Annotated in this window: 102 protein-coding genes and 1 other annotated feature (2 of these 103 running past the window's edge); of the genes, 79 read left to right on the top strand and 23 right to left on the bottom strand. The window is 38.8% G+C overall.

Features of this window, described 5'->3' with window-relative positions:
- Positions 1-2,719, bottom strand: the 5' portion of a protein-coding gene (locus MKY27_RS12350) for a transglycosylase domain-containing protein (protein ID WP_339195424.1). The gene continues 152 nt to the left of window position 1, outside the view; only the first 2,719 of its 2,871 coding nucleotides appear in the window; it begins with the start codon at positions 2,717-2,719; its stop codon lies beyond the left edge, outside the window.
- Between the two features lie 102 nt (positions 2,720-2,821).
- Positions 2,822-3,027 (top strand) — a binding site (T-box leader).
- 73 nt (positions 3,028-3,100) lie between these two features.
- On the opposite strand from MKY27_RS12350, the gene tyrS reads away from it, so the two are divergent.
- The 3 genes from tyrS (at position 3,101) to MKY27_RS12335 (ending at position 6,355) form a co-directional block, all read left to right on the top strand.
- Positions 3,101-4,372 (top strand): tyrosine--tRNA ligase, encoded by a 1,272-nt coding sequence (gene tyrS / locus MKY27_RS12345; protein WP_339172622.1) that lies wholly within the window; start codon positions 3,101-3,103, stop codon positions 4,370-4,372.
- Between the two features lie 98 nt (positions 4,373-4,470).
- Positions 4,471-5,643: a substrate-binding domain-containing protein gene (locus tag MKY27_RS12340; protein ID WP_339195423.1), complete on the top strand. Its 1,173-nt coding sequence runs from the start codon at positions 4,471-4,473 to the stop codon at positions 5,641-5,643.
- A 97-nt stretch (positions 5,644-5,740) separates the two neighbouring features.
- Positions 5,741-6,355 (top strand): YIP1 family protein, encoded by a 615-nt coding sequence (locus tag MKY27_RS12335; protein ID WP_339195421.1) that lies wholly within the window; start codon positions 5,741-5,743, stop codon positions 6,353-6,355.
- 249 nt (positions 6,356-6,604) lie between these two features.
- On the opposite strand, the gene MKY27_RS12330 is transcribed toward MKY27_RS12335, so the two are convergent.
- Together MKY27_RS12330 and rpsD are read right to left on the bottom strand one after the other, a co-directional pair.
- Positions 6,605-6,757: a YjcZ family sporulation protein gene (locus MKY27_RS12330; protein WP_339195420.1), complete on the bottom strand. Its 153-nt coding sequence runs from the start codon at positions 6,755-6,757 to the stop codon at positions 6,605-6,607.
- 157 nt (positions 6,758-6,914) lie between these two features.
- A complete protein-coding gene (gene rpsD / locus MKY27_RS12325; protein WP_008407801.1) occupies positions 6,915-7,517 on the bottom strand; it encodes a 30S ribosomal protein S4 in 603 nt (200 codons plus the stop codon).
- A gap of 485 nt (positions 7,518-8,002) precedes the next feature.
- On the opposite strand from rpsD, the gene MKY27_RS12320 reads away from it, so the two are divergent.
- On the top strand, positions 8,003-9,865 hold the full coding sequence (locus MKY27_RS12320; RefSeq protein WP_339195419.1) for a diguanylate cyclase: 1,863 nt from the start codon (positions 8,003-8,005) through the stop codon (positions 9,863-9,865).
- A 44-nt stretch (positions 9,866-9,909) separates the two neighbouring features.
- On the opposite strand, the gene MKY27_RS12315 is transcribed toward MKY27_RS12320, so the two are convergent.
- Both MKY27_RS12315 and hisJ read right to left on the bottom strand, forming a co-directional pair.
- Positions 9,910-10,389, bottom strand: a complete 480-nt coding sequence (locus MKY27_RS12315) for a GAF domain-containing protein (protein ID WP_339172613.1) — start codon at positions 10,387-10,389, stop codon at positions 9,910-9,912.
- Positions 10,390-10,402: 13 nt separating this feature from the next.
- Positions 10,403-11,206: a histidinol-phosphatase HisJ gene (gene hisJ, locus MKY27_RS12310; RefSeq protein WP_339195417.1), complete on the bottom strand. Its 804-nt coding sequence runs from the start codon at positions 11,204-11,206 to the stop codon at positions 10,403-10,405.
- 141 nt (positions 11,207-11,347) lie between these two features.
- Here hisJ and ezrA point away from each other — a divergent pair, with 141 nt between their 5' ends.
- The 9 genes from ezrA (at position 11,348) to MKY27_RS12265 (ending at position 21,158) form a co-directional block, all read left to right on the top strand.
- Positions 11,348-13,051: a septation ring formation regulator EzrA gene (ezrA, locus tag MKY27_RS12305; RefSeq protein WP_339195414.1), complete on the top strand. Its 1,704-nt coding sequence runs from the start codon at positions 11,348-11,350 to the stop codon at positions 13,049-13,051.
- A gap of 186 nt (positions 13,052-13,237) precedes the next feature.
- A complete protein-coding gene (locus MKY27_RS12300) occupies positions 13,238-14,386 on the top strand; it encodes a cysteine desulfurase family protein (protein WP_339195411.1) in 1,149 nt (382 codons plus the stop codon).
- Entirely contained in the window at positions 14,383-15,594 is a 1,212-nt protein-coding gene (gene thiI, locus MKY27_RS12295) for a tRNA uracil 4-sulfurtransferase ThiI (RefSeq protein ID WP_339172604.1), read from the top strand. The genes MKY27_RS12300 and thiI overlap by 4 nt, the downstream gene beginning before the upstream one ends.
- A 110-nt stretch (positions 15,595-15,704) precedes the next feature.
- Entirely contained in the window at positions 15,705-15,914 is a 210-nt protein-coding gene (locus MKY27_RS12290; RefSeq protein ID WP_339172602.1) for an alpha/beta-type small acid-soluble spore protein, read from the top strand.
- 169 nt (positions 15,915-16,083) lie between these two features.
- On the top strand, positions 16,084-17,646 hold the full coding sequence (locus MKY27_RS12285) for an acyl--CoA ligase (protein ID WP_339195408.1): 1,563 nt from the start codon (positions 16,084-16,086) through the stop codon (positions 17,644-17,646).
- Positions 17,647-17,861: 215 nt separating this feature from the next.
- Complete coding sequence (gene sppA / locus MKY27_RS12280) at positions 17,862-18,872, top strand: signal peptide peptidase SppA (protein WP_339195405.1); 1,011 nt, start codon at positions 17,862-17,864, stop codon at positions 18,870-18,872.
- Between the two features lie 14 nt (positions 18,873-18,886).
- Positions 18,887-19,378 (top strand): RDD family protein, encoded by a 492-nt coding sequence (locus tag MKY27_RS12275; RefSeq protein ID WP_339172598.1) that lies wholly within the window; start codon positions 18,887-18,889, stop codon positions 19,376-19,378.
- A gap of 189 nt (positions 19,379-19,567) precedes the next feature.
- Positions 19,568-20,074, top strand: a complete 507-nt coding sequence (tpx, locus tag MKY27_RS12270; protein ID WP_339195402.1) for a thiol peroxidase — start codon at positions 19,568-19,570, stop codon at positions 20,072-20,074.
- A 142-nt stretch (positions 20,075-20,216) separates the two neighbouring features.
- The gene (locus tag MKY27_RS12265; RefSeq protein WP_339195399.1) at positions 20,217-21,158 is read left to right on the top strand and encodes a class I SAM-dependent methyltransferase; all 942 of its coding nucleotides are present in this window, start codon (positions 20,217-20,219) and stop codon (positions 21,156-21,158) included.
- A gap of 111 nt (positions 21,159-21,269) precedes the next feature.
- On the opposite strand, the gene MKY27_RS12260 is transcribed toward MKY27_RS12265, so the two are convergent.
- On the bottom strand, positions 21,270-21,716 hold the full coding sequence (locus tag MKY27_RS12260) for a universal stress protein (protein ID WP_339172592.1): 447 nt from the start codon (positions 21,714-21,716) through the stop codon (positions 21,270-21,272).
- A gap of 331 nt (positions 21,717-22,047) precedes the next feature.
- Here MKY27_RS12260 and ald point away from each other — a divergent pair, with 331 nt between their 5' ends.
- Complete coding sequence (gene ald / locus MKY27_RS12255) at positions 22,048-23,181, top strand: alanine dehydrogenase (protein WP_339172589.1); 1,134 nt, start codon at positions 22,048-22,050, stop codon at positions 23,179-23,181.
- Positions 23,182-23,447: 266 nt separating this feature from the next.
- On the opposite strand, the gene MKY27_RS12250 is transcribed toward ald, so the two are convergent.
- Both MKY27_RS12250 and MKY27_RS12245 read right to left on the bottom strand, forming a co-directional pair.
- Positions 23,448-24,083, bottom strand: a complete 636-nt coding sequence (locus MKY27_RS12250) for a 5,10-methylene tetrahydromethanopterin reductase (RefSeq protein WP_339195398.1) — start codon at positions 24,081-24,083, stop codon at positions 23,448-23,450.
- A 205-nt stretch (positions 24,084-24,288) separates the two neighbouring features.
- Positions 24,289-25,377 carry a Xaa-Pro peptidase family protein gene (locus MKY27_RS12245; protein WP_339172582.1) on the bottom strand — a complete coding sequence of 363 codons (1,089 nt, stop codon included), beginning with the start codon at positions 25,375-25,377 and terminating at the stop codon, positions 24,289-24,291.
- A gap of 117 nt (positions 25,378-25,494) precedes the next feature.
- On the opposite strand from MKY27_RS12245, the gene MKY27_RS12240 reads away from it, so the two are divergent.
- Both MKY27_RS12240 and MKY27_RS12235 read left to right on the top strand, forming a co-directional pair.
- A complete protein-coding gene (locus MKY27_RS12240) occupies positions 25,495-26,175 on the top strand; it encodes a metal-dependent hydrolase (RefSeq protein ID WP_339195395.1) in 681 nt (226 codons plus the stop codon).
- A 214-nt stretch (positions 26,176-26,389) separates the two neighbouring features.
- Complete coding sequence (locus tag MKY27_RS12235; RefSeq protein WP_339172577.1) at positions 26,390-27,697, top strand: DRTGG domain-containing protein; 1,308 nt, start codon at positions 26,390-26,392, stop codon at positions 27,695-27,697.
- A gap of 46 nt (positions 27,698-27,743) precedes the next feature.
- Here MKY27_RS12235 and MKY27_RS12230 read toward each other — a convergent pair whose 3' ends face one another.
- Positions 27,744-28,055, bottom strand: coding sequence for a YtpI family protein (locus MKY27_RS12230; protein WP_339195393.1), 312 nt, complete (start codon positions 28,053-28,055; stop codon positions 27,744-27,746).
- A 92-nt stretch (positions 28,056-28,147) separates the two neighbouring features.
- Between MKY27_RS12230 and MKY27_RS12225 the strand changes: the two genes are divergently transcribed.
- The 8 genes from MKY27_RS12225 (at position 28,148) to MKY27_RS12190 (ending at position 38,343) form a co-directional block, all read left to right on the top strand.
- Entirely contained in the window at positions 28,148-29,092 is a 945-nt protein-coding gene (locus tag MKY27_RS12225; protein WP_339172571.1) for a bifunctional oligoribonuclease/PAP phosphatase NrnA, read from the top strand.
- A gap of 19 nt (positions 29,093-29,111) precedes the next feature.
- Positions 29,112-32,186, top strand: coding sequence for a DNA polymerase III subunit alpha (gene dnaE, locus MKY27_RS12220; RefSeq protein ID WP_339195390.1), 3,075 nt, complete (start codon positions 29,112-29,114; stop codon positions 32,184-32,186).
- 237 nt (positions 32,187-32,423) lie between these two features.
- Positions 32,424-33,059, top strand: a complete 636-nt coding sequence (locus MKY27_RS12215) for a GntR family transcriptional regulator (RefSeq protein WP_339195388.1) — start codon at positions 32,424-32,426, stop codon at positions 33,057-33,059.
- Between the two features lie 26 nt (positions 33,060-33,085).
- Complete coding sequence (gene accD / locus MKY27_RS12210) at positions 33,086-33,958, top strand: acetyl-CoA carboxylase, carboxyltransferase subunit beta (protein ID WP_339172562.1); 873 nt, start codon at positions 33,086-33,088, stop codon at positions 33,956-33,958.
- Entirely contained in the window at positions 33,951-34,907 is a 957-nt protein-coding gene (locus tag MKY27_RS12205) for an acetyl-CoA carboxylase carboxyltransferase subunit alpha (protein ID WP_339172560.1), read from the top strand. Before accD ends, MKY27_RS12205 begins: the two co-directional genes overlap by 8 nt.
- 155 nt (positions 34,908-35,062) lie before the next feature.
- A complete protein-coding gene (pfkA, locus tag MKY27_RS12200) occupies positions 35,063-36,022 on the top strand; it encodes a 6-phosphofructokinase (protein ID WP_339195385.1) in 960 nt (319 codons plus the stop codon).
- 28 nt (positions 36,023-36,050) lie between these two features.
- Complete coding sequence (gene pyk, locus MKY27_RS12195; protein WP_339195381.1) at positions 36,051-37,811, top strand: pyruvate kinase; 1,761 nt, start codon at positions 36,051-36,053, stop codon at positions 37,809-37,811.
- Positions 37,812-37,953: 142 nt separating this feature from the next.
- Positions 37,954-38,343 (top strand): FxsA family protein, encoded by a 390-nt coding sequence (locus MKY27_RS12190; RefSeq protein WP_339195378.1) that lies wholly within the window; start codon positions 37,954-37,956, stop codon positions 38,341-38,343.
- On the opposite strand, the gene MKY27_RS12185 is transcribed toward MKY27_RS12190, so the two are convergent.
- A complete protein-coding gene (locus MKY27_RS12185; protein WP_339172550.1) occupies positions 38,327-39,295 on the bottom strand; it encodes an AI-2E family transporter in 969 nt (322 codons plus the stop codon). The genes MKY27_RS12190 and MKY27_RS12185 overlap by 17 nt on opposite strands.
- Positions 39,296-39,558: 263 nt before the next feature.
- Between MKY27_RS12185 and citZ the strand changes: the two genes are divergently transcribed.
- From citZ to mdh, 3 genes are all read left to right on the top strand, one after another.
- Complete coding sequence (gene citZ, locus MKY27_RS12180) at positions 39,559-40,674, top strand: citrate synthase (protein ID WP_008407756.1); 1,116 nt, start codon at positions 39,559-39,561, stop codon at positions 40,672-40,674.
- A gap of 79 nt (positions 40,675-40,753) precedes the next feature.
- On the top strand, positions 40,754-42,016 hold the full coding sequence (gene icd, locus MKY27_RS12175; RefSeq protein WP_079528412.1) for an NADP-dependent isocitrate dehydrogenase: 1,263 nt from the start codon (positions 40,754-40,756) through the stop codon (positions 42,014-42,016).
- A 208-nt stretch (positions 42,017-42,224) separates the two neighbouring features.
- Entirely contained in the window at positions 42,225-43,163 is a 939-nt protein-coding gene (gene mdh / locus MKY27_RS12170) for a malate dehydrogenase (protein ID WP_339195375.1), read from the top strand.
- Between the two features lie 48 nt (positions 43,164-43,211).
- Here the strand turns inward: mdh and MKY27_RS12165 are convergent, their stop codons facing one another.
- Genes MKY27_RS12165 through MKY27_RS12155 form a run of 3 tightly spaced genes read right to left on the bottom strand, consistent with a single transcriptional unit; the run spans position 43,212 to position 45,717 of the window.
- The gene (locus MKY27_RS12165; protein ID WP_339195372.1) at positions 43,212-43,979 is read right to left on the bottom strand and encodes an ABC transporter permease subunit; all 768 of its coding nucleotides are present in this window, start codon (positions 43,977-43,979) and stop codon (positions 43,212-43,214) included.
- A 12-nt stretch (positions 43,980-43,991) separates the two neighbouring features.
- Entirely contained in the window at positions 43,992-44,930 is a 939-nt protein-coding gene (locus MKY27_RS12160; protein WP_339195370.1) for a sulfonate ABC transporter substrate-binding protein, read from the bottom strand.
- A 13-nt stretch (positions 44,931-44,943) separates the two neighbouring features.
- The gene (locus tag MKY27_RS12155) at positions 44,944-45,717 is read right to left on the bottom strand and encodes an ATP-binding cassette domain-containing protein (RefSeq protein ID WP_339195367.1); all 774 of its coding nucleotides are present in this window, start codon (positions 45,715-45,717) and stop codon (positions 44,944-44,946) included.
- 363 nt (positions 45,718-46,080) lie between these two features.
- Between MKY27_RS12155 and MKY27_RS12150 the strand changes: the two genes are divergently transcribed.
- From MKY27_RS12150 to MKY27_RS12075, 16 genes are all read left to right on the top strand, one after another.
- Positions 46,081-46,791 carry a response regulator transcription factor gene (locus tag MKY27_RS12150; RefSeq protein WP_339195366.1) on the top strand — a complete coding sequence of 237 codons (711 nt, stop codon included), beginning with the start codon at positions 46,081-46,083 and terminating at the stop codon, positions 46,789-46,791.
- A complete protein-coding gene (locus MKY27_RS12145) occupies positions 46,791-48,329 on the top strand; it encodes an ATP-binding protein (protein ID WP_339195364.1) in 1,539 nt (512 codons plus the stop codon). Before MKY27_RS12150 ends, MKY27_RS12145 begins: the two co-directional genes overlap by 1 nt.
- A 267-nt stretch (positions 48,330-48,596) precedes the next feature.
- A complete protein-coding gene (gene hflK, locus MKY27_RS12140) occupies positions 48,597-49,568 on the top strand; it encodes an FtsH protease activity modulator HflK (RefSeq protein WP_339172534.1) in 972 nt (323 codons plus the stop codon).
- A complete protein-coding gene (locus MKY27_RS12135; RefSeq protein WP_339172531.1) occupies positions 49,565-50,638 on the top strand; it encodes a protease modulator HflC in 1,074 nt (357 codons plus the stop codon). The genes hflK and MKY27_RS12135 overlap by 4 nt, the downstream gene beginning before the upstream one ends.
- A gap of 317 nt (positions 50,639-50,955) precedes the next feature.
- Positions 50,956-51,396, top strand: a complete 441-nt coding sequence (locus MKY27_RS12130; protein WP_079528387.1) for a DNA polymerase I — start codon at positions 50,956-50,958, stop codon at positions 51,394-51,396.
- A 241-nt stretch (positions 51,397-51,637) separates the two neighbouring features.
- Positions 51,638-52,789, top strand: a complete 1,152-nt coding sequence (locus MKY27_RS12125; protein ID WP_339195363.1) for an ATP-grasp domain-containing protein — start codon at positions 51,638-51,640, stop codon at positions 52,787-52,789.
- A gap of 57 nt (positions 52,790-52,846) precedes the next feature.
- Complete coding sequence (locus MKY27_RS12120; protein ID WP_339195361.1) at positions 52,847-54,529, top strand: methyl-accepting chemotaxis protein; 1,683 nt, start codon at positions 52,847-52,849, stop codon at positions 54,527-54,529.
- A gap of 379 nt (positions 54,530-54,908) precedes the next feature.
- The gene (gene polA, locus MKY27_RS12115; protein WP_339195359.1) at positions 54,909-57,539 is read left to right on the top strand and encodes a DNA polymerase I; all 2,631 of its coding nucleotides are present in this window, start codon (positions 54,909-54,911) and stop codon (positions 57,537-57,539) included.
- A gap of 12 nt (positions 57,540-57,551) precedes the next feature.
- On the top strand, positions 57,552-58,424 hold the full coding sequence (gene mutM, locus MKY27_RS12110) for a bifunctional DNA-formamidopyrimidine glycosylase/DNA-(apurinic or apyrimidinic site) lyase (RefSeq protein WP_339195357.1): 873 nt from the start codon (positions 57,552-57,554) through the stop codon (positions 58,422-58,424).
- 12 nt (positions 58,425-58,436) lie between these two features.
- Positions 58,437-59,033: a dephospho-CoA kinase gene (gene coaE, locus MKY27_RS12105; RefSeq protein WP_339195355.1), complete on the top strand. Its 597-nt coding sequence runs from the start codon at positions 58,437-58,439 to the stop codon at positions 59,031-59,033.
- Positions 59,034-59,217: 184 nt separating this feature from the next.
- On the top strand, positions 59,218-60,237 hold the full coding sequence (locus tag MKY27_RS12100) for a glyceraldehyde-3-phosphate dehydrogenase (RefSeq protein WP_339172515.1): 1,020 nt from the start codon (positions 59,218-59,220) through the stop codon (positions 60,235-60,237).
- Between the two features lie 248 nt (positions 60,238-60,485).
- Positions 60,486-60,953 (top strand): transcriptional regulator NrdR, encoded by a 468-nt coding sequence (gene nrdR, locus MKY27_RS12095; protein WP_339172514.1) that lies wholly within the window; start codon positions 60,486-60,488, stop codon positions 60,951-60,953.
- Positions 60,954-60,975: 22 nt separating this feature from the next.
- On the top strand, positions 60,976-63,717 hold the full coding sequence (locus MKY27_RS12090) for a DnaD domain protein (protein WP_339195354.1): 2,742 nt from the start codon (positions 60,976-60,978) through the stop codon (positions 63,715-63,717).
- Positions 63,710-64,669, top strand: a complete 960-nt coding sequence (gene dnaI, locus MKY27_RS12085; protein ID WP_339172510.1) for a primosomal protein DnaI — start codon at positions 63,710-63,712, stop codon at positions 64,667-64,669. The genes MKY27_RS12090 and dnaI overlap by 8 nt, the downstream gene beginning before the upstream one ends.
- 534 nt (positions 64,670-65,203) lie before the next feature.
- Positions 65,204-67,135: a threonine--tRNA ligase gene (thrS, locus tag MKY27_RS12080; protein WP_339172508.1), complete on the top strand. Its 1,932-nt coding sequence runs from the start codon at positions 65,204-65,206 to the stop codon at positions 67,133-67,135.
- A gap of 135 nt (positions 67,136-67,270) precedes the next feature.
- The gene (locus tag MKY27_RS12075) at positions 67,271-68,095 is read left to right on the top strand and encodes a manganese catalase family protein (RefSeq protein ID WP_339195351.1); all 825 of its coding nucleotides are present in this window, start codon (positions 67,271-67,273) and stop codon (positions 68,093-68,095) included.
- A 59-nt stretch (positions 68,096-68,154) separates the two neighbouring features.
- Here MKY27_RS12075 and MKY27_RS12070 read toward each other — a convergent pair whose 3' ends face one another.
- Positions 68,155-68,991: a manganese catalase family protein gene (locus MKY27_RS12070; protein ID WP_339195348.1), complete on the bottom strand. Its 837-nt coding sequence runs from the start codon at positions 68,989-68,991 to the stop codon at positions 68,155-68,157.
- A 459-nt stretch (positions 68,992-69,450) separates the two neighbouring features.
- Here MKY27_RS12070 and infC point away from each other — a divergent pair, with 459 nt between their 5' ends.
- The 5 genes from infC to MKY27_RS12045 all read left to right on the top strand — a co-directional run bounded on the left by infC (position 69,451) and on the right by MKY27_RS12045 (position 71,737).
- A complete protein-coding gene (infC, locus tag MKY27_RS12065) occupies positions 69,451-69,954 on the top strand; it encodes a translation initiation factor IF-3 (protein ID WP_139377776.1) in 504 nt (167 codons plus the stop codon).
- A 35-nt stretch (positions 69,955-69,989) separates the two neighbouring features.
- Entirely contained in the window at positions 69,990-70,190 is a 201-nt protein-coding gene (gene rpmI, locus MKY27_RS12060) for a 50S ribosomal protein L35 (protein WP_008407727.1), read from the top strand.
- Between the two features lie 75 nt (positions 70,191-70,265).
- Positions 70,266-70,625 carry a 50S ribosomal protein L20 gene (rplT, locus tag MKY27_RS12055; protein ID WP_079528354.1) on the top strand — a complete coding sequence of 120 codons (360 nt, stop codon included), beginning with the start codon at positions 70,266-70,268 and terminating at the stop codon, positions 70,623-70,625.
- 133 nt (positions 70,626-70,758) lie between these two features.
- Positions 70,759-71,019, top strand: a complete 261-nt coding sequence (locus MKY27_RS12050) for a DUF1294 domain-containing protein (RefSeq protein WP_251686520.1) — start codon at positions 70,759-70,761, stop codon at positions 71,017-71,019.
- 127 nt (positions 71,020-71,146) lie between these two features.
- Positions 71,147-71,737 (top strand): peroxidase-related enzyme, encoded by a 591-nt coding sequence (locus MKY27_RS12045; RefSeq protein ID WP_339195346.1) that lies wholly within the window; start codon positions 71,147-71,149, stop codon positions 71,735-71,737.
- Between the two features lie 288 nt (positions 71,738-72,025).
- On the opposite strand, the gene MKY27_RS12040 is transcribed toward MKY27_RS12045, so the two are convergent.
- Complete coding sequence (locus MKY27_RS12040; RefSeq protein WP_339172493.1) at positions 72,026-72,406, bottom strand: sigma-w pathway protein ysdB; 381 nt, start codon at positions 72,404-72,406, stop codon at positions 72,026-72,028.
- 90 nt (positions 72,407-72,496) lie between these two features.
- On the opposite strand from MKY27_RS12040, the gene MKY27_RS12035 reads away from it, so the two are divergent.
- The 5 genes from MKY27_RS12035 (at position 72,497) to MKY27_RS12015 (ending at position 78,161) form a co-directional block, all read left to right on the top strand.
- Entirely contained in the window at positions 72,497-72,979 is a 483-nt protein-coding gene (locus tag MKY27_RS12035) for a dUTP diphosphatase (RefSeq protein ID WP_339195343.1), read from the top strand.
- Between the two features lie 82 nt (positions 72,980-73,061).
- Complete coding sequence (locus MKY27_RS12030) at positions 73,062-74,150, top strand: M42 family metallopeptidase (RefSeq protein ID WP_339195340.1); 1,089 nt, start codon at positions 73,062-73,064, stop codon at positions 74,148-74,150.
- A gap of 198 nt (positions 74,151-74,348) precedes the next feature.
- Positions 74,349-75,926 (top strand): spore germination protein, encoded by a 1,578-nt coding sequence (locus tag MKY27_RS12025; protein WP_339195337.1) that lies wholly within the window; start codon positions 74,349-74,351, stop codon positions 75,924-75,926.
- Positions 75,923-77,035 (top strand): GerAB/ArcD/ProY family transporter, encoded by a 1,113-nt coding sequence (locus MKY27_RS12020; protein ID WP_339195334.1) that lies wholly within the window; start codon positions 75,923-75,925, stop codon positions 77,033-77,035. The genes MKY27_RS12025 and MKY27_RS12020 overlap by 4 nt, the downstream gene beginning before the upstream one ends.
- A gap of 13 nt (positions 77,036-77,048) precedes the next feature.
- On the top strand, positions 77,049-78,161 hold the full coding sequence (locus MKY27_RS12015; protein WP_339195331.1) for a Ger(x)C family spore germination protein: 1,113 nt from the start codon (positions 77,049-77,051) through the stop codon (positions 78,159-78,161).
- 90 nt (positions 78,162-78,251) lie between these two features.
- Here the strand turns inward: MKY27_RS12015 and MKY27_RS12010 are convergent, their stop codons facing one another.
- On the bottom strand, positions 78,252-78,704 hold the full coding sequence (locus tag MKY27_RS12010; protein ID WP_339195329.1) for an SRPBCC domain-containing protein: 453 nt from the start codon (positions 78,702-78,704) through the stop codon (positions 78,252-78,254).
- Between the two features lie 290 nt (positions 78,705-78,994).
- Here MKY27_RS12010 and argF point away from each other — a divergent pair, with 290 nt between their 5' ends.
- Positions 78,995-79,960, top strand: a complete 966-nt coding sequence (argF, locus tag MKY27_RS12005; protein WP_339199720.1) for an ornithine carbamoyltransferase — start codon at positions 78,995-78,997, stop codon at positions 79,958-79,960.
- A gap of 260 nt (positions 79,961-80,220) precedes the next feature.
- Here the strand turns inward: argF and sspI are convergent, their stop codons facing one another.
- Positions 80,221-80,430, bottom strand: a complete 210-nt coding sequence (gene sspI / locus MKY27_RS12000) for a small acid-soluble spore protein SspI (RefSeq protein ID WP_339195328.1) — start codon at positions 80,428-80,430, stop codon at positions 80,221-80,223.
- Between the two features lie 123 nt (positions 80,431-80,553).
- Between sspI and MKY27_RS11995 the strand changes: the two genes are divergently transcribed.
- The 7 genes from MKY27_RS11995 (at position 80,554) to pheT (ending at position 89,573) form a co-directional block, all read left to right on the top strand.
- Complete coding sequence (locus MKY27_RS11995; RefSeq protein WP_339195325.1) at positions 80,554-81,315, top strand: RNA methyltransferase; 762 nt, start codon at positions 80,554-80,556, stop codon at positions 81,313-81,315.
- Between the two features lie 603 nt (positions 81,316-81,918).
- Positions 81,919-82,800 (top strand): cytochrome aa3 quinol oxidase subunit II, encoded by an 882-nt coding sequence (gene qoxA, locus MKY27_RS11990; protein ID WP_339195322.1) that lies wholly within the window; start codon positions 81,919-81,921, stop codon positions 82,798-82,800.
- Positions 82,801-82,837: 37 nt separating this feature from the next.
- Positions 82,838-84,802 carry a cytochrome aa3 quinol oxidase subunit I gene (gene qoxB, locus MKY27_RS11985; protein WP_339195320.1) on the top strand — a complete coding sequence of 655 codons (1,965 nt, stop codon included), beginning with the start codon at positions 82,838-82,840 and terminating at the stop codon, positions 84,800-84,802.
- Positions 84,802-85,401, top strand: coding sequence for a cytochrome aa3 quinol oxidase subunit III (qoxC, locus tag MKY27_RS11980; RefSeq protein ID WP_339195318.1), 600 nt, complete (start codon positions 84,802-84,804; stop codon positions 85,399-85,401). The genes qoxB and qoxC overlap by 1 nt, the downstream gene beginning before the upstream one ends.
- 3 nt (positions 85,402-85,404) lie before the next feature.
- Positions 85,405-85,686, top strand: coding sequence for a cytochrome aa3 quinol oxidase subunit IV (qoxD, locus tag MKY27_RS11975; protein WP_339195316.1), 282 nt, complete (start codon positions 85,405-85,407; stop codon positions 85,684-85,686).
- Between the two features lie 426 nt (positions 85,687-86,112).
- On the top strand, positions 86,113-87,150 hold the full coding sequence (gene pheS, locus MKY27_RS11970) for a phenylalanine--tRNA ligase subunit alpha (RefSeq protein ID WP_079528316.1): 1,038 nt from the start codon (positions 86,113-86,115) through the stop codon (positions 87,148-87,150).
- Positions 87,151-87,167: 17 nt separating this feature from the next.
- Positions 87,168-89,573: a phenylalanine--tRNA ligase subunit beta gene (pheT, locus tag MKY27_RS11965; RefSeq protein ID WP_339195314.1), complete on the top strand. Its 2,406-nt coding sequence runs from the start codon at positions 87,168-87,170 to the stop codon at positions 89,571-89,573.
- Between the two features lie 46 nt (positions 89,574-89,619).
- Here pheT and MKY27_RS11960 read toward each other — a convergent pair whose 3' ends face one another.
- On the bottom strand, positions 89,620-90,096 hold the full coding sequence (locus MKY27_RS11960) for a nucleoside-diphosphate sugar epimerase (protein WP_339195311.1): 477 nt from the start codon (positions 90,094-90,096) through the stop codon (positions 89,620-89,622).
- Between the two features lie 126 nt (positions 90,097-90,222).
- Between MKY27_RS11960 and MKY27_RS11955 the strand changes: the two genes are divergently transcribed.
- Positions 90,223-90,762: a hydrolase gene (locus MKY27_RS11955; protein WP_339172459.1), complete on the top strand. Its 540-nt coding sequence runs from the start codon at positions 90,223-90,225 to the stop codon at positions 90,760-90,762.
- A 349-nt stretch (positions 90,763-91,111) separates the two neighbouring features.
- Here the strand turns inward: MKY27_RS11955 and MKY27_RS11950 are convergent, their stop codons facing one another.
- Together MKY27_RS11950 and MKY27_RS11945 are read right to left on the bottom strand one after the other, a co-directional pair.
- The gene (locus tag MKY27_RS11950; protein WP_339195309.1) at positions 91,112-91,651 is read right to left on the bottom strand and encodes an ECF transporter S component; all 540 of its coding nucleotides are present in this window, start codon (positions 91,649-91,651) and stop codon (positions 91,112-91,114) included.
- 199 nt (positions 91,652-91,850) lie between these two features.
- Complete coding sequence (locus MKY27_RS11945; protein WP_339195306.1) at positions 91,851-93,245, bottom strand: amino acid permease; 1,395 nt, start codon at positions 93,243-93,245, stop codon at positions 91,851-91,853.
- Between the two features lie 333 nt (positions 93,246-93,578).
- Between MKY27_RS11945 and MKY27_RS11940 the strand changes: the two genes are divergently transcribed.
- The 4 genes from MKY27_RS11940 to MKY27_RS11925 all read left to right on the top strand — a co-directional run bounded on the left by MKY27_RS11940 (position 93,579) and on the right by MKY27_RS11925 (position 97,400).
- Positions 93,579-94,229 carry a TrkA C-terminal domain-containing protein gene (locus MKY27_RS11940; RefSeq protein ID WP_339172452.1) on the top strand — a complete coding sequence of 217 codons (651 nt, stop codon included), beginning with the start codon at positions 93,579-93,581 and terminating at the stop codon, positions 94,227-94,229.
- Between the two features lie 226 nt (positions 94,230-94,455).
- Positions 94,456-95,655 (top strand): glycine betaine/L-proline ABC transporter ATP-binding protein, encoded by a 1,200-nt coding sequence (locus tag MKY27_RS11935; protein ID WP_339172450.1) that lies wholly within the window; start codon positions 94,456-94,458, stop codon positions 95,653-95,655.
- Positions 95,648-96,511 (top strand): proline/glycine betaine ABC transporter permease, encoded by an 864-nt coding sequence (locus MKY27_RS11930; RefSeq protein WP_339172449.1) that lies wholly within the window; start codon positions 95,648-95,650, stop codon positions 96,509-96,511. Before MKY27_RS11935 ends, MKY27_RS11930 begins: the two co-directional genes overlap by 8 nt.
- Position 96,512: 1 nt before the next feature.
- Complete coding sequence (locus tag MKY27_RS11925) at positions 96,513-97,400, top strand: glycine betaine ABC transporter substrate-binding protein (RefSeq protein WP_339172447.1); 888 nt, start codon at positions 96,513-96,515, stop codon at positions 97,398-97,400.
- A gap of 138 nt (positions 97,401-97,538) precedes the next feature.
- On the opposite strand, the gene MKY27_RS11920 is transcribed toward MKY27_RS11925, so the two are convergent.
- The gene (locus MKY27_RS11920; protein ID WP_339195304.1) at positions 97,539-98,729 is read right to left on the bottom strand and encodes a coenzyme F420-0:L-glutamate ligase; all 1,191 of its coding nucleotides are present in this window, start codon (positions 98,727-98,729) and stop codon (positions 97,539-97,541) included.
- A gap of 133 nt (positions 98,730-98,862) precedes the next feature.
- Between MKY27_RS11920 and MKY27_RS11915 the strand changes: the two genes are divergently transcribed.
- Both MKY27_RS11915 and MKY27_RS11910 read left to right on the top strand, forming a co-directional pair.
- The gene (locus MKY27_RS11915) at positions 98,863-99,783 is read left to right on the top strand and encodes a LysR family transcriptional regulator (protein WP_339195301.1); all 921 of its coding nucleotides are present in this window, start codon (positions 98,863-98,865) and stop codon (positions 99,781-99,783) included.
- Positions 99,780-101,225 (top strand): DEAD/DEAH box helicase, encoded by a 1,446-nt coding sequence (locus MKY27_RS11910; protein WP_339172443.1) that lies wholly within the window; start codon positions 99,780-99,782, stop codon positions 101,223-101,225. The genes MKY27_RS11915 and MKY27_RS11910 overlap by 4 nt, the downstream gene beginning before the upstream one ends.
- Positions 101,226-101,294: 69 nt before the next feature.
- Here MKY27_RS11910 and MKY27_RS11905 read toward each other — a convergent pair whose 3' ends face one another.
- The gene (locus MKY27_RS11905) at positions 101,295-102,188 is read right to left on the bottom strand and encodes a TetR/AcrR family transcriptional regulator (protein WP_339172442.1); all 894 of its coding nucleotides are present in this window, start codon (positions 102,186-102,188) and stop codon (positions 101,295-101,297) included.
- 231 nt (positions 102,189-102,419) lie between these two features.
- Here MKY27_RS11905 and MKY27_RS11900 point away from each other — a divergent pair, with 231 nt between their 5' ends.
- Together MKY27_RS11900 and MKY27_RS11895 are read left to right on the top strand one after the other, a co-directional pair.
- Positions 102,420-103,943, top strand: coding sequence for a DHA2 family efflux MFS transporter permease subunit (locus MKY27_RS11900; protein WP_339195298.1), 1,524 nt, complete (start codon positions 102,420-102,422; stop codon positions 103,941-103,943).
- 96 nt (positions 103,944-104,039) lie between these two features.
- On the top strand, positions 104,040-104,411 hold the full coding sequence (locus MKY27_RS11895; protein WP_339172438.1) for a VOC family protein: 372 nt from the start codon (positions 104,040-104,042) through the stop codon (positions 104,409-104,411).
- Positions 104,412-104,450: 39 nt separating this feature from the next.
- Here MKY27_RS11895 and rnhC read toward each other — a convergent pair whose 3' ends face one another.
- Positions 104,451-105,380 (bottom strand): ribonuclease HIII, encoded by a 930-nt coding sequence (gene rnhC / locus MKY27_RS11890; protein WP_339195295.1) that lies wholly within the window; start codon positions 105,378-105,380, stop codon positions 104,451-104,453.
- Positions 105,381-105,643: 263 nt separating this feature from the next.
- On the opposite strand from rnhC, the gene zapA reads away from it, so the two are divergent.
- The 9 genes from zapA to MKY27_RS11845 all read left to right on the top strand — a co-directional run.
- Positions 105,644-105,904 (top strand): cell division protein ZapA, encoded by a 261-nt coding sequence (zapA, locus tag MKY27_RS11885; protein ID WP_339195292.1) that lies wholly within the window; start codon positions 105,644-105,646, stop codon positions 105,902-105,904.
- Between the two features lie 5 nt (positions 105,905-105,909).
- A complete protein-coding gene (locus MKY27_RS11880) occupies positions 105,910-106,449 on the top strand; it encodes a CvpA family protein (protein ID WP_339172432.1) in 540 nt (179 codons plus the stop codon).
- A 215-nt stretch (positions 106,450-106,664) separates the two neighbouring features.
- On the top strand, positions 106,665-108,380 hold the full coding sequence (gene polX / locus MKY27_RS11875) for a DNA polymerase/3'-5' exonuclease PolX (protein WP_339199718.1): 1,716 nt from the start codon (positions 106,665-106,667) through the stop codon (positions 108,378-108,380).
- 14 nt (positions 108,381-108,394) lie between these two features.
- Positions 108,395-110,761 carry an endonuclease MutS2 gene (locus MKY27_RS11870; protein ID WP_339172428.1) on the top strand — a complete coding sequence of 789 codons (2,367 nt, stop codon included), beginning with the start codon at positions 108,395-108,397 and terminating at the stop codon, positions 110,759-110,761.
- Positions 110,762-110,831: 70 nt separating this feature from the next.
- Entirely contained in the window at positions 110,832-111,245 is a 414-nt protein-coding gene (locus MKY27_RS11865) for a DUF350 domain-containing protein (RefSeq protein ID WP_339172426.1), read from the top strand.
- A 417-nt stretch (positions 111,246-111,662) separates the two neighbouring features.
- Positions 111,663-113,354 (top strand): long-chain-fatty-acid--CoA ligase, encoded by a 1,692-nt coding sequence (locus MKY27_RS11860; RefSeq protein ID WP_339195290.1) that lies wholly within the window; start codon positions 111,663-111,665, stop codon positions 113,352-113,354.
- 104 nt (positions 113,355-113,458) lie between these two features.
- The gene (locus MKY27_RS11855) at positions 113,459-114,040 is read left to right on the top strand and encodes a TetR/AcrR family transcriptional regulator (protein ID WP_339172423.1); all 582 of its coding nucleotides are present in this window, start codon (positions 113,459-113,461) and stop codon (positions 114,038-114,040) included.
- A gap of 14 nt (positions 114,041-114,054) precedes the next feature.
- Complete coding sequence (locus MKY27_RS11850) at positions 114,055-114,828, top strand: enoyl-CoA hydratase (protein WP_339172421.1); 774 nt, start codon at positions 114,055-114,057, stop codon at positions 114,826-114,828.
- Positions 114,829-114,890: 62 nt separating this feature from the next.
- Positions 114,891-115,343, top strand: the 5' portion of a protein-coding gene (locus tag MKY27_RS11845) for an electron transfer flavoprotein subunit beta/FixA family protein (RefSeq protein ID WP_339195289.1). 321 nt of this gene lie beyond the right edge of the window; only the first 453 of its 774 coding nucleotides appear in the window; it begins with the start codon at positions 114,891-114,893; its stop codon lies off the right edge, out of view.

Genomic DNA, 115,343 nt, shown 5'->3' with positions numbered 1-115,343 from the left:
AATAGCCTGATTCCAATCCTGTAATATCGACTGCTACAACGATGTAGCGAACACCTGGTGAAACTGATACCCGATAACCTTCATAAGATTTTAATGAACGTACAAGCGATCTACCCTGATCGGTAACACTATATACGCGGTAGCCAACAACATCATTGGATGCAGAGGCTGTCCATGATAGTGAACCGTTTGCCAATGTCGCATAAACAGGTTGCGGTGGTGCACTGTCCGCAGAGAATGGAGCACCGGTTACAACTCCATTACCAGAACTGAACGACAGCAATTTTGAAGCGTCTCCACCCAGTCTGCCTAACATCCGGTCAACGAATGCCTGATTCAATCCGAAACCGCTCATTTGGACAAACTCAGTAGGTGTATTCGGTAATGCAGCATACGTGTTGCCGTTAATCACAACTGATGTAGAAGATACAAAGCTGTCATCCGGCTGTGTTGGTAAAAATACATTTTTATTAAATAGATCGGAAGTGACTAAACCGGCATTGGCACATGAAGTTGAAGGTGCCAGGCCTGAAATACCACAAAATGATCGTGTCACAACGCCTTCAGGTTTTTTGAATGCTTCTTTCGTACCGACTAATTCCGGGTTGATATCATATAGCGTATTCAAGTAATTTGCCCATAGACGGTTTACACGTTGACTTGGGTGCTGGTAACGGTTATTAAATGCATAAAGGGTACGCAGTTTTTCGTAACCCATCCAGACACCTACCGAGATATTCGGATTATATCCAACGAACCAAACATCGTTATGGTCCTGTGTTGTACCGGTTTTGCCAGCAAAGTCAGACGAGAATTTCAGCTGGCTCTTTGCCAATGTACCAGTTCCGCCCTGCTTCAACACATCACGCAGCATATCGGTCATGATATATGCTGTTTCAGGTGCAAATACTTTCACAGGCTCTACTTCATGTTCATAAACAATATTGCCGTCCAGATCTTCAATGCGTTCAATCATGTAAGCATCGATAAATTGACCATTATTGGCAAATGTAGCATAAGCGTTAGTATTTTCTTCAACAGAAGCACCAATCGTCAAACTGCCCAGAACGGTCGAACTGTTTTCGTAATCAACAGGCAGTAATTTAGAGAAGCCCATCTTTTCCAGGAAAGTAGCAGGGCGACGATCTAAAATGGAATCATATAAACGTGCTACAGCCAAGTTTTGCGATGACGCAACAGCCTGACGTGCAGGAATTATACCTAATTCCTGGTTCGGGTTATAGTTCACAGGATCCCAACCAGTAACCGGATGTTTAAATTTCACGTCGACAACAGGGCTTCCTGCTCCGATGACACCATATTCGATTGCCGGTGCATAGGCAAGTAATGGCTTCATTGTTGAACCATTTGAACGGAATGCGTTTGTTGCATGGTTCACTTGTGTAATAGTGTGGTCGCGTCCGCCAACGAAACTTAAAATGCGGCCGGTGCTATTTTCAATAACGATACTTCCTGTTTGTACAGGAACATCCACTTCTATTTCTTCTCCTGTTTCAGGATCCTTTTCTTTCTTTTTGTATGTTTGACCGTATAAAGTGAACTCTTCCGTCACTTTTTTCATGGCATCATACATATCTTTATTGATCGTAGAGTAAATACGGTAACCACCGGAACGTATTGTACGGTCGGCCATTATAGTATATTTCTCATTTAAGTTTTCTTCTTCTTTTAAACGATCCGGATCAATACCGTCTTTTTCAGCAAGTATTTTTGCAAAAATTTCTTTTGAACGGAGCTCAAGCTCTGCTGTTAACCAAGGATATTTTTCTTCGGGACGAATTTCATATCCTTTGAAGTCTTGTGTAACATCGTACTTAATCGCTTCGTCATATTCTTTCTTCGTAATATAACCAGTTTCCTGCATACGATAAAGAACCGTCTTCATACGGTCAATACCTGGCTGCATCCCATCCGCACTTTTTTTCTCACCTTTATTTGTAAAAGGTGTGTACTTGAACGGTGCCTGAGGGATACCGGCAATATAGGCCGCTTGCGGTAAATTTAATTTAGATGCAGATACACCGAAAATACCTTGCGCTGCCGTCTCAATACCGGCAATATTACGTCCCGAAGAGTTTCGGCCATACGGGATAATATTTAAATACGCTTCAAGTATTTCTTCTTTTGTCATAAAATGTTCCAGACGATACGCAAGTAAAATTTCCTTTGCTTTACGTTCATATGAAACTTCATTCGTTAATATTTGGTTTTTGATTAATTGCTGTGTAAGTGTAGATCCACCTGTCTGTGTAGATGAGTTGGATACATCTTGCAGTAAACCGCGGATTACAGCTTTCGGTACAATACCTGTATGCTCGCGGAAATATTCATCCTCTGTTGCAAGAACAGCATTTATTAAGGATGGGGATATATTGGCAAGCGATGTTTCACGACGGTCCAAATCTGTTCGGATCTTTCCTATGTAAATATCGTTCGCAAAATAAAGTTCACTTGTTTCTTCATAACTGAAAATTTGCTCGCGCATTTCATCTTTTGATCGCAAAGGTTCATCCTTTGTTAATGATGCGAAGTAACCTGCGCCTACAGCTCCGACAAACAATAGTGTCGCGGCTGTAAAAATAATCGCCAGCAATATTAAATTCCAGAATACACCGCTTCCGATCCGGACATAGCGCATTCGTTCTGAAGAAGCAAGGATTTCGATTTTTTTATTCAATTTTTCGAGCCATTCTCTCACATCATCGACCTCCTAAAATCTTGTTTATTATAGCATATTTGAGATATAAACGAATATAAATATTGACATCAACTATTTTCTAGGTAGAATAGAAAATATAAATTTCAGGCAACGAAGAGTTTGCAGTAATAAATGTGTTCCCTGCATAGAGAGCTAGCGGTTGGTGAAAGCTAGACATAGCGCATTTATGAATTACGTACTTGGAGCCTGAACGGATCGTCACGTTATAGACGCTTAAAGTGGAAGAAAGACTGAAATTTCTTCAAGCCGGGTGGTACCGCGTTAAATAATATTTTGACGTCCCTGCATGCATTTGCGTGTAGGGACGTTTTTCGTTTCCTTACAAGTAAATGACGCATCATGTAAAAGGAGAGAAAACAAATGACAAATGAATTACTGCAAGACTTGGAATGGCGCGGACTGTTATACCAGCAAACAGACGCGGAAGGTATGGAAAAGCTATTAAATGAGGAAAAGGTTTCCCTATACGTAGGTGTTGACCCGACAGCAGACTCGATGCATATCGGACATATTGTGCCATTGCTTACATTACGCCGCTTCCAAAAAGCAGGCCATACACCGATTTTATTAGTTGGCGGAGCTACAGGAACTGTAGGAGATCCATCTGGCCGTTCAGAAGAGCGTCAGTTACAGACAATGGATCAGATCGAAAAAAATGTGCAAGGTCTAAAAAAGCAAATGGAGCGCTTATTCGACTTTTCATCGGATGCGGCAAACAGTGCTGTTCTTGTAAACAACAATGACTGGGTTGGTCCGATGTCATTAATCGATTTCCTTCGTGATTACGGGAAACTGATCAATGTTAACTACATTTTAAATAAAGATACAGTTGCATCACGACTCGACTCAGGTATTTCATTCACTGAATTTGCCTACACATTAATCCAAGGTATCGACTTCAACCACTTGTATGATCATCACAATGTTCGAATTCAAGTAGGCGGTTCGGATCAGTGGGGCAACATTACAACTGGCCTGGAAATGATTCGTAAAACACATGATGAAAATGCGAAGGCGTTCGGTATTACAATTCCGCTTGTAACAAAAGCGGATGGTACGAAATTCGGTAAAACAGCGGGTGGTGCTGTATGGCTGGACGCTGCAAAAACATCTCCATACGAGTTCTACCAGTTCTGGATCAATACAGCGGATGCCGATGTCGTGAAATACCTGAAAATCTTCACATTCCTGACACGTGAAGAGATTGAAGGTCTTGCAGTAAGTGTGGAAGAAGAGCCGCATTTACGTAAAGCTCAAAAAGCGTTGGCTGAAGAAATGACACGTCTGATTCATGGTGAAGCAGGTCTGGAAGCAGCAGAGCGTATTACAAAAGCATTATTCTCTGGTGATTTAAAAGCATTATCAGTAGAAGAAATGAAAGTAGCCTTCTCTGGTGTTCCTTCTGTAGAAGTGGCAAAAGAGGATAAAAATATCGTGGAATTAATCGTAGAAGCAGGGATTTCTTCATCCAAACGCCAAGCACGTGAAGATGTAACTAACGGTGCAATTAGTGTGAACGGTGAAAAAATTACGGATCTTGACTATGTAATCGATTCGAAAGACCGTTTGGAAGATGCTTTTGCCATTATCCGTCGCGGTAAGAAAAAATACCATATGGTTAAATTTGCTTAATTAAAATAAAACGTCTTGGAAGGCAGCAGTTTTCCAAGACGTTTTTTTAAAAGGAGTTTCCTGTTTCATAAAGAAGGTATAGGATAGGGGTGATAATATTGGGAAATAAATCGTATTTATGGAAAATTGTCGTTTCCATTTTTGTCTTACTGACTGTCAGCTTTTTTACTTTCATATTATTATTTATGGTAGCGTTTAGCGGTAACATTCACTTTATACCGTTCATCATTTCCGCTGCGGTCATTATATACATTGGTTATGTGCTTGTGCTTTTTGATGTATTTTATAAAAATAGAAAACGTATAAAAATCTTTTGGACGATTGCCGGAATCATTTTAGTCGTCTGTTTGATACAACCTGTTTATAAATGGTTCGATAATAGGGTGCCGACTGTTGATGCAGAAGTGAATATTTACCAATATGAGCCATTTACAGATGAAAATAAATTAGTTCAATTGGAGAATGAGCCTACTTTAAAGCTAGAGGAACCTTTACCGAAGATGGATGGCGCAACCGCATTGTATCCATTGTATGCCGCCATTACAGAGCATGTATATCCAGAAAAAGAATACAATCCCTACAAAAGTGAAGTTATGGTCAACCAGACGCATGAAGCCTATACAAATCTGATTTTCGGAAAGACGGACATGATTTTTGCAGCGGGTCCTTCCGATGCGCAAATTAACCAGGCTAAACAACAGGGGATTAAACTTCATCTGACACCAATCGGAAAAGAAGCATTTGTCTTTTTCGTCAACAGTAAAAATAAAGTCAATCGTTTATCGCTCGATCAAATTAAGGGAATCTATGCTGGGGAAATTACAAACTGGTCAGAAGTGGGCGGAAAAGATGATTCAATCAGGGCATTCCAAAGACCCGAGGACAGCGGATCACAGACAGCCCTTCAACGGCTTATGGGAGATACTCCATTGATGGAAGCACCAACGGAAGATATAGCGACTGGAATGGGCGGAATTATCAATGAAGTGTCCCGATACAAAAATTATAAAAATGCAATCGGCTATACTTTCCGCTACTATTCAAATGAGATGGTTAAAAATAAAGAAATCAAACTTTTGGAAATCGATGGAGTTGCACCGACAAGAGAAACGATTCGCAACAATACGTATCCGATAGCTTCCGAATTTTATATTGTGACAGCAGGCGAGCCAACAGGAAATGCTAAGGAACTGATTGATTGGGTGCTTTCGGAAGAAGGGCAGGCATTAGTCGAAAAGGCTGGCTATGTATCTCTTAAATCTGGCGAATAGCAAAAGATTGGTATGCTACTAAAGGAGCAATAATTTTGTATCACCTTAAAAGTATCAGTATAATAGAATGTATACATATTTTTAGGGGGATGTTATTTTGAGTGAGCAATTAACGGGCACAGTCGATGATCGACATGCCATATTAAGCATTGCTGTTAAACCCCGAGATACTATTCGTTATGTGTTAACAACTAAAAAGTTATCTTATTTCATTTTCGTTGGTATTATCGGAGTATTTGCTAGCAATTTAACCGGCTTTATCGGTGAAGAATTTACAGGACAATTTACATTGGGGGATATCGTCTATTCAACATTTCTAGTTAGTCTAATACTGTACTTTCTTTCTACCGTCTTATCGGCAGGTGTATTGACACTATCAGCAAAAGCGTTTGGTGGTGTAGGGAAATTTAAAGAAATGTTCCGCATGATTAGTATGACAATGATTCCTTATATTTGGATATTGCCGGTACTGCTTTTCTGGATGCAGTTCGCACCACAGTCATTTTTCTCGATTTCTTATATGGAAACATCATTAGGTGATTTGATCCTGCAATTTGTTTGCGGAATACTGATTATTATTAGCAGTATTTGGACATATGTCATTACCGTGATTGGAATTTCAGAAGTCCACCACATTTCGAAATTGAAAGCATTTTTTGCTTCATTTATAGTAATTGCTGTATTAGGAGCAATGTACTTTTTGTTTTACTAAAATACATTTTAATAATGTTATGTGTTTAAAATATAGTTAAAAGATGCTGCCGCTAAATTAGCGTACAGCATCTTTTTTGTTGCTAGCAGGCTGTATGTCGTCTAAGTATAAAGGAAAAAGCTGAATAAATTGTCACGGAACTTAAAATTAAAAGGGTCACTGGGGGAAGTGACCCTAATGGCGTGAAAAACAGTAATAAGTAGTTGGAATTATTTCTGGCTAGCTAAAGAATTTTTGTGATCGATGCTATTAGTAAGCGAAAGTAGCGCCTACAATAATTAAAAGAATGAATAGAACAACGATCAGAACGAAAGTTGAGCTGTTACCACCGCTGTTACCGCCACCACAGCCGTAACCACCGTAGTTTGGTTGTTGTTGATACCCTTCATATCCGTAACCCATTAAATTCACCCCCTTTCCTCGTTATCCTATTCAACGAAGCAAGGTTGACCGGGGCGATTGAACAAATTTCAAAAAATTATTTAATGCAAAAAAACCACCAGGCACCTGATGAACAGGGCTTGATGGTTTGATTCGAATATATCTGAAGCTCGAAAGATTAACGAGAGTAGAACTCTACGATGAACTGTTCGTTGATTTCAGAAGATAATTCAGAGCGCTCTGGTAAACGTACGAAAGTACCTACTTTAGAGTCTGCATCGAATGATAAATATTCTGGTACGAAGCTGTTTACTTCGATTGATTCAGCAACAACTGAAAGGTTAGCTGATTTCTCACGTAAAGAGATTGTTTGACCTGGTTTTACTGAGTAAGATGGGATGTCAACGCGGTTACCATCAACTAAGATGTGACCGTGGTTAACTAATTGACGAGCTGCACGACGAGTGCGAGCTAAACCTAAACGGTAAACTAAGTTGTCAAGGCGAGTTTCAAGTAAGATCATGAAGTTTTCACCGTGTACACCTTGTAATTTACCAGCACGTAGGTAAGTGTTTTTGAATTGACGTTCAGTCATACCGTACATATGACGTAATTTTTGCTTTTCAGTTAATTGTAGACCGTACTCTGATTTTTTACCACGAGAGTTCGGGCCGTGTTGACCTGGTGCGTAAGGGCGTTTTGCGATTTCTTTACCTGTGCCGCTTAATGAAATACCAAGACGACGAGATAGTTTCCAAGATGGACCTGTATAACGAGACATAATTGTGTCTCCTCCTTAAAATTGGTTTTTGTTGTAAAAGAAAAAACCAGTTGTACCCGACATTAAACGGTATTCTATTTTCATGTATCTTCGCCCATGCAGCCGAAAGGGTTACACAATACACCATTCTGTCTAAACAGAAGGAATAAAATACTACATTTAAGTTATACAACTACTGCATTCATTTTACACAAAGGCTATTGTATCTTTTTTTTATCTATTCGTCAACAAAGGTGTATTACTTTTTGAATATATTAAGAGGGAATGAAAAATAAAAATAAATGATCATTTGTATGGGTATTTAAGCATAAAACTGGGTAGTGGATAAGAACGGTAAAATGCTTGAATGTTCGAAAAACAATGCAAATGGAGGTGTTTATTAGAAAAATATAACAAAATTAAATAGTCAATAAGGCATAAAATGTGTATACTTGTGGTTAAGTGAAAAGAACCGACATTGCAATAGTAAAAGAAAAGGTGATTTAATGGTGGAAAATCAACAAAAGATTGATCAATTTAAATCGGATATTTTAAGCCTTTGTATGAAGACGAAATTACAACGAAGTAAATTTTATGATTACTTTTTCCTATTAGAAGAATGCCTAATAAAACACTTTGATATGGAACATTGTTTTTTATTTCATGTAAGCGAAAATAAATTGAAACCGATCGACAACTTAGAACTGCTGAATGTTGATGTAACATTAGATTTAATACAACCCTATTTTAACGGTAATAAAGTTGTGAAGTTACCAGGGTTTTTAAGAGAGCAGCCGTATTTTGCAAACCATACGGATGTTATGCCACTTATAATAAACGATAAAATAGAAGCTATTATTATATTTAAATATAATCCAGTAAACGCACCTATTGAAAAAGTGCTGACAGAAGATATTGTAAGTGCGATATCTGGTTCCTATTCATTTTTAACTTCAAAATATGAAGTTTATTCGAATGAACAAAAATACCGTAAATTGTACGGTATGACCGATCTTTTCCATTCGACGATGGATATTGATGTAATTTTGGAAAATGTGCTTGTTACAATTGAAGAGAATTTTCCTGGTCTGGAAGTTGAACTGATTTTATCGAATGACCAAGACCGTCAAACGAGAGTGAAAATAAAACCTTTCGACTATTTGTCGGAGCGGCCAGCAACCATTGAGTCTTTCGTATCGGGAGAATTGAATGAGGATATAGCTGTTGAACAAAACCGCCGATTATTGAATGTTCCTATAAAAGGGAGACAAGCCATATACGGAATTTTACAGGTGAAAGCACCTATCAATTACCCATTTGCAAGTTCAGAAAAAGAATTTATCCGCATGCTTGCCCAAGCTTCAGGAAATGCTTTGGAAAACGCAAAACTCTATCATCAATCACATCGTCTCATCACGGATTTGCAGTTGATCAATGAAACTTCCCATCGTTTAAATATGAAATTAACAATCAGTGAAATGCTATTATTTTTACAAAAGCAAATGATGAAATCGTTTCAGCCGATGGAGTTAGGATTCCTTTTTAAAGAAGATGACAAGTATATTTTGACTGAAGCTTGTACAGACCTTTTCAATCATATAGCGTGTAATGTATATATTCAGCATGTGGAAAAACATTTTCAATCGACACAAGACCCATTATTTATTGCTGATTTCAGCCGTCTTATTTCAGGGGACATTGAGTATAAATCGATCATGGCCATTCCAATGATTGTAGAAGAAGATATTATCGGGTTTAGCATTGTATTGCATAAAGAACCATATTTCTTCTCCTTTGATAGCTTCAAATTAATGCAATCACTTATTCATCATTCCTCTTTAGCAATTTCCAATTCGGTATTGCGTGAACAGCTTCAGGAAATGGTGGATCGAGACCATTTAACAAAGCTTTACGCTAGAAGTTACTCCGATGCATACGTGGAAAAGGCAATTCAAAAGGAAGATTCAGGGATGTTCCTGTTAATTGATATTGATAACTTTAAAAAAGTTAATGACACATACGGCCATCAAGTTGGAGATGATGTAATCGTACAAATAGCTAAGCGACTCCAAAGTGAAATAGGAAAAAGAGGCATATGCTCACGCTGGGGTGGTGAAGAACTCGCTATCTATATTCCGAATATTTCAGAAAGAGAGGCAATTGAAATTTCTGATGGGATTGTACAGATGGTGCCAAATGTAACAAATCCTTCAGTTACGGTTTCTGCGGGTATGATTACGTGGCATAAGAGCAGCCGTCCGGATTTTAAAAATATGTTTTTGCAAGCTGATATTGCACTTTACCATGCAAAACGAAACGGAAAAAACCGACTATGTGTATATGAAAAACCAATGGAACTACAATGTTAAAGGGAGTACCCGGAATTATTTTTCGGGCACTCCCTTTTTAGCAATTAAATATGCTTTAACAGTATATTCACGAATTTTTCCAAACCATCTTTATCTTCGGTAGTAAAACGTGCTTCAATCGGGCTATCAATATCTAAAACGCCTAAAACGACTCCATTTTTAATTAAAGGAATAACGATTTCCGATTTGGATGCAGCGTCACAAGCAATATGACCTGGGAAAGCGTGTACATCGTCTACAACCATTGTCTGTTCTTTTGCAACGGTTGTGCCACAAACACCGCGACCTACAGGAATTCGAACACAAGCAGGCAAGCCCTGGAATGGTCCAAGTACCAATTCGCCTTCATCCATTAAATAAAATCCAACCCAGTTAATTTCCTTTAAAAAAGTATTTAATAAAGCGGAAGCGTTACTTAAGTTAGCGATTAAGTTTTTTTCCCCTTCCAGCAATGCATCCAACTGTTTAGAAAGCAGTTCGTACTGTTCTGTCAAAGTCCCGTTATAAGTAATATTTCCAAACATAGAAATCCTCCAATTAAAAAGTTATTTTGTCTTGCAATAAATTATAATGCTGATGTAAATCAGCTGCCGTATGGGCATCCGAGCCGAAAATAACCGGGATTTGTAAATCAATTGCCTGTTTCACAAATGGATAGGGCGGGTATGGCTCCTTACAATACGGTTTACTCAGACCGGCACTATTAAAATCCAGCTCATAATGACCGGTTTGCATCATCTTCAATAATTCACTGATGTCCGCTGCATCATCGATCTGTTCGTCATGGGCATGCTGGAATTTATGGATTAAAGTAGGATGTCCTATACGCTTTGGTTTATATAAGCCTAAATCTGCTTTGATCGACTTTTTCACCGTTTCGTAGTAAAGCTTATACATAGGAAGAATGCCGCCAACCTTATTGGCAAATTGTAAATATACTTCCTGTGAAAAGTCAATACATACATACTCGTCTTGAAAGTTTAAAAAGTGTACGGACAATATGGCGTCATCCATCAATGGACCGACTTCATTCAGAAATTGTTTTGTTTCATGTTCATAGCCGACAATATAGTCTACTTCTAAGCCAATATTGATTTTAATTTCAGATTGATACTGTTCTTTAGCGCGCTTCAGTAGTTTAAAGTAATCCATCAAATAAGCGGGATTCATGCCGCTATCCTTGTCAGGCGTTGGATCGACAAAGTTTTCAGGTAAGGGGGCATGCTCTGTAAAAGTAATCTCTTTAAAGCCGCTTGCTATCGCTTTTTCGACATATTTTTCGATCGAATCTGTAGAACCATGGGGACAAAAAGGTGTATGTATATGACCGTCTCGTTTCAATTGAATGACCTTCCTTCAAAATTATGGTATTTAAAAGTAAAAAAAGCTGGAAATAGTTAAACAAATATAAAAAAACATGTTATTATAAATAATACGTATATAGCTAAAATATTGATTTTATTTGGGATTAGGGGGCTTACAATGATAAAGTATATCATCATTGTTGTCGTCGTACTATTAGCATTATTAATGGCAGGCTTAGTAGTAAGACGCAAGCATAATGCAGAAATAGGACGATTAGATAAGGAAAAACTACAAATACAACATTACCCGATTTTTGAGGAGCTCGCAAAAGTAAAAGCCCTTAATATGAACGGTCAAACAGAAGAGCTGTTTGAAAACTGGCGTAATCGCTGGTTGGATGTTGTCGATAAGCAAATTCCGAAAATTGACGAATTGTTGTTTGATGCGGAAGAATTTGTCGACCGATTTAAATTTAAAAAAGCATCACATACAGAACGTGATATCGAACAGGAGCTTGCTAAATGTGAGCAAGTACGTGTGCAGATTATTACTGAACTGGATGAATTGATTGGCAGTGAAGAGAAAAACCGCATTGAAATCGAGCAGCTGAAAGAATATTACCGCTCTGCACGCAAGACAATTTTGGCGCACCAGCATTCATTTGGACCTGCGTTGGAAGCGTTGGAAAAGAAGCTGGAGCAATTTACGCCGAAGTTTGAAGAGTTTGATGAGTTAACGAAAGACGGCAACTATTTGCAGGCACGTGAAATTGTCCTACAGCTGAACAGTGAAGCACAAGAAATTTTTAGTTTATTAAATGATGTGCCGACACTGCTTACAGAAATTCAAACTAAAATCCCAACTGCAATTCATGAACTTCGTAATGGACAGCGTGAAATGGAAGAACAAAGGTATTATTTACGCCATTTAGAACTGACGGAATATTTGAATGGACTTGAAAACGAACTGGAAATGTTAAAAACGGCAATTGCTGAATTGAACTTGCCGGCAGTTTCACCACGCATTCAAACAATTAATGATGAAATTGATCACTTCTATAACTTGCTTGAAAAAGAAGTTATGGCAAGAAAATATGTTGAACGCAACTGTTCGGGTATGTACAGTGTGATCAATGATGTAATGCGCCTCACTAAGGACATTAATGATGAAGTCGCTTATGTACAGCATAGCTACCGTTTACAGGATAAAGAAGCGGAAATTCCAAAAGCGGGCTTAAAGCATTTGGAAGTATTACAAAGACGCTATGAACTGTTATCAACACGCGTTCAAGAAGAAAAGTCAGCTTACTCGAGCTTACAGGAAGAGCTAAAAGAAATTACGGATGAAATTGAGCAAATTGCTGAAGAGCAGGAAAAATTCTCGAACAAACTGAAAAATCTCCGTATCGATGAAAATAAAGCAAGAGCTGAATTGGAAACTTTAAAGCGCTTATTGCAAGATACAGAGCGCCTGCTAGGACGTGCCAATATTCCGGGGATTCCGGAAGAAATGGATGCTAGATTAGAAGAGGCAGCAGAACAGATTTTTGTAGTTGTTCAAAGCCTACAGGAAGTACCGTTGAATATTATCCAAGTGAACCAGCATTTACTAAATGCAAAGCAGTCGATTGAGGAAACACATGAAAAAGCACAGGAAATGATTGAAAATGTATTAATTATTGAGCGTCTTATTCAGTTCGGTAACCGCTACCGTGCTACAAATCGACAAGTACATGAATATTTGCTTGAAGCTGAAGACGCATTCAAGAAATTCCGCTACATAAAAGCACTGGAAGATGCAGCAAAAGCGGTTGAAATTATCGACCCTAATGCAATTAAGCGCATTGAGGAGCTCGTTCAGGAGCAGCTGCTTACAAAATAATAAGCATAACGGTTACATGTTGATCCATTTAGCGTTATAATAAATAAGCACATTTATGAGGTTGTGTTAATCGTCAAATTGACGATTAACACAACCTCTCTCTTTGGTAAGTGAAGAATAGAAGCAGGAAACTGTAATGGTAATAAGATTACGGGAAATTAGTTTTAAAAAGAAGGTTGAGTATAGATGATATATTTAGATAATAGTGCGACAACAAAGCCGCACAAAGATGTCTTGGCTACATTTATGTTAGTGAATGAACAGTATTATGCGAACCCTGCATCGATTCACCGTGCAGGTGTCGAGTCAAATGCTTTACTAACAAAAGCCCGGGAGCAATTAGCGAATATTCTTCATACAGAGGAAAAGAATATTTTGTTCACTTCCGGAGGGACGGAATCGAATAATGCAGCACTTTTTGGTTTAGCCAAATCGAGCAATTTTAGAGGCAAGCATATTATTACGACAGAAATAGAACACCCTTCGATTCTGGAAGCAGTCAAGCGATTGGAAGAAGAAGGCTACGAAATTGATTACCTAAAAGTGAATAAATATGGAGTCATTTCTTTAGATGAATTACAGCAAAAGCTTCGCAAAGATACTATTATTGTGAGCATTATGCATGTCAACAACGAAATCGGAGCTGTGCAGCCGATTAAGGAAGCTGCACAAATTATTCACGATTCATGCCAGGCAATGTTCCATGTTGATGCGATTCAAAGTTTCGGTAAGCTGCCGGTCTTTTTTGATGGAGACAACGGTCCGGATGTCATTTCCATTTCAGGTCATAAAATTCAGGGTTTAAAAGGAAGTGGCTTGTTAGCATTCCGTAAAAAACCACAGCTTAAGGCATTTATTGTTGGTGGTGGACAAGAGTTTGGATTAAGAAGTGGTACGGTTGCTGTACCTCAAGCTGTATCATTGGCAAAAGCCGCCCGTTTAGCTGTTGAAGGCATGGCGGAGAATGTTGAAAACTTTAAAAAGTGGTCTGCAGATCTTCATCGTTTCTTTGAGCAATTTGGTCAGGAAGTATATGTCCTGTCGCCGAAAGACGGTGCACCGCATATTTTATCGTTCAGTGTAAGAGGATTAAAAGGTGAAATTTTAATAAATGCATTACAAAAACGTGATATTATCGTTTCAACATCAAGTGCCTGCTCGTCAAAACAGACGAAAACAAGCCATGTTGTGGAAGCTCTTAATATCGATAGCCGCTATAAAAACGGTGTCCTCCGTTTAAGCCTAGGCGCCATCAATACAGACGAAGATATTGCCTCATTTAAAAAGCAATTCACAATCGTAATGAAAGAATTAAAAGGAGATATTACGCAATGATTTTTAAAGAAATTTTAGTTCGCTATGGTGAACTTTCAACAAAAGGTCGTAACAAAAAAGATTTTATCAGCCGTTTACGTGATAATGTACGTTATTCATTTAACGATATTGCACCACTGAAAATTCGTGCAGAGCGTGACCGTATGTTTATTGAAGTTGAAAATAAAGAAAAATTTGATGTACTGATGGATCGTTTACCACATGTTTTCGGTATTCAATCAATCAGCCCTGTTGCATCTTGTGAAAAAGATCTGGATGTGATGAAAGCTTTAGCCTTTGAAATTTTAGAAGACTATCGTGATAAAGGCGATTTAACATTTAAAGTTGAAGTACATCGTACAGATAAAACATTCCCGTTGGACACGCATGAATTACAGCGTGAAATGGGTGCGACGATATTGCCGAATTTCCCGAACTTTAAAGTACAGGTGAAAAAACCGGATTTTGCACTACGCATTGAAGTTCGCGAAGATGCGATCTATATGATGGCTCAAGTGATTCAAGGTGCTGGAGGTATGCCGATTGGTTCAAACGGACGTTCATTGCTGATGCTTTCAGGTGGTATCGACAGCCCAGTTGCAGGTTACTTAATGATGAAACGCGGCGTGCGACTGGATGCGATTCATTTCTTCAGTCCTCCGTATACGAGCGATAATGCATTACAAAAAGTAAAAGAACTTGCAAATGAATTAACAAAATTCGGTGCAAATATTCGTCTGCATGTCATTCCGTTCACGGAACTGCAAGTGGCAGTAAAAGATGCAGTGCCAGACAACATGTCAATGACATCAACACGCCGAATGATGATGAAAGTAGCCGATAAAGTGCGTGAAGATATCGGCGCATTAGGTATTGTAACAGGCGAAAGCTTAGGACAAGTCGCTTCACAAACATTGGAAAGTTTAACGGCAATTAATGATGTGACAAATACACCGATTTTACGTCCGCTAATCTCTGCAGACAAAAACGATATCATTAAAATTGCAAAAGATATTGGCACATACGAAACATCAATCCAGCCATTTGAAGATTGCTGTACGATTTTCACACCATCTAGTCCGAAAACAAAACCGAAACTAGAAAAGGTTCAACGTTTTGAAAGCTTTACGGAATTCGATGATTTAATTGATCGTGCCGTTAAAAACCGTGAAGTATATCAGTTCCCTCAAAAGGAAGTTAAAGAAGATAAATTCGCTGATTTACTATAGTTTTTAGCTACTGAAAATGATTTCCTAATCGAGCTATAATTTACCTGTGTTTTTTATGTATTAATCTCTCCTCCCGGCACATTCTAATGTCACAAGGAGGTGAGAGACAGATGGCAAACAACAACAGCTCAAACAAATTACGTGTACCTGGTGCACAACAAGCTTTAGACCAAATGAAATATGAAATTGCACAAGAATTTGGCGTACAATTAGGTCCTGACGCATCATCTCGTGCAAACGGTTCTGTAGGTGGCGAAATTACGAAACGCCTAGTACAGATGGCTGAGCAGCAATTACGCGGCGGCAACCAAAACCAATAATACGTTTTAAAAAAGAACGCTACTTTTAAGTAGCGTTTCTTTTTATTTTGTTTATAAATAATTTTTGTTATGCAACAAAAAGTGGCGGAATATTTTGATATTAATGAAAAGGATTATTATACTTAATATGTAAGGCTCATTTTTTTCAAACAAAGGGGAGAATATGAAAATGAATGAAAACCAATTAATTGCACCGGAAATTTATAATATTGTAAATGAATTCGAAAAGCATGAAAATAAAAGCTCAAAAACAGCATTAGTGTTTCAGGAAGAAAACGGACATCAAGAGCGGTATACATACGAAGAGTTACTACAGAGGGCAAATCAGGCCGCAAATGCGTTTTATGCACAAGGATTAAAAAAAGGTGATGTTATTTTAATTATGCTGCCGCGCTGTTTAGAAGCATATGTTTCTTATATTGGAGCATTAAAAGCAGGACTAGTCATCATCCCGAGTTCCGAGCTTTTGCGGGCTAAAGATATCGATTATCGTCTAAATCATTCAGAGGCGAAGGCAATTATCGTAATGGAGCAGTTCGTAAATGAGTTTGAACATGTGGAAAATTTAGCGAATGTCGAATGCTTTATCGTCGGAAATGAAAAAGAAGGTTGGACTTCTTTGACGGCGCTTGCAGATCAGCAGTCAACCGAGTTTGATTCTGTTGAGACAACAGCAAATGATTTGGCGTTTTTAGCCTATACGTCAGGAACAACAGGCAATCCAAAAGCCGTAATGCACTCACATGGGTGGGGTTATGCCCATTTACGTACAACGGCAGCTGAGTGGCTTGGTGTACGTGATGGCGATACAGTATGGGCAACAGCGGCACCAGGATGGCAAAAATGGATCTGGAGTCCGTTCCTTGCTGTGTTAGGCAGTGGCGCAACAGGATTTGTATACAAAGGAAAATTTGATCCAACACAGTTTTTACATTTAATCGAGCAACAGCAAATCAATGTACTATGCTGTACACCAACGGAATATCGAATGATGGCGAAATTAGATCAGTTGAACTCATTTAATTTATCTTCATTGCGCAGTGCTGTATCTGCTGGTGAGCCATTAAACCGTGAAGTGATTGAAACATTTGAACGTGAGCACCAATTAACTGTCCGTGATGGCTATGGTCAAACAGAAAATACATTGTTGATCGGGACATTATTAAATATGGAATTGCGCCCTGGTTCAATGGGAAAACCGACTCCGGGAAATATCATTGATTTAATCAATGAAGACGGTGACCTTGTACCACCTGGTGAAGTCGGTGATATTGCAGTGCACAGATCGACTCCTGCATTATTTAAAGGATATTATAAAGATCCTGAACGTACAGCAATTCAGTATCGTGGAGATTGGTATGTAACAGGCGACCGGGCAATAAAAGATGAAGACGGCTATTTCTGGTTTGAGGGACGTAATGATGACATTATTATTTCATCAGGTTATACAATCGGACCGTTTGAAGTAGAAGATGCGTTAACAAAACATCCAGCTGTCCAGGAATGTGCTGTTGTTGCAAGCCCCGATGAAATTCGGGGAAATGTTGTAAAAGCATTTGTCGTTCTAAAGGATGGTACATTAAAGGATAGCCCGACAATTGTTGAAGATCTGCAAAATCATGTCAAACAACTGACGGCACCATACAAATATCCGCGAATTATCGAGTTTTTAGACGAATTACCTAAAACAATTTCAGGGAAAATCCGTCGAGTTGAATTGCGTGTAAAGTAAGGGAAATAACATTGCTCGACAATTATTTCCCGGGTAATTAAAAAAGGTGGCGAAATTTGCCGCCTTTTTTTACTTTATAATGCAAGTATTCATATAACAGTTAACGTTTGGTGGTTGGCTGTTCAAATGGTAGTATGTCAAAATCACTGCAGGAAATGGTTTTTGATGAAACTTTTTGTAAAATAGTTTCGTACATATATTGAGGAGGCGTGAAAATGAATACAAAACGAGTAGTGGCACTCATTATTGCTGCCGTATTATTATTTTTCTCTATCGGAATCAATACGATTATTTCGATTTTTAAGACCGATTTCTTTACTAGTTTCGATAACTTGATGGGTACAGAATCGCTCACATACGAAAATGTCGTGGAGACAGGAGACTTAACGAGTCGAATTGCACATTTAACGGTAGATGGTGTAATTCAGGATGTAGGGGAACCGAGTATTTGGGAAACGGTCGATTACAATCATCAGTTATTTATGGAGCAACTGGATGCTGTACTGGAAGACGATACAGTCAAAGGGGTTGTATTATCTGTAAACACTCCAGGTGGCGGTGTCATTGAATCAGAAGAAATTTACCAAAAGTTATTGAAAATTAAAGAAGAAAAGCAAATTCCGATTTACGTATCAATGGGATCAATGGCTGCTTCGGGCGGTTATTATATTTCAGCACCAGCAGATAAAATCTTTGCTCAACGCGAGACAATTACCGGGTCAATCGGTGTTATTATGCAATCGATTAACTACGGGAAATTAGCCGAGAATTTCGGGATCGAGTTTGAAACAATCAAATCAGGCGAACATAAAGACATGTTTGGCGGAGTAAGACCTTCTACTAAAGAGGAGCTTGCGATGCTGCAGGAAATGATCGATGAATCATATGAACATTTCGTTGATATTATAGAAGCCGGACGTAATATGTCTGAAGCGCAAGTGAAGAAAGTAGCGGATGGGCGTGTACTGGGCGGTACGCAGGCATTACGTGCAGGTCTTGTTGATGAAATTGGAAATGAGGAAGCGACGATTAATGCATTACGCACAGATTATGGATTGGAAGATGCAGCGCTGTTTGAATATACAAAGGATACATCAAGCTGGGGTTCATTATTAGGTGTGAAACTGGGTTCTATGCTGCGACCATCTGCTGAGTCTGAAGTATTGTCCAAAATTATATCGACGACAAATTCACCTCGTATGATGTATTTATATGGTGACTACTAATAGGAGGGATTACGATGACTGACATAATCGAAGTAGTGGATGAAGCATCTGTCGTAAAGCCGCCTTCTATAAAACAAAAAACAGCCGGCTTCTGGATGCGTTTCTGGGCATTTCTGTTGGATTCAATTGTTGTTAGTGCGATTATCGGTGTCTCGATTAGACCGATATTTGCATTGATGAATTGGAGTGTTGCCAGCGATGTATGGTATGCACCGATGACAATTATTTCGGGATTTATTTTCTATGCTTATTTTGTGCTCATGACAAAATTTTTCAAGCAAACGTTAGGGAAAATGACGTTTGGAATCAAAGTTGAAAAAGACGATGGGGAAGCACTGGATTGGATGACGGTACTATTTCGTGAGGGGGTCGGCCGGTTTATTAACGGTACATTATTATATTTACCGTATTTAATTGTCGCCTTTTCACCAAATAATAAGAGCATTGCCGATTATTTTGCCGATACGGTCGTTGTTCATGAAAATATTTATACAAAAGATGTTTAAAAATGAAAAGAACGGGAAATAAATTACTATCGACACCTTCTAAGCAAGAGAAGAGCTGTTTTGTAAGATACGTCTTATAAAACAGCTCTTTTCTTTTTGTTTACTTTATTTAAATGAATATAAGCTCAGTTAGTTGCAATTGCTAAATCTTTTTTAGTAATATTAGGGAATATAAAGGAGGCGTTTAGTATGGCACAAGTAACATTTAAAAACAGTCCAATCACATTAATCGGTAATGAGGTAAAAGTGGGTGATCAAGCACCTGACTTTACAGTAGTTGCAAATGATTTATCAGAAGTAACTTTAAAAGATTCTGAAGGTAAAATTCGCTTATTCTCAGTTGTTCCTTCATTGGAAACAGGTGTTTGTGATAAGCAAACTCGTACATTTAATGAAGCAGCGGCAAGCTTAGGCGACAATGTTGTAATTTACACAGTGTCAATGGATTTACCATTTGCTCAAAAACGTTGGTGTGGAGCTGCGGGTATCGATAATGTTGTAACAGTATCAGACCACCGCGATGCATCATTCGGTGAAGCATATGGCGTACATATGAAAGAATTACGCCTTTTAGCACGTTCAATTTTCGTTGTTGATGAAACAGGTAAAGTTGCTTATGTGGAATATGTTCCAGAAGGTACAGACCACCCGAATTATGATGCTGCCATCGAAGCTGTAAAAGCTCTTGTAAAATAATTTCGTTTTCAGTGATTTTGTTGTAAAGTAATTACATGTATAATTAACACCCACTCAATGATCATTGAGTGGGTTGTTCATTTAGTGGATATGTCGTATTCAGGCGAGAAATCCAAATGAATGGAATGAGGGAGTCAGTTTAATGGAAAAGTTTGAACAAATTTTTAAATATATTAATGACAACGCAGAAAAAGTTGCTGCCGAGCAAGAGCAGGATTATTTGGAAGCGTTACTGCAAACATTGGAAGATACGTTGGATGGGAAATTTGAATGGCAAGTTGTAGGTGCAACGAAGGAAGATATGCGTAAAGCAATCCAAATTGCCATTTTAAAAGGAATGCGTAAAAGTGCACAGCCGAACCACCAAATGACACCAGATACATTGGGGCTCATCGTAAGCCATTTTGTAGCGCAATGCTTCGAAGAGGAATTAAAGGACCGGACGATTTCTCTTGTGGATCCGGCACTCGGTACAGGGAATTTACTTTTTACAGTCATGAATGCGCTCGAAGGGAAAGTAATCGCTTCAGGAGTGGAAGTCGATGATTTGTTAATTCGACTGGCAGCAGCGACAGGAGACCTGATCGAACAACCTGTTACACTTTTCCGTCAAGATGCTTTGGAAAAACTATTGGTCGATCCGGTTGATGCGGTAGTTTGTGATTTGCCTGTAGGATATTATCCGAATGAAGAAGTGGCACTTGACTACGAATTATGCGCGGCAGAGGGAATGAGCTACGCACACCATCTGTTTATCGAGCAATCTTTAAATTATACAAAAGAAGGCGGATTTGGATTTTTCCTGATTCCTGCAAATTTATTCGAATCAGAACAGGCCAAACAGCTTCATCAGTATATTAAAGGGCACGCGTGGATTCAGGCGGTCATCCAATTACCGGAAAACCTGTTCTCGTCAAAAGCGCATGAGAAAAGTATTTTAATTTTACAAAAGCAAAGCGAGCAGTTAAAAGCTCCACGTGAGGTTTTATTGGCAAAAGTACCGAATATGTCAAACCGTGATACGCTGGCGATGTTCTTTGAAAAAGTACGCATGTGGAAAGAAAGCAATGATCAGAAGCGATAAAGTTTAGAGGCGGAAGTACTGCCTCTTCCACTATATCTGCAATGCATGATAAATGATAAATGCCATCGACTCAATTTGAGAAGATGGCATTTTGTATGTTCTTTATTTAAATCACTCTGGAGTACGGATAACTAATACGTCGCATGTAGCTGAACGTACGATTGCTTCTGATACAGAACCGATCAGGAAACGTTCTACAGCGTTTAAACCAGTTGCGCCACAGATGATTAAATCTGCTTCTACAACATTAGAAAGTTCTTTTGTAATGATATTTTTAGGAGAGCCATATTCAATAATCAGGTTAACATTTTCAACGCCTTCTTCTTCAGCTTGCTTTTTATAGCCGTTTAATAATTCTTCTGCATGTTGTTGAGCTCGCTCAGCAATTGAACGGTCGTACGCTTCTATCGCTGCGAAAGAACGTGTGTCGATAACGTTTACTAGGTTGATTGTTGCACCTTCATTGCGTTTTGCAACATCGATTGATTTACGGAATGCATATTCTGCTTCTTTCGAGCCGTCTACTGCTACTACAATGCTTTTATAATGGTTTGCCATTTTACATACCTCCTAATTATCTATAACTATATTATACCAAATAATTTTTCAAAGGACATAATTAATGCGCTGAAATATAGGTGGAAAACAATAACTTCCATGAAATAGTCACAAATTTGTATATAGGAAATAATAGTTTTTACTATTATAAAATATTTTTCTACGCAAAATAATTGTACAATCTCTACAGTCCCAAGATATTATTGCCCCTTCACTTTTCTGAATAGAATTTACATTCAAAATCCTCTACTAATTTGCTGGTAAAATTGGTAAAATGGATTTGATTTATGTTAAGCATATTTCTAAGTGATTGTTAAAGGGAGGAATTATGGTGAAAATTGGGGTACCGAAAGAAATAAAGAACAACGAAAATCGAGTTGCGATGACACCGGCAGGGGTGTTGTCTTTAATCGCAAATGGCCATGAAGTATACATTGAAACAGGTGCAGGATTAGGTTCTGCATTTACGGATCAGGACTATATTGAAGCTGGTGCCCAAATTGTACAAACAGCAGCTGAAGCATGGGCAGGAGAAATGGTTTTAAAAGTAAAAGAACCTGTGCAAAGTGAATACAAGTATTTCCGTGAAGGATTAATATTATTTACGTATTTACATTTAGCACCGGAGCCTGAACTGACTAAAGCTTTACTTGAAAACCGCGTAATCGGTATCGCCTATGAAACTGTGCAATTACCAAACGGTTCTTTACCATTATTAACACCGATGAGTGAAGTGGCAGGGAAGATGTCAACACAAATCGGCGCACATTATTTAGAAAAACTGCCGGGCGGAAAAGGTATCTTGCTTGGTGGAGTATCAGGTGTTCCACGCAGTAAAGTAACGGTAATCGGTGGCGGTATTGCGGGAACAAATGCAGCCAAAGTAGCAGTCGGCATGGGAGCGGATGTTACGATCATCGATTTGAACCCTGAACGATTACGTCAGCTTGATGATTTATTCGGACGTGATGTTCAAACATTGATTTCAAATCCGTATAATATTGCGGATGCTGTTCGTTCTGCTGATTTAGTAATTGGTTCGGTACTTATTCCGGGAGCGAAGGCACCAAAATTAGTGACGGAAGAAATGATTCAATCAATGTCACCAGGATCTGTAGTTGTGGATATTGCGATTGACCAAGGCGGCTGTTTTGAAACATCAGAAAAAGTTACAACACATGATAATCCTACATTTGTTAAACATGGTGTTGTACATTATACTGTTGCAAATATGCCAGGTGCGGTTCCACGTACATCAACGATCGCATTAACAAACAATACGGTTCCTTATGCATTACAGATTGCCAATAAAGGCTTTTTACGTGCATGTCTGGACAATCTTGCATTAAAGCGCGGTGTTAATACATTGGACGGTAAAGTTGTATACCGTGCAGTAGCAGACGCACAAGGGCTTGAATTTGCGGAAGTAGAAGATGTATTAGGTGCACTGACAGGATTAAATTAATCAATAGTTAACAGCAAAAGAGGCAGGAACATAAGTAGAATTATTGTTAAATAAGAGGAAAGTCTTTATTAAGAAACGGATATATTGCAAAATTGATTGGAATGGAGGGCGACTCCTGCGGGAATAGCGTGACGCCTGAGACTACAGGCTCAGGCCACGCCCGCGGAAAGCGTCCCGGAATGGAAATCAATTTTAACGCTCAGCAAAAAAACGCTATTTTTCTCAGAGGAAAATAGCGTTTTTGGGTTATATCCCGGCCTTTTATTTTATTTTACCGAGATTAATTCTGTTGTAATAGTACCTTCAAAGTCGGTAATACGGATAATACCGTAATCTTTTGCCAGGTACAATTTCATGCCGTTTGGATATTTTAATACAACTACATTTTGGAATGTACCTGCTTTTGTTTTAACTGTTGCACTTGTGCTTTCAACATACACTTGTGTTGTTTCCGTAGTACCATCATATAAATAATCCGTATCGGTAATAGTTGTCTTTTCTTTCATTGGATAGCTTAATGAAAAGAAAAATAGATCTGAGTAGGCAACACCTAAGGCAAGCTGCTGCTCATCTTCAATATACGTATATCCGATATAGTCACCTTCCAATAATTCTACCGAGTTTTCAATCGATTCATTTTGAGAAGCGGTATATGTTTTAGGACCGGCATCCTCAAATGAGGGTTTATACGTATAAGTGCGGTTTACTTTTGGCATAAAGCCTGTATTCGAGACAGGGGTTTTTTCTTTTACTGCTTTATTCGGTGATGCACTTTTTAAAATGACTTCATTATTTACCTTGCTTGTTTGACTTGCTTCGGCTTCCGTATTCCATTCAATTTGACTTATTGGCAATAGTGTAAGCACAATTATAAGTAACGTAGTAATTGACCATCTTTTCATAATGCACCACTTCCTTTCGGTTATTTTTGAGTAATTAATGGTCTATTCCTCATTTTTGCTATTAGAAAACAAGTTAAAAATTGTAAAGTGAGTAATTTGTTGAGTTGTCTATAAAAATTAAAAAGCGAGCAACCCTAATAAAAGGGACTGCTCGCTTAGTTTATGCAAATTTAATAGTATCTATACAATCAAATAAACTAATATATTATAAAATTACAAGTTCTTTCGTGAATGATGTAAGTACTTCAACACCATCTTTTGTAACGACTACATCGTCTTCGATACGAACGCCAGCAGCATCCGTTTTATAAACACCGGGTTCGATTGTAAATACTGCTCCTTCATTTAGAACAAATTCGTTGGCACCGTTGATCGATGGGAATTCATGAACAGAAATACCAAGACCGTGACCTAAACGGTGTGTGAAGTATTGGCCGTAACCTGCATCTGTAATGACATCACGCGCAATTTTATCCAAGTCCATTGCACGGACACCTGGTTTAACTGCTTCAATCGCAGCCTCGTTTGCACGGCGGACAGCATTATAAATTTCAATTTGCTCGTCATTTGGCTGACCGAATGCAACTGTTCGCGTAATATCTGAACAATACCCTTCGTAAATAACGCCTAGGTCGAACAGGATTAAGTCACCTTTTTTTATTTTGCGGTTTCCTGGTGTCCCATGAGGAGAAGCGGCTTTTTCTCCAGCTAAAACCATCGTATCGAAGCTCATCGCATAGCCTTTTGCCTTAATGGCTGATTCGATTGTATTCAATACTTCCATTTCTGTTACGCCTTCTGCAATGGCATCACAGCCAACTTGAATTGCGTAGTCCGCTAATTCTGCAGCTTTACGTAATTTTTCAAGTTCCGCTTCATCTTTTGAAATACGAAGCGCGTTAATTTTTTCATCGATTCCAGCAAATTTTAAATGTTCATAACGTTCCTGAATTGCTTCTAAACGCTCAACCGTTAAATGAGATTTCTCAATCGCCAATGTGTCGAATGAAACATTGCGAGCCGCTACATTTTTTGCAACAACATCCCAGGCATTTTCAGTATCTTCATGTCCGACAACATCGAAAGTCCATCCTGCAGCTACTGCATCAGGCATTTCCATCTTCGGGCAAATTAAAAACGGTTCTGCATCCTTGAATACCATCACGCCAAGTAAACGCTCATGTGGCTCACTTCTAAAACCGGAAAAGTAAAAGACATTGTCAGGTGTTGTAATAAAAGCAGCATCCCAACCATTTTCATTTAGATGATTTTGTAATTGTTTTAATTTCGACATTGTATAAACTCCTTTGTTATTCAATTAATGAATTCGCGGTATAAGCATATCAAAAAAAGGAGAATTATGCATAAATATCGAATGATACAGGGAAGGTTATTTTAGGAGGTATGTTATATGCAGATTTCATTTCACGGACATTCCGTAGTAAAAATCGTGACAAATGGGACTACGATTTTAATTGACCCTTTCATTAATGGAAATGGACAAACAGACTTAAAGGTTGAAAATGAAAAACCGGATGTCATTTTATTGACACACGGACATAATGATCATGTTGGTGATACAGTAGAATTAGCAAAAAAACATGATGCACTTGTCGTTGCACCAAATGAGCTTGCGGACTATTTAGGCTGGCAAGGTTGCAGAGTCCACAATATGCATATTGGTGGTGCACGCCAATTTGAATTCGGGAAAGTGAAATTTACACAGGCGTTCCACGGGTCTTCATATGTAACGGAAAACAACGAAATCATCTATATGGGAATGCCGGCCGGAATTTTATTTACAGCTGAAGGCAAAACAATTTACCATGCTGGTGATACGGCATTATTCGGGGATATGGAGTTGATCGGAAAACGTCATCCGATTGATATCGCATTTTTACCGATTGGCGACAACTTTACAATGGGACCGGAAGATGCAGCATATGCTGTTTCGTTACTGAAACCAAAAATTGTCGTGCCTGTCCACTACAACACATTCCCGCCGATTGAACAAGATCCGGCAGACTTTGCGAAACTTGTTGAAGACGCAGAAGTTCAAGTATTGAAACCAGGGGAGTTTGTGAAATTCTAATCTCATTCTGGTATTCAAACAATTATATAATTCTTGCATAACTTAAACTGCCCAACAAACTATTTTGTTGGGCAGTTTGTCTTATTTAAACCTATCGCTTTTTCATACATTTATAAGCAATTATACGGGTATATGTATTGAAAATACTATAATTGCGCTGTTTAAATATGGTACACTAAAGACATAAATGAATGATGAGAAATAGGTGATGTAATTGTCAACGAAACACGAGAAGATTTTACAATACATTGAATCACTACCAGTTGGCGATAAAATTTCGGTTCGTCAAATTGCAAAGGAAATGCAAGTGAGTGAAGGGACAGCTTACCGAGCGATTAAAGAAGCTGAAAACCGACGTCTTGTAAGCTCAATCGAACGTGTAGGTACGATTCGAATTGAAAAGAAAAAGAAAGAAAATATTGAACGCTTAACATTTGCGGAAATTGTAAATATTATAGATGGTCAAGTTTTAGGAGGAAAGACAGGTCTCCATAAAACATTGACGAAATTTGTAATTGGTGCGATGAAGCTTGATGATATGATGCGCTATACTGATGCAGGGAGCCTGCTCATTGTCGGTAACCGTACACAGGCACATGAATACGCATTGAAAACAGGGGCTGCTGTATTGATTACAGGTGGTTTTGATACAACTGAATCCAACAAAGAGCTGGCAGATGAAGTGGATTTACCGATTATTTCGACAACATATGATACGTTTACAGTGGCAACGATGATCAACCGTGCCATCTATGACCAGCTAATTAAAAAAGATATTTTATTGATTGAAGATGTATACGTGCCAATGGAAGATACAGCAGTATTAAAAAATAATGATACGATTGCAGATTTCCATAGACAGAACCGTCGTACGACACATGGAGCCTTTCCTGTAGTTACAGGCCAAAACAGACTAGTCGGGATGATTACGAGCAAGGACGTAATCGGGAAAGAAGAATCGGAACCGATTGATAAAGTAATGACAAAGAACCCGATTGCTGCTTCGATGAAAACGAGTGTCGCTTCAGCAGGTCACCGAATGATTTGGGAAGGAATCGACTTGCTCCCTGTCATTGATGAGGAAGGGTTATTAAAAGGGGTTATTAGTCGCCAGGATGTTTTGAAGGCGATCCAGTTAGCGCAGCGCCAGCCTCAGCACGGAGAGACGATCGATGATTTAGTGAAAAATGAAATGCGCGTCATGGGTGAAGAAGATATTGAAGTGGAATTTACGGTTACACCACAAATGACAAACCAGTTTGGTGCAATTTCATACGGTGCTTTTACAATCCTGTTATCCGAAGTCGGTGCATTTGCATTGAAGCGTCGTAAGCGCGGGGAAGCAGTTGTTGAGAATATGAATATTTATTTTATCAAACCTGTTCAGATGGAAAGTGTTTTAACTGTCCGTCCAAGAATTTTGGACATGTCCCGTAAGTTCGTGAAAATGGATTTTGAAGTATACAGTGCGACAAATCTTGTAGGAAAAGCGATGATGACATTCCAACTATTAGAACGCTAAAAAAGGGTCATGCTGAAAGTAATCACTTTCAACTGACCCCGTTCTTTTACCTGTTTAGTTCGTATTCCTCTTTTATGTATTGCCCTTCATGCTGCATGCGTTTATAGTTATTCACACCTAAACCTGCACCAATGATAAGGAAAATAGCTGCAACGGCAAACCCGAGAATATCCGGATACAGAATCGTTGCATTCAGACCAAAGAAGATGAGAAATGCGGCAAGCGCAACTCCAGCTTTCGCAGTATACCATTTACGACGGATTGGTAATGTCGAACGGAACTGCTTTGTTTTGAAATAAAAATAAAATACTAGTGATGCTATAATACAGGCAACAAACAGAAAATTTAAATAGACCATATTGAACCTCCTAATAGCCAAACTACTAAATATTGTAACGATTTTTAATAGAAAATGATATAGGTATTCAATATGCACGAGGAGGAAATGTATTGAAACGTCAAATTATTGACAAAATTAAACAATATGAAACAATTGTACTGCATCGCCATGTACGGCCAGACCCAGATGCGTACGGCTCACAAATTGGGCTGGCAGAGTTGATTCGGGCAAATTATCCGGAAAAGGCGGTTTACACGGTTGGTGAGCATGATGATTCATTATCATTCATGGCATCTCCTCAGCAAGTTGAAGATGCACAGTTTAAAAATGCACTGGTCATTGTGACTGATACTGCGAATACCGAGCGTATTGACGATCAGCGCTATGTAAACGGCGATTTTCTTATTAAAATCGACCACCATCCGAATGATGATGCTTATGGTGATTTATTATGGGTGGATACGGATGCTAGTTCATGCAGTGAAATGATCTATGACCTTTATGAAGAAGGCAAAGCGTATGCAGACTGGAAGATGTCCGATGAAGCGGCACGCCTGTTATTCGCGGGAATTGTCGGTGATACTGGGCGATTCTTATACCCTAGTGCGGGTCCGAAAACATTTGAAACAGCAGGACACCTTGTACAATATAATTTCGACCGAAATGAAGTATTTGATGGTATGTACGAAATGGAACGCAAGCTATTAAATCTTCAAGGTTATATATACCAGCATTTTGAAATGGATGAACACGGCGCGGCATCGATTAAATTGCCTGCAGATATTTTAAAGCAATTCGATGCTACTCCTTCCGAAACATCCCTATTAGTTAGTTCATTGGGCAATGTAAAGAATATCCGTGCATGGGTGATGTTCATCGAGGATAATGATACAATTCGCGTTCGCATCCGCTCGAAAGGTCCGGTTATCAACGGCCTGGCGAAAAAATATAATGGCGGCGGGCATCCGCTGGCATCTGGTGCTACAGCATATTCATGGGAAGAGGCAGATCAAGTAATTGAAGATTTAAAGGTCATTTGCAGTGAATATAAATAATATGATGGAGGGATGACGGGTGACTGTATATCCACAAGTACGGACAAGTGCAGATTTATTGAAAAGTACAATTCGTATCGAAGAGCTCATCCCTTTTTTACATCAGCAAAAGGCAAAAAGCTGTGCAATTGTTAATACGAAATTGTACGGTCTTTTGCCTTTTTGGTTTGAAATGAAAAGGGCCGGTATTCATCCGGTAGTAGGGTTGACGATTCAGCTCGAATTGACGGAAGATCAATCGTTGCCGCTTGTTTTATATGCAAAAACAAACGAAGGTTATCGTAATTTGTTGAAAATTTCCAGCAGTATATCCATTCGACCAGAGCAGACGATTCCATTAAGATGGCTGCTTGCATATGGAAAAGGAATTGCTTTTATGATCCCTGTTCTCGAACAGCAGGCAATATGGCTTCAGCAGGATGCAGAATCATTATTGAAAGAAATTATGAAGGCCTATCCGCATGAAGTATATATCGGGATTTCACGTTTATCCGACACAGCAGATGTGGAAAGTGCAGCAGTGCAGCTCGCAGAAAAAAATGCTCTGCCGATTGTGGCAACTCATGAAAGCCTGTTTTTCAATGAAGAGGACTTTTTTGCCTATGAAGTGGCACAGGCCATTCACACCGGTGTAAAACTGAGTGATGCTGTAAAAAGCAATAAACAGGAAAATCATTTGCTGACAGCAGAACAGTGGCAGCAAAAGTTTCATGATCAAAAGCAATGGCTCATACAAATGGAAACTCTATTACTGAGCTGTCAAATCGAAATCAATACAAACAATGTGTATATGCCGAAATTTCCTGTTGGAGAAGGGGAAACGGCGGAGAGCTTGCTGCAGAAGCATGTGGTGAACGGTTTACAGCGGCGTTTAAATATGAACACATTGCCAACACATTATGTTGAACGGTTGAACTATGAACTTCATGTTATTCAATCGATGGGCTATTCGGATTATTTTCTTATAGTTGCCGATTTCATGCGTTTTGCACGGGAATCACAAATATTAACAGGTCCGGGCCGTGGTTCTTCCGCATCTTCACTTGTCGCATTTGCACTCGAGATTACACAGGTGGACCCATTGCAATATGATTTACTGTTTGAACGTTTTTTAAATCCGGAACGTATTACTTTGCCGGATATTGATATCGACTTTTTAGACACGAGACGGCATGAAGTTATTCAGTATGTTGCAAAAAAATACGGCAAACAATATGTCGCACAAATTATTACGTTCGGTACACTATCTGCAAAAGCGGTTGCCCGTGATGTTGCCCGTATGTTTAACTTCGAAAGCGAAGCGCTGGAAATGATATCTAAGCTGATACCGAATAAGCACGGCATTACACTGAAGGAAGCCTATGCAATGTCGGAAAACTTAAGGGCATGGGTTACAGCAGAGCCCATACGCCAAAAATGGTTTCAAACATCCCTTCGTTTAGAAGGACTCCCAAGGAATGCTTCTACACATGCAGCAGGGGTCGTCTTGAGTCCTGTTCCATTAGTGGATGTCGTACCAATTGAAGAAGGACATGACGGAATATTTTTAACACAGTGGCCGATGCAGGAAGTGGAGCAAAACGGGCTGTTGAAAATTGACTTTTTGGGACTCCGTAATTTGACGATACTAGAACAAATAAGAAAGTCGATACAGTTTACCCATAATACGCAAATCAATTTTAATCAAATTCCATTCAATGATGAAAAAACATTCGAACTATTACAAAATGGTGATACAAATGGTATTTTCCAGCTTGAATCGGATGGAATGAAAAATGCACTCCGTGAAATTAAACCGACTCATTTTTTAGATATTGTGGCGGTCAATGCATTATATCGACCAGGTCCGATGGAATTTATCCCGATGTATGCAAGAAGAAAGCATAAAAAAGAGCAGGTCATTATGCCACATCCGCATTTAACGTCGATTTTGGAAGAGACATACGGTGTTATTATTTATCAGGAACAAATTATGCGCATTGCGAATGTGATGGCGGGCTTTTCTTTTGGACAGGCTGATTTGCTCCGTCGTGCTGTGAGTAAAAAGAAGCGGGATGTACTAGAACAGCAGCGGGCATCCTTCGTAAAAGGTGCTCTGTCAAAAGGCTATACCCAGCAGGCAGCAGAAGAAGTGTATGCATTAATCGTACGGTTTGCCGATTATGGCTTCCCGAAAAGCCATGCCGTTGCCTATAGTGTCATCTCCTACCAGATGGCATACTTGAAAGCCAATTATCCGGTCAATTTTTATGCTGCGCTCCTGACAAATGCGACAGGTAATCCGGAAAAGCTTGCCCAAACTATAATGGAGGCAAAAGCAAGGGGAATCGAAATATTACCGCCGTCGGTTAATCGAAGTATGCGTCACTTTAAAGTGGAAAGCGGGAAAATTCGATTTAGTCTGTCTGCGATTAAAGGAGTACCACAGCCATTTATGCAAAAACTGTTAATTGCGCGGGAAGAAAGACAAAAGCCGTTTGATTCAATATTTGATTTGGCGGTGACGTTGACGACAGCGAATTTCAACAGGAAAATTATCGAACCGCTCATTAAAGCTGGAGCACTTGATGAGTTCGGCAAAGATCGTGCAACATTACTCGCTACAATTGAAGGTGCACAAAAACAGGCCGATTTCGTACGACCGGGCGGGGATGACTTGTTTGAAGGGGCATTGCTCGCATTTGGCAAACCGAAGTATAGTGAAACGTCCCCAATGCCCGAAAAAATAAAACTTCAGTTTGAAAAGGATGTACTCGGTTTTTATTTATCAGATCATCCGATTGTTAAAATTCGAAGCCATTTTCCGGAAGTTACGGCAACAGTTCAGACTTTGGCGCAGCTTAAAGACAATGCATTCGTAAAGATGATCGGTCAAGTTCGGGAAATGCGCCAGCTTCGCACAAAACGCGGTGAACTGATGGCATTTGTACAAATGGAAGATGAGTTTGGAGCGGTTTCTTTAACAGTATTTCCGAAAGAATATGAGCAGGTTGTCGGGAAAATCAGGGAAGAGGGACTGCTTTATATCGAAGGCTTTTACGAGCATCGATTCAATAAGCAACAAATAAAAGTGAAGCAGATTATTATAAAATAAATAGTATTAAAGAGCGCCTTCTAATAGCTTTAGAGGCGCTCTTTTTATATAGGTACATCTAAATTTATCGAAAAAACGTAAATCTAGTTATATATTCGCAAATTTTATTATATATAAAATATAAGTTTTATATTTTCTCTTTACAATGTGAAAAACATTTTGTATTCTTACTTTAGTAACTGGTCTGACCACTTTTATTGATAAATGAAAAGCGTTCGTCACGGTGAGGTGAAAAATGTGGAAGAGAAGCCCGCAAAAAAGATGTTTATTCAAATTGTGAAGCAATTACATGATTTAATTGCAGAACAAAATATTCAAGAAGGGCAGAAGCTTCCTTCAGAGAGAATGTTAAGCGAGCAACTGCAAGTCGGCAGGTCTTCGGTTCGGGAGGCCCTGCGCAGTCTGGAGCTTCTTGGTTTAATCGAAACAAGGCATGGCGGTGGTACATACTTGGCGAGTATGCAGCACCATCAGTTTGTGGAAATTGTCGGGTCGTTTATTTTACAGGACGAAAAGTCAATCGCGGATGTACATGCGACAAGACAAATGCATGAAAAAGAAGCGATTCGAATTATTTGTCAGTCGGATAATTTAAGGGCATTACCGATTTGGCAGAGCTTTTTTGCAAAGGTAGAGCTTGAACAGGAGCTAAAACGAGAAGACATTCTTCGCGAATGTATGATCGTTTCAGGTAACCGTCTCGCATTAAAAATTTGGCTCCAGCTTGTTTCATTCAGCAATAATTTATTGGCACATGAAATTACAGAAGAAGAGAAAATGGAACTGAAAACAATGCTTGCTTCATTGCAAATGGGTTATTTACATGAAGCAATTGAATCATATGAAAAATGGATGGTCATTATTAAAGAATGATTATGTGAAGATAAAGGGGGATTACGATGGCGATTCGTGATTTATTTACAATTAGTCGTAAAAAAAATACTGATAATATTACTAGAAAAGAAGATGAAAAATCTTTTCCGGAAGGCATCGTGACAAAATGTCCTAAATGTAAAACAATTCATGTCACAAAGGAACTCGAGAAGAACTTAAAAGTATGCGCAAAATGCCAACATCATTTTACTTTGAATGCCAATGAAAGAATTGCCTGTTTTTTAGATGAAGGTTCATTTGTTTCAATGGACGATCATTTACAAACTACAAATCCGTTAAACTTCCCTGCCTATGTGGAAAAAGTGGAAGCGGATATGAAGAAGACAGGGCTGAACGAAGCGGTATTAACAGGTGTCGGTGCATTAAAAGGGATGCAGGTCGTTGTTGCAGTGATGGATTCGCACTTCCGTATGGGGTCAATGGGTTCGGTTGTAGGTGAAAAAATTACACGTGCTGTAGAAAAGGCAACAGAATTGAGAGTGCCGTTCATTATCTTTACGGCAAGTGGCGGTGCGCGAATGCAGGAAGGCGTATTGTCATTAATGCAAATGGCAAAAACGAGTGTTGCTTTAAAACGCCATAGCGAGGAAGGCTTACTCTATATTTCAATTTTGACGCATCCGACTACTGGTGGTGTATCCGCAAGTTTTGCATCGATCGGCGATTATAATATTGCGGAGCCTCAAAGCCTGATTGGATTTGCGGGACGTCGTGTAATAGAACAAACGGTGCGTGAAAAGTTACCGGATGATTTCCAGACAGCAGAATTTTTATTAGATCATGGACAGCTTGATGCAATTTTTAACCGGACAGAAATGCGTGATAAAATTGCAACAATCGTTAAGCTGCATGTACAGGGAGGCGTATCGCATGTCTAAATTAATGGCATTTGAAGAACCGGTTGTAAAACTTCGCGAAAAAATTGTAGAGCTGAAAACAATTGCCACGGAAGCAGATGTAGATATGACTGGGGAAATTGACAAGCTGGAAACTCGCTTGCAGGAACTTGAAAAAAGCGTTTATGCAAATATGGAGCCTTGGCACCGTGTGCAAGTAGCCCGTCATGCGGATCGTCCAACAACACTTGAATATATTGAACGTATTTTTGAAGATTTTATCGAAGTGCATGGGGATCGTACATTTAAAGATGATGCAGCGATTGTCGGCGGGATTGCCTCATTCAATGGTCAGCCGATTACGATTATTGGACATCAGCGCGGAAAAACGACTAAGGAAAATATCCGCCGCAATTTTGGTATGCCCCATCCTGAAGGATACCGGAAAGCGTTGCGTTTAATGAAACAGGCAGAGAAATTCAAACGCCCGATTATTTGCTTTATCGATACGAAAGGTGCGTACCCTGGTAAAGCAGCTGAGGAACGCGGTCAAAGTGAAGCGATTGCCCGGAATTTGTTTGAAATGGCCGGCATTCGGGTACCGATTGTTAGTATTGTAATTGGTGAAGGTGGAAGTGGCGGTGCACTTGCACTTGGGGTTGCAAATAAGATTCTGATGCTTGAAAACTCAACGTATTCAGTAATTTCCCCTGAAGGCGCTGCATCAATTTTATGGAAAGATGCAAGCTATGCTAAAGAAGCAGCGGAAGCAATGAAAATTACAGCCCTTGATCTAAAACAGCTTAAAGTGATTGATGGGATTATCCCGGAAGTTGCCGGCGGTGCCCATAAGGATATCGAACAGCAGGCGATTTTTATGAAAGAATATCTTACAACTATTTTAGATGAATTAAATAACGAAAACCCAGATCAATTAGTTGAAAATCGTTATATGAAATTTAAAAATATTGGACAGTATATAGAACAATAAGGTTGTTTTATAACAGTAGTATACTTCGAAGAATGCGTGTGAGCGCATTCTTCATTTTTTTCAAAAGCTTTACAATTTGTTTTCTAGAATAGTTACATATGAGCGTATTTTCTGTTAATGTGGTTAGTAACAGCGTAATAGGAGGAAAAGGTCGTATGAAGAAGATTGCGGTTTTAACGAGTGGTGGAGACGCACCAGGGATGAATGCTGTTATTCGTGCAGTCGTTCGTAAAGCGAGTTTTCACAATGTTGATGTTGTCGGAGTATATCATGGTTATGAGGGTCTCTATAACGGGAACTTCGAGCTTTTAGATATTGGTTCTGTTGGCGATATTATTCAACGAGGCGGTACGAAACTGTATTCAGCACGTTTCCCTGAATTTAAGCAGGATGATATTCAAAATAGAGCGATCGAACGCATGAAAGAAGAGGGAATCGAAGGGTTAGTTGTCATAGGCGGAGATGGTACTTATCGTGGAGCCATGCAATTATCTGATAAAGGATTCCCGTGTGTGGGCATTCCCGGTACAATCGACAATGACGTACCTGGTACAGAATATACGATTGGCTTTGATACGGCACTTAATACAGTAGTCGAATCAATCGATAAAATCCGTGACACGGCAACAAGTCATGAAAATACGTTTGTTATTGAAGTAATGGGCCGCGATGCAGGAGACATTGCTCTTTGGTCAGGATTGGCCGCAGGTGCGGAATCGATTTTAATACCTGAAGAATCGTATGAGCTGGATGATATTGTAAAACGTCTTGAGCGTGGGGCAGCCCGCGGAAAGCGCCATAGTATTATTATTGTAGCTGAAGGTGTAATGAATGGTCATAAACTTGCGCAGCTTCTGGAAGAACGCACAGGAATTAAAATTCGTACATCTGTATTAGGTCATATACAGCGAGGAGGATCTCCATCTGCTCGGGACCGTGTGTTAGCAGGCCGATTTGGTGCAAGAGCGGTAGAGCTATTGTTGGAAAACAAAGGTGGAAGAGCAGTTGGCGTGAAAAATCACGCTATAATCGATTATGATTTAAGAAAAGCATTTGAAACTAAGCACCAAGCAGACTTAAGTCTGTATACATTATCAAAAGAGCTTTCAATTTAAAGTGCATAAAAACGGAGATGACAAAACTATGAGAAAAACTAAAATTGTTTGTACTATTGGACCAGCTAGTGAATCACCAGAAATGTTAGAAAAGTTAATTGATGCAGGGATGAATGTTGCCCGCTTAAACTTCTCACACGGAAATCATGAAGAACATGCAAACCGTATTGCCTCAATTCGTGAAGCAGCAGAACGCATGAAAAAACCGGTTGGAATTTTATTGGACACAAAAGGACCTGAAATCAGAACACACTCAATGGAAAATGGTGAGTTGCATTTAGTAACAGGGCAAGTAATCGATATTTCGATGACAGAAGTTTTAGGGAATGAATCACGTTTCTCCATCACATATGATCAGCTGATTGAAGACGTAGACCAAAACGATATTATCTTATTGGATGACGGCTTAATCGAATTGCGTGTACTTGCGAAAGATACAGAACAAGGGTTAATTCATACAATCGTTGAAAACGCCGGTATTTTAAAGAATAAAAAAGGTGTGAACGTACCAGGTGTTTCTGTGAAATTACCTGGTATTACAGAAAAAGATGCTGCGGATATTTTATTCGGTATTGAGCAGGGCATCGATTTCATCGCCGCTTCATTTGTTCGTACAGCAAAAGATGTCCTAGAAATTCGTGAGCTGTTGGAACAAAATGGTGGAAGCCACATTCAAATTATTCCTAAAATCGAAAACCAGGAAGGCGTTGACAACATCGATGAAATTATCGAAGTGTCAGACGGTTTAATGGTAGCGCGTGGGGACTTAGGTGTAGAAATTCCTGCAGAAGAAGTACCGTTAGTACAAAAATCATTGATCAAAAAATGTAACCAAGTCGGCAAGCCTGTTATTACAGCTACACAAATGCTTGACTCAATGCAGCGCAACCCTCGTCCGACTCGTGCGGAAGCATCAGACGTTGCGAATGCTATTATGGATGGTACAGATGCAATCATGCTTTCAGGTGAAACGGCAGCAGGACTTTATCCGGTAGAATCTGTAGCGACAATGAACAAAATTGCAATCCGGACGGAAAATGCTTTGGATTACCGAGCAATTGTATCGACACGAAGCCGTGAAAAAGAAGCAAATATGACAGAAGCGATTTCCCAGGCAGTTGCCTATACTTCGATTAACCTTGGTGTTAAAGCAGTATTAGCTCCAACTGAAAGCGGAAATACGGCAAGAATGATTGCAAAATATCGACCAGGTGTATCAATTATTGCGGTTACAAGTCAGCCAAATGTCGCTCAGAAATTGACATTAGTATGGGGCGTGAAACCAATTTTAACGCAACGTGTTTCCACTACGGATGAGATTTTAGAGTTATCTGTTGATGAAGCGCTAAAACATGAATTTGTCAGCCATGGAGATGTAGTTGTAATTACTGCTGGTCTTCCGGTTGGTGAAGCGGGTACAACGAACTTAATGAAAGTACATGTAATTGGTGACTTATTGGCACGTGGACAAGGTATCGGTAAACTATCTGTTGTTGGTAATGCGATTATTGCTAACAATGCATCAGAAGCATTAGCTTACGATACTGAAGGCGCAATTATTGTTACAGTAGGCTCTGACCGTGAAATGATGCCGGCGATCGAAAAATGCGCAGGTATTATTACAGAAGAAGGCGGATTAACATCCCATGCTGCTGTAGTCGGCTTAAGCTTAGGAATTCCTGTAATTGTCGGTGTAAAAGAAGCAACGACTCTAATTCAGCACGGACAGGAAATTACAATGGATGCCGAAACGGGTGTCATTTATAAAGGCCACGCCAGCGTTCTTTAAGAGTAATAACCGTTAAATATAGTTTAGTAAAGCAAAACCACCATTTCTTACAATGAGAATGGTGGTTTGTTTTATGTTATAAGCTCTTTTGAAACTTTTTCTCCACTGTTTCGTATAAAATAATAGAAGAGGGGGTTCATAAATGAAAAAAATTTTATTTGGATTACTCGCACTCGTATTTGCCGAAATTGCGGTATTTATCGTAATTGGAAACGCGATCGGTGTTTTCTATACATTATTATTAATCACTTTCACATCCATAGCAGGAGTGTTGATCGCCAAAAAACGCGGAACAAAATCTATACAGGATATTCAAAAAAGTTTGCAGCAAGGTCAGCCACCAGCAGTACCGGTCATTGAAACATTTATGATTTTTATTGGTGGAATTCTGTTGGCATTACCGGGTTTCATTACGGATATTTTTGGATTATTATTTGTATCAGGCATTACACGAAACTTATTTAAACCGGTCGTCTTCTATTTTTTACGTAAAAAAATGAAGAGGGGACAAGTTGTTATTTTGCAAAAATAGCATGTTGTTTCACTTTAATGGCAATCATTAATAATATTGGACTGAGGATGATTCCATAAAAACCGAATAATAAAACTGAGGCAGCGCTGATCAGAAATGTGTGGATCATACGTAAATGTAACGTATGCGACCAGAGCATTGATTCAGTTAGCTGCCTTATCATTTGGACAATAAAGTACAGTACGAGAATAGCAATGCCCATGACCGGTTCATTTACAATAAAATAATAAATCGAAACGGGAATAAGGAAAATTCCGATTCCTAAAAAAGGAAGGCAGTCTGCAAAAGCGATTAAAAAGGCTTTAATAACAAATGCTTCAAACTTCAAAAAGTAAAACCCTATACATAACAGAATGAATGTCAGCGTAAACAATTGCATTTCGACTACGATAAAGCGGCCGATAAGCTCCATTCCTTTTTGAAAGTAGCGGGCCCATGTAGTGCGATACGCTTTCGGAATATAAGCGAAAAACCATAACCGGTTTTTATAGCTTTCCATCAAGGCGAAGTAGAATGTCACAATGAAAATGAAAAATTCAAATATAGACTGAAAACTATTCTTTATAAAATTGATCGTGTAGAACAGCAAGTCCCTTATTAAACTTTGAAGTTTTTCAACAATAAACGGAAGTAGCGGATGTTTCATATAGGTGCTGTCCAAAGACAAAAGTGTTGACTGCAGCTGAGGGAGAATGGTGATAAAACTGTGAATGATGAGCAGGATAACCGAGACGACAACAGAAATTAGAAAGACGGAAAGTATAATGACGACGAGAAAGAAGGGCAGTCTGAATTGTTGCTTGAAAAAGAGGAAAACGGGAAACAATAAATAAGCAAAAAACAGTCCGAAAATTATTGGCGGAATGAAATAAAAAAGTATGATATAAAGTAAGAGAACGATAATATTCCTACTTTTTACTAGCCATTGGTTTGTTTTATTTGTATAATCCATTTATCTCAACTCCTAATTAATACCTTTAATAACTCGTTACAAATTGTAAATTCTCTTTTTTGCACGAATTCTATCAGATATGTGGTTTTTTCCTAAAATCCTACTAATTCATTCACAAAGCCGTCAAAATTGATTATAATGAAATTTGTAAGCGATTTACTTATAGGTTCAATTGAGCAGAACGATATGAGTGTGCGACTTTTTAATAGAGTAAAAAGAAAGCACTTACAAAATTAATTTACTAAGTGAAGGAGCGATTTTTTATGTCAGCAACAAAAGGTTTAGAAGGTATCGTAGCAGCAGAATCGAAAATTTCTTCAATTATCGATGATACACTTACATATGTAGGGTATGGCATCGACGACCTAACTAACAATGCGACTTTTGAAGAAGTAGTATTCTTGTTATGGAACACGCGTTTACCAAACGCTGAAGAATTAGCTAACTTAAAAGAAGAACTAGCTAAAAATATGGAAATTCCAGCGGCAATCACAGATTTATTCAAATCTATGCCTTTAAACACAGTGCACCCAATGGCGGCACTTCGTACAGCTGTATCTATGTTAGGTGCATTTGACGAAGAAGCAGATGTTATGGAAGCTGAAGCAAACTACCGTAAAGCAATCCGTTTACAAGCAAAAATTGGTACTGTAGTAACGACTTTTGCTCGTGTACGTCAAGGTAAAGAACCAGTTGCTCCAAAACCAGAATTAGGTTATGCAGCAAACTTCTTATATATGCTGAAAGGTGAAGAACCAGCAGCAATCGAAATCGAAGCATTCGATAAAGCGTTAATTTTACACGCTGACCACGAATTAAACGCTTCTACATTCACTGCACGTGTATGTGTTGCAACATTATCAGATGTATACTCTGGTGTTACTTCTGCAATCGGCGCTTTAAAAGGCCCATTACACGGTGGTGCTAACGAGCAAGTTATGAAAATGTTAACTGAAATCGGTTCAATCGATAAAGTTGAATCTTGGGTTCAAAACAAATTAGATAACAAAGAAAAAATCATGGGCTTCGGTCACCGCGTTTACCGTAAAGGCGACCCACGTGCACCTCACTTACGTGTAATGTCTGAAAAGCTTACTAAATTAACAGGCAAACCAGAATTATACGATATGTCAGTAAAAATCCATGATATGATCGTTGAGCAAAAGAAATTACCTGCAAACGTAGATTTCTTCTCAGCATCAGTATATGATTCTTTAGGTATCGAGCATGACTTATTCACACCAATCTTCGCAGTATCTCGTACTTCAGGTTGGGTAGCGCACATTTTAGAGCAGTATGCAAACAACCGTCTAATCCGTCCACGTGCGGAGTATGTTGGTCCAGATATGCAAAAATACGTTCCAATTAACGAGCGCTAATTAAAAAAGTATGTTAAAATATCTGGGACTGTGATTTGACACAGTCCTAGATTTATGATTATTAGGAGGCAAATTTCCAATGACTAACAAAATCGTAGTAGAGAATGGTAAATTAAACGTTCCAAACAATCCTGTTATTCCTTTCATCGAGGGTGACGGTATCGGTCCAGATATCTGGGCAGCAGCATCTCGCGTAATTGACGCAGCTGTAGAAAAAGCTTATAACGGTGAAAAGAAAATCGAATGGTTAGAAGTATTAGCAGGTGAAAAAGCATTCAACCAAACTGGCGAATGGTTACCAGCTGAAACTTTAGAAAAAATCAACGAATACTTAATCGCTATTAAAGGTCCTTTAACAACTCCAATCGGCGGCGGTATCCGCTCTCTAAACGTAGCATTACGTCAAGAGTTGGATTTATATGTTTGCTTACGTCCAGTACGTCACTTTGACGGTGTTCCTTCACCAGTTAAACGTCCAGAAGATGTTGACATGGTAATCTTCCGTGAAAACACAGAAGATATCTATGCTGGTATCGAGTACAAAGCTGGTTCTGACGAGCAAAAGAAATTATTAAACTTCTTACAAAACGAATTAGGCGTTAACAAAATTCGCTTCCCAGAAACTTCTGGTTTAGGTATTAAACCTGTATCTAAAGAAGGTACTGAACGTTTAGTACGCTCTGCAATCGAGTACGCTATTTCTCACAACCGTCCATCAGTAACTTTAGTACACAAAGGTAACATCATGAAATTCACTGAAGGTGGATTCAAACAATGGGGTTACGATGTAGCTGAAGCTGAATTCGGCGACAAAGTATTCACTTGGAACCAATACGATGCAATCAAAGCTGAGCAAGGCGAAGCTGCTGCTAACGAAGCACAATCTAAAGCTGTTGCAGAAGGCAAAATCATCGTAAAAGATTCTATCGCTGATATCTTCTTACAACAAATCTTAACTCGTCCTAACGAGTTCGACGTAGTAGCAACTATGAACTTAAACGGTGACTACATCTCTGACGCATTAGCTGCTCAAGTTGGTGGTATCGGTATCGCTCCAGGTGCTAACATTAACTACTTAACTGGTCACGCTATTTTCGAAGCTACTCACGGTACTGCACCTAAGTATGCTGGACAAGATAAAGTAAACCCATCTTCAGTATTATTATCAGGCGTATTAATGCTTGAGCACTTAGGATGGCAAGAAGCTGCGGACTTAATTACTAATTCAGTAGAGAAAACTATCTCTTCTAAATATGTAACTTATGACTTCGCACGTTTAATGGATGGCGCTACAGAAGTTAAATGTTCTGAATTCGCTACAAAATTAATCGAAAACTTCTAATTAAAAGTTTTACACATTTGCCTATTTATGTGAAATTATGAACAAATTGTTTAGTAATGAATAATATTGTTATATAATTTACATTATTGGAAATAGTTTACTTTTAATACTTGAATATGTTAAAAAGGGAGAGAACATTATGTTTTCTCCCTTTTTTTGTATATAATTTTCTTGTGTACAGATAATTACGATGAAGGAGTGGTTCTAGGTGACATTAAAACGTAAAAAAATCTCAGTTATTGGTAGTGGATTTACAGGTGCAACCGCAGCATTTTTAGCCGCGCAGAAAGAATTAGGCGATGTAGTAATTATTGATCTTCCATCAGCGGAAAATCCTACGAAGGGGAAAGCATTGGACATGTGGGAAGCAGCACCCGTACAAGGTTTTGATTCTTATGTAAAAGGCTCTTCCGACTATGAGGATACAGCAAACTCGGATGTCGTTTTAATAACTGCGGGTGTTGCCCGTAAACCAGGAATGAGTCGTGACGATTTAGTTCAGATTAATCAGGGTGTGATGAAAGCTGTTGCAACGGAAATAGCCCGTACCTCACCTGATGCAACAATCATCGTACTCACAAACCCAGTTGATGCGATGACTTATACGGTCTTTAAAGAATCCGGCTTTCCAAAACATCGAGTTATCGGACAATCCGGGGTATTGGATACTGCCCGTTTCCGTGCTTTTATTGCCGAGGAACTGAATGTATCGGTAAAAGATATATCTGCTCTTGTATTAGGCGGCCACGGGGATACAATGGTGCCTTTAACACGGTATGCTTCTGTAGGCGGCGTTCCTTTACAAAGCTTAATCCCTGCCCAACGTTTAGAGGAAATCGTGCAGCGTACCCGTGTTGGTGGCGGTGAAATCGTAAGTCTTTTAGGGAATGGTTCAGCTTATTATGCACCTGCTGCGGCAATGGTGGAAATGGCAGAAGCAATTTTAAAAGATCAGAAACGAGTATTGCCGGCAATAGCTTATTTAGAGGGCGAGTATGGATATGATGGGATATACTTAGGCGTTCCGACGTTATTAGGAGCTGGCGGTATCGAGAAAATATTCGAACTTGAGCTGACAGCAGATGAAAAGACAGCGCTAGATCAATCTGCAGATGCTGTTAAAGATGTAATGAAAGCACTGAAATAACGAAAAAAAGGGCATTTCGGCTGTATACACCGAAGCCCTTTTTAATTTTTACTGGTACACAGGATTCCATTTTAATAATTTTTTCTCTAACAGTTTTGCAATGGAATCGGCAATTTTCCCTAAAATAGCATATAAAATAATGGCTAACACAACGATATCAAGTTGCATATATTCACGGGCATTCATCGACATATAGCCGATTCCTGAACTTGCCGCAACGGTTTCTGCAACAATTAAAGTGAGCCACATAATTCCTAAAGAGTAACGGATTCCAACTAAAATGGATGGCATAGCACCTAAAATAATTACTTTAAAAAACAGTTTGTATTTCGAAAGATTATAAATTTTTCCCATTTCGATTAACCGTGGATCAACATTGCGGATGCCATGGTATGTATTGACGTAAATCGGGAAAAACACGCTGATTGCCACTAAGAAAATCTTTCCTTCTTCCCCAACACCAAACCATATAATCACTAATGGGATGAGTGTCAAATTCGGAATATTACGCAGCATTTGAATAGTTGTATCCAAATAACGTTGTGCAAAAGGGACGATCCCATTTAAAATTCCGATTACAAATGCGATACTCCCGCCAATCAGGAACCCGATTAGAGCACGCGTCGTACTAATTTGAAGGTGGTCAAACAGAACACCGGAAACTGCTTGTTCATAGCCTGCTTTTACTACATCGGAAGGGGCAGGTAAAATGGTATTGGCAAGGATACCTGTTTTGTTCGATATTTCCCATACGACAATAATCAAAATAGGAATGATCCACGGCTCAATCAAATGGAACCATTTTTTCTTCTTCATTGTATTCACCTCTTATGGTTTCCAAATATAATTTTCAAGATTTTCTACAAGATTCGTTGTTAATCCGATGTCAAATAGATCCTCATTTAATCGTTGCAAATCTGCCTGTGCAGCTTCGTCAATATAAGTAGCGACAGATGAGCGGCGGGCTAAGCTTGTTACCCAAATATCTGCTTCGATTCCTGTATTTTCTTCAAGAATTTCGGCTGCTTCAGTTGAATCAGCATCAATTGCTTCACCGACTTTAGATAACTCCTCCACGTAGGCTACGACTGCATCCTTATTGGATTCAATAAATTTATCCGATGCATAGTAGAAACTGCGGTGTTCCACAATGCCTTCTGCTGTAGCTAAAATTTTATTGCCTTTACTTTCAGAGACCGTCATATACGGATCCCAAGTAACCCAGGCATCAACCTCACCGTTTTGAAATGCAATCGTCGCATCTGCAGGGCTTAAAATAACAGATTCTACATCATCCAGTGTCAGATTTACTGTTTCCAGAGCAGTAACTAATAAATATTCGGAGATGGAAGCTTTGTTGTACGCAATTTTCTTCCCTTTCAATTGTTCGATTGATTGAATAGATCCATCATTCTTTACTAAAATCCCTTCCATTTGTGGAGATGGTTCTTCACCAGCGATGTACTTGAATTTCATTCCTTTTGATAATGCCATCATTGATGGGGCATCACTTGCATTGGCAAAATCGATCGCTCCGGAGTTTAATGCTTCCATAATTGAACTTCCTGTATTGAATTCTGACCATTCCACTGAATAGCCTAGTTCCTTTAACCTTGATTCCAGTTCGCCATTCGCTTTTAATAGTAAGGTTGTGCCGTTTTTCTGATAACCGATTCGAACTTTCTTATTTTCGGCATTTGATGAGGAGCACCCGACTAAAATAATCGATAAAGTTAAAAGCAAAAAGACAGATAATAGTTTTTTCATTTGTAATACCTCCTTAAATAATCGCTTGTAATTCTTTTTGTTTAATTGGTGTTGTTGTTTTTGGTTGCTGTCCTAATAGATGCTGAAGCAAGATTTCCTCTAGCTCGGCAAATTGCGGATTTGAACGGGTTCTTGGACGAGGAAGTTTAACCGGCAAATCTAAAGCAACGTTCCCGTCTTCGATTAAAATAATTCGATCTGCCAATGCAATTGCTTCTGCCACATCATGTGTCACGAGCAATGACGTGTACTTTTGTTTTAACCACAATTGCTCGATAAGATTTTGCATTTCCAGTCGTGTCAGTGCATCTAAAGCACCAAGCGGTTCATCCAATAACAATAGTCTTGGCTGTGCACTAAGCGCACGGGCTAAAGCAACCCGTTGTTTTTGGCCTCCAGAAAGTACATGTGGCCACTCTTTTGCGCGGTCTTCTAAACCTACATGTTCAAGTGATTTTAATGCGATCGGTTTCCAATCCTTTTTCAGCTCAGTGCCAACCCCTACATTTTCAAGTACAGACAGCCATGGGAGTAAACGATCTTCCTGGAACATAACGCGAACACCTGAAAAGTCTTCCTGTTGAATGCCATCCTTTAGAGAGTCTCCGGCAGTTTTCTGTTCTAAATTTGCAATAATACGGAGAAGTGTACTTTTTCCGCATCCGCTTTTTCCGACAATCGCCACGAATTGTCCTGCGGGAATGGTTAAATTAATATCCTTTAAAACTTGTTTTTCACCAAAACTTTTTGTTAAATTTACTAACTCAATATTGATTCCATTTGTCATGGAAGCACCTACTTTCCGTTAAAATACTTAACATATTGATTTACTAGGAATTGTTGTTAAAAAAATTTCACCCTGCCTGACAACAAAGGTACAACAACAATTTTTCTAAATGTTACCATAATAATAAATATTCAGTCAATAGTAAAAATTATTTTACCTATCGAATTAATAAGGATTAAAAATTTAATTAAGTATACACGGGTAATGGATACCTGAATAGAGGAATAATTGTACTTTTCAAAAAAAGTTGTTACTATGAGGATAGTGATCTAATCAGTTCATATTTACGAATTAGTTGATAGCCATCCACTGGAAGATTGATTTTGAGATGGGGGTTTCAAATCGATTTTGGAGGAATTTACAATGGTTAAAACGGTTTTAGTAGTAGAAGATGAAATGCCAATTGCAACATTATTAAAATATAATTTGGAGCAGGCAGGTTTTGATGTGCTGTTGGCCCATGATGGTCAGGCTGGCCTTGATACAGCAGTGGAACAAAAACCGGATCTGATTTTACTGGATTTAATGCTGCCAAAACTTGACGGTGTAGAAGTATGTAAAGAATTAAGACGTTTGCGCATTAATATACCGATTATTATGCTGACTGCGAGAGACGATGAATTTGATAAAGTATTAGGTTTAGAACTTGGGGCGGATGATTATATGACAAAGCCATTCAGCCCGCGTGAAGTAATTGCTCGAGTGAAGGCTGTGCTGCGACGTTTTTCTGGACCGATTGTGGAAGAAACCGTTGAATCAGGTGAAACTGTATATTCATTCGGTAACTTGAAAGTTTTGCCTGAGCGATTTGAAGCATTTATTGATGAAGAGGCTTTGGAGTTCACACCGAAGGAATTTGAGTTGCTAGTATATCTGCTTGAAAATAAAAACCGTGTTTTAACACGTGATCAGCTGCTGAGTGCCGTATGGAACTATGATTTTGCCGGTGATACTCGAATCGTAGACGTACATATTAGTCATCTAAGAGATAAAATTGAAGAAAATAGCCGTAAACCACTGTTTATTAAAACAATCCGTGGTTTAGGTTATAAATTTGAGGAGCCAAAAAAATAATGAACGCAATGAAAAATCGTTTGTTTTATTCGTTTATTTTAGTAATTGGATCAAGTTTAGCTGTTCTAGGATTGTTCATAGGGCAGCTTTTTCCTTTTTTCGCCGATGAATTTGTTCATGAAGCGACGAAGGATTCCGAGAAGCAATTGGAACAAGTAATCGTTCAGGAGCAGATTGAACTTACTGATACGCAAAAAGAGGCCATTATCGGCACCTATGAAATTAATCGACATACAGAAGAATTACAAAGTACAAAGCAAAAAATCTATTTGATCATTGCCGCTTTATTAGTGGGCGGTTTAGTAATTATGAGTTTTATGGCATACCGGGTTGTAAGCAATTTCATTACACCGATTATAAATATTACTAAAACCGCTAGAGAGCTTTCAAAAGGTAATTACCGTGCACGTGCTTTTGCAAATGGACCAAATACGATCGTTGAGTTAAGAAATTCGATTAATATTTTGGCCCGTAATTTACAGGATATTACGAAAACAAGAGCGATTGAAGAAGAACGTTTGAAAACGCTAATTGAAAATATGGGTAGTGCATTAATGATGATTGACCGTGAAGGAAATATCTCGATTGTGAACAGGAAATTCCAGACGTTGTTCGAGCTGCCGAAAGAACAGCTAATTGGGAAGAATTTTATGATGCTCGGATTGCCGAAAGAGCTTGAAAAGTTCATTGATCATGTGTTTTTGACGGAATTACCCTATCGTCAGCAGCTTGAAATGGAAATCGCGAATGAAGAATATTATGAGCAAGTTTACGGAGCACCGGTTGTTGGTGAACATGGACGCTGGCTAGGTGTCGTAATTGTTATGCATGATATAAGTGAACTTGTGCGATTGGAGCAGATTCGAAAAGATTTCGTAGCGAATGTTTCGCATGAACTTCGGACACCGATTACATCGATTAAAGGATTTTCAGAGACGCTTCTGGATGGGGCATTTAAAGATGAGCAGATGCTGTTGTCATTTTTAACGATAATATATGATGAAAGCAATCGGATTCAGGTACTCGTCAATGATTTGCTTGAGCTATCCAAAATTGAGCGACACGGTTTTACACTTGATGTAGTGCCGACAAAGCTGCAGGATATTTTAGTTCGGGTTGTTGATCTGACAAGTGCGCAATTGGAAAATAAAAATATGCAGTTTAATGTGGAGATAGAGCAGGATGCGGTCATTTTAGGCGATGTAAATCGTCTAATGCAAATTTTCACGAATCTTATTAATAATGCAATTGCCTATTCGAAAGAAGGAACAACCGTTACGCTGCGAATTAGTGCCAATGAACGATACGGGATATTTGAAGTGAAAGACGAAGGAATCGGAATTGAAAAAGCGGAGATTTCACGTATTTTTGAGCGCTTTTACAGGGTAGACCGGGCACGAAGCCGAAATTCAGGTGGAACAGGTCTTGGTTTATCTATTGTAAAACATTTGATTGAAGCGCATCAAGGTAAAATCATGGTAGAAAGCGAAATTGGAAAAGGGACAAGTATTAAAGTGTTTTTACCATTGAAAGATTAAAAATTTAACAGTAAATTTACAAAACATTCAATTGAACTTTAAATTGCAGTGTTATAGTTCTTAATAGAAACCCCCGTTTCTAAAAGAAGGTAATGCTTAGCAAGAAATTAAATATTATATTGAAGAAACTGCGCAAAAAGTAAATAGCTTTCTGCGCAGTTTTTTGTGTTTTAAATTTCTGAAAGCTCATTTTGAAAAAATATGAAACTTTTACAATTCATTACCCGTAGAATAAGGGGAAATTGAAAAGTAAGGAGGCTTTATACGATGAGTGTAAAAAGAACATTAATGTGGGTAGCATTAATTCTATTGGCTGTCGTAGCTATTATTGTTGTGACGACATCCTGGTATACAGTAGATGAATCGGAACAGGCAGTAGTGATAACATTTGGTCAAGCAGATGAGACAATACAAGATTCAGGACTTCATTTTAAATTACCATGGCCAATACAGTCTGTAGAGATTTTATCAAAAGAGACATACAGTTTACAGTTCGGCTATAAGCAAAACCCGGACGGTACGGTGGAAGCATTCGATAAAGAAACAAAAATGATTACAGGTGATGAAAATATTGTTTTAACAGACCTTGTAGTTCAATGGCGTATTGTTGAGCCGAAAAAATATTTATTTAGTTCACAGGAGCCGCGAACGATTTTACATAATGCGACGTCCAGTGCGATTCGTTCAATCATTGGCAGCTCAACAATCGATGAGGCATTAACGGATGGGAAAGCGGATATTGAAGCAGAAACACGTGAATTGCTCGTATCATTAATCGATAAGTACGACATCGGTATTGGGGTTTTAGGAGTAAAGCTTCAAGATGTAGAAGTACCGAATGAAGAAGTACGTGCTGCATTTACGGACGTTACCGATGCACGGGAGACAAAAAATACAAAGATTAACGAAGCGGAAAAATATGAAAACCAGCGTGTAAGTGAAGCGGTTGGTGAAGCAGCGGCGATTCTTTCAAAAGCGGAAGGGGAAAAAGCCTCACGTATCGAGCAAGCGACAGGTGAAGTAGCGCTCTTTAATCAGCTTTATGATGAATACCGCCTGAATAAGGATATTACACGTGAACGATTAGTGCTCGAAACATTGGAGGCAGTTTTACCGAATGCCCAAATTTATATTATGAATGATGACGGCAGTGGTACGATGAAGTACTTACCGATTCAGCCAATGCAAACGACACCTCCTTCTACAGAAGAGAAAAAAGAAGGGAGCAAAAATGAATGAGTAACAACAAAAATAATTTTGACGGCGATTTAGATGAGTTTGTGAAAAAACTGTTCGGCAATAAAAAAGGCTCGAAAGAAGTAAAGGAAGTACCAAAAGCAAACGATCCTGATCAACAAGTAAATAACGGCGAAACTAAAGCAAAAAAAGCACCTACGCCATTAAAGAAAGATAAAAAGCCGGTAAATGTAAAGCAATGGGTATCTTCTGTGATTGTATTAACTGTTGTATTTGCTGCATTAATTATCGTATTTGCGAATCTGTATATTGTAAAAGAAAATGAATATAAAGTAGTTCGCCAGTTCGGGGAAGTAGTGAAGTACGAAAGTAAACCGGGACTTCATATGAAAATTCCGTTCATTCAAAGTGTGACAACTCTTCCAAGCAATTTAATGACACATGATATGACGGAAGAAGAAATCAGTACGAAAGATAAAAAGCGAATTATTATTGATAACTATACGGTTTGGCGTGTAACAGATCCAAAGGCTTTAATTTCAAATGCCGGTCAGTTGCTGAATGCGGAAAGTCGTATGGAGGAGTTCATTTATTCGGCACTTCGTACAGAGTTCGGTCAGACGGAATACGGGGATATTATTAATGAAAAAGATTCAAAACGCGGGAATATTAACGACCGTGTTACACAACGTGTCAATGAGTTAATCGATTCTGCGAATTTCGGTATTGAAGTAATTGATGTACGTATTCGCCGTACGGATTTACCGGAGGAAAACGAGCAGTCTGTTTATACAAGAATGGTTTCGGAACGTCAATCGATTGCGCAAAAGTATCTGTCTGAAGGGGATGCGGAAAAGCGCAGTAAAGAGGCAAAAACAGATCAGGAAGTACAGGTAACACTTGCGAAAGCAAATAAAGAAGCCTCTGTCATCCGTGCAGAAGGTGAAGCACAGGCTGCTCAAATCTATAATGCAGCTTACTCAAAAGATCCGGAATTCTACAGTCTATTCAGAACGTTAGAATCATACAAGAAAACAATCGGTAATGAGACGATGATTATTATTCCGTCAGACTCGCCGTATGCTAAACTGTTATCCGGTCAATTGGATTAAATATAGTAGAGGCTGGGACATAACCCAAAAACGCTATTTTTCTCTGAGAAAAATAGCGTTTTTTTGCTGAGCGTTAAAATTGATCTCCATTCCGGGACGCTTTCCGCGGGCGTGGCCTGAGCCTGTAGTCTCAGGCGTCACGCTATTCCCGCAGGAGTCGCCCTCCATTCCAATCAATTTTGCAATATATCCGTTTCTTAATAAAAAATTTACATTATTTAACTTCATTAAATTTTCAAATTATATTATTGGAAACTATTATTTTACTGTTATACTATAGTATAGTTAGTTCATTCATATAGGGGGAGTGGCGAAGTTTGAGTAAAGTAATACAAAATAGTTTAATAGCATTTATTATGGCAACATCTGTAACGGCGCTTTTTTATCAATCCAATATTAATTTCGTGAAAGTGGAAATTTTTCATATACCAATTTTATTTATTGCTATTTTAGTATTAAGTTTGTTTATCGCAGAAGATGTACGGGATTCGTTCAAGAAAGTACTATGGTTCGAAAAACGTGAAGATAAGCGTCCGATCTGGCAAGTGGGTATTGGTATGATTTTTTACTTCACACAGATTGGATTCGTGGAAGTATTTGCGCGCGGTTTAATGCCATACGATTTAGGCGGCATGCCGATGTATGTGATCATTCCATTTTTAAATGCCTTTTTATTAACGGTTATTTTTGAAGAGATTTTTTATAAAGAAGAAAAAAACAATGTACATGCTGTGAAATTCAAAAATAAAATTAAATAGAGAAATATAGAACGCGCAGGAATTTATCCTGCGCGTTTTTTTTGCATTATAGCAAGAATATTAATGAAAATTGAAAATAAATAGGAAAATTTGAATTAATGTGTATAATATAACAAGTGTAGTATTTTGTGCATATAATCAAATAATTTTTTTAGGGTATAAATGCTTATGTATTCAGAAAAATTAGGTAATAATGCGCTTTGTTTGAATAGTATTCAATACATATAAGGAAGTGAAAATTTTGATTCTATTAGATACAGCTTATGTTTCACCGCTTTTAGCAGAAACATTGATTGAAAAAAAGGTAATGGTTTTGGATATTCAACAACAGTTGATTCTAAATTACAAATCACAAGCTGAGCAAAATCTTGAGAAAGTATTTCAACAAGAGGATTTAATTATCATGAATTCCGAAGAAGCTGTTCAGATTCTAAATGAATATTATGCAGAATCGCATGTAACAAAAACAGTGAATTTATTTAAAAACAAATTTGCATTCAGAAAGCGTTTAGCTGAGAGTTATCCTGATTTCTTCTTTTTAGAAACTACGCTAGGTGAATTAGGGCAACTTGACCTATCCTCACTACCTTATCCGATCATCTTTAAGCCAACTGTCGGATATTCAAGTGTTGGGGTTTACCGAGTAGAGAATGCACAAGAATTCCAAAGGATAATCGAGACGATGGAGTGGAGTGAAAACGATTCAAAGGATGTTTTGGTTAGCGATTCCTTTATCATTGAAAGTTATATTGAGGGGCAGGAATTTGCAATCGATCTATTCTTTGATGAAAACAATGAACCGGTTGTGCTGAATTTATTTGCGCGTATGTTCAAAGACGAAAAAGATATGAGTGATCGAATTTATTATACGAGCAAGCAAGTGCTGCAAAATTACTTAGCTCCGATTACCGAGTATCTCCAAGGACTTGGGGAAATCTTCAATTTACGCAAAATGCCGCTACACATAGAACTGCGCATGGATGATGAAGGAACAATCGTCCCGATTGAAGTGAATCCATTACGCTTTGCAGGAGCAGGTACGACAGAATTGGGGAGTTTCGCATATGGGGTTAACTCGTACGACTATTTTTTCGAACAGAAAAAACCGGATTGGGCTGACTTAATCAATGCAATGGACAATCGAATTTATAGTTTTACTTGTGCCGAGTTTGAAGGTGAGATAAAGGTTGATGATGAGTTTGTAATACACCATGAATTATTGCAACAACAATTCCACCATATTTTAGAATATCGTCATATTCCGCATGGGCAGGGTGCAACGTTTGCTGTTATTTTCTTTAGCAGTGAATCCCTGGCACAAAATGACCATATTTTAACGCTGGACTTTATGGAGTTTGTAGAAAAAAAAGAATATTTGCATGTAAATAACTAAATTTGGGGGGGACGCTTGGTGGAAACAATTTAATTTTTGTTTTCAAGAGCAATTTAAATGTTAAAGAAATTTAATTCAGTAAAAACTAGGATTTTATTAGGAATTTTAGTACCGATTATTTTATTAAGTATAGTTTTTAGTTCAATTTTATTTTTAGTTTCGAGCAACTTGATTAATAACCAGATCATTCCGCAGCATAACCAAAATTTATTGATGAGTATGGATAAATTCAATACGCTTTTTGATTCAAACTTAGTAAATGATGCTAAGAAAAACAAGGCTTCATATGAAAAATTACAGGAAGTCACAACCGATTTTCAAAATGAGTTTGATTTGGAAAATGCCTACATTATGAGTAAAGTCGATGGAGAAGAAGTTATTTTAGTATTGGGGAATTCGGATGATTACCTGACACCGCTTGCTTTTACAGAAGACCAGACAGCGGCACTCTCCACAACGGACATAGTGGCGAGCGATATTTATGAAGATGATTATGGAAAACATCAATCAACCTTCCTTCAAATTCCGGGGACGGATTCTGTTCTAGGATTGGATGCCGATGCGGATTTTATTGATGAATTGAATCGATTGTTAATTACAATTATTGTAGCTTCCCTGCTTGTTGCATTGATTATTGGATCAATTATAGCGGTGATCGTATCCAGAAAAATCGTGAATCCTTTAAATCAGCTTTTAAACCATACTGAAATTGTGGCACAGGGTGATTTATCAAAACAATTGGAAGTTTCCAGTCATGACGAAATTGGGCATTTAACATCTAGCTTCTCAGATATGCAATCCCAATTGAGTGAGACGATCTATCATGTAAACGACACATCCGAGCATGTTGAGGAAAGCTCTTCGATATTAAAAGAAACAATCGAACAGTTAACCATTACATCGAATCAGGTGTCGGGCGCAATTCAGGAAATTGCTTCAAGCACTGAGATGATTACAGAAGGTGCTGTACAGAACCGGGAGGCAGTGGAACAGATCGCATTCAAAATTGCAGAAATCTCTAATGTTACTAAATTAGTAGCACAAGAGGCGATCGATACCAATAATGTCGCAACAGAAGGAAAAGAAGTTATTCATAAATCTGTTGCAGGAATCGAAACAATCAATGAAACAGCGAAAATGTCATTATTGAAAACAGAGCAAATGAATAGCCGTTCTTTAGAAGTTGGTCAAATCACGAAAATTATTTCAAGTATTTCAGATCAGATCAACCTACTTGCTTTAAATGCGGCAATCGAAGCGGCAAGAGCAGGGGAATACGGGAAAGGATTCGCAGTAGTAGCGGATGAGGTTCGTTCATTGGCAGAACAATCGGCGAATTCGGCGAGCGATATTACGACATTAATTAATGAAATGCAAAAAGATTCAAATGAATCTGTTGTTGCCATTAATAGTGTAGTAACTAAAATCGAGCAGGAAAGCGCGACGATCTATTCGGCTGTTGAAACATTTAATACAATTTCCAAATTAGTGGATAATATGAAAAATGAAATTCAAAATGTAACAGATGCATTCCAAGGCATTGTAACGGACTCTAATCAAGTACTTGAAACAACGGACGTAACCGTTCAGTCATTGGAACAATCCAATGAGCATTCTCAAAGCATTGCTGCATCAATAGAAGAACAGACAGCATCGACTGAAGAAATGCTTAGCATTGCACATGAATTGAATGAAATGATTATTAAGTTAAAAGGACAAATTAATCACTTCAAAATATAAAGATATTCTTTAGTTGTTTAAATAACTTCTAAACTAAATGAACTTAATTCAATGATGGAAAAATCCGGATTATGCGATAATGCATTGATCTGGATTTTTTCTTTATCTTTATGTCCAGCTTATTTGTGGCGAATAAGAATTTTATTGGAGAAGAATTTGCGTTAATGTTGGCAATTCAATGCAATAATCGCTAAAGTAGAAAGAGAACATACAATCGTAACGTAACCTCTTCCGGTGCGTTTTGAACACATGCCAAATGTTGCTGCATCCAGGTGGAGCAACACATTCGGTAATCGGATGACTGATTGGCGTCCTGTGAATTTGACTCGAATCCGGGCCTAATCACATCGAGGTGAAATTGATTAATGGAGGAACTTGCATGACAAAACAAAAATTGCTTTTATTAGATGGAAACTCATTAGCATACCGTGCCTTTTTTGCATTACCGCTGCTGACGAATGACAGTGGTATTCATACAAATGCAACTTACGGATTTACAACAATGCTGCAAAAAATTATCGGTGAGGAAAATCCGACACAAATGCTAGTTGCGTTTGATGCCGGAAAAACGACTTTTCGCCATGAATCATTTGGTGAATATAAAGGTGGACGTCAAAAAACACCGCCTGAGCTTTCCGAACAATTCCCTTATATTCGTAAGCTGATCGATGCATATAAGATTAAACGCTATGAACTGGAAATGTACGAAGCGGATGATATTATCGGAACGTTGGCGAAACAGGCTGCCGGACAAGGAATCGAAGTTATCGTTGTTTCAGGAGATAAAGATTTAACGCAGCTCGCAACAGAGGATGTTACTGTATATATTACACGTAAAGGGATTACCGATATTGAAAAATATACACCGGCCCATATTGAAGAAAAGTACGGACTGACACCGGAGCAAATTATCGATATGAAAGGGCTTATGGGCGATCAATCGGATAATATTCCGGGAGTTCCGGGCGTTGGTGAAAAAACAGCGATTAAATTATTGAAGGAACACGGTACGATTGAGAAACTATATGAAGCGATGGATTCATTGAAAGCATCGAAAATGAAAGAAAAGCTGGTAGATAATGAAGAAATGGCACACTTGTCTAAAAAGCTTGCGACTATTCATACAGATGCCCCGATTACCATTACACTCGATGATTTAGCGTATTCAGGTCCGGATGAGGAAGCGCTTCTTGATGTATGGCAGGAGCTTGGGTTTAAATCTTTAATCGAAAAAAGTGATTTTGAAGCAGTAGAAACAGAACAAGCTGAACTCGTATTTGAAAATGTGGAGCATATTACGGCTGACATGCTTAAAGATACGATGGCTATACATCTGGAGCTGGAAAATGAACATTACCATAGCTGTAATGCCCTCGGTTTAGCATTAACTGATGGGGAACGTACTGTTTATACAGCAATTGATCATGTTGTTGATAATGCGGAGTTAAAAACATGGTTGGAAGATGAAACAAAGAAAAAGTATGTGGCTGACAGTAAAGCGACACAAGCGATGCTCCATCGTTTAGGAATTGAACTAAAAGGAGTAGAGTTCGATTTATTGTTAGCTTCGTATATTGTAAAGCCGTCGATTTCAGGTGATGATGTTGCAACACTTGCAAAAGAATTCGGTTATCATGATGTACAAGCCAATGAAACGGTGTATGGAAAAGGGGCAAAGTGGATCGTTCCTGGTGCAGATCATGTAGCAGAGCATGTAAGCCGAAAAGCCGTAGCGGTATGGAAATTGCAGCCGGTTTTAGAGAAAACATTGAAAGAAAACGAACAGTTTGAATTATATAAAGAACTGGAGCTTCCGCTTGCACATATTTTAGGGAAAATGGAGAGCGAAGGGATAACAGTCAATATCGATACATTGCGACAAATGGGCGATGAACTGAAGGCAAAACTTGAAGTGATGGAAGCGACAATTTATGATTTGGCAGGCGAGAAGTTTAATATCAATTCGCCGAAGCAGCTAGGGGTTATTTTATTTGATAAACTGGGCTTACCAGTCATCAAAAAGACGAAAACAGGTTATTCAACAGCGGCCGATGTGCTGGAAAAGCTGCAGTCCGAGCATGATGTTGTCAAGCATATTCTGGAATACCGGACACTTGCAAAACTGAAGTCTACTTATATTGAAGGGTTGATGAAAGAGGTTCATGAAGCGGATTCCAAAGTGCATACACGTTTCCAGCAGGCATTAACTTCAACGGGACGTTTAAGCTCAACAAACCCGAATTTACAAAACATCCCGATTCGTTTGGAAGAAGGACGCAAAATCCGAAAAGCATTTGTTCCATCGAAAAAAGACTGGATTTTGTTTGCAGCAGACTATTCTCAGATCGAGCTGCGCGTACTGGCTCATATGTGCGGTGATGATGCGCTTGTGGAGGCATTCCAGCAAGGAATGGACATCCATACACGTACGGCAATGGATGTGTTTAATCTTGAAAATCCGGATGATGTGACAAGCCTAATGCGCCGCACAGCAAAAGCTGTAAACTTTGGTATCGTCTACGGGATTAGTGATTACGGCTTATCACAAAGCCTTGATATTACACGTAAAGAAGCTGGGATTTTTATCGAAAACTATTTGCAAAGCTTCCCGGGTGTAAAAAACTATATGGACACAAGTATTGAAGAAGCGAAGAAAGCAGGCTTCGTTACAACAATTTTAAATCGACGCCGCTACTTGCCGGACATCACAAGTTCGAACTTCAACTTAAGAAGTTTTGCGGAACGTACTGCGATGAACACACCGATCCAGGGAAGTGCAGCGGATATTATTAAAAAAGCAATGATTGATATGAATGCCCGACTTGAACAAGAAGGGCTACAGTCGAAGCTCTTACTACAAGTACACGATGAGCTTATTTTTGAAGCGCCAAAAGAAGAAGTTGAAATTTTAGAACGTATCGTACCAGAAGTGATGGAAAATGCAATTAAGTTAAGTGTGCCGTTAAAAGTGGAGTTTTCATATGGTCCTACATGGTACGATGCGAAGTAAGGAGTACCATTTATGCCGGAATTACCAGAAGTAGAAGGGGTCGTACGTGATTTGCGGCCAATCGTAGAAGGGAAGACGATCGAATCTGTCTCTTTATCGGATGTCGTTTATACTTCGCATGAAGCAGGCAAACAGGCGATTGTAAAAAATGCAAAGCCTACTCAATTTGAATTATTAGTACGGGATATGACAATCGATAAATTGGAACGCAGATCGAAATATATATTTTTTCATCTTGAGAAAAATGATGAACGTTTTATATTGGTGAATCATTTAGGGATGAGTGGAGCCTGGTTTATAGTAAATGATGTGCTGGAGATTGCGGAAGAAAAGTTCCGGAAGCATATTCATGCGATATTTACATTGGCAAGCGGAGAATTGCTTGTGTATGCGGATATTCGCCGTTTTGGGGAACTGCGTTTTATTAAAGAGATTGCTGATCATCCGCCATTGCTAAAAATGGCGCCTGAGCCTTTTGATGAGATCGCCTGTGATTTTTTCCTCATGCAAAGTGAAAAACCAAAATTCGCAAAAAAACCGATTAAAGAAGTCATCATGGATGGTCAGGTGATTTCCGGTTGCGGCAATATTTATGCAACCGAAGCCTTGTTCAAAATGCTTATTCATCCGGGGAAAACAACGAGTGAATTAAGTCGTGAGCAAAAGACGATGCTCTTTCACGTCATTTGTGATGTATTGCAGGAAAGCATTGATTCGGGCGGATCGACAATTTCAGATTACCGCAGTATTAACGGCGGTGCGGGAACAATGCAGCACCGACTGAAAATGTATGGGAAAAAACAATGTGTTGTATGTGAAACAAATACAGAGTCGCTCGTCATCGCGGGCAGAACATCAACATATTGTCCGCAATGTCAAAAGTAAAGGGGAATTGCAGTGATTATTGGATTAACAGGTAGTATTGCCAGCGGAAAAAGTACCGTTGCAAAGATGATTGAGTCATACGGATTGCCGATCGTTGATGCCGATGTAGTCGCACGACAAGTAGTCGAGCCTGGTACACCGACATTAAAAAAGATTGCAGAAGCATTCGGACCGGAAGTCATTGCACAAGATGGTTCAATGGACCGTGTGAAAGTCGGGAGTATGATTTTTCATAATGAAGAAATGCGGAAAACGTTAAACAATATCATCCATCCGGCTATTCGTGAAGAAATGCTGCGTCAGCGTGATGAATTTATCTCGTTCGGCGAAAAAAATATTTTCATGGATATTCCGCTGCTATTCGAAAGCAAGCTGGAACATTTCGTGGAAAAAATTATTGTCGTTTCTGTAAAGAAAGAGGTACAGCTCCAGCGCTTGATGGAACGAAACGGTTTTTCGGAAGAAGAGGCGAGTGCCCGAATTTCGACACAGATTCCAGTCAAAGAAAAAGAACAGTTAGCTGATGCGGTTATTCATAACAATGGAACGCTGGAAGATACAGCGATTCAGCTTCAAAATATTTTGTATGAGTGGAATGTATTGAAGTAAAATAATACCTCAACCAATTTAATTAAAAAGTTGGTTGAGGTTTTTATTTTAAGGGTATGTATTATCTGAAAATAACAAATTTAATTAAGTGGATTAAATATGTTCAACTTTTTATAATATGTGTTATACTAATCAACGAATAAATAAAACGAATGAATCGTACTTTTAGGAGGATTTAAATAATATGACAGTTTCTATTGCAATTAATGGTTTTGGCCGCATTGGTCGTATGGTGTTCCGACAAGCAATGATGCGCGGTGACGTGAATATCGTAGCAGTGAACGCAAGCTATCCATCTGAAACGTTAGCACATTTAATTAAGTATGACACAAATCATGGTGTTTTCCCGGGAACTGTTGAAGCAGTCGAAGGTGCTTTAATTGTAAATGGCAAACGTGTTGAATTAGTTAGTGAACGTGATCCGTTAAAATTACCATGGGCTCAAATGGGTGTCGATATCGTTATTGAAGCAACTGGTAAATTTAATGACCGTGAAAAAGCAGCAAAACATATTGAAGCTGGCGCGAAAAAAGTTATTTTAACTGCTCCTGGTAAAAATGAAGATATTACGGTTGTTTTAGGTGTAAATGATGATAAATTGGATTTAACAAAGCATGATGTCATCTCAAACGCATCTTGTACAACAAACTGTTTAGCTCCTGTAGCTAAAGTATTAAACGATGAGTTCGGTATTGTAAACGGTTTAATGACAACGGTTCATGCTTATACAAACGATCAAAACAATATCGATAATCCACATAAAGATTTACGTCGTGCACGTAACTGTGGATCATCAATTATCCCGACTTCAACTGGTGCTGCAAAAGCATTGCGTCTTGTATTACCGGAATTGGACGGGAAAATCCATGGTATGGCATTACGTGTGCCAACACCAAACGTTTCTTTAGTTGATTTAGTAGTAGATGTAGAAAAAGACGTGACGGTAGAAGAAGTAAATGCGGCATTTAAAGCGGCAGCTGAAGGCAAAATGAACGGCATTTTAAACTTCTCTATGGAGCCATTAGTATCGTCTGACTACAATACAACAACATACTCTTCTACTGTAGACGGTTTAACTACAATCGTATTAGGTGACCGTAAAGTAAAAGTGATCGCTTGGTATGATAATGAGTGGGGTTACTCTGCTCGCGTAGTAGACTTAACAAAGAAAATTGCAAATGAATTAGCAGCAGTAAACGCATAATCGATTGCTGCATTAAGAGTCATTGATCCCTTCATAAAGGCACTGACACGAGTTATAATGACAGAGAGAAGACCTTTTGCAGAAAGTAAATCATTTTTGCAAAAGGCTTTTTCTATTGTGTGAAGCCACGATGCACTATATAATTGAATGACTTTCCATTGGAAAATTTCAACGCGCGTGAAGCACTATTTCAAGCGCGTTGTTTTTGTTATAATAGAATTAAACTAACTTTTAGGAGAAATTATTATATGAGATGTCCAGCTTGTCAATACAACGGGACACGCGTTGTAGACTCAAGACCTGTTGATGATAATAAAGAAATTCGAAGACGTCGTGAATGTGAATCATGCGCCTTTCGCTTTACGACATTTGAAAAAATTGAAGAAACCCCGTTAATCGTTGTGAAAAAAGAAGGTTCACGCGAGGAGTTCAGCCGCGAAAAAGTATTGCGTGGTCTTATACGCGCGTGTGAAAAACGGCCGGTTGCATTAGAACAATTAGAAGAGATTGTTTTATCGATTGAAAAAGAATTGCGCCGATTAGGCAATGCGGAAGTACGTTCGGAAGATGTCGGGGAAATGGTAATGGACCGACTAGCGAAAATTGATGAAGTAGCCTATGTACGCTTCGCATCTGTTTACCGCCAATTTAAGGATATTACGGTATTTATAGAGGAACTGAAAGAAATCATGACCCGTCAGTCAAATAACAAATAAGTGTTAGGAGGGATAAATGGTAATGATGAATCAGCTAAATCCATATGACCATTGTGAAATTCATTGCCCTCAAACTATCACTAGTGAGCATCAGCTTGCATTACAATTATGCTATCAGCCGATTATCGGTGTTGAAGCTACTGCACTATATTTAAAGTTATGGGTTGAAACACAACAACATGAAAAGGCAACTTGTTTTCATAGCAACCTGCTCGATTCATTAAGTTTTAAACCGAAGCAATTACTAGAGGCAAGAATAATATTAGAAGCAATTGGTTTAGTGAAGTCCTTTGAGAAGATGATGGATTCATATAAATCGATGAAGTATATTTTATATCCGCCATTAACTGGCCATGACTTCTTTGACGATTCCATTCTTTCTGTAGCACTTTTACGTAAAATCGGCCGCGAACAGTATGAATCATTACGAAATAAATTAGCGAAGCATGATATTTCCTTACAAGGGTACAAAGATGTAACATGCAGCTTTAATGATGCATTTGTTGCGATAACGGAATCTGAGCTAAAGCAAGTAATGCAGGAAAATACGGGTTCTGTTAATGAACGTTCAAAAATGTCGTACCCGTTTGAGTATGACTTATTTGATTTTAAGAGCTTCATGATGGGCATGAGCCAAAATTTAATCCCGAGTAGATTATTCACGCTCGATATAAAGATTGCCATTGCTAAATTAGCGTTTATGTATAATTTCTCAGTGACGGATATGCAAAGAATCGTCTTACTGGCATGGGATACAGATGAAGGACTTACGAAAAAAGAGCTTGAAAAACGCTGTGAGGAATATTACCAGCTGAACGTTGGTGTGGCGAAACCAAAGCTGATCAAAAAACAGGACATTTTCCGTTCGGTGGAAGTAATCAACACTGCTCCAGCAAAAGCACCGCAAAATATTAATGATAAAGAAGGTTTAATCGAGTATTTGGAAAAAACCTCACCGATTGAAGTTTTCCAAAAATTTAACGGTTATTTGCCGCCGGAATCCGTTGTAATGGAATTTAATCATTTCATTAGAAAGGGCGTTTCTTACGGTACCTTGAATGTTTTGATCCATTATATTTCAATGAATGACGAACTAAATTACAATAAGAACTTTATGAAGGTAGTCATGAATAACTGGCTGAAAAAAGGTGCGAAAACAGCTGAAAATACGATGGAAATTGCAAAAGTTGAACATAGCTACCGTGATCGTAAATCGAAAAACCTATCGCAAATTACGGTTACGAAAAACGATTTAAATAAAACGGAAGAAAATAATAACTCGAAAACCGATTCTCCTGATTCAGCGCTAGTCGATTATAAAAATTCTACACCTTATCAGTATTTGCTGATTTTGACTCATGGTGAAGAACCATTTTCAGGGCATATAAAAATAGCAGAATCGCTTTACAGTTCTTATGATATCCCGATAGAAGTGGGAAACGTCATCATTCGTCATGTGTGGGACTCGACAAAAGGCAACTTGCCGGAATCATTTGTTGAAGCTTTGGCATCTGAAATCCGGTACAATCAGATTAAGACAGCCGAGCAAGCACTGGACTATATTGAAAAGAGAAATGAACGCAACCTTATTAAAGTGACAGAAGATTATTTAACAGTAGATGACCAGTCAATTCACTATGATAAAACGGTTCCTTATTATTTCCTGAAGTCACTGTATAAAGGAAAAAAACCGGTGAAGTTTATTGTCGATTTAGCCGAAGAACTCGTATTGCAGCAAGGCCTTTCGGTAGGTGCAGTCAATGTGCTGATGGAATATGCCTATAATGAGAGCAATGGGAAACTGACGAAAAACTTTGTGCAGTCTATCGCCGGAAATTGGATGTTAAACCCGCCGGCCAATGCATTGGAAGCGCTTCGTATTGTAGAAGAAAGCGATGGAACTCAACTCAAAGCATCAAAAATTACGATGGATACTCCGCTTGCCTTTAAAGTTACCGTTAAGGATATGTCAAAATGGATTCCGGCTTTCGATGAAACGTTGCCGTATGATTTCATGAAAAATTTGCTTAACGGAAAAGAACCGGTTGAAATGTTAGTGAAGCAAGTGGATGATCTTGTTTTAAAACACGGTATAAAAGTCGGTGTTGTCAACGCCATTCTAGAATTTATATTAACGAATAAAACGAGCCGTTTCGGACGTAACCAAATTCAGACACTTGCTTTGAATATGCAGCTGAAAGACATCTTGTTGGCTAAAGACGCACTTGCTTACATCGAAACGAATTATAAAGAAAATAAAGTAGACGTGAAAATTACCGAGCAGGATTTACCGAAATATTATCCTCAGGATTATGTGTTTACACCGGAATTGGCCCGCTATGAAAAAGCGACGCCATATGCATTTACAAAAGAATTAAACGATGGTCATGAGCCATTTGCATATGTTGTCTCAACAGCGGAAAAATTGATTTTGCATTACAAGATGATTCCGGCTGTCGTCAATTACATGCTCGAATATGTAATGGAAAAAACAGAAGGTGCATTGCCTGAAAAATATATTAACAGTGTCGCAAATACTTGGCGCAACAATAAAATTCAGACGATAAAACATGCAAAAGTTTATATTGAAATGCAAGAGAAGAAAAACAAACAGCGCGGGGCAAGAAAAGTTGGCGTAGTTCCGGATTGGTTTAAAGAAAAAGATCAGGAATCGATGCAACCAGCTAATTCCGGCACTACTCAAAACCAGATTGATTTTGAAGAGCAGCGCAAAAAATTATTAGAGCAACTAAATAGTGATTAAAAAGCAGGTGAGTACAATCGAACCAATAAAAGATTCGCTCAATAAAATAAATATCCCATCTTTTGAGCAAAAATATAATGAATTAAAAAACCGTGTCCTTTCACACCCAAGTGTAAAACAGTTTATGGAAGACCATAATATGACGGAAAACTCGGCTGTTATTCAATATGGCATGACAACTCTTTTTGAATTTGTGGAACAAAAACACACTTGCTGTGGAGCAGGTTCTACCGCGCAATGCCAAAATTTCTATAAAGGCCATGTTCCGCAATTAATGCTTTCGAATGGTCAGATTAATATCATTTACAAAAAGTGCGAACAAATGCTTAAAGAAGATGACCAGCGTGAACTGGCTTCCATGATGAAGACGATGTATATGCCGAAAGATGTCCTAAAGGCAGACTTTAATGAAATGGATATGAACGATAACTCCCGCATGGCAGCGACCCAGTTTATGGTTGAGTTTAGAAAGCAATACCGCGAGACGAAGGAGCTTCCTGCAAAAGGGCTGTATTTATACGGAACATTTGGTGTTGGGAAAACCTATATTTTAGGTGCGATTGCAAATGCTTTATCGAAAGAACGTATTCAAACGTTATTAGTATATATGCCGGAATTCATCCGTGAATTAAAGTCGTCGGTAACAGAAGGATCGATTGAACAAAAAATCGACTTTGTAAAAAAAGTGCCGGTATTAATGCTTGATGATGTTGGCTCTGAGCCGATTTCTACATGGACAAGAGATGAAATTATCGGATCGATCCTGCATTACCGTATGGCAGAAAAATTGCCGACATTTATCTCTTCAAATTTCAATTACAAACAGTTGGAAGAACAATGGTCCGTAACAGAACACGGGGCAATAGATGAAATGAAATCGGGCCGTATTTTACAACGGGTCCAAGCATTAACAACACCGCTTGAGATTACCGGAACAAACCGCAGAAAATAAAATATTAAAAGTTTTATTTTTCAATATTGCTTTTCTCCAAAATCGAGCGTATACTTTGTACGTAAATAAACAATAAATGCATTGAAAAGGACAACAAGTTTAACGAACTGGCTTTTAGAGAGGGAAGACACGGCTGCAAGCTTCCTAGCACAAGCGTTATACTTTACTACCTTCGAGCAGTGACGGGGCCAATCCGTCATCGTTTCTCAGTACGTTAACTGACCGAGAGCTTCTGATTCGTTTAACGAAGAAGGAAGAAGGGTGGCACCACGAGCATACAGCATCGTCCCTTTGTTGGGACGGTGCTTTTTATTTTGCCTAAAAGTGCTGAACAAATTTTATAAAAGAGTAGTGAAATGATATTTGCAGGGAAAACTAGTTGATTGGAGTGGAGGTTCGACTCCAGCGGGAAAAGCACGAGTGAGAGACTACAGGCTCGAGCCGTGCCCGCGGAAAGCGTAACCGAAACGGAAATCAACGGCATTTAAAGACGGCATTTTATCACTTTCAAATATTTAAAAGGAGGACAACAACATGTCAGAAATGATCAAATTAACATTCCCGGATGGCGCAGTAAAGGAATTCGCCAAGGGAACATCTACATTGGACGTTGCAGGTTCAATCAGCCCAGGACTTAAAAAATCAACATTAGCAGGTAAAATCAATGGCACATTAATCGATGCAAAAACAGGGATCGAACAAGACGGTGCAATCGAAATCATTACAAACAAATCAGACGAAGCATTAGAAATCCTTCGTCACTCAACTGCCCACTTAACAGCACAGGCAGTAAAACGTCTATATCCAGATGTAAAATTAGGTATCGGTCCAGTTATCGATTCAGGCTTCTACTATGACATCGATTCACCAACACCGATTACTGCAGAAGATTTACCAGCAATCGAAAAAGAAATGAAAAAGATCATTTCTGAAAACATCGAAATCGAGCGCAAAAACGTTTCTCGTGATGAAGCACAAAAAATCTACGAGGAAGTTGGCGACGAGTATAAATTAGAACTACTTGAAGCAATTCCAGCTGATGACCAAGTATCAATTTACTACCAAGGCGATTTCTTTGACCTTTGCCGTGGTGTACACGTACCATCTACAGGCAAATTAAAAGAGTTCAAACTATTATCATTAGCTGGTGCATACTGGCGCGGTAACTCAGACAACAAAATGCTGCAACGTATTTACGGTACTGCATTCTTCACAAAAGACGAGTTAAAGCACCATCTTCAAATGCTTGAAGAAGCAAAAGAACGTGACCACCGTAAAATCGGTAAAGAATTGGATTTATTCATGACTAGCCAAACTGTTGGTCAAGGGTTACCGCTATGGTTACCAAACGGTGCAACAATCCGCCGTACAATCGAACGCTACATCGTAGACAAAGAATTATCTTTAGGTTACAAACACGTATATACACCAGTGCTTGGCTCGAAAAAACTATATGAAACATCAGGTCACTGGGAGCACTATCAAGACGGCATGTTCCCTCCAATGGAAATGGACAATGAAACACTTGTTTTACGTCCAATGAACTGTCCTCACCATATGATGGTATTCAAAAACGGTCTGCACTCTTACCGTCACTTGCCAATCCGTATTGCGGAGCTTGGTACAATGCACCGTTATGAAATGAGTGGAGCGGTATCTGGATTGCAACGTGTACGCGGGATGACTTTAAATGACGCACACATTTTCGTACGACCAGATCAAATTAAGGCAGAATTCAAAAAAGTAGTGGAACTGATTTTAGAAGTATATAAAGACTTCGATCTAAAAGACTTCTCATTCCGTCTTTCTTACCGCGATCCGAACAACACAGAGAAATACTTTGATGACGATCAAATGTGGGAAACTGCACAGGCAATGTTAAAAGAAGCAATGGATGAGCTTGGCTATGACTACTTCATCGCAGAAGACGAAGCAGCATTCTATGGTCCAAAACTTGATGTTCAAGTAAAAACAGCAATTGGTAAAGAGGAAACTTTATCCACTGCACAACTTGACTTCTTATTGCCACAACGTTTTGACCTTTCTTACATTGGTGAAGATGGGCAGCCACAACGTCCAGTAGTTATTCACCGTGGTGTTGTATCAACAATGGAACGTTTCGTAGCATTCTTGATCGAAGAATACAAAGGAGCATTCCCGACATGGTTGGCACCGGTGCAAGCGACAATTATTCCTGTATCAAACGCAGTGCACTATGATTATGCACGCGAAGTACAAGAAAAATTAGCAGCAGCTGGTATCCGTGTAGAAATGGATGACCGTGAAGAAAAACTAGGTTACAAAATCCGTGAAGCACAAATGCAAAAAATCCCGTACATGCTTGTACTTGGAGATAAAGAAGTAGCAGAAAATGCGGTAAATATCCGCCGCTATGGTTCAAAGGATTCAGAAACAATCAGCTTTGAACAGTTCCTTGCAGATATTACAGCAGAAGTGAAGAAATAATATGAAGAAGGCGGCCCTTATTTTGTGGGCCGCCTTTTTAGCTTTCGAAATGCAAGTTCCGTTTTTCATTTTTATATTTCTTAAAGCATTTTTTAAATAAATGCATATAGTAGGAAATATAAAAGGAGTGAATGAATGTTTTATCATATAAAGGAACTGCAATATGAAGCCAAGCCGTGCAGACCGGATCCGGTTATGGCCCGTAAAATGCAGGAAATTCTAGGTGGTCAATTTGGAGAAATGTCGGTAGCGCTACAATACTTATTTCAAGGCTGGAATACGAGAGGCAATGAAAAATACCGTGACTTACTGATGGATACAGGCACGGAAGAACTTGCACATATTGAAATGATTTCGACAATGATTGCGAGATTGCTGGATGGTGTTGAGCCTGTAGCACTGGATGAGGCTGCAAAGGACCCATTGATCGCAGCAATTCTAGGAGGCAGTAATCCCCAGCATATAATCGTCACTGGTCTAGGGGCAGCGCCGAAAGATTCCAATGGGGTACCATGGAATGCGGGCTATATTGCAGCAAGCGGAAACTTACTGGCGGATTTCCGTGCGAATCTGAATGCCGAATCGCAAGGGCGTTTACAGGTAGCGCGTCTTTATTATGAAACGGAAGATCCGGGTGTACGTGATATGTTTTCATGGCTGCTTGCTAGAGATACAATGCACCAAAATCAGTGGGTAGCTGCGATTAAAGAATTAGAGGCTCAGGAAAATATTGTTGTGCCGAGTACCTTCCCTAAAGAACTTGAAAAACGTGAAGTAGCCTATACATTATTCAACTTCTCCCGCGGAAATGAAAGTGCACACGGACGTTGGGCACATGGACCGAGTATGGACGGGGAAGGTGTCTTCAATTATGTGGAACACCCGCAGCCTTTTGCACCGGCTCCTGTTTTACGTCCAGCACCACCAACTATTTTCGACACACCACCTAATATGATGTAAATAAAAAACTGTCCTCGACCTGTAGGTAATATAAGGTCGAGGACAGTTTTTATAGTAGATTATAATTTTTTGTCTACATCGATATCATGGTGTAGCGTTGTTGGCGGTACGACCGGGTTTGGTACTTGTCCCATTGGTGCCGGGTTATCCAAGAAAACAAATTCCCCAGTTCCATCCGGTGCTGTACCTTGTGCCCACGGACCATTTTTAGAAGCTGTACCCTCAGATAAGCTCCATAGTTCATAAGCATGCGGCTGAGCTTCCAACTCGTCTTCCGGTGCAAATGAAGCAGGAACGACGACGCCTTTCTTTTCTTCAAGCTCTTTAATAGCTGCCATCCATTGATATTGGTGGTAACGGTCACGTGCCAGCATTTTTCTGAATACTGTACGTACACCTTCATCTTTTGTCATATGGTATAAACGCGCAACTTGTAAACGGCCTTGTGATTCTGCATTTAAGTTAGCGCGGAAGTCTGCAAGCAGGTTACCACTCGCTGCGATATAACCGGCATTCCATGGTATACCGTTAGAGTCTTTTGGAGTAGCCCCTAAACCACTAACAATTAAGTGCTGCGGATTGATGCCGCCCATAATTGAATCCATCATCGGATCTTGCGCAATTTTTTGCTGGTCATCAGGTGATGCACCATCAAGTAATTGACTAATTAAAGAACATAGCATTTCAACGTGACCGATTTCTTCGGTACCGATATCCATTAATAAGTCTTTGTATTTTTCTTCGCCACGACAGTTCCAACCTTGGAAAAGGTATTGCATCATGACACTCATTTCACCGAACTGACCGCCAAGAACTTCCTGAACTTGTTTCGCTAATAATGGATCTGGTCTTTCAACTTTTACCTCAAATTGTAATTCTTTTTGATGTCTGAACATATTAAAAAATTCCTCCTATCGATAAAATGTGAGTCCTTAATTAGATACCACTAATTTTTTAAGTAAAACCTGGAAATGAAAATTAATTTCATTTATTTTAAAAAAAAAAGAGAAACAATAAAATTAATCATATAAAAATGCTTGACGTTACTTTAAGCTCGTGTTAAGATTATTTAGGTTATGAATACAAAAGTTTGAAAGTAGAGGCTGCCCGCTTCTCACCTGACAAGTGCTTTTATATAAGTTACGTGCAGGTATCAGAAACGTTGAATTGTTTTACGCATGAATGCGTATGCACATATAGCGGGCGGACATCTCAAATGTCCGTCCTTTTTGTTTGTAAAGACAAGAAGAACATATGGACATCACGCAGAGGTGTACCGTTCGACAGGGTTATACTTTACACCAACTCATGTATTCGCGACAAACACTTGGAGGTGGATTAATATTAGCAAAGACATGTATGTAAACGAAGGCATCCGCGCGCGCGAACTTCGTCTAATTGACCACAATGGTGATCAGCTTGGTCTAAAAACGCGTACAGAAGCGTTGGAAATTGCCGCTCGTGCTAACTTGGATCTTGTCCTTGTGGCCCCTCAAGCCAAGCCACCAGTCGCTCGTATCATGGACTATGGTAAATTTAAGTTTGAACAGCAAAAGAAAGACCGTGAAATTCGTAAAAACTCTAAAGTAATCGTAATGAAAGAGGTTCGTTTGAGCCCAACAATCGATGAACATGATTTTCAAACGAAATTACGTAATGCGATTAAGTTCCTTGAAAAAGGAGATAAAGTTAAAGCTTCAATTCGCTTTAAAGGTCGTGCAATCACACACAAAGAAATTGGTCAGCGTGTGCTGGATCGCTTTGCTGAAGCTTGTGCTGAAGTATCTACGGTTGAGCAAAAACCGAAGATGGAAGGCCGAAGCATGTTCTTAGTTCTTCAACCGAAGACAGAGAAATAATACGTATGTAGAAACAAGTTTAGGAGGAAATCGACATGCCAAAAATGAAAACTCACCGTGGAGCTGCGAAACGTTTCAAAAAAACAGGTACTGGTAAATTAAAATTTGACCGTGCTTATGGCTCTCACTTATTCGCTAACAAATCAACTAAAGCAAAACGTCACTTACGTAAAGCAAAAGTTGCAACTTCAGGCGATTTCAAGCGTATCCGTACATTATTAACTTACATGAAATAATCTTGACCGTTTAAAAGATTATTAAAAACAAAAATAAAATTAAGCATTCGAAAGAATTAGCAGGAGGTAATTACTATGCCACGCGTAAAAGGCGGAACAGTAACACGCGCTCGTCGCAAAAAAGTTTTAAAATTAGCTAAAGGTTACTTTGGTTCAAAACATACTTTATATAAAGTAGCTAACCAAGCAGTAATGAAATCAGGTCAATATGCATACCGTGACCGTCGTCAAAAGAAACGTGATTTCCGTAAATTATGGATCACTCGTATCAATGCGGCAGCTCGCATGAACGGTTTATCTTACTCTCGTTTAATGCACGGCTTAAAAGTAGCAGGTATCGAAGTTAACCGTAAAATGTTAGCTGACTTAGCTGTAACTGATGCAACAGCATTCGCTCAATTAGCTGAAGAAGCTAAAAAAGCAGTTGCTAAATAATTTTTGACCTTGTCAAAAACTATTTCTGTACTGAAAGCGTAAGCGACAGGTGCAAAATATTTAGTTGAAGCTATAATAAAGACTGATAGGGAATTGCTCCTTATCAGTCTTTTTTTGACTAGGGGGAATTCAGATGGAATTAGCAGCACTTTCATATGTTGCCGTTGTTTCACTCGTATTATGTGTATATATGTACATAGATAAAGAACGTGCCAAAAAGAAGGAATGGCGTATTTCCGAACGGACATTATTAACATTGGGCGTTCTGGGAGGGGCACTTGGCGGTGTTTTAGGAATGTACTTATTCCGTCATAAAACAAAGCATAACAAATTTGCATTTGGCTTTCCTTTACTTGGAGCGATTCATGTATTTTTACTCGTTCAGCTATTTTAATATCATTTTAAAGCATAGACTAAATAGGTCTATGCTTTTTTGTATAATATGGCAGATTATTCATTTGTTAGTTTAATAGTTGTAATTTATAATGAATTCAGTAAATTTAAAAACGGGGAGTAATGAAATGACGAAATACGAAGAGCAATTGTCTTATTTACAAAAGCCAAATGAAGAGGAAATACCGGATGATATACAGCAACTTTTTGATGAACAAGTTGAAAAGCAACTGGAGCAGAACGGTTTTGTAAATAATTTGTTTAAGATTCTTCCATTAAATGCGCTGCAGTATAAAGGTTTTTTGGAGTTTAAATATTCCTTATTCAATGAAGAAACAACTTATTTGTCGTTAGCAGACAAGGAAATGATCGGGCTTGTTGTCTCTTCGACGAATAATTGCAATTATTGCCTTACTTCACATAGTGATGTCCTCCGCGGAATAACAAAAAATCCGGGATGGGTGGACCAATTAACATACAATTACCGCTCTGCAAAACTTACGGAAAAGCAGCGTGCGTTATGTGATTATGCTTACCGGGTTACGAGATATCCAAATGAAATAACGACTAAAGAAGTTGATTTACTGCGTGAGGCTGGCTTTAATGATCATGAAATACTGGAAGCCGCGTATGTTGCCGGGTTCTTCAATTATACAAACCGCTGGGTAAGTACGATTGGAGCTGTCGCAAATCCCGGGCATTACGGACATAATCGATAAATAGGATGCTGCAGTAAAATGCAGCATCCTTTTGGTTTATATGATAAAAAATAGGAGTATCATTACAACACCAATCGGAGTAAAAAAGCGGTATTTGATACGTTTCTTTGCCTGAACCACTCATTTTCGTGAACAGGCATTAGCTGGAAAAAAGGCGCTTGTCTAATTTCATTTACAATAGAGCTAAGCGCAACATTTAAACCGATGGAAGAAAATATAAGGACTGGTAATGGTAGAAAAAGGTTTCAAAAAAGCGAACCTCTCAATTATGAGGTTCGCTATCTCCAGTTACTCTTTCATTAGTTGCTCAATCGGATTTTTCCAATTGATCGTGGCGTTTGGATAATTCATAAGAATTTCACTTTCCAAATACAAAAAATCTTCTTTCGTAAACCCTTGAAGTTTCATCGCATCATGGACAAAGACGAAAATACTGACGACTTCAAATGCATTGTCTGTCGTACCTAAATACTTTTCTCCTTCAAATAATGCTCCCTTATACGAAATGAAAAAGTTTTTCCGAATGTTTTTCACATCATCATAAAAATAATATTGTCCATTTTCATATGCCTCATCCAATTTACGCTTTGGGTCGATTAAGTAGCGTACCCCTCTATAAAATATGTAAATGATGAGAAGGATGATGGCAAGTCGTAACAAAATAGCCATGAAACTTCCTCCTTGCTTACGTTGATTCCCTCCTATACGATTGAGTAGTATAAAAAGTTTCATTTTATTTTGAGAAAGAGGGATGTTTTGATGCAATTTCATCAATTATTTGAAAAACAAAGTAAACTTGATCAATTCATTGAAGAAAACCAACATGTACAGAAGGATGTATTTGCCGAAAAAGGTCTTGCATTATTAGTCGAGCTAAGTGAACTTGCCAACGAAACGCGCTGTTTCAAGTTTTGGTCAACGAAGGGGCCGTCGGAAAAAGCTGTCCTTTTAGAAGAGTTTGTAGATTCGATTCACTTTATGCTTTCACTTGGAAATATGCGCGGCTTTCAATTGAAGGAATGGCCCTATTTGAAAGAGAAGCAGGAGTTGACTGAAACCTTTCTTACTACGACACAGACGATTCTGACATTTCTGCAGCACCAAACTGAAGATAATTACAGGGCAATGTGGCAACAATACAGCATAATTGCGTACAACTTGAATTTTACAATCGATGACGTTTTGCAGGCATATGAATTAAAAAATGAAAAGAATTATGACCGACAACGAAATGGCTATTAATTTACATAAAGTCAAGAAACTATTTCACATTTCGAAATATTGTCGCTATAATAAAGATGAGTAATTATTAGGGGGAAACCACATGACAAAGCTCGATGCTACATTACAAATGTTCAAAGATTTAACAGATGCAAACGGCATTCCAGGAAATGAACGTGCACCACGTGAAGTAATGAAAAAGTATATCGCACCATATGCAGATGAAGTAGAAACAGATAACTTAGGCAGTTTAATCGCCAAAAAAGTAGGCGATGAAAACGGTCCGAAAATTATGGTTGCGGGCCACTTGGATGAAGTTGGTTTCATGGTGACACGCATCGATGATAAAGGGTTTGTGTTCTTCCAAACTGTAGGCGGCTGGTGGAGCCAAGTAATGCTTGCCCAACGCGTGACAATTACAACGCGCAAAGGGGAAGAAATTATCGGAGTGATCGGTTCAAAGCCACCACATATTTTACCGGCTGATGTTCGTAATAAAGTAGTCGACATTAAATCAATGTTCGTTGATATCGGTGCCACTTCAAAAGAAGAAGCAATGGAGTGGGGCGTACGTCCAGGCGATATGATCACACCATATTTTGAATTCAACGTTATGAAAAACGAAAAGCATCTTTTGGCGAAAGCATGGGACAACCGAATTGGCTGTGCAATTGCAATCGATGTACTGAAAGCATTAAAAGAAGAAAAGCATCCAAACATTGTTTATGGTGTCGGGAATGTACAGGAAGAGATTGGCCTTCGCGGTGCGAAAACATCATCATTTAAAGTTCAACCGGATATCGGTTTCTCTGTAGATGTAGGTGTTGCTGGTGATACACCTGGCGTGACACCGAAAGAGTCGACTTCAAAAATGGGCGCAGGTCCACAAATTGTCGTATATGATGCATCCATGGTATCACATACAGGTTTACGTGAATTTGTTTTAGATGTAGCTGACGAAGCGGGCATTCCATACCAGTTCGAAGCTATGGCTGGCGGCGGTACGGATGCAGGTTCAATCCATATTACAGCAAATGGTGTGCCATCATTGGCAATCGGTGTAGCAACACGTTATATTCACTCACACGCAGGTATCCTGCACCGTGACGATTATGATAATGCTGTGAAATTAATTGTAGAAGTAATTAAACGATTAGACCGTGAAGCAGTAAATAAAATTACATTTGAATAAAAATGAAATTACGATCTGGAACTATGAATGAAGATGTAGACCAGGTGAAATAAAAATCAGTTTTCCGAAAGGGAAATTGATTTTTTTTTTTTTGCCTTTACCACAACGAAACCTATAAAGAAATCGATATTTGATGAATAGAAAAATAATATAGGGAAATAATGCTTCTATTAATTATTTTAGAATGGGGGCAATAGAATGTTTTTTGGAAAAAAGAAAAATGAGTCACGCAAAAAACAAACTGAAACATTACCGCCATCTTCTCAAAATAAAGAAACACCGGAACAGGTATCCGTCCAAACACAAAAAAGTGAAGCCATTTCTGAAACTACTGAAATTTTTATTCAGGATATGAAGGAGCGGGTGCTGTCACCAGCCGATTTGGTCGTACGCCATGTAACTGAAAAAATTACGATTATTTTTGTGGATAATTTAATTAAAGAAGATATTTTGAACTTAAAACTTTTGCCGGCTTTACAAAATATTGAAAACGAATCACCGGAAACAATCATAAGTCAATTGCCGCTTCCGCAAATAAATGAGACTGATAAAATGACTGATTGTGTAGATACAATGCTGACGGGAGCAGTTGTTATTCATGTAGAAGGACATAGCTGTGCGATACTTGTCATTATCCCGGCGAGAGAGTCACGAGGTTTAACACCTCCGGAAAATGAATCGCAAGTAATTGGATCACAAGTTGGTTTTAATGAAAGTTTGTCGACCAACATTTCTCTTGTTCGGCGCTATATAGCAAATCCGAATTTGGGGAACGAAAAATTCAAGGTTGGTAAACAAACAAATACCGCGCTTTCAGTAATGTATATTAAAGGAATTGTGGCGGAGCAAAATGTTAATACAATAAGGCAAAGAATTGAAGCACTTGATATTCAAGACATAATAGATAGTGCGGAACTGTCTGAGTTGCTTGATGACAATAAGCTTTCCTTTTTCCCGCAAATGTTAATAACAGAACGTCCAGATCGATTTTGTGATGGATTGCTAAGCGGGAAAGTAGGGATTCTTGTTGATGGGAGTTCAATGGCAATTCTTTGCCCATACAGCTTTTTTGAGTTCTTTCAGAGCAGAGAAGATAAAAACTTACGATGGCCAATCGCAACGTTTTTAAGGCTCTTAAGGTTCGTCGCTATTTTAATTTCCATCTTTTTAACACCACTGTATGTAGGAGCTTTAACTTTTCATTACGAAGTCATACCGCAGTCGCTGTTAGTTCCGCTAAGTGAATCGAGGGCCCGGGTTCCTTTCCCACCAATACTGGAGGCGCTTTTCCTGGAATTGATTATGGAATTGCTTCGGGAAGCAGGGGCAAGGTTGCCCACAAAAATAGGTCAAACAATAGGAATCGTCGGCGGTATTGTATTAGGAACAGCCGCAGTACAAGCAGGGATTACTAGTAATATCCTGATCATTATTGTTGCGCTATGTGCCTTGTCATCGTTTATTACGCCAAGTTACATGATGGGGAATGTCATTAGGATTATTCGTTTTCCGATTATTATTATTGCAGGGTTTTGGGGTTTTTATGGAATAATGCTCGCATTTTGTATTTTATTGATTCATCTATTGAGACTGACAAGCCTGGGTGCTCCTTATTTGTCGCCATTTTATCCTCCAAGAATTCGAAGCTGGGGCGACAGTATAATTCGCTTTCCGTATCGGTTTACTGTTCGCAAATCGGCAACTACAAGAGTAGATGGTGCTGAATTTTCATCAGGCCAGGATGGTCAGAAGAATGATAGGAATGTGGAAGAATGAAAAATAAATTGCAAATCGGAACAAATGAGATGTTTAATGCTCCTCTACTTTTCTATATAATTTGTGCTTCCCAGGTTGGAGTAGGGGTTCATGGATTTCAGGCAGTAATCTATCAAAATGCAAAACATGATGCCTGGATTTCCATTATTATTAGTTTTTTGGTCGCCTATCTTTCGGTATTTATGTCATTGAAGCTATTGAAAATGTATGAAACGGAGGATATTTTTGGCGTTAATCTCGATCTATTTGGCAAATATATTGGGAATTTTATTAATTTACTTTTAGTCATATATAGCAGCTTAGCTTTTTTTGCAATTATAAGGAATTATACTGACGTTATTAATGCTTGGGTTTTTCCGGAATTAAAACCTTCCTTTATTATGATTACATTGATGATTCTGGTAGTGTATGCCTTTACTGCAGGTCTTCGGACAATAATCGGGATATGTTTTTTTAGCTTTTTTTTAGGATTGTGGATTCCTGTTGCGCTAATCATTCCATTGAATTATGCTAACGTAAATTATTTATTGCCTGTATTTAGCGCTGATTTAGTTGAACTACTTAAAGGGGCCTATTACATGACCTTTACCGTAGCGGGATTTGAAGTGATTCATACACTTTATCCGTTTATTAAGGAAAAAGAAAAAGCAAAAAAATATGTTTCTTTAGGGTTATTTTTTACAATGTTTCTGTATTTGTTTGTCATGATTGTCACATTAACTTTTTTTAGTGGGGAACAGCTTGAGCGTACAATCTGGGCAACATTGTCGCTCTTTAGTAATATTCGTCTTCCTTTTCTTGAAAGGATTGAACTGATTACTGTCTGTTTTTGGATGATTGTAATATTACCGAATCTCTGTTTATATGCATGGTCGGCTTTCAGGGGAATGAAAAGGATTGCCAATATTTCAGAAATGAAATTTATTTTAGGCATGTTTTCTTTAATATTTATCGGATCTTTCTTCATTGAAACAAGAAGTGAAATCTATGAATTCAACAACAAGTTTGGATATATGGCATTTATTATTGTGCTGATTTATCCGATGGTTCTGTATTTAATAGCTTATATAAAAAATTCAGTCTCCAGACAGAGAGCCGGAAAGGAATGAATGAGCTGGCTATATGAAAAAATTCATTATAGTAATCGCTTTTACATTTATGTTAGGTGGCTGTGCAGAACAGAAAATTTTAGAAAATATAAGTTTAACGACATTGGTCGGGTATGAATTGGAAGATGAAGGGGATCTGACTTTCATAGCTGTAATTCGACAAGTTAATCAAGATTTGGAAAGCCGTGTAGAGATACAATCTGCAACAGCTGCGACAAGTAAGTGGGCACGCACTAAAATTGACTTAAAAACATCTAAAATAACTGGTTCAGGTCAATTGAGGGTTGCCTTGTTCGGTGAAAACTTGGCCAAAGAAGGGTTGGACCACAATCTGCACATTTTAAAAATGAGTGCTGAAATTAGTAATGCTACCTATTTAGCCATTGTTGAAGGTGATATAAAAGAGTTACTGGAATACCAGTACAAAAATATAACGGATATTGGGCAGCATATTTACCAGTTAATCCAGCAAAATATTGAACATCATCATGCGCTGTCATCAACTCTTCATGAAGTGAATAGAGATAAATACTCTTTAGTAAAAAGCTATGCCCTTCCAGTAATCAAAAAAGAAGAAGAAAATATTGTCATCTCAGGAATGGCACTTTTTAAAGACAGCAAAGTTGTCGGTCAGATTTCTGCTGACGATACAATGTTTATAATGATGATCAGAGAAGGCACTCATAATGGAACACTACAATTAGAATTGCCTGAATCAACGCTGGATGGCATAACTGAAAACCCGTTTGATGAATTGGCTGTAGCGATTGATTCCATTGATTCGAAGCCCGTACTTAGACTTGTGGATCCATCAGTACCTGAATTTGATCTAACGATAAAAATGGAATGCCGTTTAAGAGAAATAAATACGGATATAATTGTAGATGATCCGGAAACAATAAAAAAACTTGAAAAGGAAATCAATCATAAAATCGAAAGCGAGATAAAGCAAATTATTAAGTACAGTCAAGATGTGAATTCGGATATATTTAACTTTGGTGAGCGTTTTAGAGCAAGGGTACGCAATGTGATAGTCGATAAAGAAAAATGGTATGAGTTATATCCGCAAATGAAAGTGAATGTTAAAGTGGAATCACAAATTGTACGCGATGGTGTGTTTCAATAAGTTTTGTGAATTTGGTCTGGAATCTATATAAAGCTAAAGGTCAAAAAACCATTAATTTTCCGGTCAGTGGGAAAGTTAATGGTTTTTTGTTTATTTTACGTCATGAAGGGCAGTTAGCTTTGTCTCAATTGAATTCGTCAAATCAGTCGTCGCTTTAGGTACGAAACTTTCCAACACTGGGTTGATCATCATCCCCATAAAACCGCCCGCGGAGAGATCAAGGCTTCCTGTAACTTGAGCGGATTCGTTATTACCGGCAGTAATATTAAAATAGCCGTTACCGTCAAAGTTGTCCGATAAGCCTTTAATGTTAAATTTTACATCACTTGGCTCAATAGAATCCGTAATATCGACTTGAAGGATAATCTTTTTTTTCGTAAATCCTAAATCTGCAAGTAAAGTCCAAGTGAACTGTGTATCATGTTGTGCTTCATGCTCGATATAGCCTGGGATTAATGGGGCCCAATTGTTGTAATCCTTTAGAAAATTCCATATTACATCGTTTGATAATGGTAATTGCACTGTATGGATAGCGTTCGGCATAATAATTCCTCCTAAAATCAATTCGCAGTACGAGTAAATTATTTCCAAAAAGTACCGCTGTAAATAGTATGCTAAAAAATGAATAGGAATTCAATAAAAATCATAAATTTTCTCCATTAATCATTATAAGTATCGCTTAAGTAATTATTTTGTTTTAAAGAAGAGGGTTCGAGATGGGAGTAATTATTGAACAATTAAATTAATTTAAATAATTTATAATAATTCACTTGATTTTATAATTATTCATTTGTATAATAAAACCAACATAAAGCTCACAGAGGTGTGTAATGATGAAGTTATTAGAAGAGGTGCAATTAAAGCCCGTTGAAAGTTTACAAGGAAAAGACTTATTAACACTGCTTGACTATACGAGTGAAGAAGTGAAACAACTGCTTGAACTTGCGACACAGTTGAAAACAATAACGAAGGCAGGCAAATGTCCACGATTATTGGAAGGTAAAACACTCGGCATGATCTTTGAGAAAAGCTCAACTCGTACACGGGTATCGTTTGAAGTAGGGATGCAGCAGCTTGGGGGATATGGCATGTATATGAATGCGCGCGATATGCAAATTGGCCGTGGTGAACCAATCTCCGATACAGGAAGAGTATTGTCAGGTTATTTGGACGGAATTATGATCCGTGCCAACTCCCATACGATGGTTGAAGAATTGGCTGATAACGCATCGATTCCGGTCATTAATGGTTTAACGGATCTTGATCATCCATGTCAGGCATTAGCTGATCTTGAAACAATTGCCGAAAATAAAGGGGAATTGAAAGGGTTAAAAATCGCTTATGTAGGCGATGGCAATAATGTAGCACATGCGCTCATCGTTGCCGCAGCACATGTTGGGATGCATGTAGCAGTCGCAACACCACCAGGTTACGAGTGTGATGCACGTATTATTGAAAAAGCACAAGTAATTGCTTCTCGTAACGGCAGTACAGTTATCGTAACAAATGACCCAGTGGCAGCTGTTACAAATGCAGATGCCGTTTATGCAGATGTATGGACATCTATGGGGCAGGAAGAAGAAACGCAAAAACGATTGAAGGATTTTGCGAAATACCAGATTAATGATGAATTGGTAGCCCATGCAAAGCCGGATTATATGTTCCTTCATTGTTTACCTGCACATCGAGAGGAAGAAGTTGCGACGTCAGTTATTGACGGTCCAAATTCTTATATATTTGAGCAAGCAGAAAATCGCCTGCATGCACAAAAAGCAGTTTTAGTATCATTATTAGCGTAAAACAAGCATTTGGCATTGCTACTTGTTGTAGTCGCCAATGTGAACCATACATTATTTATAGGCAGGAAGGGCAAATAAATAATGTAGTAGTCAAACATGAATAACAACGGGAGACGCTGTGAAGATTCATGAAGAACTACAAGTGATGTCTGTATTCAAGATGGAATGCCCCATCACTACATAGAAAAAGCAATCCGGGAGACGCTGGATTGCTTTTTTGTATGGCATCATAATTGAATGATGGGTGGTTATGCTAAATGTTAGCTGACAAATTGTTTTGCCAGTTTTTGTGAAAACTCGTTTCGCTCACTTTCGCTTGCACCGTTCCACCATTTTTCCAGGAATACGCCAAGGCCTGGAAGTAAATGTTCCTCGCCCCGTGCAATAGCATCATTGACGATATCCTGAAACTCCGCGGCATCTGAGCCCATTACATTGGCCGTAATTGCTTGTCGAATTTGAAAATCCATATGAAACCTCCTTTTCCCATACTTTGTTCAAAATAATAAACTTTATACATGCCATTGCGTTATGGATTACAAAATAATTGTGATAGAATATACAATCGAGTACGTAAAAAAGGACGGGAAATCATGAAAAGAATCGAATCGACACAAAATGCGCTAGTGAAGCATTGGAAAAAGCTTGTAACACAACGAAAAGAACGTGAAAAAACAGAAGAATATATAGTAGAAGGCTTTCATTTAGTGGAAGAAGCGTTAAAGCATAAAGACCAAATCGTGCAAATTATTGTGCGTGATGGTGTTGATCTACCATTATTATGGGCAATAGATGAAGTGGTATTAGTAGACGTAAATGATGCAGTCTCAAAAGAAATTGCGGAAACTGAAAATTCTCAAGGGGTGTTTGCCCATTGTAAGCAGCGCCAAATTTCTGTAGATGAACAATTTAATTGGCGCAAAGTACTTTTAGTCGATGCGGTTCAAGATCCGGGAAATATCGGCACAATGATCCGTACTGCAGATGCAGCAGGAATTGATGCAGTTATTTTAGGGAAGGGCAGTGTCGATGCATTTAATCCGAAATCATTGCGTTCTGCACAAGGCTCCCATTTCCATATTCCAGTCGTGCGTGGTGACTTGATGGAATGGGTGGAAAACCTGCAGGCTGATGGTATCCGTGTATATGGCACTTCATTGGATGAATCGATTTCATACAAAGAAGTGGAACCAAGTGATTCATTTGCTTTAATTGTGGGTAATGAAGGGAGTGGCATTAATCCGCAAATTTTGGCAAAAACAGACCAGAACATCATCATACCAATTTTAGGCGGGGCAGAATCACTGAATGTTGCAGTGGCAACAGGAATTTTATTGTATGCATTTGTAAAATAAACAGGTGAAAAGTTGACGAGGGATTTTGTAAGTAAGTACTTATAAAATCCCATTTCTTTTAAAATATAAGGTAGGAAATGGTAATTAAACCCGTAAATTGAGACATATTGAGCTTTCTGATAAGTCGCAAAATATGAACTTTAACGAGTTCATAGAAATGTCATTTTTCAAATGAAGTTAACTTTTAGCTCGTAATTGCTTTATTTTACTGCATTTATCGTCATTATTTTAATATATTAAAAAAGAATTGCTCGAAAAATGGAAGAAATAAGGGTTTTTACCATTTTGATGTTTTGACACCTATATGATGTTTAACTAAAATCTAAGTAGGTTAGACAGACGCCTTAAGTTGTCACAACAAAAAAATAAATTAATGTTTTTTAAATTAGTGTGCAAACTGTTATTTATGGGATTCAATTTAAAAGTTCTAAATGGTGATAAATTGATGCTCTGGCTATTTGCCACTATATGCATAGTGTAAATGGTAATAAGTGAAATTATTCATTCGTAATCGCACTATCGACATTATTTTATTTTCGCTCTCACATGAAAGCGCTTAAGCAAAATCTAACAAGCTCTATTTAATTGGAAAGGAGTCCAACTATGAAAGTAAATATGAAGGGAACATTACTCTCTTTCATGGGACTAGGTGCTATCCTATTAGCAGGCTGTAACGATAAGTTAGCAGTACTTGATCCTAAAGGTCCTCAAGCTCAAAGACAAGCCGATGACACAATGTTATTAATTTACCTAATGTCAGGGATTGTTCTAACAGTATTAGCAATTTTGGTATTTATGTTAGTTAAATACCGTGCATCAAAACAAAGTCCAGATTACGAGCCACCGCATATTCATGGTCACTGGCTTGTAGAAACAATTATGATTGGTATTCCTGTTATCATCGTTATTTTCTTATCATTTGTTTCTGTTAAGAGTAACTACATTGTTGAGAATGTTCCTCAAGAATATGAAGATCAGGAACCTTTAGTTATTTATGCTTCATCATCTAACTGGAAATGGCACTTCAGCTATCCAGAACAAGGTATTGAAACAGTAAACTACCTATACATTCCTGCTGGACGTGCAATTGAATTCAAACTTTATTCTTACGGTCCAATTACAAGTTTCTGGATTCCACAACTTGGTGGTCAGAAATACGCAATGGCAGACATGGTAACAACATTACACTTAGCTGCAGATAACCCAGGCGAATTCTGGGGACGTAACGCGAACTTCTCAGGTCGTGGTACAGCAGAAAATATTTTTGATGTAACAGCATTAACTCAAACTGAATTTGACGAATGGGTAACAGAAGTTCATGAAACGGCTGCTCCATTAACAGAAGAGAAGTTTGACGAATTATTAGAGCCAGGTCATCTTGGTAAACAAACTTATACTGGTACACATCTAGAGTTCTCACCAGCTCCAGAACACAACCATGAATCTTCAGACGAAGAAGATGAAGAGGATCATTCTTCACATTAATTTTTGAAAGTAACAACTTTTCGAAAGGAGTACTACTATGTCGGAATTCTTTGCACAGTTTGCAGTTCCACACCCAAGCACATTAATTTATATCGCAATGGCTTCTATCGTTTTAGGGTCAATCGCGTTAGTAGCAATCGTTACTTATTTTAAATTGTGGGGCTACTTATGGCGTGAATGGATTACAACTGTTGACCATAAAAAAATTGGTATCATGTATTTAATCACCGCTTTAGTTATGCTTTTCCGCGGCGGTGTCGATGCCGTAATGATGCGTTTACAGTTAGCTGTTCCAGATAACGGTTTCTTAGACGCACAGCACTATAACGAAGTATTTACAACACACGGAGTAGTCATGATTTTATTCATGGCAATGCCATTCATTACATTCTTCTTTAACTTTTTAGTACCATTACAAATCGGGGCACGTGACGTAGCGTTCCCACGCTTAAACAACTTGGCATTCTGGTTATTCTTCATGGGGATGGGATTATTCAATATCTCATTCATCGTTGGTGGATCTCCTGATGCTGGATGGACTTCATATTTCCCGTTAGCGGATAATGAGTTCAGTACATCGGTTGGTACAAACTATTACATGCTTGCACTGCAAATTGCGGGTCTTGGTACGTTAATGACAGGTATTAACTTCATTACGACTATCATGAAAATGCGTGCTCCAGGTATGACATTATTTAAAATGCCAATGTTCACTTGGTCTGCACTTATTGCAAACTTAATCATCGTATTTGCATTCCCAGTATTGACAGTAGCTTTAGCTATGGGTACGATGGATCGTCTATGGGATACAAAATTCTTCGCTATCGGCGACGGTGGTATGGACATGCTTTGGGCCAACCTATTCTGGGTTTGGGGTCACCCTGAAGTATATATCTTAATTTTACCGGCATTCGGTATTTTCTCTGAAGTAATTTCGACATTCGCACGTCGTAACTTATATGGTTACACGTCAATGGTTTGGTCAATGATCTTAATTTCAGTATTCTCGTTCGCTGTATGGACTCACCACTTCTTTACAATGGGTCAAGGTGCATTCACGAACTCGATCTTCTCGATCACAACAATGGCAATTGCGATCCCAACAGGGGTTAAAATTTTCAACTGGTTATTTACACTTTATAAAGGGAAAATTGTTGTTACAACACCAATGTTGTATGCATTACACTTCATTCCTTTATTCACATTAGGTGGTGTAACAGGGGTTATGCTTGCGATGTCAGCAGCGGACTACCAATACCACAACACAATGTTCTTAGTAGCTCACTTCCATAACGTAATCATCCCTGGTGTTGTTTACGCGATGTTAGCAGGTTTAACATTCTATTGGCCAAAAATGTTCGGTTTCATGTTAAACGAGCGTCTAGGTAAAGCTACAGTTTGGGTAATGTCTATTGGTTTCGTACTTTCATTCATTCCAATGTATATCACTGGTTTAGATGGTCAAGCACGTCGTATGTACACATATTCTGATGCGGCTGGTTTCAGTACATTAAACATGGTATCGTTCGTCGGTGCCGGAATCATGTCTGTTTCATTCTTAATGCTAGTATGGAACATTTGGTACAGTTTCAAAAACTCTCCACGCGACATTGGTTCAGATCCATGGGATGCACGTGGTCTTGAGTGGGCGACACATACGCCAATTCCACATTATAACTTTGCAATTACTCCAGACGTAACTGATGCAACTTCAGAAGCATTCTGGGATTCTAAGAAAAACGGCGTAAAGTTATTCAAAGGTGAAATTAAAGATATTCACATGCCAAATAACTCAGGTCAAACATTTATCTTATCAGTATTCTTCTTCATCGGTGGTTTCGCTCTAGTATTCAGTATGTTTACTTTAGCTATCATCAGCTTAATCGGTATTTTAGCTTGTATGGGTTACCGTTCTCTAGAAGACGACCATGGCTACCATATCCATAAAGAAGAGGTAGAATTAATCGAGAAAAAATATGAAAAAGAAGGAGGTGCGAAATAATGGGTAAAGTTAATAACAATGTTCCATTGGAATATTCAACAGAGGAAAATAACCTGAAAATCTTCGGATTCTGGACTTTCCTAGGTGCGGAAATTATGTTATTCGGTACATTATTCGCATCATACTTTGTTCTAGAAGGTCGTACAGGTAATGGTCCAACTGGTGCTGAGATTTTTGAAATCGGTCCAGTATTAGCAGAGACATTCATTCTTTTAGCATCAAGTTTTACAATCGGTTTAGCCATTCATGCAATGCGTCTAGGCAGTAAAAAAGCGACATTGTCGTTTATGGGTATTACATTATTCCTTGGTGCAGCGTTCATTTCTGTAGAAATTTACGAATTTGTACACTATGTACATGTTGGTGCAGGTATTACGACAAGTGCCTTCACATCTGCTTTATTAACAACGTTAGGAACACACGGTCTTCACGTAACATTCGGTTTATTCTGGGGAATCTTCATTATGATCCAAATCGCTAAACGTGGACTTAACGCAGTAACAGCAGGGAAAACATTTGTATTCTCACTATACTGGCACTTCCTGGATGTTGTTTGGATCTTCATCTTCAGTTTCATTTACTTGAAAGGAATGATGTAATCTATGGCTAAGTTCTTCCCAAAAGGCCAAATTATGGGCTTCGTATTTTCACTGATTTTAACAGTGATTGCAATGCTTGTTTACTTCACAGATATGTCATTCGCAACTGGAATGATTATTCTATTAGTAACAGCATTCATTCAAGCTGGTTTACAGTTTATTGTCTTCATGCACGCTGGTGAAACAAATGACAAGTGGGCTATCTACTCGAATATCGTTTACGGAATCGGTTTAGTATTATTGACTGTTTTAGGTTCTTTATTAATCCTTCTTTGGGATATGTAATGATGAAAAACGCTCCAGCTAGTTGATAAATGTACGAAAATACATTAAACTAGTTGGAGAATATATTACGAAATGCGTTGACCGGGAAGAGTAGGTATACACCATTTGTTCTAGGGAATGCAAGCCAATGACTGAAAGCTTGCTAACAAATTGTATAGTGAAGTTCACCCCGCGAGCAGCATCCGGGATCCACTTGTGGTGAAAGGATTGCCGGCCAGACATGGTCGTTAGCTCCAATGAAGTGATTGCTTTATGCAATAACTAGGGTGGTACCGCGAAACTCGTCCTCGTCCCTTTCTTAGGGGACGAGGTTTTTTTATTTTCAAAAATAGTGATTATTATAGTGCGTATATGTAAATTTATTAAAGCAGCGGGTTCAGAGCAGGCACTATGTCGCAAGAATTTATTAAGGAGGAATTTGTAAAAATGGAACAACAATTAAAGCAATTGGAACAAGAAGCATTAGCCAAAATTGCCGATGCAGCGGACTTAAAAGCATTAAACGAAGTTCGTGTTGCATACTTAGGTAAAAAAGGACCGATCACGGACTTATTAAAAGGGATGGGGAAACTTTCTGCAGAAGAACGCCCGAAAATGGGTGCCCTCGTTAACACTGTACGCGAAAATGTAACAGCAGAACTTGAAAAGAAAGTTGCAGTACTAGAAGAAGCAGCAATTTTAGCACAGCTTGAAAACGAATCAATCGATGTTACGTTACCAGGCGCAAAAGTGCGTGCAGGTAACCGTCACCTGTTAACACGTGTAATCGAAGAAATCGAAGACCTTTTCCTAGGAATGGGCTACGAAATCGTAGAAGGTCCGGAAGTAGAAAAAGACTACTATAACTTTGAAGCGATGAACTTGCCTAAAGGTCACCCGGCTCGTGACATGCAGGATTCATTCTATATTTCAGAGGAAACATTATTACGTACACATACATCACCAGTGCAGGCACGTACAATGGAAGCCAAAAAAGGCGAACCAATCCGTGTGATCTGCCCAGGTAAAGTATTCCGTCGTGACACAGATGATGCGACTCACTCACACCAATTCATGCAAATTGAAGGTCTTGTGATCGGTGAAAACATCCGCATGTCTGACCTTAAAGGTACACTTGATGCATTAGCAAAGAAAATGTTTGGAGCAGAACGCGAAATCCGTCTTCGTCCATCATTCTTCCCATTCACTGAGCCATCTGTAGAAGTAGACGTTTCTTGTCATAAATGCTCAGGAAAAGGCTGTAATGTATGTAAACAAACTGGCTGGATCGAAATCTTAGGTGCCGGTATGGTACACCCGAACGTACTTGAAATGGCTGGCTACGATTCAACTAAGCTTTCAGGTTTCGCTTTCGGTATCGGTGCAGAACGAATCGCAATGTTAAAATACGGTGTGGATGATATTCGTCATTTCTATACAAATGACACACGCTTCTTATCACAATTCCACCAGGCAGAAGTGTAAGAAGGAGGATAATATAAATGTTAGTTTCATTAAAATGGTTAAGTCAATATGTAGACATTTCTTCGTTGGAAGCAAATGAATTAGCAGAAAAAATTACGCGCGCGGGGATCGAAGTTGATGCAGTAATTGACCGTTCACAAGGCATGTCAAATGTTGTTGTTGGTCACGTTGTATCAAAAGAAAAACATCCGGAAGCAGATAAATTAAATGTGTGCCAAGTGGATGTAGGGGAAGAAGAACTACAACAAATCGTATGTGGTGCACCAAACGTCGATGCTGGTCAAAAAGTTATCGTAGCACGTCCAGGAGCAAAATTACCAGGCGGCATTAAAATTAAAAAAGCAAAGTTACGCGGACAAGAATCAAAAGGGATGATATGTTCACTACAAGAGTTGGGCATTGAAGGCCGTCTTGTGCCAAAGGCTTATGCGGACGGCATTTATGTATTACCTGCCGATTCAACTCCAGGTGCAGACGCATTGGAAGTTTTAGGCTTACGTGATACAGTGCTTGAACTTGGTTTAACACCGAACCGTTCGGATGCAATGAGCATGCTTGGTGTTGCTTATGAAGTAGCTGCAATTTTATCTCAAGATGTTAAATTACCGGAAATCGATTATACAGCTTCAGCTGAAAAAGCGGAAGACGTTTTAAAATTAACGGTAGAAGATAAAGAAGCGAACCCGATGTATGCAGCAAAAGTTGTAAAAAACATTGAAGTAAAAGAATCTCCTTTATGGCTGCAGCATGCGTTAATGTCTGCTGGTGTACGCCCACATAATAACGTAGTCGATATTACAAACTATGTATTAATGGAATACGGTCAACCATTACATGCATTTGACTACGATAAATTGGCAACAGGAGAAATTGTGACACGTATGGCTCGTGATGACGAAGTAATGACGACGCTTGATGACCAGGAACGTAAATTGGCTAGCCACAACCTTGTCATTACAAATGGTCAGGAAGCAGAAGCGGTTGCAGGTGTTATGGGCGGTGCTAAATCAGAAGTATCAAATACTACAACAACAGTAGTAATCGAATCTGCATACTTCAATCCGGCGTCTGTACGCCGTACTTCAAAAGAAATCGGCTTACGTTCAGATTCGTCAGCACGTTTTGAAAAAGGTGTTGATCCGAACCGTGTCCTTCCTGCAGCAGAACGCGCAGCACAATTACTTGCTGAACTAGCAGGCGGAGAAGTATTGGAAGGTACAGTGCTAGTCGATGAACTTGAAAAATCACCTGCACGTGTTGTCGTATCACCTGACTTTATTAACGGTCGTTTAGGGATGAAGATTTCTTTAGAGGACATGCTGTCTATTTTAGAGCGTTTAAAATTTGATGTGGAAGCAGCTAATGGCTTATTAATCATCGATGCTCCGACACGACGTCAGGATATTAAAATCCCGGAAGATATCGTGGAAGAAATAGCACGTATGTATGGCTATGATGAAATTCCGGTTAGCTTACCGGCAAGTGAGCAAGTTGGCCGTTTAACACCATATCAAGCAGGACGCCGTATTGTACGTAATGTTATGGAAGGTGCCGGTCTTTATCAAGCGGTAACGTATTCATTAACTTCAGCGGCACAGGCTCAAAAGTTTGCATTAAAAGCTGAAGAGACAACTAAGTTATTAATGCCTATGTCTGAAGAGCGTACGACATTACGCCAAAGCTTAATTCCTCACTTAGTAGAGGCAGCAAGCTATAACACAGCCCGTCAAGCGGAAACAGTGGCATTATATGAAATTGGTTCAGTATTCCTTGGACAAACTGCTGAAGAACTTCCATTTGAAGAAGAGCACTTGGCGCTTGTATTAACAGGTAAATGGATTGATAATACATGGCAAGGTGAAAAGAAAAATGTTGATTTCTTCGTTGCCAAAGGTATTGTGGAAGCGGTATTGGCTAAATTAGGCTTAACAGCTCGTGTAAGCTATGTTAAAGCACAAGTAGACGGCTTACATCCTGGTCGTACGGCTGATGTTTTATTAGATGGTGAAAAAGTGGGTGTCATTGCACAGCTTCATCCGCAAGAACAAAAAGCATTCGATGTCAAAGAAACTTATGTTGCTGAACTGAACTTGAATGCCATTTTAAGTGCAACACAAGAAGAGCTTGTTTATTCGATGATTCCGCGCTTCCCGGCAATGAGTCGTGATATCGCATTAGAATTGGATGTAGCAGCTCCAGCTGGTGAAATTGTAAGCATTATTAAAGGTGCAGGCACTTCTTTATTGAAAGAGGTAAAAGTATTTGATGTTTATGCAGGGGAGAAAATGACGGCTGGTAAAAAATCAGTAGCCTTCTCGTTAACATACTTCGACCCAGAGCGTACATTAACAGACGAAGAAGTAGTCGCAGCACACAATAAAGTACTAAAAGCATTGGCAGCAGCTGGTGCAGAAGTACGCTAATTAACAATAATAAAACCCGAATGGTTCGATGACCATTCGGGTTTTATTATTGCGGAGATGGTTTTGCAGGCTTGACCATTCCTGTAACAGCACCGATTAAAGCGCTTAATGTATGGACAATTCCAAACGTATAAAAGTTAAGGAAAACATGATTCGTATACTCATTTAATAGGGGGAAACGATAGATTGTCGAGCCGGGTGTCTTCGTATCACCACCGAGGGATGCATATACATTGTTTGAAAAATCAATGGCATAATAGATGAACGCCACTAACAGCGCAATTCCAAATACTAAATAAATTATACGCATAAGTTGATCTTTTGCGTTTCTGGCTGTTTCAGTAAAAAAGCGAAACGTAATAAATAAACTAAGTATAATAAATGGTGCAACTAGTGCTAAACCAAGTGCACCCAGATTTCCTCCATTTGCAACATCGTCCGGTTTCACTGTAAAAAAGTGCTGAATGATTAATACTCCAAATAAAGAAATGCCCATACTTATGAGCCAACTAAGACGCAACATATAAATCCTCCATTTCTCTTTTCACTATACAGTGTCATGCATTTCGTTTCAATGGAGGTTCTACTATTCATTTAGTGGAGAAGTTCAGTATAATAGAGAAGAATGCAACTTAGGGGAGGTATATTCATGTTAAAAAAAGAAGAAGCAGTATTAGTACTGATTGATATTCAGGGGAAATTGGCGCAAGTTGTTGAAGAAAGCGCGGTCGTTGTAGATAATATCGCCACAATGGTACAAGGGGCAAAATTATTGGATTTACCTATTTTATGGCTTGAACAATATCCAAAGGGACTTGGGCCGACAGATGAGCGAGTTGCCGCGCATTTAACAGATGAAAAACCGATTGAAAAAATTACATTCAGTGCTTATGATACAGAGGAATTTGTACAGGCTTTACAGCAAACAGGCCGTAAAAAGATTTTACTGGCTGGGATTGAAGCGCATATTTGCGTCTATCAGACAGCGGCTCACTTACTGGAAAACGGATATGAAGTCGAAGTACTGGCAGATTGCGTGTCTTCGCGAACAGCAAGTAACCGCGAAGTAGGGATTCAGAAAATGATGCAGCTTGGTGCGCGCGTAACGAGTGTTGAAATGGCACTATTCGAAATGCAGCAAGTAGCAAAAGGTGATACATTTAAAGCAATCAGCAAATTAGTAAAATAAATCAGATTGAGGCAGGGACATAAGTAGATTTATTGCTAAATAAGAGGAAAGCATTTATTAAGAAATGGATACATTGCAAAATTGATTGGAATGGAGGGCGAGTGTAGCTGACGGCTACGCCTTTCGCTACAAGCAAAGCTTCCTGCGGGAATAGCGTGACGCCTGAAACTGGGAACAAAAGCTAAGAACGCCACGTCCTGTGGCAACGCTTTTGTGACCAACATCCTGTTGGCCTCACGCCCGCGGAAAGCGTCCCGGAATGGAAATCAATTTTAACGCTCAGCAAAAAAAAGCTATTTTTCTCTCAGAGAAAAATAGCTTTTTTGGGTTATGTCCCAACCTCATTTATTTATTTGAAAAGAGGCAGTTTTTTCAAAGCGATACATACAGGTAATGCAATAAGAAGACCTACTGCATTTTGCACGAGATTTCCGGGAATTGATGCAAGTGGGATAACCCAGTTCCCATAAAGAACACGTTCACAAATATAATAACCGCCAAGCATAAATGGAACCGAGATAACAATAGCCGCAAAGTTATAAATAATGCTGCCGCCATTTTTTCCATGCATTGTAGCAATTTTACCTATGATATAGCCTTGCAGACCACGTGTGATGAATGTAAATGGTGCCCACAATGTCCAGCCGGATAAAATATCAAACAGTGCCATACCGAATGCTCCAGCCATAGCGCCCTTCTTTGGACCAAATAAAATCGCGATGATAAAAAGCATGGCAGAACCTAAATGAACGAGCCCCCCATTTGCTGCAATCGGCAAACGGATATTAATAAAGAATGTGGCTACGAATACGAGTGAAATAAGAAGGCTCGTAATAATTAAATCTTTTGTTTTCTCTGATGAGGTAGTGATCGTTCGTGTTGATTCCATATTGATTGACGCTCCCTTGCTTGAAATTATCTCTCATAATAGCAATTCGTTGGCATGTGTAAAAGGTTCAAAAACAAACAATTTAATAAGGTCAGAAAATTTGGATATCAATCCTCTGAAATAGAAAAGCGCCTCAAATTATGGAAACTAATTTGTGGCGCTTCGGTTATAGAACGGTTATTGTACCATCTCTGTTCAATTATTCAGATTTAGAATTCAACGTAGAATGTTTTTTCCCGTACATAAAATAGACGATTAGCCCGATAATGAACCAAACACCGCAAGCAATCCATGTGTGGAAGGATAGTTGTGTAATCAGAAATATACATAAAATAAATGATAAGATCGGTAAAACAGGATAAAAAGGTACTTTAAATCGATCCTTCGGCAAGTCTTTATTTTTACGCAAGTATAGAATGCCGGCAGAGACGAAAATAAATGCAACCAATGTACCCATATTTACAAGCTCAGCCAATAAATCCAATGGAATAAACCCTGCAAAAAATGAAATAATCACGGTAAACAGCCATATATTTTTGGCAGGCATTTTACGTTTTTTGCTTAATTGTGCAAGCATTTTTGGCATTAAACCATCACGGGCAAAAGCCATCAACAATCTTGTCCCACCGTACATCATGACTAGTATAACGGTCATCATGCCTATTACAGCACCGAGCGATATAATGCCAGCTGCCCATTCCTGATCAATCACTTGCATTGCATAGGATACTGGATTGGTTACGTTCAGGTCCGTATATGGGACAATCCCCGTCAGTACAAGTGAAACAACAATATACAATACAGTACAGACAAGCAGGGAACCGATAATTCCGATTGGCATGTTCCGCTGTGGATTTTTCACCTCTGCGGCAGCCGAGGATACGGCATCAAATCCTAAGTAAGCAAAGAAAACGAGCGCGGCACCTGTGAAAACACCACTCACTCCAAATGGCATGAAAGGTGTCCAGTTTTCCGGTTTCACATAAAAGACACCAACAGCAATAAACAATAAAATAACGCCAAGTTTAATCGCGACCAATAATGCATTAAAACGTGTCGATTCTTTCATACCCAATGACAACAGAGCACCTATCGCAAAAATAATACAAATCGCAGGCAAGTTAATATATGTACCATTTTCAGGACTGAATGCCCCTGTCAATGCTACCGGCAAATGAATACTCAATCCTTCCAGCAGTGAAACGAAGTAACCTGACCAGCCTGTTGCCACGGCAGCTGTTGCGAGTCCGTATTCCAATAATAATGCCCAGCCGACCAGCCATGCGATGATTTCACCAAAAACAATGTAGCTATATGAATAGGCACTTCCCGCAACGGGTACAGTAGAAGAAAATTCAGAATAGCAAAGTGCTGCTAATGCACAAACGACAGCAGCAATCGTGAAGGAGAAAACAATTGCAGGGCCTGCATGGAGCGCCGAGACTGTCCCCGGTAATATGAAAATGCCTGTACCGACAATGGCACCGACACCTAACATAATCAAATCAAAAGGACCGATTGTTTTGGGTAACTGCATGTTGCCACTTTTGAGTAAAAGGTCACTGATTGGTTTTTTTCTAAATACTTTTTTCATTAATACACCTTTTTCTAATTTACAATAATCAAAATCTTATCATCATTTTTCAGAATAATAAACAAGTTTATTGAGTTGAAGTGCTGAAGTGTTAAGTTTGTCGAAAAATGGAGAAATAACTCGAATGAACTAGTTAATAATGTTATTGTTAGTATTTAACAGAAAAAAATACGTGTCATTTACTACAAAATTATTTGAAGAAATTGAATAAAGTCGATTATTCAAAATCGGTGAACTATTTGTTGTTTTTATAAAAAGGTATATAATGCGATATAGTATAAATATAGAAATTTTACTTATGCATTATGAACACAGCACAAAGGAGTGCAAATAATGGAGAAAAAAATCCAAATTAAACAGCCTAAATATCAAGTAATAGCAGAAGATATTGCAGCTAAAATTGTTGAAAAAAAATATGTTGTCGGTGAAAAGATTTATGCCCGATCATCGCTGGCATCCCAATATAATGTTTCATCGGAAACTGCAAGACGAGCGATTGCCGTTCTGCAGGATTTAAATATTGTCGAAGCGACAAAGGGGAGCGGTGTTGTCATCGTTTCCTATGAAAATGCCGCTAAATACATCCAGCGTTTAGCAGGCGTCAAATCAATTAGAGATCTACAAAAGCAATTAACCGATAGTATTGAACGCCAAATTGATGAATTGCATCATTTACAGGATACATTAGGAGAAATGGTCAATCGGACTAGCCGCTACCAATCGATAAACCCGTTTGTACCATTTCAAATCGATATTACTGAAAATTGCCCATTCATATCGAAAAATGTAGGCGAGATTAATTTCTGGCAGCAAACGGGTGCTACCATAATTGGCATCAAAAAAGATCATGAGCTGATTGTTTCACCTGGTCCATATGCAACACTCTCTGCCGGAGATACATTATTTTTTATCGGTAAAGAAGAATGCTATTCGAATGTAAAACACTTTTTACAGCTAGAAAGTAACAACTTTCAATCAGAATAGATAAAGTTCGTCAAATTTATAATAAAAACAAACTACTCCATCGTTGTATTTAAGGAGTAGTTTTTTCTGTTTAAAGGACTTTTTTTCTAGATTGACTAGTAAAAAGTGCGCTCTTAATTTGACATTAGTAACAACGTCTATTAATATGAAAGTTGTTGCTTTTAACAACCTTAGATAAATATAAAGTTGTTACTAGCACGAAATTAATTATTTTAGGAAGTGGATTATGGGGAAAATAAAAATAGACCGAGTCACTAAAGTATTTGGAAAAAATACATCACAGGCATTAAAGCTCGTGAAGCAAGAGAAATCCAAAGAACAGATATTAAAAGAAACAAATGCTACTGTAGGTGTATATGAAGCTAGTTTGACAATTGAAGAAGGTGAGATTTTCGTAATTATGGGGCTTTCAGGAAGTGGGAAGTCTACATTAATCCGTTTACTAAATCGTCTTATTCAGCCGACAAGTGGTGATATTTATATAGATGACCAAAATATTACGAAGCTCAATAAAAAAAGCCTGCAACTAGTCCGCAGAGAAAAAATGAGCATGGTGTTTCAAAACTTCGCTTTATTCCCGCAACGTACCATTTTACAAAATGCAGAGTATGGCCTGGAAATCAGAGGCGTTCCTAAAGAGGAAAGACGATTAAAAGCAGAAAAGGCTTTACAGAATGCAGGGTTGCTCTCCTATAAAGACCAGTATCCAGATCAATTATCAGGTGGTATGCAGCAGCGTGTAGGACTTGCACGGGCGTTGGCAAATGATACAGAAATCATATTAATGGATGAAGCTTTTTCTGCTCTTGATCCGCTTATTCGTAAAGAGATGCAAGATGAGCTATTGGAGTTGCAAGCTAATTTACAAAAAACAATTGTCTTCATTACACATGATTTAAATGAAGCGCTTCGTATTGGTGACCGTATTGCCATTATGAAGGATGGAAAGGTCATGCAAGTAGGAACAGGGGAAGAGATTTTGACAAATCCTTCAAATGAATATGTTCGTTCATTCCTGGAAGATGTAGACCGTTCGAAAGTACTGACAGCAGAAAATGCGATGATTCGTCCAATGACTATTCAAATTGATCATGAAGGACCAAAAGTTGCGTTGCAGCGTATGAGAGAAGATAAAGTAAGTGTACTTCTCGCTGTAGATAAAGCCCGAAAATATTTAGGCTATATTACTGCAAATGATGCACTGGAGCTTGCACAATCTGGTGAAAAATCACTGCATTCAATTTTACGCAATGATATGCCGATTGTTGAGCCATCAACAGTTATTCAAGATATTCTATCGGTTATTTCCGATTCTCCGACACCGGTTGCAGTCGTCGAAGAAGGGAAACTGCGCGGAGTACTGATCCGTGGAGTTGTTTTAGAGTCGTTAGCCTCTGAAAAAAACGGAGGTGTAGACAATGAGTAAAATTTTAAATTTAGCAACGCCATTACCGGTAGCGGAAAAAGTTGAAGATTTGATGGATATTGTAACAGATACTTTTTCAGCCCAGTTCCGTTTCATTCAAAGTAACGGTGAAGATACGATGAATCTGGTTACATCCGGATTAACAGCTATTCCGCCGTATGTATTTATTTTAATCATTGCCGTGTTGGCATTTTTCGCAACAGGCAAAAAATTCGGTTTAGCCATCTTTTCAATTATCGGTTTACTGTTCATATTAAACCAGGGCTTATGGGATCAGCTTATGAATACATTTACACTCGTGCTGTTTTCTAGTTTAATCGCGATTGTAATTGGTATACCACTTGGCATTCTAATGTCAAAATCCAAAGTAATAGAAGAAATCTTAAAACCAATTTTAGACTTTATGCAAACAATGCCTGGATTCGTTTATTTAATTCCAGCGGTTGCGTTTTTCGGAATTGGTGTCGTACCAGGTGTATTTGCCTCAGTTATCTTCGCATTACCACCAACTGTACGTTTTACAAATCTAGGTATCCGTCAAGTTCCGACACATTTAATCGAAGCTGCGGATTCTTATGGTAGTACATTCACTCAAAAATTAGTGAAAGTAGAACTGCCGCTTTCAAGATCTACGATTATGGCCGGTATAAACCAAACCGTACTATTATCTCTATCGATGGTCGTTATTGCATCAATGATCGGTGCACCAGGTTTAGGTCGTGAAGTATTATCGGCTTTACAACGAGCTCAAATCGGTAATGGATTTGTTGCGGGGATAAGTCTAGTAATCTTCGCTATTATTGTAGACCGATTAACACAAAGTTTAAACAAACAAAAATCAAATGGGGGAAAGTAAAATGAAAAAAATGAAATGGATGCCTGCAGCAACAGCATTGAGCGCAGCGCTATTATTAGGTGCGTGCGGAGATGATACAACAGAGAAAAAAGATACAGCCTCTACAGAAGATTTAGGCTCAATTGATTTAGCCTATGTAGAATGGGATTCAGAAGTTGCTTCTACGTATGTAGTGGCAGAAGTATTGGAAAGTGTCGGCTATAAAGTTGATATTACACCATTGGATAATGCGATCATGTGGGAAGCAGTTTCCAAAGGTGAAGCAGATGCGATGGTATCTGGCTGGTTACCTGCTACACATGCGTCACAGTATGAAAAATACGGTGCAGATGTAGAAGATCTAGGGCCAAACTTAAAAGGTGCGAAAATCGGATTAGTTGTCCCAAGTTATATGGAAGCAACATCAATTGCTGATTTAACTACTGAAGCGGCATCAACGATTACTGGTATTGAAGCGGGTGCAGGTGTAGTAGCGGCTGCTGAAAGAGCACTTGAAACATATCCAAACCTTGAATCTTGGTCATTACAACCATCTTCATCAGGTGCGATGACAGTTGCTTTAGAACAGGCGATTAAAAATGAAGAAGATATTGTTGTGACAGGCTGGAGCCCTCACTGGAAATTTGCCAACTTTGATCTGAAATATTTAGAAGATCCTGAAGGTGTATTTGGCGGAGAAGAAAATATTCATACATTTGTTCGTCAAAACTTGGAAAAAGAGTCTCCTGATGCATTCAAGATTTTAGATGCGTTTGAATGGACAACAGAAGATATCGAAGAAGTCATGCTGAACATCTACTCAGGAACAAAACCTAAAGAAGCAGCAAAACAATGGGTTGAAGCAAACCAGGATGTTGTAAACAACTGGACAGAAGGTATAGAGAAGTAAATTAAAAGAGTCTATAAAAGACTAAGCTAAAACAAAGAAACGGTGCAAAATTTGAAATTCAAATTTGCACCGTTTTTTTAAAACTTTCAACATATAAATGAAAGACTCAACCCCTGTTAAGGGAATTGAGTCTGTTTTTTATTTTGTATAGTTATCGAAATAACCTTGGATGTAGATCATTGGTGTACCTTTATCGCCTGAACCAGAAGTCAGGTCAGATAAAGAACCGATTAAATCTGTCAGCTTACGAGGGGTTGTCCCTTGGGCAGCCATGTTACCAGTTAAGTCTTCTTCTTTATTGTTGATATATTCTTTGATAGCATTTTTCAGTTCTTCACCGTGCAGGTTAGCGAAATCATTGTCCGCTAAATACTTCAACTTAATTTCGTTTGGCGTACCATCAAGACCTGGTGTATACGCAGGTGATACAACAGGATCTGCAAGTTCCCAAATTTGGCCTACAGGATCTTTGAATGCACCATCACCGTAAATCATTACTTCTACAAGTTTCCCTGTAGCAGCTAAAATTTTAGCTTGGATGTCATCAACGATTGGTTGACAGTTGTCCGGGAATAATTTCACGCCATCTTCTGTCGATTTGTTAGATCCAAGTAAACCGTATTTAGAGTTAAAGCCAGAACCGTTTACAGATTCAGCTAAAATGTTATCAAGACCATAAACTTTTTCTGCACCGGCAGCTTTTAAAATGCGTTTTGTACGGAAGCGAGAGTGAATATCGCAAGTTAAAATGCTTTTCGTATAATCTAAAATCGTTTTTGCATTGTTCGAGAAGATAACTTCAACTTCTGCACCTTGTTCAACGATTAATTCTTTATAATATTCAATGTAATCTACACCTGTAAATGTATGTTTGTTAAAACCGAAATGACCACGGAATTCAGCTTCTGTCAATACATCCGTCCATGGATTGATTCCTTTTTCGTCAAGATCATCCAATGATACTAAATGGTTGCCCACTTCATCAGATGGGTAGCTTAGCATAAGAATGATTTTCTTAGTACCTGCTGCAATTCCTTTTAAAATGTTCGAGAAGCGGTTACGTGAAAGAATCGGGAAAATCACACCTACCGTGTCATCACCGAATTTTGATTTTACATCAGATGCGATATCTGAAATTTTAGCGTAGTTCCCTTGTGCACGAGCAACAACAGATTCTGTTACTGTCACAATATCACGATCTTCAATTTCAAAGCCTTCTGTTTTTGCGGCATTTAATGCTGTATCAACAACGATTTGTACAATATCGTCCCCTTCATTAATAATTGGGCCACGAAGACCGCGTACAACCGTTCCTACTACTCGTTCCAAAATAATCTCTCCTTCAATAGCTCTAAGTTATATTTTAATTGTCTTTGCTTTAATCTCACAGTGTTTACTATAACCTGTTCATGTGATATAAGTAAAATTAATAAATTTAATATCTGATATAAGTAGGGTTTATATGATAATAAAACTAGAAGCATATCGTATTTTCAATGAAGTGAGTCGAATCAAAAGCTTTTCTAAGGCAGCAAACGCTTTATATATGACACAGCCGGCCGTGAGCCAGTCTATTTCAAAGCTTGAAAAAGAACTTGATACCGTTTTATTTAATAGAACACCAAAAGGGGTAACCTTGACAGAAGAAGGTGAATTATTACACGAATATGTTAACTCCGCTCTTGGCATTTTAGACGCGGGGGAAGAAAAAATTGCCGAGTTTAAAAATCTGCGTACAGGCGTTTTACGTATTGGAGTAGGAGATACAATTTCAAGGTATTTTTTACTGCCGTATTTAGAGGCATTCCATATAAAATATCCTGGCATTAAACTAAAGGTTTTAAATGGTACTACAAATGAAATATTAGCTTTTATCAAATCGGGGGAAGCGGATTTGGGCATCTGCAACTTGCCGGTTAAAGATCCACAGCTTCAAGTTATCCCTTGTAAGGAAATTCATGATATATTTGTGTGCGGACAAAAATACAAAAATTTATCAAAAAAACCAATCCGTCTTGATATGCTCATGAAGCTGCCATTAATTTTTTTGGAGAAAAAGGCAAATTCCCGTAATTATGTAGAAAACTATTTAAAGGAACAAGGGTATACAATTTCACCTGAATTCGAGTTAGGTTCACATGATTTAGTATTGGAATTCGCAAAAATTAATTTAGGAATAGCAAGTGTAACGAAGGAGTTTGCGACCGATTATCTTGATAAAGGGCTTTTGCATGAAATTGAGCTCCAACAGCCAATTCCTAAGCGTAATTTAGGGATTGTCCATTTAAAAAATGTTTCACTTTCAAAAGCAACGAGAAAATTTATCGCAATTGTTGATCCAGGAATCATTCATATAAAAGAAGAAAAAGAGGAACAAATATGACAACTAATTTTAACGACTATCCATTATCACCTGAATTACAGCGTGCGCTTAAAGATTTGGATTACAGCACACCGACTGAAGTTCAGCAAAAAGTGTTGCCCCATGCATTAAAGAAACAAGATTTAATTGTTAAAGCACAAACAGGAAGCGGAAAAACTGCAGCATTCGCAATTCCGATTTGCGAAAATATTGATTGGATCGAAAACAAGCCACAAGCACTCGTATTAACACCGACACGTGAATTGGCTGTCCAAGTAAAAGAAGAATTTACAAATATCGGACGTTACAAACGTATTAAAGCAGCCGCCTTATATGGAAAGCAGCCGTTCCGTTATCAGCAGGACGAATTAAAGCAAAAAACACATATTGCTGTTGGTACTCCGGGACGCGTCCTGGATCATATCGAAAAGGGAACACTGAAGCTTGATAAAATTCGTTATGTTGTGCTTGATGAAGCAGATGAAATGCTCAATATGGGCTTTATCGAGCAAGTTGAAGCAATATTGGCCCATGTGGAACATCGTGAAGTAATGATGCTGTTTTCCGCGACAGTACCGGAAACGATAAAAAAACTGGCATCGAATTATTTAAACGACGCTGTTGATATTGAAGTCCATTCGGAAGAGGCAGCGCCAAAAATTGAGCATGCGGTTATTGAAGTACAGGACGAGGAAAAGACTGCGGCGGTTGAAAAAATGGCGGTTGTGGAAAATCCGGATACGTGTATTATCTTCTGTCGTACGAAAGATCGCGTCGATGCCTTGCATGATTATTTATATGACCGTGAATACAGTGTCGATAAGCTGCACGGTGGTATGGATCAGTCGACCCGTCTACTTGTTATGAACGATTATAAGCGCGGAGACTTCCGCTATTTAGTAGCGACAGATGTTGCAGCACGCGGTATTGATATCGAGAATATTTCATTGGTGATTAACTATGATCTACCAATGGAAAAAGAAGCGTATGTCCACCGTACAGGACGAACTGGACGAGCGGGCAAGGAAGGGAAAGCTGTTACGTTTGTTACACCATTTGAACATGACTTCCTTGCAGGTATTGAAGAACTGATCGGATTTAAAATTCCAAAGGTTGATTTGCCGACACATGAAGAAGTAGAGGCAAAGGCAGAGGCGTTTGACAAAAAGATGCAAAGCCGACCACAAAAGAAAAAACAAAAGAATGCCAAAGTTGATGCAAATATTACGAAGCTTTATTTTAATGGTGGTAAGAAGAAAAAGCTGCGTGCTGTTGATTTTGTCGGAACAATTGCAAAAATTCCGGGGATGACCGCTGCAGATATCGGCATTATTACGATTCTGGATACATCTACGTTTGTGGAAATTTTAAATGGTAAAGGCAATCTCGTATTAAAAGCGATGAAAACAACGCCGATTAAGGGCAAGCAACTGAAAGTCCACATTTCAACGAGCAATAACTAATAAAAAGTCGTATTGAACAGATGACGTTCAATACGACTTTTTTATTGATAACGGAATCAGATACAAACATTACTTCTGGTCCACATTTTTAATGAAGTACCATAGTAAATTTGCAAGCTCGACATTTTCTCCGGCATGCAGTGTGTTTGCGAATGATTCGCGGAAAGGCTTAAGCAATGTTTCGATAACCGGAAGACGTAGCTCTTTACGCTGCAGCTCATCCAAAATACTTTCAGTGAATTGTGCACCCACCTCATTGTCAGTATCCAGTTTCAACTGGTCAAGGAAGCCCTGAACCTTTTCGATTAAATCGTTCTTTGTAATCGTCTGGTAAATTGTTTTCTCTTCAACTAGTTGAAGAGCGTCCTGTGTAACGAGGATTTCGCCGTTTTCCAACATAATAGGATAAATTGCTTTCACATTTCGAAGGGCAATTTGCAATATTTTCTTCTGGTCGATTATTTCACTATAGAAGAGGCGGTGCGAATAGGTTAAATGGTGAACCATCGCAAAATAAATTATGGCAAGTTCAAGGGAATAGGGACGAACTTCCTCTCCAAAAATATCCGTAAAACGATTGGATACCCACTCAATTTCCAATAGGCGATAGCGTTCCAATAAATGACGTAGCTCTTTGTCGTTCGACTGGAAAATATTTTCGAACAAGGATACTAAGTTTTGTTTTTTGTTGATTTGCATAAGAACGAGAATTTGTTCCAATAATAAGTTTTCATCGGTAATATCTTGATTCAGCAGCATTTCATGACGTAGTAGGCTTGCTTCGTATCGGGTCTGTTCCATAATCGCCTTAAAACATTCCACTTTAGATGAGAAATAATTATAAAATGTCCCTTTTGAAATAAGCGCTTTGTCTAAAATGTCTTGTATTGATGTTTCATGAAAGCCTTTTTCGATAAAAAGCTGCAATGCACTATCAAGTACCTGTCTTTTTCGTTGATTCATGAACTTCCTCCATATCAATTAAAGCGATTTCCTTTGCATATAACGTAATAAAAGTGAATTTTTTCTGTACTATATACTCTGAATTGTACTCTCATTCTACTGTTTAAAGCGAGTATTCGCAATGTTTTTAGACTATGAGTATAAAATTGTTGAATTTTTTGGACTCCGAGTATAAAATAGTTCGAGTGCAGAAATAGGAAGATTGAAAGATTAAAGAAGGGAAATAAAATTATGGAACAGACACAAGATGTAAAAACATTTAAAAAGCCTCCGTATTTAATGATCGCCGTATTATTTGTCGGGGCGTTTGTAGCATTTTTAAATAACACATTATTAAACGTAGCATTACCATCTATTATGGCTGCCTTTGATATTGAAGATTATTCAACAGTACAATGGTTAGCGACAGGCTATATGCTTGTAAGTGGGGTATTGGTTCCTGCTTCTGCATATTTGATTACAAAGTTCAGAACACGACCTTTATTCATTATTTCGATGTCGATTTTCGTTATCGGTACAGCATTGGCTTCATTTGCGCCTAGCTTCGGATTTTTATTGGCAGGTCGTATGATTCAGGCAGCTGGTGCAGCAACGATGGCACCGGTTTTAATGAACGTTATGCTAATTAGCTTCCCGGTTGAAAAACGCGGGCAGGCAATGGGGATGTTCGGTCTAGTTATGGTATTGGCACCGGCAATCGGACCGACTTTATCTGGATGGATTGTTGAACATTATGACTGGAGCGTACTGTTCAAAATGATTCTTCCAATTGCTGTTTTATCACTATTATTGGCAGTTTGGAAACTGGAAGATGTACTTCCGAACCGTGATGCTAAAATCGATATACTATCAATTGCATTGTCTACAATCGGTTTTGGTGGATTATTATACGGCTTCAGTACAGCAAGTTCAGCTGGCTGGTCAGCAATTGAAGTATGGGGAACAATTACAGTAGGGGCAATTGGCTTAGCATGGTTTATCATTCGCCAGTTCCGTTTAGAGCAGCCGTTATTGGATTTACGTATTTACACATATCCTTCATACGCTTTAGCATCTGTCGTATCAATGGTATTATCTGTAGCGATGTTCTCGGGTATGATTTTAACACCTGCCTATGTGCAGAATGTTCGTGGAATCGAACCATTTGAAGCAGGTTTAATGATGTTGCCTGGTGCGATTGTAATGGGGATTATGTCACCAATTACAGGGAAATTATTCGACCGTTTTGGACCGCGTATTTTAGCGGTTATCGGATTAACGATTACAACATTAGCAACGATCGGATTAGGTTATTTGGAAGTTGATTCAACTTACTTATTTATTATTTCGATTTACACAATCCGTATGTTAGGTATTTCAATGGTTATGATGCCAATTATGACAAACGGTTTAAATGCTTTGCCGAACCGATTGAATCCGCATGGTACAGCGATGAACAATACAGCTCAGCAAGTAGCAGGGGCAATTGGTACAGCGGTTTTAGTAACAATCTTCAACTCACATACAAAAACACGTGCAGCTGAAATTGCAGCGGATATGCAGGCAAACGCTTCATCTGCAGTACAGCCGACTGCTGAGCAAATTGCACAAGCCCAAGCACAAGTAATGCAACAGGCAATGCTTGACGGGATTACGTACAGTTTCTTCGTAGCAGCAGGAATTACAGTTGTAGCTTTAATTTTGGCGATATTTATTAAGCGTGTAGACGTTACGAAACGTGAAGACTTTACGGGAAATATACCGGAAAAAAAATAAAATGATGCAACGGCGGGAGATTTTTACTCCTGCCGTTTTTTTATTTGTTATACTTGGGTAAAGTGAAATACGCTGTATTAAAAAGGAGTTCGAAAAATGATTGAACAATTAGGACAAGTCATGTTGTATGTAGAAGACCAGGAGCAGTCAAAAAAGTTCTGGACTGAAAAGTTAGGATTTACTGTAGTTTCCGATATCAATAACGGCATGCGAATTATTACGATTGCACCAAAAGATGAAACTCAGACAAACCTTGTATTGCATGATAAAAAGAAAATAGAAGAGATGTCTCCTGAATTGAATTTGTCTACACCTTCATTAATGTTCTATGCACAAAATTTAGAGGAATTGTATGAAGATTTTAAAGCAAAGGGAATTACAGTCGGGGAGTTCATGAAGATGCCTTTCGGGAAAGTGTTCAACTTTGCCGATGATGAGGAAAATTATTTTGCCGTAATGGAAAAATAATGAAGGAGCTGAGCCAATTTAATGGCGACAGCTCCTTTTCTATTTCTTCTTTTGTAGAAGTTTGCGTGCTTTTTCCGTATTGGCAAAATGCCATTTCGTCATGGAACGAAGTGTGTCCTCACCATGCTTCAACCAAATTTTAGCGGCCATTTCATCGACTTTGCCGCTCGCTCCTTTTTGAAGAGGGAACCCGGTCACTTTGGCAAGCCGGTCCATTTCTTTAAGGAATGCATAACGCGCCAAAATCGAGGCTGTAGCAACAGCTACATGCAGATTTTCGGCTTTAGTCGAGAACAGGACATTTTGACGGACAATTTCTTTTTCATTTTTTATGTGATTATAGTATATTCCGCGCTCCGCAAATTGGTCGATTAAAATATATTGCGGGGTTTCCGGTGCTATTTTCTCCAATACATGCTTTAATGCCTGATTGTGCAGCAGCGCTTTTATTTTACCTTGTGAATACCCGCGTGCCTGGATTGCATTGTACTTATCATTGCGCAGTGTCAAAATACTGTGAGCGCATACCTTCATTAAGTCTGGGGCGATTTGTCGCATATAATCATCAGTCAATTGTTTGGAATCCTTTACTCCAAGTTCCTGGACGAGCGCAATTTTATCTGCGGGAACATAAACAGCAGCAACAGTTACAGGACCAAAGTAATCGCCTGTTCCAGTTTCATCTGAGCCTAAAACCGATAATGCCGCAAAATTGTCCGGGAGTGTATCACCCTTCGTGGAGGCAATTTTAGCCGGCGAAACCCCTGCTTGCCCCCAGCGTGCCGCCTCACGTTCTGCACCTGCCCCTTGAAACATTACTTTTCCTGATTTATAGGCGGTAATAGCCGTATCCGCTAATTTTACCGCAAAAATAACGCCGGGAGCCTTTCGTTCTATTAAAGCGTCTTTATAAAAATGTTGAATTGATTGCTGTTGATCAGCACTGCAAAGTAAAACAATATTTGTCATAATCGATCCTTTCAAAAATGATGTAATACTATGTAGTATAGCTTTTTGAATAGAAAAGGGGAACTCACTTATGTATGCTTCTTACAGAGGAACATTCGGCACATGGTGTTGCGATAGTGAAATTGGAAATGTTATGATGTACAATAGGAAAATGGCATCGTTATATAATAGAATCAATCAGGTTTGCTTTCAATCTTTTATTGGGCAAAGAACGAAAAAAGTTTATTCGTTATTGTTCACTTATTTTTTCTGGAGGGATTATTTTGGCTGAGCAAGAAAAGAATCGCATTTCCGTAGAAATATATGGTAATACATATAAAATGGTAGGAACAGAATCATCGGTCCATATGCGTCTTGTTGCTTCATTAGTGGACGACAAAATGCGGGAAATCAGTGCCCATAATCCATCTTTAGATACAGCGAAGCTAGCTGTATTAACAGCCGTAAATTCTGTGCATGACTATCTATTATTAAAAGAGCAATATGAAAAACTAGAAATACAATTGAAACATTTGAAGGGTTGACATACATGTTAGATTTAATTATTCTCGCAGTCTTTATCATTAGTCTTATAGTTGGGGCGAAACGAGGGTTCGTCGTTCAGCTTATTAATATCGGAAGTTTTATCATTGCCCTCATTGTAGCGATTATTTATTATAAGCCGCTAGCAGAAAAATTTGTTTTATGGATTCCGTATCCTGGATTTACAGAAGGTTCAACAATGACGCTCGTTCTGGATTCACTCGATGTTGACCGTACATTTTATCGCGTCTTTGCGTTTGCCATTATTTTCTTTGCAGTGAAGATTGCCCTCCAAATTGTCGGATCGATGTTTGATTTTTTAACGTATTTACCTGTATTGAGTTCGTTAAACTATGTGTTGGGTGCAGTTCTTGGATTCATCGAAATGTATCTTGTACTTTTTATTGGACTGTACGTAGTAGCACTGCTGCCGGTGGAATCGATTCAGACATTCATCGACAGTTCGATTTTGGCAGGACTCATACTTGAGCATACACCGCTAATTACGAGCATGTTCCAAAATTGGTGGTATATACAAAAAAACTAACTTATTTTAGCGGGTGTCCTAAATTCGGAAAAGGAGTCACTAAAGAAGGAAGTCAACCTAACAAGCATCGCATTGTGCTAAACAGCTGACTTTTCCGCGCACCGTGGATCTTTAGCCGAACCGGGACATCATTATGCCGAGGCCTAATTGATTTGAAAATCATGCGAATGCTTCTCTCGATTTTCGGGAGGAGCTTTTTTAAAGGAGAGACAATGATGAACAAAAAAATTATTATTCGTACATTGGAAAAAATAGCTTTATATATGGAGCTGCAGGCAGAAAATCCGTTTAAAGTATCCGCCTTCCGAAAAGCGGCGGCGGCACTAGAAGCAGATGAACGAAGCCTTAGTGAAATCGATGATATTACAGCAATTAAAGGAATCGGTAAAGGAACGGCAGCGGTTATCACTGAACTGATGGAAAACGGGGAATCGACTGTCCTGAAAGAGCTGGAGGCAGCCGTACCGAAAGGGCTCGTTCCATTGATGAAACTACCGGGTTTAGGCGGTAAAAAGCTTGCAAAACTGTATCAGGAACTGAACATCGTGGATGCCGATACATTAAAGGCAGCATGTGAGGCAGGACAAGTACGAGGGCTTGCCGGGTTTGCAGCAAAAACAGAGGAAAAAATTTTAAAAGAACTTGAAACATTTGGTTCTCGTGCTGAACGATTGCCTATTTGGCAGCTTGAGCCTGTCGTACTGGAAATTAACGAACTTTTAGCAAGTTTGCCTGAAGTGGAGAAGTTCTCGGTTGCAGGGAGCTTCCGCCGTGTTGCGGAAACGAGTAAAGATGTTGATTTTATTGTGGCAACTAAGGAATATGAAGTTGTACGTGAAGCAATTTTAACGCGCCTCGCAATATTGGAAACCGTTGCCGCAGGGGATACAAAAGTGTCCGTCATATTGGATCGTGAAGAACCGGTAAGTGTGGATTTCCGTTTAGTGACACGTGAAGAATTCGCTTCGGCACTACATCATTTCACGGGATCAAAAGACCATAATGTACGTATGCGTCAGCTTGCAAAATCAATGGGCAAGAAAATTAGTGAATATGGGGTCGAGCAAGAAGACGGAACCGTCGTAACATTTGAATCGGAAGAAGCGTTTTTTGCGCATTTTGATTTACCTTTTATTCCACCGACTGTACGTGAAAACGGTAAAGAGCTCGATCGTCTAGATGAACTAAGCGGATTAGTGAAGCTGGAAGATATAGTAGCGGATCTTCATATGCATACAACTTGGTCTGATGGCGCGCATTCAGTGAGCGAGATGGGGCAAGCTTTAATAGATATCGGTTATTCCCATGCGGTCATTACTGATCATTCGCAGTACTTAAAAGTGGCGAATGGATTAACACCTGAACGACTTGAGCAGCAAAAGCTTGATATTTATGCATTTAACGAAGCAAATCCTAATTTCCGACTATACAGAGGTACGGAAATGGATATTCTTCCTGATGGGACATTAGATTTTGGAGATGATGTTTTAAGAGAACTTGATTTTGTGATTGCATCGATCCATTCAAGTTTTACACAATCGCAGGACAAAATTATGGCGCGTTTAAAAACAGCGGTGGAAAATCCATATGTCCATATGATTGCCCACCCGACTGGCCGAATCGTCGGACAACGTGGAGGCTATGATCCGGATGTGCCATTATTGATTGAATGGGTGGCAGAACATGGTAAAATTTTAGAACTCAATGCAAATCCGTACCGCCTGGACTTAAGTATCGAATATTTAACGCTGGCAATGGAGAAAAATGTACCAATCGCCATCAATACAGACGCGCATGCAATTGACCAGTTGCGCTTTATGGACATCGGTGTCAAATATGCACAAAAAGCATGGTTGAAAAAAGACCTGATCGTCAACACATGGTCAAAAGAAAAGTTCGAAGCATTTATTGCGAAAAATAAAGAAAAGTAATAGGAGGTGTTCTCATGATCGAACAACGAGCATTGAAAACACTAGAATTTCATAAAGTACGCGAGCAAGTAGCGGCATTTTGTACAAACTCGATCGGAAAACAGGCGATCGATGAACTTGTACCGGAAACAGATTACGATACAGTTGTTGAACTGCTGGAAGAAATGGATGAAGGACTTGCGATTTTGCGTGTGAAAGGCAATGTGCCATTGGGCGGCATTTTCGATGTACGTCCGCATGCACGCCGCTCACAAATCGGCGGTATGCTCAGCCCGATGGAATTAATGGAAATCGCAAGCACAATACGTGCTAGCCGGATTTTACGGAATTTCATAGAAGATATCGAATCTGAAAATACAATTGAAATTCCACATTTTATCGAGCGTAAAGAACAAATGCCTGTCTTGACGGCATTACAGCACGAAATTAACGATTGTATTGATGATAATGGTACGGTACTTGATTCAGCGAGTTCTGCATTACGCTCCATTCGCCAGTCATTGCGTTCAGAAGAATCGAAAGTGCGTCAAAAGCTGGAAAGCCTCACACGTGGTTCAAATGCAACAAAGATGCTGTCTGACGCGATTATCACAATTCGTAATGACCGTTTCGTAATCCCTGTTAAACAAGAGTATCGGTCCCACTATGGCGGAATCGTCCACGATCAGTCCGCTTCAGGTCAAACATTATTTATCGAGCCTGATGCAGTGATTCAAGCGAACAATGAAGTACAGCGCCTAAAAGTGAAAGAAAAGGCTGAAATCGAGCGCATTCTATCCGAGTTGACTTTGAAGGTACAGGAAGTAGGACACGAAATATTCGTTCTTGTGCAATTACTTGGAGAACTGGACGTTATTTTAGCAAAAGGTAAATACGGACAGGCGAATAAGTGCACAATGCCTAAAATGAATAAAGAAGGTTATACACGACTAGTCCGTGCACGTCACCCTCTATTGCCAATTGATGAAGCAGTAGCCAATACGATCGAATTTGGACGGGATGTTACAGCAATTGTTATTACCGGACCAAACACAGGTGGTAAAACAGTAACGTTAAAAACTGTGGGTCTGTGTACAATTATGGCACAATGCGGTCTTCCGGTTCCGGCACTGGATGGCTCGGAATTGGCCGTGTTTGAACAAATTTTTGCTGATATTGGCGATGAACAGTCTATTGAACAGTCATTATCAACTTTCTCTTCTCATATGGTGAATATAGTAGACATTTTAAGCAAATTTAACGAAAAATCGTTAATTCTATTCGATGAGCTTGGCGCAGGTACCGATCCGCAGGAAGGTGCAGCACTCGCAATTGCTATATTGGATGAAACAGTTGATCGCGGTGCGCGTGTTATGGCTACTTCTCACTATCCGGAGCTGAAGGCATATGGCTATAACCGTCCATCTGTAGTTAATGCAAGTGTAGAGTTCGATATAGAAACACTTAGCCCGACTTATCGATTGCTCATTGGTGTGCCGGGTCGTTCAAATGCATTTGAAATTTCCAAACGTCTTGGATTAAGTTCGAATGTAATCGACCACGCAAAATCCTTTACAGGTACTGACCGTCATGAAGTAGAATCAATGATTGCTTCACTCGAAGAAAGCCGATTACGATCTGAACGTGAAGCGGACGAAGCTCACCTGTTACTCGAAGATGCACAAAAAATCCGAGCAGAGCTGGAAGAACGTCTTCGTATTTATGATGAGAAAAAGGAAAACCTCGAGAAAAAAGCAAAAGACAAGGCGCGCAAAATTGTCGATGAGGCGAAGAAAGAAGCAGAAGCAATTATTGCAGAGCTGAGAAAAATGAAAGAAAATGCCGCATTATCGGTGAAAGAGCATGAGTTAATCGATGCGAAGAAGCGTTTAGATAATGCAGCACCGATTGATAATAACAAAGTGCTTCAAAAGGCTGTCGCTGCCCGTGAACGTAAACAGAATCTGCAAGTGGGCGATGAAGTAAAAGTATTGAGCTATGGACAAAAAGGTACACTTCTGCAAAAAGCAGGAAATGAGTGGGTTGTTCAAATTGGTATATTAAAAATGAAACTGCCGGAATCTGATTTAGAGTATGTCAAACCGGAAAAAGAGCAGGCTACTCGTCCGATGATGAATGTGAAAAATCGCAATAGTGTCGTCAAACTGGAACTGGATCTACGTGGGGAACGATATGAAGAAGCGCTTATACGCACAGAAAAATATTTGGATGATGCGTTATTGGCGAACTATCCGCGTGTATCGATTATTCACGGTAAAGGGACTGGTGCATTACGCCAAGGGATTCAAAGCTTCCTGAAAAACCATAAGCGTGTTAAATCATACCGTTATGGTGAAGCAGGCGAAGGCGGATTTGGTGTTACAGTCGTAGAACTAAAATAGTTGTTGCTCCTTTTAAATTATGCGCTAATATTAAACATAGAAAGAAAATAATTAAAGGGGGTAAAATGGATTGCTAGGATCAGACTTTTGGCACCATCCTCTCGTAGAAACAGCAGGCTATTTTAGTGTGGTAGTCCTCTGCCTATTCGTATCAATGATTTTATTTGAGATTGTAACAAAGTATAAAAATTGGGATGAAATAAAAAAAGGAAATGTCGCGGTCGCTTTAGCTACTGGAGGAAAAATTTTAGGCGTCTGTAATATTTTCAGATATTCAATTAATCAGCATACATCATTTATTGAAATGCTCGGTTGGGGTTTATTCGGTTTTACGTTACTAATCTTTGCCTATTTCTTATTTGAGTTTTTAACGCCGAAATTTAATGTGGATGAGGAGATAGCAGCTGACAATCGTTCAGTCGGATTTATCTCATTTACCATTTCACTCGGTTTGTCATTTGTTATCGGAGCAAGTATTTCATAGGAGCATATACATGGAAACATTATCGAAAATCTTACTCGTCGTCTGTTTCATTTTTTTCGCAGTCGGCATTTACTACATGATGACACTCTAAACATAAAAGCAAATGTCCTAGTATTTCGCTAGTGCATTTGCTTTTTTTACTGGTTTTGAAATTTATTATCACTCGACCAATCTATCCTTAACCAAAAAATATTTAATTTATTTAAAACTTTATTGGAAAAGTTATATTTCCATACTAAACGAATAGTCCTATATGTTTTATAGTCAATAATACTATAAAAGTCAAAATAAATAACGAGAAAATAATTGCATAAACGAGAATATAATGTGTATATCTATGAAAATAGTTTGAAACCATTTCCAGTTTTCATTATAATGATGTAAACAAGTAAAGCTTTATCGAAGGGGAGGAGTTTTATGACAGAAAAGGTTTGGTTGGCAAGCTATCCGAAAGAAGTACCACATTCAATTGAGTTGCCGGAAATACCTGTACACCAGTTTTTAACAGAAGCATTTGAGTCAATGCCGAATAAAGTGGCCATACACTTCATGGGGCGTGAACTTACGTACAAAGAGCTATATGAATCAGCATTGAAGTTTGCGAACTATTTGCGTTCTCTAGGGGTGGAGAAAGGCGATCGAGTAGCGATTATGCTGCCGAACTGTCCGCAAGCGGTTATCGCCTACTATGGCACGATGTATGCCGGTGGGGTTGTCGTACAGACGAATCCGCTTTATACAGAACGTGAGCTTCAATATCAGATGGCGGATTCCGGAGCAAAAGTAATCTTAGTGATGGATATTCTATACCCTAGGGCAATGAAAATATTACATGAAACTAATATTGAAAATGTCATTGTTTCAGGAATTAAAGATTATTTGCCATTCCCGAAAAACCTGGTGTATCCGTTCATCCAAAAGAAACAGTATGGTTTTAGTGTAAAGGTGGAGCATAGCGGAACGAATCACCTGTTCACAGAAATCATGAAAATGGCCAAGACGGATAAAATCGAGCAAGACTTTGATTTTGAAAACGATTTAGCCTTATTGCAATACACTGGGGGGACAACAGGTTACCCGAAAGGTGTTATGTTAACGCATAAAAACCTGATTGCAAATACATTAATGTGTGATGCATGGATGTATAAATGTAAAAAAGGTGAAGAGACAATTTTAGGCATACTTCCATTCTTCCATGTATATGGTATGACTACGGTATTAATTTTATCGGTCATGCAGCAGGGCAAGATGGTATTACTGCCGAAATTTGATGCAGAGCAAGCATTGAAAACGATTGATAAACAAAAACCAACTTTATTCCCCGGCGCCCCAACAATGTATATTGGCTTGTTGAATCACCCGGATTTATCAAAATATGATCTATCATCAATTAAAGCATGTTTAAGCGGTTCTGCTGCATTGCCACTGGAAGTTCAGGAAAAGTTTGAAGCATTGACAGGTGGTCGTCTAGTAGAAGGATACGGCTTAACCGAAACTTCTCCCGTAACACATGCCAACCCGATTTGGGATCATCGGATCAACGGTTCAATCGGTTTACCTTGGCCAAACACAGAAGCGGTTATTTTACGTTCAGGTGAAGCAGAAGTATTGCCTGTAGGTGAAATCGGCGAAATAGCGGTAAAAGGACCGCAAGTTATGAAGGGCTATTGGAATCGTCCTGAAGAAACAGCGATGACATTTACAGATGGCTGGTTTTTAACAGGGGATTTAGGTTATATGGATGAAAAGGGTTATTTCTATGTTGTTGACCGCAAAAAAGATATGATTATTGCAGGTGGATTTAATATTTACCCGCGTGAAGTAGAAGAAGTGCTGTATGAGCATGAGGCGATCCAGGAATGTGTCGTTGCCGGTATACCTGATCCGTATCGCGGAGAAACCGTTAAGGCGTATATTGTTCTTAAAGAGGGTAAATCAGTTACAGACAAAGAACTGAACGAGTATTGCCGTAAAAACTTGGCTGCTTATAAAGTGCCTCGTTTCTATGAATTCCGTCAAGAGCTGCCGAAAACAGCAGTCGGAAAGATTTTACGACGTACACTAATTGAAGAAGAAAAACAGAAAATGGCACAACAAGAAGCAAAATAATTAATTGTTTAGCAAACTATTGACAGAATGCAGAACAAACTATAATATGAAAACATGAATGAATGGTCATTCATGTTTTCATATTTTTTTTGGTGGTGATCTGCTTGAAACGAAACAAACCCAAATATATGCAAATAGTAGACGCGGCAGTCATTGCTATAGCAGAAAACGGCTATCATCAAGCCCAGGTTTCCAAAATAGCCAAACAAGCCGGGGTTGCTGATGGTACAATCTATTTATATTTTAAAAACAAAGAAGATATTTTAATTTCTGTATTCCAGGAAAAAATGGGTATTTTCGTAGAGAATTTACAGGCTATAATAAAAAGTGGGGAAACTGCTTCCGATAAGTTATGTAAAATGATCGAAAATCATTTCCGTGTTCTATCAAGTGATCGCCACTTGGCAACAGTAACTCAGCTGGAGTTACGCCAATCGAATAAAGAGATTAGACTGAAAATTAATTCTATTCTAAAAGAATATTTAATTTTACTAGATCAAATTTTAATCGAAGGTATGCTAAATGGTGAATTCAACCAGACGATGGATGTTCGTATTGCGAGACAAATGGTGTTTGGCACAATTGACGAAATTACGACAACTTGGGTAATGAATGAAAATCGATATGATTTATTAGAGCAAGCTCCGAAAGTAAAGCAATTACTGCTAAACGCACTAAAAGCATAAAGGGGATGTAGAGGATGGAGTTTCTAAGTTGGAAAGTAGAAGAAGGGGTAGCAATTGCAACAATTTCAAGACCACCAGCAAATGCACTTTCACAAGGCTTGATCCAAGACGTGAATGCACTTTTAGACGCTGTAGAAAATGATGAAAATGTACGTGTTATCGTCTTACATGGCGAAGGACGGTTCTTCTCTGCAGGTGCGGATATTAAAGAGTTTACGAGCGTACAGTCAGGAGAAGCATTTACAGGATTGGCGAAAAATGGACAAGATGTTTTCGAGCGTATTGAAACATTCAGTAAACCGGTTATCGCCGCAATCCACGGTGCTGCATTAGGGGGCGGATTGGAACTTGCGATGGGATGCCATATGCGCTTTGTAACCGCATCGGCAAAATTAGGCTTACCTGAACTATCACTAGGCTTAATACCTGGATTCGCAGGAACACAGCGATTACCACGTTATGTTGGTGTAGCAAAAGCAGCGGAAATGATGTTTACAAGTGACCCGATTACGGGGGCTGAAGCTGTTGAGTGGGGATTAGCAAACCGTGCTTATTCCGATGAAGAGCTGTTGCCTGAAACATTGAAAATCGCTAAAAAAATTGCGAAAAAATCACCAATCGCGCTTAAAGCAGCGATCCAAATGCTGAATTACTCGAAACCATCATCTTATTACGATGGTGTAAATGCTGAAGCAAACAGCTTCGGTGAAGTATTTGTTTCTGAAGATGCTAAAGAAGGTATCCAAGCATTTATTGAAAAACGTGAGCCAGTGTTTACTGGCAAATAAAAAAATGTATTCTTCCCTGTTTTTCGGGATTAAAATTAAAAAGCTTTTAGGAGGTCTAGATTATGAATATTTTTGTATTAGTAAAACGTACTTTTGACACAGAAGAAAAAATCGTCGTATCAGGCGGTAAAATTCAGGAAGATGGTGCAGAATTCATCATCAATCCATATGATGAGTACGCAATTGAAGAAGCAATTCAAAAGCGTGACGCATTAGGCGGTAAAGTAACAGTTGTGACAATCGGTGGCGAAGATGCAGAAAAGCAGTTACGTACAGCTTTAGCAATGGGTGCCGATGAAGCGGTATTGATTAATACAGAAGATGATTTAGATGAGCTTGACCAATATTCTTCAGCTTATATTTTAGCGGAATATTTAAAAGACAAAGAAGCAGATTTAATTTTAGCAGGAAATGTAGCGATCGATGGTGGTTCAGGACAAGTTGGCCCGCGCTTAGCAGACCTGCTGGGCATTAACTACGTAACAACTATTACTTCATTGGAAATCGAAGGCACG

It is taken from the genome of Solibacillus sp. FSL R5-0449 (genome assembly GCF_037975215.1).
In the GTDB taxonomy this organism is placed as follows: Bacteria; Bacillota; Bacilli; order Bacillales_A; family Planococcaceae; genus Solibacillus.
The sequence above is the reverse complement of the archived record's forward strand: the minus strand, read 5'-3'. Positions and strand labels throughout refer to the sequence as shown.

Coding starts and splice junctions, on each gene's coding strand:
- hflK (WP_339172534.1), top strand. CDS start 48,597: ATGAGTGTAAAAAGAACATTAATGTGGGTAGCATTAATTCTATTGGCT.
- MKY27_RS12290 (WP_339172602.1), top strand. CDS start 15,705: ATGGCAAACAACAACAGCTCAAACAAATTACGTGTACCTGGTGCACAA.
- nrdR (WP_339172514.1), top strand. CDS start 60,486: ATGAGATGTCCAGCTTGTCAATACAACGGGACACGCGTTGTAGACTCA.
- MKY27_RS12015 (WP_339195331.1), top strand. CDS start 77,049: ATGAAAAAATTCATTATAGTAATCGCTTTTACATTTATGTTAGGTGGC.
- MKY27_RS12275 (WP_339172598.1), top strand. CDS start 18,887: ATGACTGACATAATCGAAGTAGTGGATGAAGCATCTGTCGTAAAGCCG.
- sppA (WP_339195405.1), top strand. CDS start 17,862: ATGAATACAAAACGAGTAGTGGCACTCATTATTGCTGCCGTATTATTA.
- infC (WP_139377776.1), top strand. CDS start 69,451: ATGTATGTAAACGAAGGCATCCGCGCGCGCGAACTTCGTCTAATTGAC.
- MKY27_RS12230 (WP_339195393.1), bottom strand. CDS start 28,055: ATGGTCTATTTAAATTTTCTGTTTGTTGCCTGTATTATAGCATCACTA.
- ezrA (WP_339195414.1), top strand. CDS start 11,348: ATGATAAAGTATATCATCATTGTTGTCGTCGTACTATTAGCATTATTA.
- argF (WP_339199720.1), top strand. CDS start 78,995: ATGAAGTTATTAGAAGAGGTGCAATTAAAGCCCGTTGAAAGTTTACAA.
- MKY27_RS12300 (WP_339195411.1), top strand. CDS start 13,238: ATGATATATTTAGATAATAGTGCGACAACAAAGCCGCACAAAGATGTC.
- MKY27_RS12075 (WP_339195351.1), top strand. CDS start 67,271: ATGTTTTATCATATAAAGGAACTGCAATATGAAGCCAAGCCGTGCAGA.
- tpx (WP_339195402.1), top strand. CDS start 19,568: ATGGCACAAGTAACATTTAAAAACAGTCCAATCACATTAATCGGTAAT.
- rpsD (WP_008407801.1), bottom strand. CDS start 7,517: ATGTCTCGTTATACAGGTCCATCTTGGAAACTATCTCGTCGTCTTGGT.
- MKY27_RS12245 (WP_339172582.1), bottom strand. CDS start 25,377: ATGTCGAAATTAAAACAATTACAAAATCATCTAAATGAAAATGGTTGG.
- MKY27_RS12320 (WP_339195419.1), top strand. CDS start 8,003: ATGGTGGAAAATCAACAAAAGATTGATCAATTTAAATCGGATATTTTA.
- MKY27_RS12265 (WP_339195399.1), top strand. CDS start 20,217: ATGGAAAAGTTTGAACAAATTTTTAAATATATTAATGACAACGCAGAA.
- rnhC (WP_339195295.1), bottom strand. CDS start 105,380: ATGACAAATATTGTTTTACTTTGCAGTGCTGATCAACAGCAATCAATT.
- MKY27_RS12135 (WP_339172531.1), top strand. CDS start 49,565: ATGAGTAACAACAAAAATAATTTTGACGGCGATTTAGATGAGTTTGTG.
- pheS (WP_079528316.1), top strand. CDS start 86,113: ATGGAACAACAATTAAAGCAATTGGAACAAGAAGCATTAGCCAAAATT.
- qoxB (WP_339195320.1), top strand. CDS start 82,838: ATGTCGGAATTCTTTGCACAGTTTGCAGTTCCACACCCAAGCACATTA.
- MKY27_RS11905 (WP_339172442.1), bottom strand. CDS start 102,188: ATGAATCAACGAAAAAGACAGGTACTTGATAGTGCATTGCAGCTTTTT.
- MKY27_RS11895 (WP_339172438.1), top strand. CDS start 104,040: ATGATTGAACAATTAGGACAAGTCATGTTGTATGTAGAAGACCAGGAG.
- MKY27_RS11940 (WP_339172452.1), top strand. CDS start 93,579: ATGGAGAAAAAAATCCAAATTAAACAGCCTAAATATCAAGTAATAGCA.
- MKY27_RS12185 (WP_339172550.1), bottom strand. CDS start 39,295: ATGGATTATACAAATAAAACAAACCAATGGCTAGTAAAAAGTAGGAAT.
- MKY27_RS12030 (WP_339195340.1), top strand. CDS start 73,062: ATGACAAAGCTCGATGCTACATTACAAATGTTCAAAGATTTAACAGAT.
- MKY27_RS12145 (WP_339195364.1), top strand. CDS start 46,791: ATGAACGCAATGAAAAATCGTTTGTTTTATTCGTTTATTTTAGTAATT.
- MKY27_RS12240 (WP_339195395.1), top strand. CDS start 25,495: ATGCAGATTTCATTTCACGGACATTCCGTAGTAAAAATCGTGACAAAT.
- MKY27_RS12050 (WP_251686520.1), top strand. CDS start 70,759: ATGGAATTAGCAGCACTTTCATATGTTGCCGTTGTTTCACTCGTATTA.
- MKY27_RS11850 (WP_339172421.1), top strand. CDS start 114,055: ATGGAGTTTCTAAGTTGGAAAGTAGAAGAAGGGGTAGCAATTGCAACA.
- MKY27_RS11910 (WP_339172443.1), top strand. CDS start 99,780: ATGACAACTAATTTTAACGACTATCCATTATCACCTGAATTACAGCGT.
- MKY27_RS12285 (WP_339195408.1), top strand. CDS start 16,084: ATGAATGAAAACCAATTAATTGCACCGGAAATTTATAATATTGTAAAT.
- MKY27_RS11900 (WP_339195298.1), top strand. CDS start 102,420: ATGGAACAGACACAAGATGTAAAAACATTTAAAAAGCCTCCGTATTTA.
- MKY27_RS12315 (WP_339172613.1), bottom strand. CDS start 10,389: ATGTTTGGAAATATTACTTATAACGGGACTTTGACAGAACAGTACGAA.
- MKY27_RS12205 (WP_339172560.1), top strand. CDS start 33,951: ATGTCTAAATTAATGGCATTTGAAGAACCGGTTGTAAAACTTCGCGAA.
- polA (WP_339195359.1), top strand. CDS start 54,909: ATGACAAAACAAAAATTGCTTTTATTAGATGGAAACTCATTAGCATAC.
- MKY27_RS12150 (WP_339195366.1), top strand. CDS start 46,081: ATGGTTAAAACGGTTTTAGTAGTAGAAGATGAAATGCCAATTGCAACA.
- MKY27_RS12190 (WP_339195378.1), top strand. CDS start 37,954: ATGAAAAAAATTTTATTTGGATTACTCGCACTCGTATTTGCCGAAATT.
- icd (WP_079528412.1), top strand. CDS start 40,754: ATGACTAACAAAATCGTAGTAGAGAATGGTAAATTAAACGTTCCAAAC.
- accD (WP_339172562.1), top strand. CDS start 33,086: ATGGCGATTCGTGATTTATTTACAATTAGTCGTAAAAAAAATACTGAT.
- rpmI (WP_008407727.1), top strand. CDS start 69,990: ATGCCAAAAATGAAAACTCACCGTGGAGCTGCGAAACGTTTCAAAAAA.
- pyk (WP_339195381.1), top strand. CDS start 36,051: ATGAGAAAAACTAAAATTGTTTGTACTATTGGACCAGCTAGTGAATCA.
- MKY27_RS11915 (WP_339195301.1), top strand. CDS start 98,863: ATGATAATAAAACTAGAAGCATATCGTATTTTCAATGAAGTGAGTCGA.
- MKY27_RS11960 (WP_339195311.1), bottom strand. CDS start 90,096: ATGTTGCGTCTTAGTTGGCTCATAAGTATGGGCATTTCTTTATTTGGA.
- pheT (WP_339195314.1), top strand. CDS start 87,168: ATGTTAGTTTCATTAAAATGGTTAAGTCAATATGTAGACATTTCTTCG.
- MKY27_RS12120 (WP_339195361.1), top strand. CDS start 52,847: ATGTTAAAGAAATTTAATTCAGTAAAAACTAGGATTTTATTAGGAATT.
- MKY27_RS12070 (WP_339195348.1), bottom strand. CDS start 68,991: ATGTTCAGACATCAAAAAGAATTACAATTTGAGGTAAAAGTTGAAAGA.
- MKY27_RS12035 (WP_339195343.1), top strand. CDS start 72,497: ATGCAATTTCATCAATTATTTGAAAAACAAAGTAAACTTGATCAATTC.
- sspI (WP_339195328.1), bottom strand. CDS start 80,430: ATGGATTTTCAAATTCGACAAGCAATTACGGCCAATGTAATGGGCTCA.
- MKY27_RS12045 (WP_339195346.1), top strand. CDS start 71,147: ATGACGAAATACGAAGAGCAATTGTCTTATTTACAAAAGCCAAATGAA.
- thrS (WP_339172508.1), top strand. CDS start 65,204: ATGTCAGAAATGATCAAATTAACATTCCCGGATGGCGCAGTAAAGGAA.
- MKY27_RS12165 (WP_339195372.1), bottom strand. CDS start 43,979: ATGAAGAAGAAAAAATGGTTCCATTTGATTGAGCCGTGGATCATTCCT.
- MKY27_RS12020 (WP_339195334.1), top strand. CDS start 75,923: ATGAAAAATAAATTGCAAATCGGAACAAATGAGATGTTTAATGCTCCT.
- MKY27_RS12040 (WP_339172493.1), bottom strand. CDS start 72,406: ATGGCTATTTTGTTACGACTTGCCATCATCCTTCTCATCATTTACATA.
- MKY27_RS11995 (WP_339195325.1), top strand. CDS start 80,554: ATGAAAAGAATCGAATCGACACAAAATGCGCTAGTGAAGCATTGGAAA.
- MKY27_RS12010 (WP_339195329.1), bottom strand. CDS start 78,704: ATGCCGAACGCTATCCATACAGTGCAATTACCATTATCAAACGATGTA.
- MKY27_RS11945 (WP_339195306.1), bottom strand. CDS start 93,245: ATGAAAAAAGTATTTAGAAAAAAACCAATCAGTGACCTTTTACTCAAA.
- qoxD (WP_339195316.1), top strand. CDS start 85,405: ATGGCTAAGTTCTTCCCAAAAGGCCAAATTATGGGCTTCGTATTTTCA.
- thiI (WP_339172604.1), top strand. CDS start 14,383: ATGATTTTTAAAGAAATTTTAGTTCGCTATGGTGAACTTTCAACAAAA.
- MKY27_RS11880 (WP_339172432.1), top strand. CDS start 105,910: ATGTTAGATTTAATTATTCTCGCAGTCTTTATCATTAGTCTTATAGTT.
- tyrS (WP_339172622.1), top strand. CDS start 3,101: ATGACAAATGAATTACTGCAAGACTTGGAATGGCGCGGACTGTTATAC.
- MKY27_RS12155 (WP_339195367.1), bottom strand. CDS start 45,717: ATGACAAATGGAATCAATATTGAGTTAGTAAATTTAACAAAAAGTTTT.
- polX (WP_339199718.1), top strand. CDS start 106,665: ATGAACAAAAAAATTATTATTCGTACATTGGAAAAAATAGCTTTATAT.
- MKY27_RS12250 (WP_339195398.1), bottom strand. CDS start 24,083: ATGAAAAGATGGTCAATTACTACGTTACTTATAATTGTGCTTACACTA.
- MKY27_RS12260 (WP_339172592.1), bottom strand. CDS start 21,716: ATGGCAAACCATTATAAAAGCATTGTAGTAGCAGTAGACGGCTCGAAA.
- MKY27_RS11870 (WP_339172428.1), top strand. CDS start 108,395: ATGATCGAACAACGAGCATTGAAAACACTAGAATTTCATAAAGTACGC.
- citZ (WP_008407756.1), top strand. CDS start 39,559: ATGTCAGCAACAAAAGGTTTAGAAGGTATCGTAGCAGCAGAATCGAAA.
- pfkA (WP_339195385.1), top strand. CDS start 35,063: ATGAAGAAGATTGCGGTTTTAACGAGTGGTGGAGACGCACCAGGGATG.
- MKY27_RS12330 (WP_339195420.1), bottom strand. CDS start 6,757: ATGGGTTACGGATATGAAGGGTATCAACAACAACCAAACTACGGTGGT.
- MKY27_RS11955 (WP_339172459.1), top strand. CDS start 90,223: ATGTTAAAAAAAGAAGAAGCAGTATTAGTACTGATTGATATTCAGGGG.
- MKY27_RS11925 (WP_339172447.1), top strand. CDS start 96,513: ATGAAAAAAATGAAATGGATGCCTGCAGCAACAGCATTGAGCGCAGCG.
- MKY27_RS12100 (WP_339172515.1), top strand. CDS start 59,218: ATGACAGTTTCTATTGCAATTAATGGTTTTGGCCGCATTGGTCGTATG.
- rplT (WP_079528354.1), top strand. CDS start 70,266: ATGCCACGCGTAAAAGGCGGAACAGTAACACGCGCTCGTCGCAAAAAA.
- MKY27_RS11860 (WP_339195290.1), top strand. CDS start 111,663: ATGACAGAAAAGGTTTGGTTGGCAAGCTATCCGAAAGAAGTACCACAT.
- MKY27_RS12160 (WP_339195370.1), bottom strand. CDS start 44,930: ATGAAAAAACTATTATCTGTCTTTTTGCTTTTAACTTTATCGATTATT.
- mutM (WP_339195357.1), top strand. CDS start 57,552: ATGCCGGAATTACCAGAAGTAGAAGGGGTCGTACGTGATTTGCGGCCA.
- MKY27_RS11930 (WP_339172449.1), top strand. CDS start 95,648: ATGAGTAAAATTTTAAATTTAGCAACGCCATTACCGGTAGCGGAAAAA.
- MKY27_RS11935 (WP_339172450.1), top strand. CDS start 94,456: ATGGGGAAAATAAAAATAGACCGAGTCACTAAAGTATTTGGAAAAAAT.
- MKY27_RS11950 (WP_339195309.1), bottom strand. CDS start 91,651: ATGGAATCAACACGAACGATCACTACCTCATCAGAGAAAACAAAAGAT.
- qoxA (WP_339195322.1), top strand. CDS start 81,919: ATGAAAGTAAATATGAAGGGAACATTACTCTCTTTCATGGGACTAGGT.
- MKY27_RS12025 (WP_339195337.1), top strand. CDS start 74,349: ATGTTTTTTGGAAAAAAGAAAAATGAGTCACGCAAAAAACAAACTGAA.
- qoxC (WP_339195318.1), top strand. CDS start 84,802: ATGGGTAAAGTTAATAACAATGTTCCATTGGAATATTCAACAGAGGAA.
- MKY27_RS12090 (WP_339195354.1), top strand. CDS start 60,976: ATGATGAATCAGCTAAATCCATATGACCATTGTGAAATTCATTGCCCT.